Source organism: Brevundimonas sp. SH203, from assembly GCF_002157625.1.
Taxonomy (GTDB): Bacteria; Pseudomonadota; Alphaproteobacteria; order Caulobacterales; family Caulobacteraceae; genus Brevundimonas.
This window is the reverse complement of the sequence record NZ_BDMM01000004.1, coordinates 1-112,472: the sequence shown is the minus strand read 5'-3', so window position 1 is coordinate 112,472 and position 112,472 is coordinate 1. Positions and strand designations below refer to the sequence as shown.

Below are 112,472 nucleotides of genomic sequence, written 5' to 3'. Positions count from 1 at the left end.
CAGGCCGTAGTAGATGTTGCCGGTGGCGGCCACCATGGCGAAGGCGGTGGTCGGCAAGAAGCCGCCGAACCAGCCGTTGCCGATATGGTAGGGCAGGGACATGGAGGTGTAGCGGATGTTGGTCGGGAACATCTCGACCAGCGCCGCCGCGATCGGCCCATAGACCATGGTCACATAGAAGCCGAGGACGAACAGGATCAGCACCACCATCGGCTTGTCGACCAGGGCGCTGTCGGCCTTGGCCGGATAGCCGGCGGCGGTCAGGGCCTCGCCCAGGCCCTTGTCCCAGGTCTTCTTCCGGGCGGTGAAGTCGGCCGGGGCCATGGAGTCGCCGCGGAAGCTGTCGACCACGGTGCGGTCGCCGATGCGGACCTGGGCCACCGTGCCGGCCGGGGCCGCGACATTCGTATAGGTCACGCCCGCCTTGGCCAGATAGGATTTGGCCACGTCGCAGGAGTGGTTGAACACCGTCTTGCCGACCGGGTCGAACTGCAGGTGGCAGTCGGCGGGATCGGCGTAGATCACGACCGGCGCCGAGGCGGCGGCTTCGGCCAGGCGCGGGTTGGCGGCCTGGGTCAGGGCGTTGAACAGCGGCATATAAGTCAGGGCCGCCAGCAGGCATCCGGCCAGGATGATCGGCTTTCTGCCCACCTTGTCCGACAGCCAGCCCCAGAAGATGAAGAAGGGCGAGGCCGCCAGAAGGGCGATGGCCAGCAGCACATAGACCAGGGTGGCGTCGACCCGCAGCACACGCTCCAGGAAGAACAGGGCGTAGAACTGGCCCGTGTACCAGATGACGGCCTGACCGGCGGTCAGACCCACCAGGGCGATCAGCACCAGCTTCAGATTGGGCCACTTCAGGAAGCTGTCCTTCAGCGGGGTCTTGGAGCCCTTGCCCTCGGCCTTCATCTTCTTGAACGACGGGCTTTCGGCCAGCTTCAGCCGAATCCACAGCGACACGCCCAGCAGCAGGATCGAGACCAGGAAGGGAATGCGCCAGCCCCATTCGGCGAAGGCTTCCTCGCCCACGGCGAAGCGCACGCTCAGGATCACGGCCAGGCTCAGGATCAGGCCGGCGGTGGCGGTGATCTGGATGAAGGAGGTGTAGAAGCCACGTTTGCCCTTGGGCGCGTGTTCGGCGACATAGGTGGCGGCGCCGCCGTATTCGCCGCCCAGCGCCAGGCCCTGGATCAGGCGCATCAGCACCAGGATGATCGGCGCGGCGATGCCGATGACCGCATAGGGCGGCAACAGGCCGACGACGAAGGTCGACAGGCCCATCAGCAGCATGGTCACGAGGAAGGTGTTCTTGCGCCCCCACAGGTCGCCCAGCCGTCCGAAGACGATGGCGCCGAAGGGCCGCACCGCGAAACCGGCGGCGAAGGCCATCAGGGCGAAGATGTAGCCGGTCGTCTCATTGACGCCCGAGAAGAACTGGACGGTGATGATCGCCGCCAGCGAGCCGTAAAGATAGAAGTCGTACCATTCGATCACGGTGCCGACCGAGGAGGCCAGGATCACCAGCTTGTCGCTGCGATCGACGGTATGCTCCCCCTCGCCGGACGCCATGGATGCGTCGCTCGCCATTGTCTCATTCCTCCCAGGTCGCCGTTATCGGCCGTTATGCGCGGCCTTGCGGTCGCGTTGACGACGACATTGACTGAAGGGAAGGCGGCTGGAGAGATCGACTTTGGTCGAGGGCTCGGCGGTCGCTCAGCCGTCGATGGAGATGACCGGACCCAGGCGCGGCTGGCGCTGGCCGCGACGGGTGCTGCGCCGTTTCAACGCCTCGCGAATGCGGTTCTGCATGGGATTGTCGACGGTGAAGTGGAAGGCGAAGGCGAAGGCGACCGCCGCCAGGACGCCCAGGCCCCACAGGCCCCAGTGGACGGCGAGGGGCAGGGCCATGCGGGCCTCCACGGCGTTGACCACCCCGAACCAGGCGATGCGGACCACCTCGTTGGAGATGAACATGGAGAAGGACACCATGGCTGCCGTCTCGACCACTTTGGACGGCTTTTTCACCGGCACGGCGCCCGCCGCCAGGATGATGATCGAGATCAGCGCCAGGGCGATCAAGGCGTGCTTGTCGTGAAGCTCCAGCGCGAAGAAGCCGACGGCGGCCAGCGCCCCGGCCCAGCCGGCCAGACGCGGGGCGATCCAGACCTTCTGGGCGAACCAGGCCAGACACATGCCCAGTAAGAACAGCGGCAGGGCGCGCACGATGCCGTAGCCCATCGGCATCTGATAGACGGGATAGCCCAGGAACGACCAGCACAGCTGGTTGGCGGCCAGATAGACGCCGACCCCGACCGCCAGGGCCGACCATGGGCCCAGCCGCATCAGGCCGCGAATGATCCAGGGGAAGGCCAGATAGCAGCCGATCAGGGCCGAGATCGACCAGGTCGGAGCGTTCCAGCCCAGGCCGCCATGCACGCCATAGGACTGAAGCAGCAGCAGCTGCGCCGGCAGCTGGTCCCAGGCGAACCATTCGGGATTGCGCGGCGGCGCCCCGGCGGCGATGGCCAGCAGCACCAGCCCGACCAGCGACAGGCCCATGATCAGATGGGCCGGGACCACGCGCAGAAACCGCTTCAGGAAGAAGTCGCCCGGCGACATCCGCCCCTTGTCGACCGCCGCCCCATAGACGCGCATCAGCACATAGCCGCTGTCGATCAGGAAGAAGTTGGTCAGCAGAAAGCCGCCGCGCTCGAAGATCGGATTGATCACATGGGCCAGAGGCTCGGGCCCGGCCGCCTGGAAGTGATGCAGGATGATCAGGAAGGCCACGATGAAACGCAGCGCGTCCAACCAGCCGCCGCGCGCGATGCGAACTGTTTCGTTTCGGGACGAAATCAGGGACCAGGGCATCGTCAGCGCCTCCTTCGGTCCCTCGGCCGCAAGGGCCGGGCCAGATCGCTGGCCTAGCCGCGCACCAGACGCAGGAACTCTTCGCGGGTGCGCGGATCGTCGCGCACGACGCCGATCAGGTGGCTGGTCGACAGGCTGGCGCCCGGCGCATTGACGCCGCGCAGGGTCATGCAGCTGTGTTCGGCCTCGATCACCACGCCGACACCGTGCGGGCGCAGGACGGTCTGGATGGCCTCGGCGATCTCGGAGGTCATCTTCTCCTGAATTTGCAGGCGCCGCGCGAAGCCGCGCACCACGCGCGCCAGCTTGGAGATGCCCACGACCCGGTCGGTCGGCAGATAGGCGACGTGCGCCTTGCCCACGACGGGCAGCATATGGTGTTCGCAGAAGCTGACGAACCGGATGTCCTTCAGCACCACAAGCTGGTCATAGCCGCCGGTCTCCTCGAACGTCTTTTCCAGATAGGAAAGCGGATCGACCTCATAGCCCTGGAACAGCTCGCGATAGCTCTTGGCCACCCGGGCGGGGGTTTCCAAGAGGCCCTCGCGCGCGGGGTCGTCGCCCGCCCATTCGATGAGGGTCCGCACGGCGGCTTCGGCTTCGGCCTGGGTGACTTTGGAGGAGCGGGCGTCGGTCATGGTCGGCTACATAGACACAAGCGTAACGGAAGGGGAGGGTCTGCGTCGCGAAGGCGCGGGTTAGCGGCCTGTTAACCATCCTATCGGCATTTTCTGCCCAGTGAGTTTTGGGAGCGCAGGCCGATGAACGGCGCGGAAGTTCTGGACGTCGGACGCGACGCGATCTGGCTGACGATCCAGCTGTGCCTGCCGGTGCTTCTGGTCGGGCTGGTGGTCGGCGTGGTGATCGGCCTGTTCCAGGCCCTGACGCAGATTCAGGAGCAGACCCTGATCTATGCGCCCAAGATCATCGCCATCTTCGTGTCGCTGATCCTGTTCCTGCCGCTGATGGGGGCGCTGCTGGGCGGCTTCATGCGTCAGATCGCGGCCCGTATCGCGGGGATGTAGGTGGAGGCTTACGCCACTGCCGATCAGGTCTGGGCCGGGGGGCTGATCTTCGCCCGGATCGCGGCGATCCTGATGCTGATCCCCGGCTTCGGCGAAGCCTATGTGCCGCCGCGCGTGCGGCTGTCGCTGGCCCTGGTCGTCAGTCTGGCCCTGTGGCCGGTGGTGCGCGGTTCGCTGCCGGGCCTGCCCGACAGCATGGGGCTGATGGTCGGCTGGATCATCCGCGAGGTGGTGGTCGGGCTGATGATCGGCCTCTTGATGCGGATGTTCATGAGCGCCCTGTCGACGGCGGGCGAGATCGTGTCGCTGCAGACCACCCTCAGCTTCGCCCAGACCGCCAACCCGATGCAGGCGCAGCCGGGCACGACCATCGCCGCCTTCCTGACCCTGCTGGGTGTGACGCTGCTGTTCGCCACCGACACCCATCATCTGTTCATCGCCGGCATGGTGGGGTCCTATCAGCTGATCGCTCCGGCCAAGCCGCTGATCATGGCCGACTTCACCCAGATGGCGGTGCGGACCCTGGGCGACAGCTTCATGCTGGGCGTCCAGCTGGCGGCCCCGGTTCTGGTCTTCGCCCTGATCTTCAACCTAGCGTCCGGTCTGGTGGCGCGGGTGATGCCGGCCTTTCAGGTCTATTTCGCCGCCGCCCCGCTCAGCGTCATCCTGGGCCTGTCGATCTTCGCCCTGAGCCTGGGGGCGCTGGGGACCATCTTCATCGACCGCTACCGTCGTCTGGCGGAGTATTTCGTGATGGGAGGCGCCGGTGGCTGAAGGCGCCGATCCCGAGTCGAAAACCGAAGAGGCGACCCCGCGAAAGCTTGAGGACGCGCGAAAGAAGGGCGACGTCGCCAAATCCGCGGACGTCGCCCAGGTCCTGTCCCTGGCCGGGGCGGCGGCGGTGATCCTGATGACCGGCGGCTGGTTCGCCTCGTCCATCGCCGAACAGATGCTGCCCTTCATCGCCGCCCCGCATCAGATGCTGGGCACGCTGAACTCGGGCGCGGGCAACCAGATCATGGTGCGCGCCGTCTGGGCCGTCGCGCCCTTCCTGGGGGCCGTCATGCTGGCCACCATCGTCGGCGGCGCGGGCGGCAATCTGGCCCAGTCGGGTCTGGTCTTCACCGCCGAGAAGCTCAAGCCCAAATGGTCGGCGATCAGTCCGATGCAGGGGTTCAAACGCCTGTTCGGTCCCGACGGTCTGGTGCAGTTCCTCAAGACCTTCCTGAAACTGGTCGCCGTCTGCGTGGTCTGCTGGATGGTGCTGAAGCCCCACGCCCGCGAGTTCGAGAACCTGGTCGCCGTCAGCCCCCTGGCCATCCTGCCGCTGGCGCGGGACATGGCGATCTCGCTGTTCGTCTCGGCCATTATCCTGTTGGGCGCGACGGCGGGGGCGGACTTCATCTGGCAGAAGATGCGCTTCGCCAAGCGGATGCGAATGACCAAGGAGGAACTGAAGGAGGACTTCAAACAGTCCGAGGGCGACCCCCACGTCAAGGCCAAGCTGAAGCAGATTCGCATGCAGCGCAGCCGCCAGCGGATGATGGCCAATGTGCCCAAGGCCACGGTCATCGTCACCAACCCGACCCACTATTCGGTGGCCCTGCGCTACGAGCCGGATCAGGGCGACGGGGCGCCGGTCTGCGTGGCCAAGGGCGTCGACGCCCTGGCCATGCGTATCCGGGAGGTGGCGACCGAACACGGGGTGCCGATCGTCGAGAACGTGCCCCTGGCCCGCGCCCTCTATGCGACGGTCGATGTGGACGAGGTCATTCCGCGCGAGCATTTCGACGCCGCCGCCAAGATCATCGGCTTCGTCTTCCAGTCGCGCGCGCGCCGGTAAGGCGGCGTCAGGATTTGAGCGTATGATGAAGTGCTTGATTCGCGAGGCCGTATGACGTCCACCCGCCGCTCTCCGTTCGATCTGTTGTCCGCCGTGATGGCGTTCGGCGTCGTCGTGGCGATCGCGGCCTTGGCCTATCCGGCGTTTCGCGACAATCCGACCTCGGCGCCGGGGCTGATGCTGATTTTGACGGTGGGGGCGATTTCCCTGATCGGCCTGTTCGGCTTCCGGCGGGCGGCGAACGCCAAATCCAACGGCGACGCGGCCATAGAGATGCTGGACGCCATGGCCGAACCGGCGGCCCTGGTGTGGGATTCGGGACAGATACTGGCCTTCAACGCCGCCTGGGCCGAGGCCAACGGCTCCACCACCGCCCTGCCGCGCGGCAAGTCGGCCCAAGCCCTCTACATGGCCTTCGCCCAGGCGCGGAAGGGCGAGCCGGGCCGCGCCATCGTCCTGATCGGCCAGCGCGAGGTCGAGGTGGTGATCGGCCGGGTCGGAGAGGGGCGGTTCCTGATGCGGGCGGCGCCCGACGCGGTCCTACCCATCGCCTCGACCCATCTGCCGTCGCCCGTCGCCGCCGTGACCGGGGAAGCCCGCGCCATGGCCGCCGGGGCGCCGTTCGGCTCGGCCGTGATCGGCGGCGACGACCTGTTCGCCGGGCGGGCGGAAGAGGCCAATCCGGCCTTGGCCGTCCTGACCGGCCCGGCCGCCGCGCGCGACGCCGCCTTCGGCCATCTGTTCGATCCCTCGGGCGTGGCCGAGGCGCGGACCAAGCTGGCGGCCGGATCGTCGGGGCCTGTCGAACTGGTCGCGCGCGCCTATCCCGACAAGATGCTGCATCTGTATGTGGCGCCCGAGGGCGAGCGCCGTCGAATCTGGCTGTTCGACGTCTCGTCGCAGAAGTCGATGGAGCTTCAGCTCAACCAGGCCCAGAAGATGCAGGCCGTGGGCCAGCTGGCCGGCGGCGTGGCGCACGACTTCAACAATCTGCTGACCGCGATCCAGCTTCAGCTGTCGGGCCTGCTGGAGCGCCACCCGGTCGGCGATCCGTCCTACGAAGGGTTGAACGAAATCCGCCAGACGGCCATTCGTGCCGCCGATCTGGTCAGGAAGCTGCTGGCCTTCTCGCGCAAGTCCACGGTGCGGCGCGAGCGGCTGGACCTGGGCGAACTGGTGGGCGAGTTCGCCATCCTGCTGCGGCGGCTGCTGCGCGAGGACGTGCGGCTGGAGACCGACTACGGCCGCGACCTGCCGGTGGTTCTGGCCGACAAGTCCCAGCTGGAGACGGCGGTGATGAACCTGGCGGTCAACGCCCGCGACGCCATGCGCGGCGTGGTCGAGCCGGGATCGGGCGTCGTCACCATCACCACGCGGCGTCTGACCGCCGAGGAGGCGCGTGGCCTGGGCTGGGCCGACGCCCCGACCAGCGAGGTCGCCCTGATCGAAGTGTCCGACACCGGCCCCGGCGTGCCGCCCGAACTGCTGGACAAGATCTTCGAGCCCTTCTTCACCACCAAGGCGGTCAACGAGGGCACCGGCATGGGCCTGGCCACCGTCTATGGCATCGCCCAGCAGGCGGGCGGCCATATCGCGGTCAGCAATGTCGAGGGGGCCGGTGCGGCCTTCCGCCTGTTCCTGCCGGCCGCCGGCGAGGCGGAACTGGCCGAGGTTCAGCCGGTCGAGGTCAAGGCCAAGGCGCCGCGCGACCTGTCCGGCGCCGGCCGCATCCTGTTCGTCGAGGACGAGGACGCCGTGCGCGGCATCGCCGCCCGCCTTCTGCGCCAGCGCGGCTATGAGGTGATCGAGGCGGCGGATGGCGAGGAGGCCCTGCTGCTGGCCGAGGAACACGCCGGCCAGATCGACATGATGATCTCCGACGTCATCATGCCCGGCCTGGACGGTCCGTCGCTGCTGAAGAAGGCGCGGCCCTATCTGGGCGATGCGCCGGTCATGTTCATCTCCGGCTATGCCGAAAGCGACTTCTCGGACCTGTTGCAGGACGAGACGGGCGTGTCCTTCCTGCCCAAGCCGCTGGACATCAAGACCCTGGCCGAGCGGGTGAAGCAGGAGCTGCACGCGGCCTGACGGCGGCGGCGGGCGTCGTCCGGGTCAGGCGGCCCGGCGCAGGGCGGACGGCGCCTTGACGTACAGGCCCCGGCGGCCGTTGACGGGGCGGAAGGCCACCGTCTCGCCTTCCAGACGCTCGTCGGCGCCCAGGAACAGGCAGCCGTCGTCCACCAGCCGCCGCTCCAGCCCGTCCAGCAGCCGCGCGCGCCGCGCCGGCTCCATGTCGCTCAGCACATTGCGGCAGAAGATGACGTCGAACCGGGCGTCGTCGGTCGGTTCGTCCAGCAGATTAGCGCGTCCGAACCGCACGGCGTCGGCCAGCTCCGCCTTGACGATCCACTGGTCCTCCATCGGCTCGAACCAGCGCAGCATGGTCCGCGCCGTCAGGCCGCGCTGGATTTCGAAGCCGGTATAGAGGCCCGAGCGGGCCTTCTCGATGGCGCGTTGCGACAGGTCGGTGGCGATCAGGTCGACGGCGGTGTCCGTCTCCAGCGCCGCCATGGCGATGGACCAGGCTTCCTGGCCCGTGGAGCAGCCCGCCGACCAGATCTTGACCCGCCCGTCGGGGCGCGCCTTGGCCAGGGCCGGCAGAAGTTCGGCCTGAAGGATGCGGAACGGCTCGCGGTCGCGCCGGAACCAGGTTTCGACGTTCAGCAGCACCTCGATCACCGCCCAGGCCTGGGAGGCGACCGGATTGGCCCACAGATTGGCCAGCAGCGCCTCGACATTGGCGTATCCCTCGCGCCGCGCCACGGGCCCCAGCCGGTGTTCGGCCAGGTGGATGCGATCCCGCGACAGGCGATAGCCGGCGCGGGTGGCGAGAAGGGATTGCAGCTTGTCGAAATCGTCCGGCGTCATGCGGCGATCGCTCCGACCTCCATCAGCTTGGACTGCAGGATTTCGCCGTCGAACGGCTTCATCACATAGTCGTCGGCCCCGGCGGCCAGGGCCTCGGCGATCCGCTCGGGTCGGGTCTCGATGGTGCAGAACAGCACCTTGGGCCGGTCCCCGCCGATGGTGGCGCGCAGGCGGCGCAGGAAGGTGATCCCGTCCATCACCGGCATGTTCCAGTCCAGCAGGACGACATCGGGCATGGCGCCGATGCAATAGGCCAGGGCCTCGGCGCCGTCGGCGGCCTCGTCGACCTCATAGCCCAGGCCCTCGATGACCCGACGCGCGACCTTGCGGATGATGCGGCTGTCGTCGACGATCAGGCAGGTTCGAAAATTCATGGCCCTCTCCTTGATGCTGCGACAGGGTTCGCCCCGGGATGTTCAGGACGATCATTGCCCTGATGCCAGTTAACGAGTCGTTTGGGAACGGCCTCAGGCGGGCATTCGGGCCACCAGGGCGACCTTGCCGTCCTCAACCTTGACGTGCAGCGCGCCGCCGGCCTCCGTCACCGTCAGCCACAGCCAATAGGGTTGAATCCACTGGCCCGCCAAGCCTTCGGTCAGGCGCTCGCCCGCCAGACCCACCGCCGCCTCGGGCTTCAGCCGCGCGCGGGCGCCCTCGGCGAAACCCTCCAGATAGAGGAAGCCGTCCTCGATCCGCGACTGGATCACCGCCGAACCGCCCATCGGCAGGGCGCCGGCGGTCAGATAGGCCAGATTGGTCAGGGCCCGCGCCTGGGGCTTGGAGAATTCGCCGTCCGCGATCCGCCAGTCCATCGTGGCCCGACCGCCCTGGGTCATGCCGACCAGCAGGCTTTCCAGCTCGCGCGCGGTGAACCGTTCGCTGGTGGTGGCGGCGCCGAACGCCACGCGGGCGTAATGGACCAGGGCCACCATCTTGCGGGCGCTCTGTTCGATCAGGGCCAGGGCGTCGTCGCGCATGTCCTGGGCCGCCGGGTCCTGCATCAGGTCCAGGCCCGAAACGATGGCGCCCGACGGGCTGATGAAGTCATGGCACAGCTTGGCCGCGACATAGGTGGCCAGTTCGGTTCCATCGACGGGAAGGTCGAGAGGCGCGGCGTCGGCGTCGTCGGTCAGGGTCATGGCGGCTGGGTTGCTCGGATCACAGTTCGGGTCGCGCGCGAAGTTGACGTGATTTGCCGGTTCATGGAACCGCCCGGATGGTCTATCGACCCGCCAATGACGACCGCCTCCTCCATCACAGCCCCCGTCCACGTCGATCTCGAACGCGATCTGAAATCGGGCGCCCTCGCCCTGGCCATCGCCGAGATCGCGGAGGAGGCCGCCCGGCTGATCCTGCCCTATTGGCGGGCCGGAACGGCGGTCGAGACCAAGTCCGACGACAGCCCCGTCACCCAGGCGGACCGCGCCGCCGAGGCCTTGATCCTGGAGCGGCTGGCGGCCGCCTATCCCGGCGTCCAGACCGTGGCCGAAGAGGCGGTGTCCGCCAACGGCGCGCCCGCCTCGGCCGAGGACTGGTTCTGGCTGATCGATCCGCTGGACGGCACGCGCGGCTTCGTGCGCGGGGGCGAGGCCTTCACCGTCAACATCGCCCTGATGCACGCCGGCTATCCGGTCGCGGGCGTGGTGACGGCGCCGGCGACCTCGACCACCTGGCGCACCGACAGGCCCGAGGGCGGCGCCTTCCGGCGTCAGTTCGGCGCCCTTCAGGCCGGAGAGGCCCATGCCGGCGAGGACTGGCGCCCCATTCGCGTGCGCGACCGTCCGCGCGACGGTCTGGCCCTGTTGAGCCACAGCGTCACCGACGAGGAGGCCGCGCGTCTCGCCGCCCGCCACGGCTGCACCCGCTGGCAGGGTACGGATTCCTCGCTGAAATTCTGCCTGATCGCCGAGGGACGGTTCGACGCCTATCCCCGCACCGGCCCGACCTCGGAATGGGACACGGCGGCGGGTCAGGCGGTTCTGGAGGCGGCCGGCGGTCGCGTTCTGGCCGACGACGGTCAGCGGCTGGGCTACGGCAAGCCCCGATTTCTCAACGGCCCCTTCGTCGCCATGGGCGGCTGAGGCGCGCTCCTAGTTCCGCGCGCTGGCCAGCAAACCTTCCGCCCGTTCGGCCAGGACATCGACGCCCCGTTCGCGCGCCGTCATCGCCGCCTCGCCCAGGATCAGCCCCAGACCGCCGGCCTCGGCGCCTGTCAGCCGGCGGCGGGCCAGCAGAATCTCGGCCATGCCGATCTGGTCCGCGGACCAGTCCAGCGGCGTCGCCTCCGACATCCGGGCGCGCAACCGCGTCTCCAGCGTCATCAGGGCCGCCAGGTCGCCGACCGCCTCGGCCAGGGCGACCTCGCGGGTGATCCGCCGTTCGCGCACCACGGCCCCCAGCGCCAGATCGCGGCCCTGGGTCAGGCTTTCCGCCTGGGCCAGCAGCATCAGCGGCTGCGCCTCGTCGCCGGCGCGCAGGATCTGGATGGCCACCCAGTCCAGGGGACTGTGATCCGGGGTGAACTGGTCGGCGGCGGCGTCGAACATGGTCCGCGCCTGGGCGCGCGCCGCCTGATGTCCCGCTATGGCGGCCAAGGCCGACAAACCGGCGCCGCACAGCGCCAGCGCCCGCGCGCGCGTCAGCGGCCGGTGATCGGGAGAAGCGGTCTCGACCAAGGCGCCCAGGCTGCGACCCGCCTGGTCCAGCAGGCGCACGTCACGCCGCGCCACGCCCGTTTCCAGGGTCAGAGCGGCGTGATCCATCCTCAGGTCCAGATCGTTGGCCGCATCGCCCTGAACCGCCGCCTCCATCAGGCCGCCGGCCTCGACCAGACTGTCGATATCCCCGGCCAGCCGCGCCGTGCGGGCCTTCAACCGGGCATGGATCGCCGCCAAGGTCGAGGCCGCCTGCCGCCCGCGCGGGCGGCGAACGCTGGCCAGCAGCGCCAGGGCGCGGTCAAGCCGCTCGGGGCCGCCGCACAGGTCGAACCGCAGCAGGACCGCCGCCGCGCCGTCCGCCGCCGCCAGGGCCGTCTGATCCTCGGTCGACGCCGCGCGCGCCAGGCTATCGGCGCAGCGGTCCGCCCGGTCCAGGCTTTCGGCGGCGCCCGTCCGCCGGGCATGTTCGCGCCACAGGGCGGCGGCCCGGTGTTCGGTCTCGAACGGGCGGTTGCAGGACACCCGACCCGCATCGATGGACTCGCGCAACGCCTCCGCCCGTAGCAGGTCGGGACCGATCAGCTCGACCCAGCCCAAATCTTCGCTCTCTCGCGCCTGGGCGAAGAGTTTTCGAAGATCGCGGCCGAATTCGAACATGCGCTGGACCTCTGTAATCCCGCTTCGGGACGCAGACTGCGTCGCTTGCAGCGTCCAATGCAAACGCAGCGCCGCCAAAGCGGTTCGCTTCGGCTTATCCACAGGTGCGGGCGCGGGCCTCAGCCCAGGTTCGGCGTCTTCTGCTGACAGCGTTGCAGGGTCGCCCTGGCTTGGGTCGCATCGCCGCTCAACTGGCGCACGGCGGCGATGCGGGCGCGGGTCTGGTCGGCCTCTGCGGCGGGGGCGGGCTTGCCGGCGACGGTCGCGGCCTGCATCGCCGCCAGCGACCAGTACAGCGCCGCATCGTAAAGCCTGCGTCCCTGAGCGCTTTCGCCGCCCTCCAGCTCCGACGCCGCTTGGGTCAGGCCCGCGCAGCGCACGGCCTCCTCATAGGAGATCAACACCACGGACGGTGCGGCCTGCAGCATCAGGGCGGCGCTGGTTAGGGCGAACAGCAAGGGCATCGGTCCTTCGGCGCGGATGCGCCCGACATCCGACCATGGCCCAGACGCGGGGCCGAATAAAGTCCGAAGCGGCGCCGTGGGCCGGTCAGCCCGATCTCAGCCGCGTTCGCGCGTCTTGGTGAAGGCGATCTTGGGGAAACGCTCGCCGACATAGCCGGTCTCCCAGCTGGACTTGGCCAGGAAGACCGGGGCCTGGTCGATGTCGCGGGCCATCTGGGGTCGGTATTTGCCCGAGAAATCCTCGACGTCCGCCTCCGTCCCGCCGATCCAGCGCGCCTCGGCGTAGGGGCTGGGTTCGAAGACGACGTCCAGACCGTATTCTTCGCCCAGTCGGTCGGCCATGACCTCGAACTGCAGCTGGCCCACGGCGCCGACGATGAAGTCCGATCCGATCTCGGGCCGGAACAGCTGGGTCACGCCTTCCTCGGCCAGACCCTCCAGCGCCTTCTTCAGGTGTTTGGCCTTCAGCGGGTCCTTGACCCGGACCCGTTGCAGGATTTCCGGCGCGAAGTTGGGCAGGCCGGCGAACCGCACCACCCCGCTTTCCGACAGGCTGTCGCCGACGCGCAGCACGCCGTGGTTCGGAATGCCGATCACATCGCCCGCAAAGGCGTCGTCGGCCAGTTCGCGGTCCGAGGCGAAGAACATGATCGGGGCGTTCACCGACAACGACTTGCCCGTGTTCTGCACCTTCAGCTTCATGCCGCGCTTGAAGGCGCCCGACGCCATGCGGAACATGGCGATCCGGTCGCGGTGGTTGGGGTCCATGTTCGCCTGGACCTTGAAGACGAAGCCGGTGACCTCGTTCGATCCCGGCTCGACCTCGGTTTCGACGGGGGCGGGGGCGTTGCGGGTCTCGGGCGGGGATTCCTTCCTGGCCTTCATGACCTTGGGCGCCGGAGCCCAGTCGCCGATGGCCTTCAGCAGTTCGTCGATGCCGAAGTGGCGCAGCGCCGAACCCCACAGAACCGGCGTCATATGCCCTTCCAGGAAGGCCTTGCGGTCAAACGCCGGATAGCCGCCCTCGACCAGTTCGACGGCCTCGGCCAGATTATCCTGCTCGCCCGCCTCGAAATACTGCGCCGCCTGATCCAGCGGCAGGGCGGCGGGGTGTTCGGGGTCTTCGGCCGAGCCAGCGGCCTTGCGGGTATAGGGCTGGAAGCGGCCGGTCCCGACCTCGACCATGCCGCGCAGGCGATTGCCGCTCTCGGCCGGCCACCAGATCGGCGCGGGGTCCAGCTGAAGGCGCGATGCGATGTCGTCCAGCAGGGCCATCGGGTCCTGCGCCTCGCGATCCAGCTTGTTGATGAAGGTGATGATCGGAATGTCGCGCAGGCGGCAGACCTCGAACAGCTTCAGCGTCTGCGGTTCGATCCCCTTGGCGGCGTCCAGCACCATGATGGCGCAGTCGGCGGCGGTCAGGGTGCGATAGGTGTCTTCCGAAAAGTCCTCGTGCCCCGGCGTGTCCAGCAGGTTGAACATCTTGCCGTCGTGCTCGAACGTCATGACCGAGGCGCTGACGGAAATCCCGCGCTCCTTCTCGATCTTCATCCAGTCCGAACGGGTCCGGCGGTTCTCGCCCCGCGCCCGCACCGCGCCGGCCGCGCGAATGGCGCCGCCGGCCAAGAGGATATGCTCGGTCAGGGTGGTTTTACCGGCGTCCGGGTGGGCGATGATGGCGAACGTCCGCCGGCGCGCGGCTTCTTCGGGCAGGGTCAATGAGGACATGGCGCGCGACTACCCCGCCGCGCGCCGAAAGTCACTCGCTGGCGGGCTTGGGAGTGGATTCAGGTGGCGTTTCCGGCGTTTCCTCCGGTTCGCTGATCTGGGGGGGCGCGGCGTCTTGCGTGACCGTCGGCAGAGCCTGTCCGTTTTCGATGGCCGCGATCATGCGCGACGCCAGGGTCGAGGCCACTCCGCCATGCGGATTGTTGGCCAGGGGGTTAAGCGCGGCTACGGCTTCATCCCTCTTTCCGGTTTCGACCAGCGCGTTTGCGTAGGGGAACCGAATGGCGGCGAGTTGAGGCGCGCGGTCCAACGCCAATCCCAGCGTCAGAATGTCGTTCTCGTTGGGATAACCGGGCTGCGTCCGACGCAATTCGGACAGCAGCATCAGCGTGCGGTAGTCGTTCTGGCCAACCTCATAGGCGCGGGCCAGATAAGCGCGCGCCTGACCGCGAAGGCGCACGGTCTCATCATCGTCTTCGGCCTCTCGCGCCTGCTTCAATCGTTCCTGGGCGAGAAACTGCAAGGCCTCTACATTGTCAGGATCGATCTCCAGAAGGCGTTGAAGCGCCCGCTCGCCAGCCGCGCGATCACCGAAATGCAGACCGGCGTGGCCGGTGGCGAGCAGCGCCAATGGATCGTCGCCATGTCGGGTCGCCAGTCGGGCGACCTCCTGGCCAAGCGCCTGACGGTCACTGTTCGGCACACCAATCTTCAGGCGCTGGTTGATCAACAATAGATCGTCCGCAGCCTGTGACTGACGTTCAACCACGATCTCCGCCGTGGGGAATTGGCCGCTGATCTTGGTGCGCGTCAGCCGTTCGCGCGTATAGCGCCGCAGGCTGGCGCGCAATTGCTCCAAGGTCATGCCCGTCGCCTGTTGCATCGCGGCGATGGAATCCTCCCCGTCGGCGACGGTCGTGAGATAGGTTTGCAACTGCTCAAGTCGTTCGGGCGTACTGTAAAACCAATGCGTAAGCAGCCAGGCGATGGGATAGTAGGTTGAGCGCTGGCTTGAGTTTCGGATTTCGCCAGGACGTTTCGTCAACAGCACTTCCAGAGGAATCCAGCTCTCCGCCATGATCCAATAGGCGCGGTTCTGGTTGAAGCCGCCGAGCGTGACTTCGCGGTCTCGCACGTCGATTTCCGCCGTCGCATAATATTCGGCGAAGCCTTCGACGAACCACGCCGGATAAGATCCGGGGAAATTCCCCAACATGAAGTGGTGAGCATACTCGTGCATCAACACTTCGTCGCCTGATATGCCGTTTCCATCGCCGCGAATGGCGACGGCGAAGATGTCTTCTTCGGTCGGGAAGTAGGTGCCGACGACGTTTTCGCCGCTTTGAGGATGAACGCGCAACAAGGCGCCTCTTCCCCTGACCAGATAGATGGGAAGTTTTCGAGGCGGCTCCGTCGTTATTGGGAGGCCTGATCGGAATTGCATGACGCGGTCAAACATTTCCAGCTTCTGAACGTAGTCGCGCAAGGCGCGCTCGCCGCTATCGCTGTAAACGATGAACCGCTCGCTTTCCGCGCGCAGCCAGTCCGCATGTGCGGCCCTGGGCGTCGCCCAGGCCGACAGCCCCAAAACGACCGCCGCCACGCCGGTCCCGATCAGACGCCTCATGAATAATCCCACCCCGCTTAGGCCTCATGATCGCAAGGGTTGTGCCGGCGAGTAAAGTTCGAAGTGGGCGAAATCGCTGGATCACGATGTTGCGCCAGATCAAATAACCCCTCGTCAGCAGGGACTATTGGAGTCATGGTCGGGTTCGAGGCGCTGATCGGGCCGACAGAGTTCGACGCCCTCGCCCGGATTTGTCCGGGATCATAGGGAAAGGAAACGAACGATGGCTGTGATCCATCCTCAAGACCGCATCGCCCACATTCGCGCCGACCGTAACGCCCTGCGCCGACCTCTGCATCCGGCCCTGGGACTTGCGATCGGCTTCGGCTTCATCATTGCGACGGCGACGGTCGTACACATCGTGTTCAACGCGGTGATGTGATTAGAGGGTCTTAGGGAACCGATCTCAGGCGGCCATGCGGTTCCAGACGGCGCGGTCGGCGGCGACGGCGTTCAGGCGACGGCCCTTGGCCTGGAGCTGATGCATGACCAGGTCGGGCAGGGCGCAGAAGCGCGGTTCGACCAGATCGGGATCGCAGGCGACGGCGGGGGCGGCGAACAGGGCGGCGTTCACGTCCGGGCTGCGTTCGGCGATCAGCCAGGCCAGGCGACGCGCGCGCTGGGGATCGTTGCGGTGGAGCATCGGGTCCTCGGCGAACAGTTCGCAGCCCAGTTCCAGCACATAGTCGAAGGACAGCTTCTCGAACCGGCGCGTGTCGGCGGCCGTGACCGGGCAGGCCTCGTCCAGGTCGAACACCACGTCGTTCAGAAGAAACAGCATCGGAAAAGCACTCGACCGGGCCGGACGCGATGTCGTCCGTAGGGTCACAATAGGCGCCGCCGCTTGCGGTCTCGTTCACGGACGCGGTTAAGCGTTTCTGACCGTCGGCGGGGCGGCTAGACGAAAAGCTAAGGCGATGACGCGACGTGACCCTTGCGCTGTCGTGTCGGCTCCGCTTACCTGATCACGCATTGTTACAGGTCGCCCCCCCGCATGGGCGTCGACCTCAGGGAGCCGCTGTCATGACCATCCATGAAGATCGCGCCGGGTTGAGCGTCGCGGGCGAACTGATCGCCTTGATCGAACGGGAGGTGCTGCCGGGGCTGGGGCTCGACGCCGCCGCCTTCTGGTCGGGCGCGGCGACGATCTTCGAACGGTTCGCGCCGGAGAACCGGGCGCTGCTGGACCGGCGCGACGCCCTGCAGGACCGGATCGACGACTGGCATCGGGCGCGGCGGGGCCAGCCCTATGACGTGGCGGCGTCCGAAGCCTTCCTGCGCGAGATCGGCTATCTGGTTCAGGAGCCGCAGCCGTTCACCATCACGACCGAGGGTGTGGACGCCGAGATCGCGCGGATGGCCGGGCCGCAGCTGGTGGTGCCGGTGCTGAACGCCCGCTTCCTGCTGAACGCCGCTAATGCGCGGTGGGGCAGCCTGTATGACGCCCTTTACGGCACGGATGCGCTGGGCGATCTGCCTGCGGGCGGCGGCTACGATGTCGAACGCGGCGCGCGGGTCGTGGCGCGCGCCAAGGCGTTTCTGGACGAGGCGGCGCCCCTGGCCACGGGATCGCACGCCGATGTCGCCGGCTGGTCGGTGGTCGACGGCGCCCTGTCGCCGGCGTTGAGGTATGCGGGGCAGTTCGTCGGTTTCCGGGGAGAAGCCTCGGCGCCGTCGTCGATCCTGTTGACCCACAACGGCCTGCATATCGAACTGGTCATCGACCGCAGCCATCCGGTCGGGCGGGGCGATGCGGCGGGGCTGGCGGACGTGGTGCTGGAATCGGCCTTGTCGACCATCGTCGATCTGGAGGATTCCGTCGCCGCCGTCGATGCGGCGGACAAGGCCGAAGCCTATCGCAACTGGCTGGGCCTGATGCGCGGCGACCTGTCGGCGACCTTCATGAAGGGCGGCGAGACCCTGACCCGCGCGCTGGAGCCGGATCGGCAATGGACGGCGCCGGATGGAGGGGCGGTGACGCTGAAGGGGCGGTCGCTGCTGTTCGTGCGCAATGTCGGACATCTGATGACCACGCCGGCCATTCGTCTGGCGGACGGGTCCGAGGCGCCCGAGGGGATCATGGACGCCATCGTGACCAGCCTGATCGCCCTTTACGACATCAAGGGCCAGAAAAGCAGGAATGGGGGTGGGTTCGGCAACAGCGCCACCGGCTCGGTCTATATCGTCAAACCCAAGATGCACGGGCCGGACGAGGCGGCCTTCACAGACCGGCTGTTCGATGCGGTCGAGGACCTGCTGGCCCTGCCGCGCCATGCGATCAAGGTCGGGGTGATGGACGAGGAACGGCGGACATCGGCCAATCTGGCGGCTTGCATCCACGCGGTGAAGGACCGGATCGTCTTCATCAACACCGGCTTCCTGGACCGCACGGGCGACGAAATCCACACCGCCATGCAGGCCGAGCCGGTGGTGCGAAAGGCCGACATCAAGTCCAGCGCCTGGATCGCCGCCTATGAGGCTCGAAACGTCGCCATCGGCCTGAAATGCGGCCTGTCGGGACGGGCCCAGATCGGCAAGGGAATGTGGGCGGCGCCCGACCGCATGGCGGACATGCTGGAGCAGAAGATCGGTCATCCGAAGACGGGCGCCAACACCGCCTGGACGCCCTCGCCGACGGCGGCGACCCTGCACGCGCTGCACTATCATGCGGTCGATGTGTTCGCGGTTCAGAAGACGGTCGCGGACCAGCCCACGCCGGGTCTGGAGGCCCTGCTGACCCCGCCGCTGGCGAACGGCGTCAACTGGTCTGACGAAGAGGTGGCGGCCGAACTGGACAACAACGCCCAGGGCATCCTCGGCTATGTGGTGCGCTGGATCGATCAGGGCGTCGGCTGCTCCAAGGTGCCGGACATCCACGACATCGGCCTGATGGAGGACCGGGCCACCCTGCGGATCAGTTCGCAGCATATCGCCAATTGGCTGCTGCACGGGGTCTGCACGGCGGATCAGGTGGACGCCGCCTTCCGGCGCATGGCGGCCAAGGTGGACAGCCAGAATGCGGGCGATTCGCTGTACCGGCCGATGGCGCCCAACCCGGACGCCAGCCTGGCCTATCAGGCGGCGCGGGCCCTGGTGTTCGAAGGCGTCGAACAGCCGAACGGATACACCGAGCCCCTGCTGCACGCTTATCGGCTGAAGGCGAAGGCGGCTTAATCCGCCTGACGGGACGGAGGAGGTGAGGTCGTCTCCGCCGCCTCGTCCTCGTCCGCGGCCATGACGTCGGCGGCGGCGTCGTTGGCGGTCTGGGCGCTGCGTTGAGGGCCGGTCGGGGCGGGCGGAGCGGCGTCGCCGTGGCCCAGGCGTTTCAACGCCTCGTCCCCCTCCAGCCCGAAGGCGCGGCGCAGGCGCACGTCCGTCTGCGGCACCGGCACCTCCACGCCTGCGCCGTCCAGCGCATCGGCGATCAGCCAGGTGTAGGCGGCGTGCATGGCGGCGGGGCGTTTCACGGCGTCGCGCGTGGGCCAGACCACCAGTTCGAACGCCAGCCCCCGATCCCCGAACGCCACCAGCCAGACCTGGCTCTTGCGCGCCTCGGTCTCGGGCAGGGTGAAGGGGCTGGCCTTGGCCGCCTTCAGCACGGCGTCGCGCACCAGACCCCGATCCGACCCATAGGCGACGGTGAAGGGCACATGGATGCGGCGCGTGTCGCCCTTCAGCGTCCAGTTCGTCACGGGCTGTTCGATGAAGCGCGAGTTGGGCACCAGCACATTGACGTTGTCGTTGGTGCGGACGCGGGTGGCGCGCGGGCCGATCTCCATGATCGCGCCGCGAATGCCGATATCCTCGATCTCGATATAGTCGCCGACCGACACCATTCGGTCGAAGATCAAAAAGAGGCCCGACACGAACTCCTTGACCACCCCCTGAAGGCCTAGCCCGACGCCGATGCCGAGCGCGCCCGCGAAGACCGCCAGAGACGACAGGTTCAGTCCCACCGCCGACAGGGCCGCCATCGCCCCGACCACGATGATGCCGTAGCCCGCCAGACGCTCCAGCAGATAGACGGCCTGGCGACTGCGATCCGCCCGTTCGCGCACGCGGCGCAGCGAGCGCGTCACCAGCCAGTGGGCGGCGAAGGCGATCAGGGCGATGACGCCCGCGCTGACCAGCCCGCCCACAGTCAGGTTCGTCCCGGCGATGCGGGCGATCTGCGACCGCTCGATGGCGGTCAGGTCGAGCTTTTGGATCGGCAGGGTCATCGGCATCTACAGCGCGTCAGAAACGGTCAAGGTTCCCGTGCGGCGCGCGCGGTCGGACTGCAAGTCAGATGCTGAAATCCTCGCTCCAGAACCGGCCGTCCAGCCAGGCCACGATCCGCTCGGCCGCCTGTTCGGGCGACATGGTGGTGGTGTCCACGACGATCTCGGGTGTTTCGGGCGGCTCATAGGGGCTGTCGATGCCGGTGAAGTTCTTCAACTGGCCGGCCCGCGCCTTCTTGTACAGGCCCTTGACGTCGCGGGCCTCGGCCACCGCCAGCGGGGTGTCGACGTAGACCTCCACAAACTCGCCCTCGCCCAGCAGGTCGCGGGCCATGCGGCGTTCGGCGCGGAAGGGCGAGATGAAGCTGACCAGGACGATCAGGCCGGCGTCCACCATCAGCTTGGACACCTCGGCGACGCGACGGATGTTCTCGACCCGGTCCTCCTCGGTGAAGCCCAGGTCGCGGTTCAGGCCGTGGCGGACGTTGTCGCCGTCCAGCAGATAGGTGTGGCGGCCGTCGGCGTGCAGACGCTTTTCGACCCGGTCGGCGATGGTCGACTTGCCGGCGCCCGACAGGCCGGTCAGCCAGATGACGCGGCCTTTCTGATTCTTGATCGCGGCGCGTGCGTCCTTGTCCACCGACAGGGCCTGCCAGTGGATGTTGTGGGCGCGGCGCAGGGCGAAGTTCAGCAGTCCCGCCCCGACCGTGCGGTTCGAGATCCGGTCGATCAGGATGAAGCCGCCCAGATCCTTGTTCCGGGCGTAGGGGCTGAAGGCGACCGGCGCGTCCAGCGACAGGTTGCACAGGCCGATCTCGTTCAGCTCCAGCCGTCGCGCCGGCTGCTGCTCCAGGGTGTTGACGTTCACCTTGTGCTTGGGCTCGGTGATCGTCGCCCCGACCAGTTTGGCGCCGATCTTGAGCAGATAGGGGCGGCCCGGCAGCAGGGGCTCGTCGTCCATCCAGACCACAGTGGCCTCGAACTGATCGGCGACCTCGGGCGGCGCATCGGCCGAGGCCAGAACGTCGCCGCGCGACACGTCGATCTCGTCGGTCAGAGTCAGGGTGATCGACTGACCTGCGACGGCCTGGTCCAGGTCGCCGTCGGCGGTGACGATGCGGGCGACGGTCGAGGTCTTGCCGGACGGCAGGACGCGCACCGGATCGCCGGGGCGCACGGTCCCGGCCGCGATCTGGCCGGCGAAACCCCGGAAGTCGAGATTGGGGCGGTTGACCCATTGCACCGGCAGGCGGAACGGATCGGCCTGCAGATCGTCTCCGACCTCCAGCGTCTCCAACAGCTGCATCAGCGGCGCACCCGCATACCAGGGCGACCGGGCGCTGGCCTCGGTGATGTTGTCGCCGCGCAGGGCCGACATCGGAATGGCGTCGAAGCGCGTCAGCCCGATCTGTCCGGCGAAGGCGGAGAAGTCGGCGACGATGGCGTCGAACACATCCTGGGACCAGCCCATCAGGTCCATCTTGTTCACCGCCAGGATGACGTGGCGGATGCCCAGCAGGCTGACCAGATAGGCGTGCCGCCGCGTCTGGGTCAGCACGCCCCGCCGCGCGTCGATCAGGATGACGGCGGCGTCGGCGGTCGAGGCGCCCGTCACCATGTTGCGGGTATATTGTTCGTGGCCCGGGGTATCGGCGACGATGAACTTCCGCTTCTCGGTCGAGAAGAAGCGATAGGCCACGTCGATGGTGATGCCTTGTTCGCGTTCGGCGGCCAGACCATCGACCAGCAGGGCGAAGTCGATGTCGCCGCCCTGGGTGCCGATGCGGCGGCTGTCGGCCTCCAGCGCCGCCATCTGATCCTCGAAGATCATCTTGGAATCATACAGCAGCCGCCCGATCAGGGTGGACTTGCCGTCGTCCACGCTGCCGCAGGTGATGAAGCGCAGCAGGCTCTTGTGCTGGTGGGCGTCCAGATAGGCGTCGATGTCGCGGGCGATCAGTTCCGATTGGTGGGCCATCAGAAGTAGCCCTCCTGCTTCTTCTTCTCCATCGAGGCGGACTGGTCGTGGTCGATCATCCGGCCCTGACGCTCGGACGCGGTGGTCAGCAGCATTTCCTGAATGACCTCGGGCAGGGTCGCCGCCGTGCTTTCGACCGCCCCGGTCAGGGGATAGCAGCCCAAGGTGCGGAAGCGGACGGACTTCATCTGCGGCGTTTCGCCGGGTCGTAGACGGAAACGGTCGTCATCCACCATGATCAGGGCGCCGTCGCGCTCGACCACCGGCCGTTCCGCCGCCAGATACAGCGGCACGATGGGGATCTGCTCCAGATGGATGTATTGCCAGACGTCCAGCTCGGTCCAGTTGGAGATCGGAAACACCCGGATGCTCTCGCCCGGCCGTTTGCGGGCGTTGTACAGACGCCAGAGTTCGGGCCTCTGGTTCTTGGGGTCCCAGCGGTGTTCGGCCGTGCGGAAGGAGAAGATGCGCTCCTTGGCCCGCGACTTCTCCTCGTCGCGCCGCGCGCCGCCGAAGGCCGCGTCGAAGCCGTGCAGGGACAGGGCCTGTTTCAGCCCCTCGGTCTTCCACAGATCGGTGTGCAGGGCCGAGCCGTGATCGAACGGATTGATGCCGCGCGCCACGGCTTCGGGGTTCCGATGCACCAGAAGCTCGACGCCCAGGTCCGCCGCCGCCTGTTCGCGCATGGCGTACATGGCGCGGAACTTCCACGTCGTATCGACATGCAGCAGCGGGAAGGGCGGTCTGGACGGATAGAAGGCCTTCCTGGCCAGATGCAGCAGGACGGCGGAATCCTTGCCGATCGAATACAGCATCACCGGCCGCTCGGCCTCGGCCGCCACCTCGCGCAGGATATGGATGCTCTCGGCCTCCAGACGCTGAAGATGCGTCAGGCGCGCGGGGGGCAGGCTGTTTTGGCTTTCGGTCAGAATGGCGATGTCCACCAGCAGGTCTCCGTCGAACGGAGGTCACAACGCCAATGTGCCGCGTAAGACAAGCGATTGATACTGCCGCATCCTGTGAGATTTTCACCGTGCCGCGTTCAGGGCTGCGGGGCCGCCAGACTCGTTCGGGCGGGAACAGGCAAGCCATCGTATCTGGCAGCCGCGCATGGAAAAGGCCCCGACCGGAGCCGGGGCCTTCCTTATTTGACCGCGATCAGTTCAGCGGTTGGACCGTGATCGACGGGGCAGCCGGCTGGGCGGGCGTCACCACAACGGGCGCCGGCGTCTGGGCCGCAACGGGTGCGCTGTTCAGTTGGCTTGTGCTGGTCGAAGCCGAATAGGGTTGAAGGCTGGTGGTCGGTGCGGCGGGCGTCTCGACACGGGCTGCGGCCGGACGTTCGGCGGCCGGGGCGGCGCGACGGACGACAGGCTCGGCGCGCGGTTCCGAGCGACGGGCGACCGGAGCCGGAGCCGGCGAAGCGGCAGGCGCAGCGGCGGTTTCGACCGGAGCGGCCGGCGTCACCGGCGTTTCGGCGGCGGTCATTGCGGCCGGGGCCGTTTCCATCGCCGGCGCTGCTTCCGCCGGGGCGGGCGCAGCCTTCTCGCCGCCGCCCATCACCATGGCGACGCCGCTGCCCAGCAGCACCACCGCCCCGATCGGCGCCAGGATCATCCAGGTTCTCACCGACTTTTTGGACTTGGCCGGGCGGGCGTAGCGGGGCACGAAGGTCGCGGTCTCGGGGCGGGCCTCGGTCGGGGTGTCAGCGTAGGTCATAGACATTTTCTGTCCTCCATAACGGTGATCAACCAACCCGATCCCGCTCAACGTCGTTCCGGCCTCGACGCAAAAGCCCCGAAGAAACACCTTTTCCGCCCGGAATGGGGCGGGGATCGCGCCTTTTCCGAACGCGATCGCACCGAATGCGGCGATAAAAAGCAGGCCCCGGCTCTGGATTTCCCCCGCGTCAACCGAACAAATGGGTCACGGCTGGCGGCAATCCGCCCGGTTTGCAACGCGGTGCAGACCGCGCGGTTGACCCGACGCCTCGCCTTCGTCCATCACCGGACGAGGCGGATAACGCATAACGGGAGTTGCGGCGCGTATGGGTTTTGTAGCGAATATCCGTCGGGACGTCCGGTTCGCTCGCGGCCTGTTCCGCCTGCTCAAACGCATCAAGCCGATCGAGCTGGATAGCGATGTCCTGCTGTGCGACGACTTCGAGGAAGCGGTCGACAAATTCCCAGACAACATCGCCATCGACGACGGTCAGCGCACCCTGACCTATCGCGATCTGGACGCCATGGCCAACCGCTTTGGTCACTGGGCCAAGAATCGGGGCCTGCGCCGCAGCGACACCATTGCCCTGATGATGACCAACCGGATCGAATATCTGGCGGCCTGGATCGGCTTCTCCAAGGTCGGCATCGCCACGGCCCTGATCAACACCAATCTGAACGGTCAGGGGCTGGCCCACTGTCTGGCCATCTCCAAGGCCTTCAACGTCGTCGCCGACGAGGACTGCTGGCGCCAGATCGAGGAGGCGCGGCCCCTGGTCGATCACAGTCTGGCGCTGTGGGTGCTGGGTCTGACCGACGATCTGGAGACCAGCGACCGACGCGGGCTGGACAAGCCGGTGCGCGGCGGGTCGTCCGTGCGGCCGTCCAGGGCGGCGCGCGAAGGCCTGACCAACCGCGACACCGCCCTCTACATCTACACCTCCGGCACGACGGGCCTGCCCAAGGCGGCGCGCATTCCGCATTCGCGCGCCCGAACCTATATGCGCGCCTTCGCCGGGGCCACGCGCTCGACGCCCGAGGACCGGATCTTCAACGTCCTGCCTCTGTACCACTCGACCGGCGGTTTGGTCGGGGTGGGCGCCGCCCTGCTGAACGGCGCGCGTCTGGTGATCCGCAAGAAGTTTTCGGCCACCAGCTTCTGGCCCGACGTGCGGTCGTCGGGCGCGACCATGTTCGTCTATATCGGAGAGCTGTGCCGCTATCTGGTCAACTGTCCGCCGAGTGAGGACGAGACCAAGCACAAGCTGCGGCTGGCGTTCGGCAACGGCCTGCGCGCCGACGTCTGGCCCGACTTCCAGAAGCGGTTCCGCATCCCGGAAATCCTGGAATTCTACGGCTCGACCGAGGGCAATGTCTCGCTGTTCAACTTCGACGGCAGACAGGGCGCCATCGGCCGCGTGCCCCGCTATCTGAAGTCCCAGATCAACATCCGTCTGGTCGAGTTCGACGTGGAGACCGAACAGCCGATCCGCGGCCCCGACGGCCTGTGCCGCCTGGTGCGAGTGGGCGAGGTGGGCGAGGCCATCGGCCTGATCGGCAACGACATCCGTCACGACTTCTCGGGCTATGCCGACAAGGCCGCCTCGCAGAAGAAGATCCTGACCGACGTGTTCAAGAAGGGCGACCGCTGGTTCCGCACCGGCGACCTGATGAAACAGGACGCGGAGGGCTATTTCTACTTCGTGGACCGGATGGGCGACACCTTCCGCTGGAAGGGCGAGAACGTCTCCACGTCCGAGGTCGAACAGGTGCTGATGGATGCGCCGGGCGTGGCGGAGGCCATCGTCTATGGCGTGCCGGTGCCGGGCCAGGACGGCAAGGCGGGCATGGCGGCCCTGGTGGTCGAGGGCAGGTTCGACGCCCAGGCCTTCTCGGACCACGTCGAGGCCAAGCTGCCGACCTACGCCCAGCCCGTCTTCCTGCGGCTGATCAAATCGGCGGAGACGACCGGCACCTTCAAATACCGCAAGGCCGATCTGGTCGCCGACGGCTTCGATTCCGACAAGACCGGCCCGTCGCTCTACGTCCGGGGCGGCAAGACCGGCTATCAGAAGCTGACCGTCGCGGCGCGCAAGGCGATCCTGGCCGGCGAACAGCGCGTCTGAGGCGAAATCCTCGCCGCGCGACGCCGTTCGCGAAACGCCGTCTTAATGATTAATGGGGATGATCCCGGCCTCTCGCGTCAGGATCGTCCTTCCCCATGTTCCAGATCATCGGCATCGTGCTGCTGTTCGGCCTCGTCTTCGGCAGCTATGCGATCTCGGGCGGCAAGTTCGAAGTCATCATGCACGCCGCCCCGCACGAGCTGATGGCCATCGGCGGCGCGGGCATCGCCGCCTTCCTGATCTCCAACTCTCTGCCGGTGATCAAGAGTTCGATGGGCGGTCTGGGCAAGACCTTCGCCGGGCCCAAGTGGAAGAAGCAGGACTACAAGGACCTTCTGTCCCTGCTGTTCCAGCTGACGAAGACGATGAAGTCCAAGGGCGTCGTGGCGCTGGAAAGCCACATCGAAAAGCCCAAGGAGTCCACCATCTTCCAGAAATACCCCAAGGTGCTGAAAGACCATTTCGCCGTCGATTTCATCTGCGACACCCTGCGGATGATGACGATGAACCTGGAAGATCCGCACCAGGTTGAGGATGCGATGGAAAAGCAGCTGGAAAAGCACCATCACGAGCATCTGGAAGCCGCCCACGCGCTTCAGAACCTGGCCGACGGCCTGCCCGCCCTGGGCATCGTCGCCGCCGTGTTGGGGGTCATCAAGACCATGGGTTCTATCACCGAACCGCCCGAGGTTCTGGGCGGCATGATCGGCGGCGCCCTGGTCGGCACCTTCATGGGGGTGTTCCTGGCCTATGGCCTGGTCGGCCCGTTCGCCGCCCGCCTGACCGCGATCATCAACGAGGAAGCGGCCTATTATAAGATCATCCAGTCGGTGCTGGTCGCCCACCTGCACGGCAACGCCGCCCAGATCTCGGTCGAGATCGGCCGGGGCGACATCCCCTCCGCCGCCCAGCCCTCGTTCGGCGAGATGGAAGAGGCGCTGAACAGCATCACCGCCGACTGAGCCGGATCGCCGCAGCGGCGATCCCGACTTGCCCCCGTCGGCGGCGCGGTCCTATCGTCGGGGATCAGAGGCGCGCCGCCTCGCGAACCGTTCGGAGACCTTTCATGCGCATGCCCGCCCTCATCGCCGTATCGGCCGCCTTGCTGGCCGTCGCCGCCTGCGGCTCGTCGAACGAGAAGAAGGCCGAGGCCCCGGCCAGCGACGCGGTCGAGGCCGCCGGCAGCGCCGAAGAGGCGGCCGTCACCGTCGATCAGGCCGCGCGCGACGCCGAAGCCGCCGCCAACCAGGCCATCCAGAGCGATCCTGCCGCCGCGCCCGCCGCGCCCGCCGCGACCCCGCCGGTCGAAGGCGCCGCCCCGACCACGCCGCCCGCGCCCGAGCCGGTTCCCGCGCCGTCCGGTCACTGACGCCCGACGTCCGATCCTGATGCGGGGCCGCTTCGAACCGGAGCGGCCCTTTTTCGTTGCGCGGCCGAAATGCTAAGGCCGCGCCATGCACGCCGACGACGCCTCGCCCCGCCTGACCTGGACCGATGACGGAGAACCCCGTTCCGGCCGGTTCGGCGATGTCTATTTCTCGCGCGACGACGGTCTGGCCGAGACGCGGGCGGTGTTCCTGAACGGTTGCGGCCTGCCGGACGCCTGGGCCGGACGACGCGCCTTCACGGTCGCGGAACTGGGTTTCGGCACCGGACTGAACATTGCGGCCCTGCTGGACCTGTGGCGGCGGTCGGGTCCGGCGGACGGGCGGCTGCATGTCTTCTCGATCGAGGGCTTTCCCCTGACGGCGGAGGAGGCGGGGCGCGCCCTGTCCAACTGGCCCGAATTGTCGGAAGCGGCCCAGGCCCTGATCGACGCCTGGCCGTCCGCGACGCCCGGCTTTCACCGCATCGACCTGCCGGCCTTCAACACGGTGTTCGATTTGGCGATCGGCGACGCGGCCTGGGCGTTGGAGCAATGGTCGGGGGCGGCCGACGCCTGGTTCCTGGACGGGTTTTCGCCGGCCCTGAACCCCGGAATGTGGTCGCCGGAAGTCATGGGCCTGATCGCCGCCCGCTCGGCGCCGGGCGCGCGACTGGCCACCTTCACCGTCGCGGGCGCGGTGCGGCGCGGCCTGGCCGAGCATGGTTTCGTCGTCGACAAACGCCCCGGTCACGGCCGCAAGCGCGAGCGGCTGGAAGCCCGTCTGCCCACTTCGGTCGCGCCTGAAGCGCATCCCCGCGTGGCCGTGATCGGGGCGGGCGTCGCCGGCGCGTCCGTCGTGCGGGCATTAAGAGCCGAAGGCATGCCAGCCGTGGTGTTCGAGGCCGACCGGCCGGGCGCGGGCGGTTCCGGTTTTCCCGCCGGCCTGGTCACGCCGCGTCTCGACGCCGGCGACCTGGGCATCGCCGCCCTGCACGCCCAGGCGCTGGAGCGGGCGCGCGCGCTCTATGCCGAAACGCCGGGCGCCGTCGTCGGCGAAGGGGTGCTGCAACTGCCCCAGACGCCGCGAGACCGGGGCCGGTTCGAAAAGGTCGCGGATCAGCCGATCTGGCCGGCCGGCGCCATGACGATCCCGGACGCCGGGGCCGCCGACGCAAGGGCCGGTGAGCCGGTCGGGGCGGGCGGGCTGCTGATGAAGGACGCCTGCGCGGTCCATCCGGCCGCCATCCTGTCCGACTGGCTGTCGGATGCGGACATGCGGACGGCGCGGGTCGCGGGCCTGTCGCGCGACGACGAGGGCTGGCGACTGCTGGACGACGCCGGCGCGGTGCTGGCCTTGGTCGATGTGGTGGTGGTCGCCGCCGGCTGGGGCGGCGCCGAACTGCTGGATGGTTGCGCCGCCGCGCCGCGCCTGTCGCCCGTGCGCGGCCAGGCGGACTGGATCGAGGATGCGGCGCCGGTCCAGGCCACGGCCTGGGGCGGCTATGTCGCCCCGACAGGCTCGGGATTCCTCTATGGCGCTACCCATGATCGGGGCGAGGTGGATGTGGCGCCCCGCGACGGCGACGGCGCGCGCAATCTGGAGACCCTGCGTGCGCGTCTGCCCGGTCTGGCCGAGCGCGTGGCGTCCGCCGGGGTGACGCGCAGTCGGGCCGCCGTTCGCGCCACGACGCCAGACCGCCTGCCCCTGGCCGGAGCACTGGACGACGGCCTCTATGTTCTGGGCGGGCTGGGATCGCGCGGCTTCTGCGTCGCGCCTCTGCTGGGCGAGCATCTGGCGGCGCTGATCCTCAACCGGCCGTCGCCCCTGCCGCGCGACTTGGCCGGCCGGGTTTCACCCCGCCGCCCCGCCGTCCAGACGATTTCACTTGCGCCCGACGCGCCCCGGCGAGAGGGTTGAGACGGGGGCTGTCGTCAGGAGAACACCATGCTGCGTCTCGCCCTTCCTTCCGCCGCCCTTCTGGCGCCGGTCTTGGCCTTGGCCGCCTGCGCCCCGGCCGCGCCGGGCCTGTCGCCGTCCGCCGCGCGCACCGCCGCCAATCCCTGTTTCCGGCCCAGTCTGGTGCGTAACTTCACCGCGCCGAACGAGCAGACGCTCTATGTCCGCACCTCGGCGACGGAGGTGTTCCAGATCGACGCGACCGTGTGCCGCGACCTGCCCCAGGCCCTGTCCATCGCCTTGGTCCCGATGGATGGAAGCAGCCGTCTGTGCGTGGGCGATCCGGCGCGCCTTCGCAGTCCGACGACCGGACCCGAACCATGCCGTGTGCGCGTCCTTCGCCAGCTGACGGCGGACGAGATCGCGGCCCTGCCGTCGCGCGACCGCCCCTGACCCGACTTACGGAAATCCCGCGCGACGGCGATTGAAATTCGTCGCGCCCAGGTATGAAATGATCGCCTTGCCTGGGGAGGGAAGAGGATGATCAAAGCGATAAACATCACCGTCGCCACGTCGGCGCTCGGTCTTGCCATGTTCGGCCTGGCGTCGCCGGCGGCCGCGGAAAGCTGGGCGGCGTTCTCGCGCAGCGACGCCACGGTCTATCTGGTGGACGTCGACGCCCTGACGCCGGTGGACGGCGTCGTCACCACCAGGATGGCGCGGGTCCATGCGCGCGGCGAGGCGACGGACCTGAGCCACGAGACCGAAGAGGTGATGGTGCGCTGCTCGGACGGTCAGTCGCGCTCGGGCGCGACCGTGACCTATGGCAAGGACGGGGCGGAGACCGACCGTTATTCGGAGGACGCGCCGTGGGAGGCGACCCCGACCGGCGGCATCTACGGCGCCATCAAATCCTTCGCCTGCGATGCGTTGCGGCCGCAAGCCGCCGGTTTCCCCACCATCCCGGCCTTCATCGCGGCGGGACGCGGCCAGTAGGCCGCGCCCCGTTCCACGTCAGACGTCGACGGCGGCGTCCAGGGCGTTTTCCTGGATGAATTCGCGGCGGGGTTCGACCACGTCGCCCATCAGCTTGGCGAACAGGTCGTTGGCGTCTTCCTCGTGTTCCACCGAGACCTGCAGCAGGGTGCGGGCGTTGACGTCCAGCGTCGTCTCCCACAGCTGCTCGGGGTTCATCTCGCCCAGACCCTTGTAGCGCTGGATCGACAGGCCCTTCTTGCCCGCGTCCAGCACGGCGTTCAGCAGGTCCAGCGGCCCGCGAATGTCGGTGGACTTGTCCTTGCGGCGATAGACGGCCGGGGCGGCGAAGACTCCGTCGAAGGCCGTGGCGCGTTCGGCCAGACGCCGGGCGTCCAGCGACCGGACCAGCGTCTCCTCCAGCACGATGGTCTCCTGCACCGCGCGGCGGGTGCGGGTGAAGACCACGGCGCCCTGTTCGCCCGGCGCGCCGGTCCATTCCCCGTCGCCTTCCTCGGCATAGAGGTTCAGGCGCGCGGCCGCGGCGGCCGAGGCCGTGGCCATGTCGGCCTCTTCGGCGAACAGACCGGCTAAAGCCGCCTGTTCGATGGCGAAGGCGGGCGCGCGCTGGCTGAGACGGTCCACGCCCGCCTTGAAGGCCTTGGCCTCGCGCACCAGCGACTGCAGGTCCAGGCCCAGGCGGCGTTCGCCCGTCGACAGGTCCAGCTCGGCCTCGGACGAGCCTTCCTCGATCAGATAGGCGTCCATCTCGGCCTGATCCTTGAGGTAGCGCGACTGCTTGCCCTTAGAGACCTTATAGAGCGGCGGTTGGGCGATATAGACGTGGCCCCGCTCGATCAGTTCGGGCATCTGGCGATAGAAGAAGGTCAGCAGCAGGGTGCGGATGTGGGCGCCGTCGACGTCGGCGTCCGCCATCAGGATGATCTTGTGATAGCGCAGCTTGTCGGCGTTGAAGTCGTCGCGGCCGATGCCGGTGCCCAGCGCCAGGATCAGGGTGCCGATCAGGTCCGACGACAGCATCCGGTCAAAGCGCGCGCGCTCCACGTTCAGGATCTTGCCGCGCAGGGGCAGGACGGCCTGGTTCTCGCGGTTGCGCGCCTGTTTGGCCGATCCGCCGGCGGAATCGCCCTCGACGATGAACAGTTCGGACTTGGCCGGATCGCGTTCCTGACAGTCGGCCAGCTTGCCCGGCAGGCTTGAGATTTCCAGCGCCGACTTGCGCCGCGTCAGGTCGCGGGCCTTGCGGGCGGCCTCGCGCGCGGAGGCGGCCTCGATGATCTTGGCTACGATCATCTTGGCCTCGACCGGATGTTCCTCGAACCAGGTCGCCAATCCTTCGCTGCACAGGCTCTCGACCGCCGGCCGCACCTCGGACGAGACCAGCTTGTCCTTGGTCTGGCTGGAGAATTTGGGATCGGGCACCTTGACCGACAGAACGCAGGTCAGGCCTTCGCGCGCATCCTCGCCCGAGACGGAGACCTTCTCCTTCTTGCCGGCGCCGGAGCTTTCGATATAGCCGCCCATCACCCGCGTCAGACTGGCGCGGAAGGCCGACAGGTGGGTGCCCCCATCCCGTTGCGGGATGTTGTTGGTGAAGCACAGCATGGTCTCGTGATAGCTGTCGTTCCACCACAGGGCGAGATCGAGTTCGATCCCCTCCTTCTTGCCGCGTATGACGATGACGTCCTTCAGCAGCGGCTGTTTGGACTTGTCCAGGTGGCGCACGAAGGCCTCGACCCCGCCCTCGTAGTGCAGTGTGACGTCGACCGGCTCGGCATGACGCATGTCGGCCAGGCGGATCACCACGCCCGAGTTCAGGAAGGCCAGCTCGCGCAGCCGGTGTTCCAGCGTCTTGAAGTCGAAATCGATGTGGCTGAAGGTCGTGATCGAGGGGAAGAAGGTGACTTCCGTCCCGCTCTGGGGCTGGCCCGCCTTGTCACCGGTCGTGCGGATCGGGGCGACGCCCGTGACCTCCAGCGACTTGGCCGTGTCGCCGCGCTCGAAGCGCATCTCGTGCTGTTTGCCGTCGCGATAGATCTTCAGCTGCAGCCAGTCCGACAGGGCGTTCACAACCGACACGCCCACGCCGTGCAGACCGCCGGACACCTTGTAGGAGTTCTGGTCGAACTTACCGCCCGCGTGCAGCTGGGTCATGATGACCTCGGCCGCCGACACGCCTTCCTCGGCGTGGATGTCGGTGGGAATGCCCCGGCCGTTGTCGGTGACTGTGACCGAGCCGTCGGCGTTCAGGATGACCTGGACCAGATCGGCGTGACCGGCCAGGGCTTCGTCGATGGCGTTGTCCACCACCTCATAGACCATGTGGTGCAGGCCCGAGCCGTCATCGGTGTCGCCGATATACATGCCGGGGCGTTTGCGCACGGCGTCCAGGCCCTTGAGAACCTTGATGGAATCGGCGCCGTATTCAGGCTGGTCGGCAATCGGATCGGTCATGAAGTCATCGGCTCTGAAGTCCCGACCGGGACGGGGATGGAGCGTCGCGAGGAACGCTCGAATCGACGGCGGAATCGCACCGCGCCGAAGTCCGCAACATATAGGAAATTTAGGTCAAATTGCGAGGAAAGACTACGCTTGGTCCATGCCCTCGGGAGGGTCCGCGAGTAGGGCGTCGAGGTCGCGCGCGCCGTGCAGAATTCGCAATACGTCTATGTAATCCGACGTGTCGAAATAACAGACCAGATAAGGAAAGCCCGATACCGGCCAAGTCCGCAAACCCGGCAAGCCGCAGTGGTCTCCAACCAGACGGGAGCCGACGCCGGGATTACAGCCTATCCTCTCGAAAGCGTCTTTCAGCGCGGCGGAAAACCGCGTTGCAAGCCCGTTCCCAGACTGTTCTAGGTAGTAGTCTACGACGGCGTCATGATCGTCGATCGCCGCCGGACGTTGCCGGATCGGCTTGCTGCTCACGCCGGTTTCTTGCGTTCGAACTGACGGATACGTTCGCGCTGGCGCTCCCAATAGGCGTCGTCGACCAGAACGCCGGGACCTGAGTTTCTCCCCTCCAACAGCATGTCGCGAATGCGCTTCTTCTGCTGTTCCTGGCGAACGAGGGCGCGAATATATTCGCTGCTGGTTCCGAAGCCCTGATCACTGACCTGATCGTCGATGAAGGTCTTCAGTGCGTCCGGGAGCGAGATGTTCATCGTAGCCATGCGGAAAATGATACTCGAATGGCAAAAAATGGCAAACTAGTCGCTTTCCAGCGCCCCGCCTGCGACGCGGACGAACTGGGCCCGGCCTTCCAGACCCGCGAACAGGCCGCGTTCGGTGCCGGTCATGAAGGCCTGCAGATCAAGGGCCGCGATCTCGTCGAACAGGGCGTCGCGGCGGCGTTCGTCCAGATGCGCCGGGGCTTCGTCCAGCAGCAGGACGGGCCGCGCCGATCCGGCGACGGCGGGGTCAGACAGGCGCGCGATCTGGGCTAGGATCAGGTTCAGCACCAGGGCCTTCTGTTCGCCCGACGACCCCTCCGCCGCCGGACGGTTCTTCTCGCGATGCAGGGCGGTCAGGTCGGTGCGATGCGGCCCGAACAGGGACCGCCCGGCGGCGCCGTCGCGGGCGCGGGCCTTGGCCAGACCCTCGCGGATCGCGGCGGCGATTTCGTCCTCCTCGGCGCCTGCCTCGGCCATCTGTTCGGCGGCGCCGTCCAGACCCAGGTCGGCCTGGGGGAAGGGGCGGTCGCCGCGCGCGTCGATGGCGGCCTGAAGGGCGTGCAGCGCCGCGACACGGGCCATGGCCGCACGAGCCCCCGCCTCGCCCAGCCGCGCCTCCAGCGCATCCAGCCAGACCGGATCGGCCTCACGGCCGTCGGCGGCGTCGTTCAGCAGCCGCAGCCGCTCGCGCAGCGCCTTGTCATAGGCCGATATGCTGGCGGCGTGATCGGGATCGGCGGCGAAGACCAGCCGGTCGAAGAACTTCAGCCGTTCTGCGCGGGCGTCGGAGAACAGTCGATCCTGCTCGGGCGTCGCCCAGACGGGACGCAGATAGTCCAGCAATCGACCGGGCGGGGCCGTCTCGCCGTCGATCCGCACGATCCGCCGCGCCGCGCCCGCCGTCTGAACGCCGGTGCCCAACCGCGTCTCATCATCCCGTTCGACCATGACGGCCCAGGCGCGCCCGACCGCCTCGCCCGGCTCGCGCCGCCCCATCTCGGCGGCGGTCGCGCCCCGCAGTCCTTTGCCGGGGGTCAGAAGGCTGATCGCCTCCAGCAGATTGGTCTTTCCCGCCCCGTTCGGCCCGTGCAGCACCACAGGCCCGGAAGTCATCTCCAGCCGCGCCCCTGCATAGGAGCGGAAATCGGTGAGGGTGAGGGAGGTGATCACAAGTGGCGAGTGGCGAGTGGCGAGTGGCGAGTCAATGCGAACCTGATCTTGCTCGCCACTCGCCACTAATCACTCGCCGCTGACTAAACCCGCAACGGCATCAGCACATACTGAACGCCCGGATCGCCGGGATCGAGCACCAAGGTCGGCGAGGCCGGATCGGCGAAGCGGAAGGCGGCGTTTTCGCCGGTGATCTGGCCGGCGACGTCCAGCAGATAGCGGGCGTTGAAGCCGATCTCGAACGGTTCGTCGGAATAGCCGATCTCGACCTCTTCCTCGGCCTGACCCGCCTCCATGTTGCGCACGGTCAGCTTCACCCGGTCGTTGTCGAAAGCCAGCTTCACCGAGCGGCTCTTTTCCGCCGAGATGGTGGCGACCCGGTCGACGGCCTTGGCGAACAGGGCGTTGTCGATGTCGGCCTGTTTGTCGTTGCCGCGCGGAATGACGCGCAGATAGTCGGGGAAGGCGCCGTCGATGACCTTGGACGTCAGGGACGCCTCGCCCATCTGGAAGCGGATCTTCTGGGCCGAGACCTGGACCTCGACCGGGCCGCTGGCGTCGTCCAGCAGGCGGCGGACCTGATCGACGGTCTTGCGCGGCACGATGACGCCGGGACCGCCCGCAGCCCCTTCCGGCGCCGGGGTCTCGGCCAGGGCCAAACGGTGGCCGTCGGTGGCGACGGCGCGCAGCAGGGGGATGCCCTGTTCGGCGACCGTGTGCAGATAGAGGCCGTTCAGATAGTAGCGCGTTTCCTCGGTCGAGACGGCGAACCGGGTCTTGTCGATCAGCCGGGCCAGGTCTTCTTTGGGCAGGACATAGGCGGCCCCGGCGCTGTCGGTGGACATGACGGGGAAGTCGCCCGCCGGCAGGACCGGCAGGTTGAAGCGCGACCGACCGGCCGAGACGACCAGACGCGGATCGTCGCCCGAATAGAGCAGCGAGACCTCGGCGCCTTCCGGCAGCTTCCTGACGATCTCGTACAGGGTGTGGGCGGGGGCGGTGATCTGGCCCTCGACCTGCACCTGGGCCTCGGCCTCGTCCACCATCTCCATGTCCAGATCGGTGGCGGCGAAGGCCAGGCGATCCCGTCCCGCGCTGAGCAGGACGTTGGACAGGATGGGAATGGTGTTTCGACGTTCGACGACGCTCTGCACGTGGCCGAGGGCCTTGAGGAGCGCGGATCGTTCGATGGTCAGCTGCATGTCGTCTCGCCCGGCGCGACCGACTCGGAAAGGTCGCGGTTAAGTGACCTCGGACACTAGCGGATCAGGCGGCGAGGGCAAGGAAGTGGCGAGTGGATAGTGGCGAGTGTCGAGTGGATAAGTGAACAAATCGGACGTTCGCGACGTCGATCCCGCGCTGCTCGCCCCTCGCCACTATCCACTCGTCCCTCGAAATCAGCCCCGCAGCTTGCGCGTCAGCGCCTCGACGTCGCGGGCGATCTGGTCGTCCTGCGGCATCAACTCCTCGATCTTGCGCACGCCGTGCAGGACCGTGGTGTGGTCGCGTCCGCCGAAGCGACGGCCGATGTCGGGATAGGAGCGGGTCGTGTGCTGCTTGCACAGATACATGGCGATCTGACGCGGACGGGCGACCGAACGGGTGCGGCGCTCGCTCAGCAGGTCGGCCTGTTTCATGTTGAAGTGGTCGGCGACCGTCTTCTGGATCTCGTCGACCGTGATGCGGCGCTCGGGTCCGCCGCGCATCGCCATGCCCAGCAGGGTCGAGGCCTCGTCAACCGACACCGACGACAGACGCGAACCGGCGGCGGCGGCTAAAGTGTTCACGGCGCCTTCCAGCTCGCGCATCGAGCCGGGGGTGCGATCGACCAGTTGGGCCAGCACCTCGGGCGCGGCCTCGCCCTGGACGACGCCGAGGGCCGAAAGGGCCTTCAGACGGTTCTGCGCCACGGCGATCTTCAGCTCGCGGTCGCCCGCCTCGACCGGGCAGGTCAGGCCGGCGGCCAGGTGGCTGCGCAGGCGCGGTTCGACCTCGGTCAAGGCCATGGGCGCGCGGTCGGCCGAGAAGACGATCCGCTTGCCGTCCTCGATCAGGGCGGTCAGGGTCGACAGCAGTTCTTCCTGGGTCGAGGTCTTGCCGCCCACGAACTGAACGTCGTCCAGCAGCAGCATGTCGGCCGACCGCAGGCTTTCCTTGAAGGCGGCGGTCGAACGGTCCTGCATGGCCTTGACGAAGGTGGACAGGAAACGCTCGGCGGTCAGATAGACCACCTTGGCCTCGGGGCGCAGGCGCTGGGCCTCCCAGGCGATGGCGTTCAAGAGGTGGGTCTTGCCGTAGCCGTAGGGGCCGCAGAAGAAGACCGGATTGAAATGGCCGTCGGCCCAGCTGGCCACCTGTTTGGCGATGGCCAGGGCGAAGGCGTTGCCCTGACCCTCGATGAAGCTGTCGAAGGTCAGGCGGTCCTGCAGGCCGGCGGCGCGCACGGCGCGGGCGCCGTCTGCGTTGATATAGGCGGCGCCGATCGGGCCGGTCTGGGGGGCGGCGAAGGCGGCGAGACGCGGCGTGGCGTCCACCACATTGCCGGGCAGCACGGCCGAGGCCGGCGGGGCCGATCCCACCTCAGCGCGGCAGCGAACTTCCAGACGGCGCGACAGGCCGTCCAGACCCAGCCACAGCTCGTTCATGCGGCGCAGGGCGTTCTTGCGCACCCAGTCGCGGGCGTAGGCGGTGGGCGTGACCAGGATCAGGCCGCCGGCGTTGTCCAGACGCACGGCGGAGGGGGCGATATAGGACGAGAAGGGGCCGTCGCCGATCTCGGCGCGCAGACGCACCGAGGCCTCGCTCCAGATGCGGTCCGGGTCCGTCAATCCCGACGTCTTCGTTCCGCCCGCCATCGCCGTTGCGCCCCCAACCATCTTGCCCGCCGCTCCATAACCAAACTGACCGTCCACACTTCAGGGGGATGGTTCAGGGACGACTTCTCCTGCGCCGAAAAGCGATGCTTTTCGGACGGGGCCGAGCTCCTGGACAGACATCTCCCGCCGACGCGAAACTGAAGTCCCGCGCCGTCTTCATCCGTATTGGGATGGAAGTGCGTTAGAGGCCAAAACTTACGCCGCGAGCCGGGAGGGTCAACGCTGATTCGTTGGTCGATTCGCAGTTAAATTGTTTGACTCCGTCAAACCCTGTTCCCGCTTGGAATTTTCGACGGATCGACGCTCGACGAGCGGGGTTCAGACCAATTGAGGCTTAGCGCGGAAACGCAAAACGGCGAAGAAGCAGTTGCTTCTTCGCCGTTGTAATCGCTTGATAATCCCGTAACGAAACAGCGACAGCTGTTCCGTCGTCTGCGAGATTGATTTCGGCTCAGGCGGCCGACAGCTTCTTCAGCTGGGCGGCCAGGCGCGACACCTTGCGCGAGCCGGTGTTCTTGTGAACGACGCCCTTGGAGACGGCGCGCATCAGTTCGGATTGGGCTTCCACGAAGGCGGCCTTGGCGACGGCGGCGTCGCCGCCGGCCAAGGCTTCCTGGAACTTGCGCAGATAGGTGCGGACGCGCGAACGGCGCGCCTTGTTCACTTCGGTACGCGCTTCGATCTTGCGGATCGCCTTGCGGGCGCCGGGGTTGTTGGCCATGTCAAACCTTCGAACGGAAAACGCCGCGGAGCACACGTCCACGGCGCGGAAATCTCAAGAGGGCGGGCCTATAGCCGAAAGGCCGGAGGCGGTCAACGCGGAGTCTTCATCCGTCGACTCTGCGGTTGGGCGGCGCGGCGCGTCGGACGACTCTCGCCGGGCGCGTTTCGGATGCGGCCGGATAGTCTTGAACGCGCGGGATCGCCCTTTCCGTCGCAGCTTTTTCGACACTGTTGAAAGCGCGCAACGCTTTCTGTTTCTTCATGAATTGCGTCGTTTTAAGGCCATGTTTGCGCCGTCTGACGGGGCGCTGAAATCTTCTCCCGGATCGTCGTTCCATGACCCAGACCGCGCTTCTGCTTCTCGCGCTGGCCCCTACTGCCGCCGTCCAGCCCGCCGCCGAGCCGACGACGGCGCCGCAGAGCGCGCCCCAGGCCGTATCGCCTCCGTCCCAGCAGGACGAACCGACGGTGGTCCTGCCCGACGTCGAGGTCACAGCGACGCGGCGCGGCGTGGCCTTGGGCGGGCAGGAGCCGATCGTCTCCTATGATACGGCCCAGATCCAGGCGTTCGGCGCGACCAACATCGGCGAACTGGTCACTCTGCTGGAGGCCCAGACCCGCAGCGCGCGCGGCGGCTCTCCGGTCTTTCTGGTCAACGGCCGGCGCATTTCGGGCTTTCGGGAGATCCGGGGCATTCCGCCCGAGGCCATCGACCGTTTCGACATCCTGCCGGAAGAGACGGCCCTGTCCTATGGCTACAGCGCCAATCAGCGGGTGGTGAACATCGTCCTGAAGGCGGACTTCAAGTCGCTGACCGCCTCGGTCAACGTCAGTCGGCCTGAACAGGGGGGGCGCACCACGACCGCCAGCGAGAACAACGTCCTGCGCATCGCCGGGTCGGATCGCTGGTCGCTGGACATCAACGGCACGACCTCCAACACCCTGTTCGAGACCGAGCGCAACATCGACCGCACGGCCTCGGGCGTCCTGTTCGACGGGCGCGGCAATGTCACGGGCCTGAAGGGCGTGCCCAGGGCGGGCCAGGTCGATCCGACCAACACCGGCGTCGATCCCGCCCTGTCGGCCCTGGCGGGATCGACGGTCTATGTGGCGGGCGTGCCCGGCTCGGCCGCGAGCGGCGCGCCCGCCCTGTCCGATTTCGTCTCCACGGCGGGCGTGGCGAACGCGAGCGACCTGAACGCCTATCGCACCCTGCTGCCCCAGAACGATCAGGCCTCTATCGCCGGCACCTACAAGCACGACCTGAACGACAAGGTCGGCCTGACCCTGAGCGGCAGCATCGAGGATTCCAGCAGCTTCAGCTATCTGGGCCTGCCCGGCGTCACCCTGACGCTGCCGTCCGCCAACCCCTTCTCGCCGTTCGGCGACGACGTGCTGCTGTATCGCTACGTCGACCGGCCCGACGCCCTGACGCGCCAGACCGATACCCGCACCATCGGTCTGGGGACCGTGTTCGACGGCTATCTCGGCGATTGGCGCTGGACCGCGACGGGCGATTACAACCGCGTCGTCACCGACACTTCGACCGGGCGCGGCCTGGATGCGACGGCCTTGCAGGCGGCGATCACGGCGAACGACCCCACCGTCAATCCGTTCGGCGACATCGGCGGCCGGCTGAGCGAGCGGGCGCGCGACACCGCCCGGTCGACCGCCCAGACGGCGACCGGCGAACTGGTGCTGAACGGCCGGCCGTTCGAACTGCCGGCGGGCGAGGTGACGTCGACCTTCAAGGTCGGCGCCGGCTATCAGTCGCTGGATTCCGAAAGCGTGCGCGGCGGCGTCGCCGTGGATCGGTCGCAGTCGCGCAACGCGGGCAATGTCCAGGCCAATTTCGACCTGCCGATCTCCAACGTCGAGCGCGGCGTCCTGTCCGGGATCGGCGACCTGTCGGCCAATCTGAATCTGGCCTATCAGGAACTGTCCGATTTCGGCGGCGTGTCGTCCGTGGGCGCGGGCCTGAACTGGTCGCCGGTCGAGCGGCTGGCCTTGTCGGCCAACTATTCGGACGAGGGCAAGGCGCCTACCGTCCAGCAGTTGAACGATCCCACCGTCGCCACCCCCAATACGCCGGTGTTCGACTTCAACACCGGCCGGACGGTCGAGATCACCCAGATCACCGGCGGCGATCCCAATCTGAAGGCCGAGGATCGGCGCATCCTGAAGCTGGGCGTCAACTGGCAGCCGGTGTCGGACAAGGATTTCCGTCTCAACCTGGCCTATACCCGCACCGAGGCGGACAACGAGATCGCCGGCTTCCCCGCCATCACGCCGGACCTGGAAGCCGCCCTGCCGGATCGGTTCGTGCGCGATGCGGACGGCAACCTGCTGTCCATCGACGCCCGCCCGCTGAACTTCTTCAAGCGCGAGCAGCAGGACGTTCAATGGGGCTTCAACTTCTCGCGCCCGTTCGGCAAGCCGGACCCGTCGATGGCGGGCCGAGGACCGGGCGGTCCAGGCAGAGGCCCCGGCATGGTGATGGGCCCCGGTCCTGGCGGACCGCGCGGCCCCGGCGGCCCTCCGGGGCGGATGCGCGGCGCGCGCGGGCCGGGCATGCAGCCGGGGCAGGGGATGTTCAACCTGTCGCTGACCCACACCTGGCGCGTTCAGGACGAGGTGACGATCCGCGACGGCCTGGCGCCGCTGGACCTGCTGAACGGCGATTCCATCTCGGGATCGGGCGGCCAGTCCCGTCACGAGGTTCAGCTGCAGACGGGTCTGTTCAAGAACGGCCTGGGCGCCTTCGTCAACGCCAACTGGCGCTCGGGCACGCGGGTCAACGGCGATGCGTCGGGCTCGCCCGATCTGGACTTCTCGGGCCGCACGACGGTCAATCTGTTCGCCTTCGCCGACCTGACCCAGCGCAAGGCGTGGGTGGAGCGTTTCCCGATCCTGAAGGGCACGCGCATCGGTTTCGGGGTGCAGAACATCTTCGACGACCGGATTTCCGTGACCAGCAGCGACGGGGCGACCCCGATCAACTATCAGTCGGACTATCTGGACCCGCAGGGCCGCGTCTTCCGCATCAATCTGCGCAAGATCCTGTTCTGACCCGCGCGCGGGTCGTTAGGGCCAGACGACGGCGACCGCGATCATGACGGCGGCGGCGCCGAGGGCGAGGGGGAAGAAGACGCGGTCGGACATGGCGTCTGGTTACGCCCCCGCGCGGCCGCCGACAAGGATGCGCCGCGTCGCCGAACCTTGACCGATTTCTGGCGGCGGCCTACCCCGCAAGGGACCCGTCTGCCCGCCAGACCGACGCCCAAGGACCGACCGAATGCCGCGCCTGATCCTGCTCCGCCACGGCCAGAGCCAATGGAACCTCGAAAACCGCTTCACCGGCTGGGTCGACGTCGACCTGACGGCCGAGGGCGAGGCCCAGGCGCGTCGCGGCGGCGAACTGATCGCCCAGGCCGGGTTCAAGCCGGCCGTCATGTTCACCTCGGTCCTGACGCGCGCCAGACGCACCGGCGCCCTGGCCCTGCAGTCGGCCGGTCTGAAAGACGTGCCGGTGATCGAGGACTGGCGCCTGAACGAGCGCCACTACGGCGGCCTGACCGGGTTGAACAAGGCCGAGACGGCCGAGAAGCACGGCGAGGATCAGGTCAGGATCTGGCGCCGCAGCTATGACGTGCCGCCCCCGCCGCTGGCCCCCGGCGGCGAGTTCGATTTCAACGCCGATCCCCGCTACGCCGGCAAGGCCATCCCCGACACCGAAAGCCTGAAGACGACGCTGGACCGGGTGAAGCCTTATTGGGACGCCGAGATCGCGCCGCGCCTGAAGGCGGGCGAGGACGTGCTGATCGCCGCCCACGGCAACTCCCTGCGCGCCATCGTCAAACTGTTGTTCGGCGTGCCGGACGACCGGATCGTCGATGTCGAAATCCCGACCGGCAACCCGTTGGAGATCGATCTGGACGCCGCACTGAAGCCGACGGCGGCGCGTTATCTGGACGCCGACCGGGCCGAAGCCCTGCCCGAGGCGTCATGAGCTGGACCGACGCCGACCGGGGCTTCATGGCCCAGGCCATCGCCCTGGCGACCGGCCGCATGGGCGAAACCTGGCCCAATCCGGCCGTCGGCTGCGTCATCGTCAAGGACGGCCGCGTGATCGCCCAGGCCGCCACGGCGCCGGGCGGCCGCCCCCATGCCGAGGAGCAGGCGGTGCCCGGCGGCGGGGCCGATGTCGCGGGATCGACCGTCTATGTTACGCTGGAGCCGTGCGGCGCCCGGTCGTCGGGCCGCAAGTCCTGCGCCCACTTCCTGACCGAGGCGGGCGTGGCGCGGGTCGTCATCGCCTGTCTGGACCCGTCGCCCTTCGCCGCGGGGCGCGGCACCGAGCGGTTGCGCGCGCAAGGTCTGACGGTCGAGACCGGCCTGATGTGCGAAGAGGGCGAGGCCCTGTGCGAAGGCTTCCTGCACCGGCTGGAGACCGGCCGGCCCATGGTGCGGGTCAGCGCGGACGGCGCCGGCTTCGACGGCCGTTTCGTCGCCTCGCCCAAGGCCGATCTGGTGACGGAGCTGAAACGGCTGGGCGAGGCGGGCTACACCCGCCTGTGGACCGGCCCGGGCGAACTGGCCGACGTGCTGGCCGAACAGGGCCTGCTGACCGTCTGAGCCGCGTCCGAAGGTCAGGGGCGCCGTTCAAGGCTTCTTAAGCGACACGCCTTAAGGTGGTCCGATGGCCCTGGCTGCGGAACCTGTGGTGAGACGGCGCCTGACGCAGGCGGAACTGGACGTGGTCTGCGCCCGGCATGACCGACTGTTCCAGGCCAAGCCCGGCGGCGCCCGCGCGGTCTTCGCCTGGATGGACCTGTCGGGCCTCAGCCTGAAGGGCCGCAACCTGTCCGACGCCGACTTCGCCGCCGCCTGCCTCGAAGGCTGCGACCTGACGGGCGCCAGGCTGGACAACGCCAACTTCTTCGGCGCGGACATGCAGGACGCCATCCTGGCCGAGGCCAGTCTGCGGCGCGCCGATCTGCGCGGCGCCTGTCTGCGCGGGGCCGATCTGTCGGGCGCCGACATGTTCGAGGCTGACCTGCGCGAGGGCACGATCGCCGCCGCCGACGCCAAGCTGGGTTTCAAGGTCATCGAGCCGCGTCAACGCGATGAGACGGAGGCCAGCGGCGCCTGTTTGGCCGGCGCCAATCTGCAGCGTTCCAAGATGTCGGGCGTCATCGCCATGCGGGCCGACTTTTCCGGGGCGGTGATGAAGGACTGCAAACTGGTCCGCGCCAATCTGAAACAGGCCGATTTTCGCGGCGCGGACCTCGCCGGGGCCGATCTGTCGGGGGCGGACCTGTCGGGCGCGGACCTGCGCGACACCATCCTGGTCGGTTGCAAGACGACCCTGTGGCGCGCCGACGGGGCGGACATGCAGGGCGCGCTGACGGACAAGCGTTCGTCCTGCGAATCCGTGGACCGGATGCCGGCGGCCGAGATGCTGCGCGAACACGCCCGCTGGTGCGAGACGGGCGGGGCGGAAGGCCAGCCGTCCGTCTTCGACGGCGTCGATCTGCGTCCGCTGAAATCCATCACCGGACTGAACCTGACGGCCCTGTCAGCCAGGGGGGCGGTCTTCTACGGTCTCGATATGGAGGGGGTGCAACTGCAGGGCGCCCAGCTGGAGAACGCCGACCTCAGGTCCGCCCGGCTGCGGCGCGCCGATCTGCGCGGGGCGCGTCTGAAGGGCGCGCGGTTGAGCGGGGCGGACCTGCGCGAGGCGCAGCTGGGCCCGCTTCTGATCGCGGCGGACCGGCTGATGCCGGCCGATCTGACGGGGGCCGTCCTGCGCGGCGCGGACCTGTCGGGCGCCGATCTGAAACGGGCGGTGCTGGCCGGGGCCGATCTGGGTCGGGCGATCCTGCACGGCGCCCACACCCGTCAGATCGATCTGACCGAAGCCAATCTGACGGGCGTGCGCGGCCTGATCGTGGACGACCAGGCCGCCTGACGTTCGCCCTTAGGCCAGCGCCTTGAGTTGATCGACCAGATCGGTCTTTTCCCAGCTGAACCCGCCCTCGGTGTCCGGCTCGCGGCCGAAATGGCCATAGGCCGTCGTGCGAGCGTAGATGGGCTTGTTCAGGCCCAGATGCTGGCGGATGGCGCGCGGCGTGGCCCCGCCGATCAGGTCCAGAATCCTGTCTTCCAGCACCGCCTCGGAAATCTTGCCCGTGCCGTGCAGGTCGACGTGGATCGACTGGGGCTTGGCCACGCCGATGGCGTAGGAGATCTGGATGGTGCAGCGGTCGGCCAGACCCGCGGCGACCACGTTCTTGGCCAGGTAGCGGCAGGCGTAGGCGGCCGAACGGTCCACCTTGGTCGGGTCCTTGCCCGAGAAGGCGCCGCCGCCGTGGGGCGCCGCGCCGCCGTAGGTGTCGACGATGATCTTGCGGCCGGTCAGGCCGGCGTCGCCGTCAGGTCCGCCGATCTCGAAGATGCCGGTCGGATTGATGTGCCAGACGGTGTTCTCGTCGGTGAAGCCTTCGGGCAGCACGTCGAGGATGATCGGTTTGACGAACGCCTCGACCTCGGCGGCCTTGCCGGCGGCGTGCTGGGTCGACAGCACGATGGAGGCCGCGCGCTTTGGCTTGCCGTCCTCGTATTCGATCGTCACCTGGCTCTTGGCGTCCGGCTCCAGCAGGCTGCCGCCGGCGTGACGCACCTCGGCGAGACGCTTCAGGATGTTGTGGCTGTATTGCAGGGTCGCCGGCATCAGCTCGGGCGTCTCGTTCGACGCATAGCCGAACATGATCCCCTGATCGCCCGCGCCCTCGTCCTTCTCGTTGGTCGAATCGACGCCGACGGCGATGTCGGCCGACTGGGCGTGCAGGTGACAGGCGTAGTCGGCCGTCTCCCAGTGGAAGCCGTCCTGCTCATAGCCGATGTCCTTGACCGCCGCGCGGACCAGCGGCTCCAGGCTGTCGATGATGCCCTGGGTGAAGGCTTCGTTCTGTTCCTTGGTGTTGCCCGGCTGGGTCGCGCGCACCTCTCCGGCCAGCACGATGCGCTGGGTCGTGACCAGGGTCTCGCACGCCACGCGCGCTTCCGGGTCCTTGGACAGGAAGGCGTCGACGACGGTGTCCGAGATGCGATCCGCGACCTTGTCGGGGTGCCCCTCGGAAACGCTTTCCGAGGTGAAGAGGAAGGAGGAACGAGCGGCCAAGAGAGGCTCCTGTCTGTGTCTGGCTGTCAGACATATAAAGATATGCTTATATGTTCAAGTGATCCGACGGCGCGAAAACGCCGATGTTTATTGCCCGCATGGGCAGCCAAGGCGGCTGACACCTCTGTTAAATACGGTAAACAGGGCGCTGGAGATCAGATGCCCGACAGCCTGACGACGAGAGAGAGCGAGTGCGTCCACCTTGCCGGCCAGGGCCTGGAGGACAAGGAGATCGCTGCGCGTCTGGGCATCTCTCCCCGCACGGTCGGCAATCACCTGCACCGCGCCTACGCCAAACTGGGCGTGTCCGATCGCAAACTGGCCGCGCGCCGACTGAGTATCGCCTACTCAGAGGCTTCGATACTCATTCCCGAGCCGGTCGATTCCGGGCCAGTTGATCCGGCGTCGGCTGAACAGTCGGTCGACGACAGTGTCGAAGTCTTGTCGTCTTGGCCTCTGCCTTCCCCGCCTCGCGGGATCGGCGCGCGGTTGGGGGTCATAACCGCCGGCGCTGTCGTCGCCCTGCTGCTCGCCCTCGGGATCGTGACGGCAGGCTTGGGGGTGCCCGCGCTTTTCGACCGGATCGCTCCCGAATGGGCTCGCTGACGCGGACATCATTCTAAAGGATCGACCAATGAGAAATATGCAGGTTGGCGTCAGGGTCGCACGACAAGTCCGCACAGCGGAACATGCGATCGACCAGGCCATGATCGAGGTTTGCCGCCTAGTGCAGACCTCTCTGGAGGGCCGTGTTGAGAGCCGTCTGGCGGCCGAGGTGGGGCAATCGGCCATCGAACATATCATCGCAGGCCTGGGCCAACTGGCCACCGTGCGCGCCAGCGTCGTCGCCGGTCATGCCGATCTGGCGACGGTCGCTGACGATCACGGCATCGGCTGGCGCATGGATGGGATGGGCGAGAGCAAGACCGATCCCAAGCCGACCGCCCATCTCGACGTCGTCAAACTGGCCGCCTGATCGGAAGCGACCCCATGCCCTCGCCGTTGTTTATGTTCGGCTGGGGTGTGACGGTGGTCGCCCTTTGCCTTTTGGTCTGGAAGGGGCGACGGCCTGAGCGTGAAGCCGCTCTGGGTCTGTTTCTCACCCAGATTCTGTCGGGCTGGGTCGATCATTTGGTCATCGGTCAATTCCGATGGGCGGTCGCGGCGATCTCTCTGGGCCTGCTGGTTCTGCTGGTCAGGCTCGCCCTTCGCTATGATCGGTGGTGGCTGTTGCTGGCCGCCGGCGCCCAGGTGCTGGCCTTCGTCACCCATCTGTCGTCGCTGTTAGGACCTGGCGCGCTGACCTGGTCCATCGTCACCGCGCGCATGACCGTCTGGGTCGAGATCATGTTCTTGGCTCTCTTCGGCGTCTGGGAAGCCCGTCGCGCGCCCTACGCCCGTTCTCCTTCATCGCTGCGGGCCAGACCCGGCGGCGTTCCTCAAAGGATCTGAAACGTGATCACCGAACCCGCCAAGGGCTTTTTGCCCCTCTTTCGCTCCTGGTTCGACACCGCGGCCATGGCCGAAAAGGTGGGCGTGTCGGGCAGTCCCGAGAACCTGCTGGCCGAACTGGATCTGGGCCCCATGGTCGAGGCCGAGCCGCGCCTGCTCAATCACACGCCGGTCAACGCCGCCGAGGCGGCCTGCATGCTGGAAGTGGTGCGTCAGAACATGATCGACGCCGGCCGTTCGGACGGTCTGGACCTTCGCGCCCTCACGGCCGTCCAGCGCTGGCTGGCCGATCATGCGACGGGCGAAGGCGACGATCAGCCGGTCGAGCGGCTGCTGCGTCAGGCCAAGGTCTGATTTAGGACGTCAGGAAGGCGTGGCCGATCAGCCGCGCAGCCCCTTGGCGACGGTCAACAGGGCGTCGCGCTGAGCGGGGTCCTGAATGCCGCGGAAGGCCGCCAGCAGCTCGGAAACGCCCGGCGCGGCCAGCGCAAGCTCGTCGCCCTCGGCCGTCTCCAACTCGCCCAACAGGGCCGCCCCGGTCGACTTCAGGACCGAGGCGATCTGCAGAAGGCGAGCGGCGGACACGCGGTTGACGCCCCGCTCGTACTTCTGAATCTGCTGGAACGTGACGCCCGCGCCGGCGGCCAGTTGGGCCTGGGTGATGCGAAGTTCCTCGCGACGCGCGCGGATGCGTCCGCCAATGGCGATGTCAACGGGATCAACTGCGTCGTTCATGTGGGCCTACGGTCAGATCTGATGCGGTGCCAAGGCCCCAAAACGCCCCGCGCGTCAAGCCAAAGCGTGCAACCTAAGGGGTGTTACCTGCGCCGAATAGGCGAAATTCAACTCCAGGGATATCTGGATGGTATCGTTTGCAATCCGCCGACTTCCAGACGGGCTTGAGACGGGATTCACGTGTCTCCTCGTTCGTCATCGTCAGCGGGGGAACGGCCCGAATTTCGACCTGCGCCAGACCTGCATGGGGTGTTTGACGCCCTCTACCCACCTCTATCCCAGAGGGTGTTGTCTAAGGCGCTCGCGCGGGTGAAAGTTCAGTGGAGATCGAGGAGACGGAGAGCCTGTGCCGCAGTCCATGGAGATGCTGACGGAACGCGAGCGCGAATGCCTGCGGCTGGTTCACGCACACCATAATTCCAAGCAGATCGCTCGCGCGCTCGGCATCAAGCCGGGCACGGTGGACAAACATTGCGAGAATGCGGCGCGCAAGCTTCAGGTGGAGAACCGGATCGCCGCCGCCCTCGCGCTGGCGGCGCTGGAAACCCTACCGAACCATTCGCACCCCGAGACGCTCCCAATGGCTGGAGCGACCGTTGTCGCGCTGAATGAGGCGGCTGAAGGGAGGCCTCATGACGCTTATCGACGACACCATTCCGCCGGTCAGTTGGCGCGAGATGGAGACCATTCTCATGGGTCTGGCGACAACGGATACGAAACGGATGATGGTCCGGCACCTGGTCGAGGGAACGCGCAAGCAAGCGGTTTTCCTGACGCCCGGCGCGGTCATGACCGAGATGTTCTACATCGCCTCGGCCATGATGGACGTGAAGTTCAGCCCGTCGATACCGGCAACTCGGCAGCATCCTCGTTGTCTTCGGCGTCGCCGCCGCTGCAGCCTGGATTGTGACCGCCCTCGCCGGGGCGGAACAGTTCGCCTTCCTGCTGCAGAAACTGCGCTACGGCGGCTGAGCCCCGGCTCATCATCGGACCAGAGAAATGAAACGCGCCGACCAGGCGACGGCCATCGCCGCTCGTCTTCAACACGCCCTGCTTCAAGCCGAGGCCGGGCAGGACCAATCCATTCAACGCCTGGGTCGACTGACACAGGTCATGACGCGCAGCCGCCGGGAAGCCGGTCTGTCCGCAACGGTGGGCCAGCCCGCCTTCGACGCCCTGGCCCGGGCGCTCGCCGCTCAGATCGAGGCCCAGAGCGCGATGGTGGATTTGCACGAGGCGCTGGCCGAGGTGAAGGGACGCACCCGCTTCCGCTCCATTCGGCTGGGCGGGCTGGACAAGCAGGACGACCCCGTGCCGCGTGTGACCAGGGCGACGGGGCTGCGCGTCGTTGAGGACGCCGCCTGAATCAGACAGGGTGATGGGGTCATGTCGCCCATCTACCTCATCACCCTGGGATTTCTGATCGTCGTCGCCTTGCTCGCCTTCTGGCGAGGAGGAGGGTGGGAGCGGGCGGTCGCCAGCGTGCTGGGGCTCGCCTGGCTTTTGACGGCTCTCGGTCCTTTCGATCATCGCGAAACCCCTTGGATGGCTGTCGTCGCCGATGGAATGGTGTTCCTGTTCCTCCTGTACGCGGCCCTGCGATCCGGCCGACGCTGGACCCAGGCGGCTGCGGGCTTCCAACTGTTGATCCTGGCGACCCACTACGCCTTCGCCAGCAATCGGGCGTTGGAGCAGTGGGCCTATGTCTCGGCCTATTATGTCTGGAACATCGCGGTCATCGCCGCACTTTTGACAGGCGTCATCTGGCGCGGCAGACAACCTTCGCTATAGAAGCGTGGTGGCGACGATGGGATTATGCCGATGACGATGCAACGTGACGACCTCGACCCGATCGACATTCATGTGGGGGCGCAACTCAAGGCGCTCCGCACGACGGCTCGACTGACGCAGGCTGAACTGGCCGGCGCGCTCGGCGTGACGTTCCAGCAAGTCCAAAAATACGAGAAGGGCGTCAACCGGATGGCGGCCTCGACGCTCGCCCGCGCCGCCGCGGCCCTGAACTGCTCCGTCACCGACTTCTACCCCAAGGCCGACGCCGACGCCGCGCAGCCTGGACGCCAGGATGTGCTGGGCGAACTCGCCGGTCTCTACGACAAGATGGGCAAGCGTCAGCAAGACGCCCTGTTGACCACGGCGCGCGCGTTGGCGGACGTGCGGCGATAGCGCCGTAATGCGCCGTGCGGCGGCGCTAGGTCGCGGGCGTATCGGGCGCATTCTTCTGGGCGGTCGGTGAGGGCGCGGGCGCTTTGACTTCAGGCGCCCAGCTTACGGGAATATTGTTGAAGGTCATTCGGACCGAGCCGCCACCGCCCGTCGCCGGCTCGCGCAACCAGGCTTTCCGGTTCTCCGCGCCGGCGATCGAGTTGAACGCCGCACAGCTCGCAGAGGATACGCCGCTATAACCCGCTTGGGTCAGGGCCGCCGCATAGCCGATTTCATAGTTGGTTTGTTGGTCTCGCTGCGAGGCCGGCGTCGTGAACTCGGTGAAGTAGATATTGTGCACGATATTGCGTCGCAGAGCGGGGCCGAGCAGCGTCATTCGCATGCCGACGCCCTGCGAGGCATCGACCTCCGAGAAACAGACCCAATGCCAGTCCGATTCCTGAGCCATGGCGGAGCCGCAAGCGAAGGTCGCTCCCAAGGCGATGAGGCTGGATCGTAGAAGGCGCATGTTTGAATTCCTCGGGTAGGGCGGTGCCGCAGGATGCAAGGTCGTAGATCGACGCATGGGTTTCATCCCCTCTCAGGGGGATGAAAGCTGGCCCGGATCGTTGAGCTAACGGAGGTTGGTCGGTGCATTTCAACCGCCGTTCCATCGGCAAGTTTGAATGCGCATCATTCGATGGACGCCCAGGCTTGGTTGCGGGCGCTGCGCGGCTCTGCAAACAGTAGAGTTTGGTACGGGGCGGCTTTCGCCGGATTTCAGCGAACAGGCGCTGCTGGGGGCGGATGGATATGGAAGCGCATCAGCCGGATTGGGACGACGTCTTCATGGCGGCCGCTTTGCAGCCGGACCGGTGGATGGAGGCGCTGGACCTCATGGCGCGTCAAACCGGCGCCTCGCACGGTCAATTGATCGGGATCGGCGGGGGGCGAGACATCGAGTTCAACCTGGCGACCAATTTCGAAGACTGGGCCTTCAGGAAGTTCGTCGATGTAGGCGGGGGATCGCCGAACGCGAATTTTCGGATCGCGGCCTCCACACGCGAGATCGAACGCGGGTTTTACGACCCTCTTGTCTACGAGCGTCACTACGACGAGGCGATTTCACAGTTGCCGACGCGCGAATACGTCGATTGGTGCGACGAAATCGATGTGCCGTTCGGGTGTCAGACCAATCTGGTGTTGGACAACTTCGGCCTGGTCGGTCTCGCCACCCTTCGCAAACGTCGTGAGGGCCGGAGCACGCCTGCCCAGAGGCGTGTGTTCGCCCAGGCCGCGGAGGCCGCACGGCGTGCGGTCAGGCTTCAGGAACGCCTCGAAGGCGAGCAGGCGCGGTTTCTGTCAGGGGCGTATGAGGCGGTCGGGGTCTGTGCGTTCATTCTGGATCATCGCGGTCGCTTGATTGCGCGCACGGCGACGGCCGACGCCTTGCTGAGTCGGGGAGATATCCGACTGTCGGGGGGCAGCCTGGACGCCGAGGGCGCGCCGCTGTCTCTACGCGGGGCGATCGATGCGCTGACACGCCAGGGCGGCGTCAAGAGCTTGCGGGTTCTCATCCATCGGCCTCCGACGGAGCCTGCTCTGGTGATCGAAGGGTTCCGACTGCCTCAGCCGGCCTGGTCCTTGGGGCGATTGCCCCACGCTGTCCTCGTTGCAAATGCACCCCGTCGTGACCGTGTGGGTTCATTGCAATTGCTCCGAACGCTTTATGGCCTGACAGCGGCGGAGGCCGACATCGCCTTGCGTCTGTTCGAAGGCAAAAGCCGAGCCGACGTGGCGAATGAGAGAGACGTCACGCCGGAAACCGTGCGGGGGCAGATCAAGGCGCTTCAAGCCAAATGCGGCGTGTCCGGGGAAGCGAGCTTGATGAGACTGCTCGCTCCCATTTTCTGCTGATCCAGCCTCCGCGACAACAACTCCAGGGAACGAAATCCCAACGCAAACAGCCGCCTGTCCCCTGAACTCGTCAGGGCGTTTCGGTGACGAGCAGGGTCGCGTTGGCGCCCGTGACGCCGAGAGCGCCCACCCAGATGTCGTATCTGCCGTTTTGCGGGTTCTGGAACCGAACCTGGGCGTCGCCGTCCCCATAGCTGTCGTCGTCGCAATACCAACGTCCGTCTGGTCCATTGATGACGAGCGTGGTGTCGGCGTTGGAAAGCGTGCGGAACACCAACGGAAGGCTCCCCGCCGTATAGGTGACGCTGTAATCCGGCGCCGATGCGATGGCGCCGACACAGGCCGCAGGAAGACTGGTGTCCTTATAAACGTCGATCGAGCCCCCCGCATAGACGTTGACCCGATGGGGGTCCGGGGTGAATCCCGCAGTCAGCGTCGCCCTGCCAAACGTGGGTGTCCCATTGACGTTCTGGGCCGATGCATAGCCGACGCCGCCAAGGGCGAAACAGGCTGAAAGAACGACCGAAGTCATTGTCGACGATGCCAGAGATTTCATCTTTGATCCGTATCTGTGCGCATGGGAATACGTCCGATGCTTCGGACGGTCTTGGGAAACCGGATCTGCCGCCGGCTCACAGGGTGGAAGGCCTAGTCCGTCGGCGCGGGGTGGGTCATATCGACGGTAGCGATCACCCGGCTTTCTCCGTCCGCTTCGAACTGCCAAATCTTGAGCTGGGCCAGATCGTCCCCGAACGGCGCGACTGTGAACTCGACATGGGTCTCGGGGGCATCGTCACGGCCGCGTCGCAGGAGTTCGATCCGACCCGATGAATCACCCGTCTCATGGATGTTCCAACGGGGGTCGTCTGACAGGGCGACGAAGATCCGGCGTCCTTGCCCGTCCAACCCCTCCACAATCAGATTTCGTTCCGTGTCCACCTGTTCGCCGTGGGGACATAACCAATTGCGATTTCTGGATACTGGCTCCACAGGCGGGGCGCTTGCACCCACCTTGAATGTCACAAAGGTCCTGTCGCAGGTTTCACTGCCCCATGCATACTCATCGACGGGATTGAAAACTTGAACGAGCGATCTTTGTAATAGAGATCGTCCGTAGGCAGAAGTTCGGACATTCAGTGTCTGATCGGCGTCGTCAAAACCTTCAACCTCGAAAGGCTCTGGGCGGACTATTCGTCTTATCCTTTCAGATGCCTGCTCGCCGTTGACCCAAGGCGTCCATTCCGACATGCGGCCCCATCCCACCTTGACGCTGTAAAGCGGCGTGTCGGCGGGTGGAGGAAGAAAAAGCGTCTGATCTTGCCAGATCAGCAAAGGCGCTGGTTCCTGGACCGGAACCCCGCCTGAAACCGTCAGGGCCGCGATTGCGCCGACGACAAACCCCATCATGATCGCACCTCCGGGCCACGCCTGACCCCATGATCGCGATATGAAGACAGTCTGGCGCCTCGCTCATCCCCCTGCGGGGGGAAGGTCAAGCGGGGATGCAGGCGGAGCGCGGCGGCCGCGATGGCGGATTGAACCGCAAGACCCAGGTATTTGTCGCCGTCGCCTACCCGACCGAGTCACGGAAACATTCATTACTCGGCGACGAAAGACTACAGGTATCGACTTGTGCGACGAAAACAGCCCAATTTCCATTGTGTCCGAAGCACATTGGACGACGCATCTGTAGCAAGCGCCCAAGACAGCGAGTTGTCCCATGAGGCAAACCAGATGCGGCAATCAGCAGGAGCGGCCTTGGGTCCTCCCCACCGCACACCCACGCAACTCCCAAGCGGAAGCGCCTTCCGGCTTATCCCTGCCGGGCGTCAAAGCTAACGATGCTTTGGAAAGGTGGTGCCGCTTAGGTGACTCGAACACCCGACCCCCTCATTACGGAATCGACTTAAGCTCGGCGTGAAAACCCAGTCGTGGCAAAGGTTCTAGCCCTATTGGAGTGATCTGAAATCATGCTGACCCACTGACCTCCCAGATCGGCGTGGTGGGCAGTTTTGGCTGTTTCCTAGTTTGTGATCGATAGCTCACTCCGACGCTAAAATTCGACCTACGCCATACCTGCGGGATAGTGGTGGCAAGGGCTGTTGAGCTTAGATTATTGCGACGTCATCAACACACAAATCTCGAAGCAACCGCTGCCAGCTTCAGTCAGGCAGAATGTCGGGGTTGCCCGGTCGAAAATAGGTGCGGCCCCTGATGGCTTCACCGTTCAGTTCAAAGCGCCCCGTCACCCACTTGTCCGTTCGATCCATGGCGACCTTGAAAACGATAAGCCCAAAAATGCGGGCGGCGATCTCAGGATTCCGTTGAGCTGGCTTTTCATAGATCGCCTGGTAGACGGTCCCCTCCCAATCACCGCCCGGGATCCAACTGGACGTCTCGATCTCGCTGCTGTCGAAGATTTTATTGAGCTCCGTTCTGATGTCCGATAGTTCAGTGGAATCCAGATCTTTGATCCAGCGGCGGTAGTCATCCTCGAAGGGTAGTTTCGTGACCTTTTCGAAGCTTTCAATCCAATAGAGCATCTGCGTCGCAACTCCCCAAAAAGCTCAGCACAGTTCTTGAACTTGAACCAGCTTCCATAACCCAATCGCCATCCCTAAATGTGGCGAAATCGTCGATTCGGATCGGCCGCAAACATCCCTCAGTACTTACCGGCGTTCAATGAGGATGCGAGTTCCGTCCATTCCGACGCCCCTGTGACGCGATAAATTTCAGCAAGGTGTTTCTTCAGGGACTCCTTGCTGATGCCGAACATGCGTGGCGCTTCCGTTCGTCGACCGCCAGTGGCGGCGAACTGCAGGATTTCGCTGCGCAAAGGCGACAGTTGCATCGCCATGATGTCGGCCACGACGGTCACGCTTCGCGGTCTTTCCAACTGCATGGTGATCAACATCTGATCGCCGTCTGTTGCGCTGTCGGTCGATACGGTGCGGATCGGGCGGCCTGTCACCTGCAGCTTGCCCGTACCCGCTGGTAAGTGAAGCGTATCCAGACCTACGCTGCGGTACTGGTTGCACAGATCGGTGGCGAAACGCGGAGGAGCGTCAAGCGAACCGACAAGGCTGACGCCCTGACCGATCATATGCGCCTCCTGCAGTAGTCTTTCGGCGCCGTAGCTGAGACTGATCAGTCGCTTCCCGCTCGCATCGACGATGAGGTGTTCCTCGCTGACGCCGTCGCCGATCCAAATCAGGCCGTCGTCCGGGGTGGCGGCGCGTTGGAGCAGGGGCTCCACCATCGCCAGGCGCGAGACATCCTCGTCCGTGAAAGGCCAACCGGGCTCGCGGTAGAAGGTCAGAAGCGCGCGAGGCTTGCCCCCCGCCTCGACCCGCATCTCGATCAGATGCCTGTGACCCATGGGGCGCATCCAAAGATTGTAGGTGTTGGACCGCTCCACCTCTCCATCGACCGCCAACCAATTGCCGATGGTCCGCCCCCGCTGTGACAGCATCCAGGCGACCCCGTATTCGCCAGGTCCAGCGAACAGGGCCTGATACTCGTTGGCGAAAAGCTCCTTCAGTTCCGGGAGCGAGTTTTCGTGAAAGAAGCCGGTCGGCATTCCGTCGTCGTCGAGCCAGCAGATCGCGCCGGAATCGCAGGGCATGATCTGACGGATCAGCCGGCAAAGCTCGGGGGCGATGGCGCCGATGCCGACCCCCCTTCGACAGAGCAGTCGAAGTTCGAGCCATGTCCGGCGCAGGTTCGAAACGGCGCGTCCACCCCCGCGCCCTGCGTCCATCCGCATCGACATTTCGCCCGAAAGCTCCCCCTAGGGGGAATATTCTAGCGAACAGCGTCTCCCTAAACAATGCGCCGCTCCGGGACGAACCCCGGCAATGCTTTTGGGGAAACGCCGTCATGTCCAGTTCGAGAACCAGTCTTCGCCCGACCCTTACGCTCGCCAGCCTGATCGCGCTCGGCGTGCTCTTGCCGACCGCCGCGATCGCGCAGACCGTGACGGGCGGAACCGCCACGACGACCACCGGCGACGTCTGCAATCAGAATATTCCCGGGCAAAACGTCGCTTGCGGCAACGGCGCGACGGCGGGATCGAGCACCAATCTGGGCGCGACGGCCATGGGCATCCAAAGCACAGCGAACGGCAGGCTCGCCAGCGCGTTCGGCGGCGCCAGCCGCGCGATCGGCAACGACGCGACCGCCGTGGGCGCCAACAGCGCCGCGACCGCAAGTTCCAGCACGGCGGTCGGAGCAGGCAGCAAGGCCAGCGACCAGCAAAGCACGGCCGTGGGCGACAACAGCGAAGCCAGCGGTCAGGCCTCGACCGCGACGGGCGCGTACAGCTCTGCGTCCAGCCTTCAAAGCACCGCAACGGGGTCTCGCGCCTCCGCCTCGGCGGCGAACGCCACAGCCACCGGCTACAACAGCCAGGCCAGCGGCAACACCAGCACGGCGACCGGCGTGAACAGTCTGTCCAGCGGGCAATATTCCACAGCCACCGGGAACGACAGTTCCGCAACCGGCACCGGGGCCACGGCGACGGGCGGCTTCAGCGTGGCGTCAGGCTTCAGGAGTTCGGCCTACGGCTCCAACAGCACGGCGTCCTCCAACTACAGCCTTGCGGTCGGCGCCCAGAACACGGCTTCGGCCTCGAACAGCAGCGTCTTCGGAAACGGCAGCACCGCCAGCGGCGCGGCCAGCATAGCGATGGGAACCAACAACATCGCCAGCGGCGTCGCTAGTTCGGTCCTGGGATTTGCGGCGACGGCGGCGGGCGTCGGCGACATCGTGTCCGGTGTTCGCGCGCTGGGCGGGACCGACATCTATAACGGCGCCGCCAACGGCACGTCGGGCAACATCGCCATCGGGTCGGATTCCGTCACCGTGAACGGGGCCACGGCTTTCACGCCCACCATGGCCAATGGCGGGAATTCGATCGCGATCGGCACCGCATCGCAATCGACCGGCAACTCCGGCGTCGCCCTGGGCGGCTATTCGCTCACCTCGGGCCTCTACGCCAACGCCTTCGGGGGCAACAGCACCGCCAGCGGGTTCCAGAGCAGCGCGCTGGGGGCCTTCAGCACCGCCGCCGGGTCTAATGCAACGGCCGTAGGGCCGGTGAGCCGCGCGCTGACAAGCGGGGGCGTGGCGCTGGGCGGGTTCAGCGTGACGTCCGGCTCCGGGGCGTTCCTGGGCAATGTCGCCTTGGGTTACGGCAGCTCCGACGACGGCGAGAACGGCCGCGCCGTCGTGTCGGTTGGCTGTTCGCAAGGCGTACTGTGCCAGGCCGGGATGTCGATCACCCGCGCCGTGACCAATGTGTCCAACGGCGTGGTCGCCGCCGGGTCGACCGATGCGGTGACGGGCGACCAGCTGTATCAAACCAACCAGAACGTCACGGCGGCGCAGAACACCGCGAATACGGCCCTGACCAACGCCGCAACAGCCCAGACGACGGCGAACACCGCTCTGACCAATGCCGCGACCGCTCAGACGACGGCCGATACGGCCTTGGCCAACGCGGCTGGAGCCCAAACGACGGCGAACGCCGCCTTGACGAACGCGGCGACGGCTCAGACCACGGCGGACACCGCCCTCAACAATGCGGCGACAGCGCAAACCACGGCGAACACGGCGTTGACCAATGCCGCTACGGCCCAGATGACGGCCGACACCGCCTTGACCACGGCCAATCAGGCCGCGGCCGCCACAGCCTATGTTCGGGTCAGCGGAAGCGGCGCGACGCCGGTCGTAAATGGCAATGGCGCCGTCGGTATCGGCGTGGGTCAGATCGCGAACGGCAACGGAGCGGTCGCGATCGGCGATCCGAATACGGCCAACGGCGTCGGCGCGGTGGCGATCGGCGCCGACAACACCGCCAGCGGCGATGGCGCAGTGGCGATCGGCAACCGCAACACGGCCTCGGGCAATGGCGCGGTGGCGCTCGGCAACGGCGCCCAGGCCGGCTACGCCAATGCCGTCGCCTTGGGATCGGGGGCCGCCGCCACGCGCGCGAATCAGGTCGCCCTGGGCGGTTCCGGCAGCTCCGTCAGCGTCGGCGACATCGCCGCGTCCACGGCGGCCCAGACCGGATCGACCGATGTCGTCACCGTGGACGCCGCAGGCACGATCGGCCGGGATACGACTATTCGTCCTGCGATCACTTCGCTGCAGGCCGCCATCGCCGCCCAGTCGTCTACGATCGCGGCCATGCAGGCGCTCGACACCGTCCAGAACGGTCGTCTGACGGCGCTTGAAACCACCCAGACCAATCTTCAGACGCAGATGGACATGAACAACCGTCTGGCGAACGGCGGGGTCGCGGCGGCGATGGCTCTGGGCGGCACGATCATGCCGGCTGACGCCAGGTTCGCCGTCTCGGTCAATCTGGCGACCTATCGTGGCGAAGAGGGCTACTCCCTCTCGGCGGTCGTTCGCGCCAGCGATCACATGTATCTGTCCGGTGGTTTCGCCGGGTCGAGCGTGCGCGGCTCGAACGGCGGGCGGGTTGGTGCGACCTTCGCTTGGTAAGACCGAAGCTGACGACAAGGGCTTGCTGCGCCTGACAGCGGAGAACGAAAGCGCGGATATCGTGCTTTCGTTTTTCTGCGCGCCCATTTGTGGATTGATGGCGGACACCAGGGCGGGCAAAAAAATAGCGCCCCACCCGCACCCCGACGTGATGCCAGGATGCGGGTGAAGCGCTTGGGGTCAGAAGGCGGCCTGCTTCGCCGCTCCGGCCTCGACGGCCTTCAGCAGGGTATCGTTGGCCAGGTGGCTGTAGCGCTGGGTCGATTGATAGCTGGCGTGACCCAGCACCTTCCCGACGGCGAACAGATCGACACCGGAATTGACCATGAAGGACGCCGCCGAATGCCGAAGGTCATGAAGCCTTAGACCCGGAAGATTGGCCTCCTTGATCGCGTGCTGCCAACTGTGCTTTATCGACACATAGGGCTTTCGCGTATCGACGTTCGGCAAAAGCCAGGGGCAGCCTTTGAAGCGCGGCAGCTTTTCGATGATCGCAAGTGCGGGCGTCGAAAGCGGGACGTGCCTGGACTTGCCCGTCTTGCTGGTCGGGATGAACCAGGACCGGCGCGCCACGTCCACGTTCTCCCACCTGGCCTCCAGCAGTTCCCGCAGCCGCGCCCCGGTCAGGAGGAGCAGACCGACGATGTGCTGAAGCTGGGGGTTCTGGGACGCTGCCACGGCCGCCTTCAGCCGCACCGTCTCCTCTGGCGTCAGGAAGCGCTCACGGCCATTGTTCAGGGGCTTCCTGGGGATGCCCCTGGTCGGGTTTCGCTCCGTGCCCGGAATGTCCCAGCTAGCCCCCAGGACGAAGGATCGGCCCAGGATCACGCGCAGCTTCTCGACCGAGGCAGCGGCCAGGCCGCCGACACGCTTTTCGTTCAGCCACTGGGCGACCGACTGGCTGGTCATGTCGGTGAGGCGCGTCTTGCCCCACCTGGGCACGATGTGGACCCGCATGCAGGACTCCAGATCGTCGTAGGACTTGAGGTGCAGCTTGGCGAAGGCCAGATGCCGGGCGGCCAGCTCGCCGTAGAGGGGGATGGACTTGGCCAGCGCCTTCTTCGCGGCGGGGTCGCCGCCCATCACCACCTCCGACCGCAGTTCCTGGGCTTTCTTTCGGGCTGCGGCGCAGGTGACGTCCTCGACACCACCGATCTTGTGCTGCCGCTGACGGCCGCTCAGGTCATTGTAGCGAAGGTAGTAGGTCCCCTTGCCACTAGTGCGACGTTCAAGAATAAACCCTGAAATAACAGTGTCATACCAGTCTGTCTTCTTCTTTCCGACCTCGCAGCCAGCGTTGTTGACGAAGGCTTGGGTCAGATGGGCCTTAGGCATGGTGGATTCCTTTCACGATGAGTGATCGGCGCGCGAGCACCGGTGAACCGCGATGGCGTCGCGGCGGGATGGTGGGTTGATGAGGGTGGTCTGGAGCGGGTCAGGCCCGCGTGGCCCCGGAGACGGTCGCCTGAGCGGCGCGTCGGGGGCGGGGATGGCCGGTCCATGAGGTGGGCCGGAGCGTACCCTGCGGGCCGCGTTTGGCGTCGCTTCGATCGCGACGGGCGGGTTCGAAAGGGGTGAAAGAGGGAGTTGCCCCCTTTTCCCCCTTTCGATTGGCCCCGCCGCAGTGGTTGAGCCGACTAAGTCGAAGCCGCTGTCAGGCGACGATTTTCCAGGAGCGCCGTTCGGAACTGTCACCGGCTTCAATGCGAAGCTGGTCAGCCCTTCGGCCCCGGTTCTTGCTGATGAACCAACCGAGTTTGCCCCGGTTGATGTGCCGACCGTCCATGACGGGAAGGTCTTCAAGAGCCTCCATCAAGGCCGAGTTCTCTTCAGCTTTGGCGATGATCTGCCGAACCGTCACGGACTTGGAACCGAACAAGTTGAACCAGACGTCCAGCAGAGCAGCCAACGCCTGCCGATCAGGATCGTGCGAAACCTGATCGATCAAGCTCTGGGCCGGATCGGGTAGACCCATCCAGATCAGGGGCTGTCTGCATAGCCTTGACCACTCGTCGTATGTACCGATCGGACGAACCGCAGCCATCGGCTCGCCCGCCGCACGGAAGGCCGAGATGATGGTCAGGACGCAGGCTACAGCCATAGCCCTGTGGTTTCTCATGTCGGCGACAGGATCGCCATGAAATGAGCGAAGAGCCGGGGTCTCGTGGCGAGGGGCAAGCCGTATCGTGACCACCCGTCGTCTGAGGTCGCGCTCTGGCTCGGTGTTGTTACCTGTAGCTAGGAACAGCGCCCGTGTAGGCACTGTAGCGCTTCGGTTGGTGCCCAGCATGCGTTCAGTCGTGGTCGGACTGGTCAGCATGCGGTTGATCGCACCGAACGGCTTCCAGTTGGTCTGCATATCGTCGAAGATCACCGCAGCGGGCTTTTCGTTCAGAACGGTGACGATCAGCTTTCCAGCCTCGTCAGCCCCCGATGGATAGCTGACCCTGTAGGGCTCGTCTGGACCGGCAAACAGCGTGATCACATCCGCCAGATAGCTTTTGCCGCTGCCGGAGGTGGTAGCTGTGATGTTGAACGCCGGAGCTACGGACAAAGAGGGTCGGACGACGGCGGTGATTATCGCCGAGAGCGCGGCGGATCGGTCGGCATCCGTTTCGAATTCGAACTCATCGAGGAGATGGTCCAAATAGTTGACCGCGTGTTCGGCGTCTTCTCGACTGGCGTTCTCCAACCCGCGATAATCCGACGGATCAAAGACGCCATATACGCCTGTTCCCGGATCGTAGACGGGTTGGGCGATCAACGTTCCGTCGTCCCCAAAGTAGGGCTGACGGGCTATGCCGTTAAGCAGTTTGAGATGGTCACGATCCTGCCCGAACAGCAACGCCTTGACGATGCTCTGGGGCGGATCGCAGCGGAGCCACAGATTGTCTCGCCCTTTCCGTTCCCAGTTTATGGAGGCGGAGAGTAAGGTTCTAAGGGTCTGCTCATTGACCAGTTCGACCGCGACTCCGCCGCCAGCCTTTTCGATGATCCGAACCAAGCCGCTGCCGCTGATGTAGTAGGCGCCTGTATCGGCCAGCACATTTTCGGCTTGGGCTCGATTGAGGTGCATCTCGCCAGGCACGATGCGGATGGTTGGCTTCTCAGGTTCGGAGTCGCCGTCTGAAGTTACATGGGGTGGCTGAGGGGGTGGTGAACCGTCGCCGGGACTAGATTGGAAGTCGGATTTTCCAATGTCATTTGCATTGGGATTTGGCTCTTTCATACGTCCTCGAAATGCCCTTTCCACGGGATGTGGTAATAGGGTTAAATCAACGGGCTAAAATGCTTCGCCAAATCAGTGCTTTGCGAGAAAAAATCCTCCGAACACGGACTTAATTTTTGCCCTAATTTCCGATCTGCAAGTTTGGCTTACTACGATGCCTGCACCGTGCAGCGAGTATGGCCGAAGCCACGACAACCACGCCTATGATGCAGGCGAGGGGCTGCGCCACCGTCAGGACGGACAGGGCGAGGGTGCCCAGGAACACCAGCGTCTGTCTCGGCCGGGTGATAAAGCTGACGATCAAGGCCAGCAACGCCAAGGCCACCACGGCGATGATGACGGCCCTGAGCACGGCCAGCGCCACGCACAGGACGAGCAGGAGAAGGAACCGGCCCGTCATCGATCGCCCGCCTCGGTCCAGAAGTGGACAAGGCAGAGATGGTGTAGGCCCAGCTCCGTCGCGGGACCGTTCTCGACGAAGACCACGATGTCCCGCCCGCACCGGGCACGGTAGACGATCTCGACCCATAGGCCGTGATCATCCAGGGTGTCGTAGGTCGGCTCCTCGGCATCGTCGCCGGTGATCTCGAACCCGACGGCGGTGTTGATGACGTCGGGAGTATCGCCGCCCTGGACGACGACGATCCGGGTGTCCTCGCCAAGGTATGACGGATGATTGGCATAAGCCTGCCATCCGCGATGAGCGATCAGGGTGCGTAGGCCGTCGTCTAGGTCAGGTTCGCCGATTACGCCGGCGACGTCGGCGAGGGTGGTTAGGCACAGCATGAGATTGGTGTCCTTCAGGCACAAAAAAGCCCTCGCGACGGGGTGTCGGAGGGTGCGGGTCGGATGGCTGGGTGAGGGTTAGTCGGCGTCGGTTGTCTTAGAGCGGTCGGCAAAACCGAGGCAGTTAAAGTGTAGGGTGTCGTTGGTGTCGGGATGGTCGGCGACGAACACCAACAAGCCGAAGTCGTCAGTCAGGACGTAGGCCAGCTCAAAATAGCTGTGATGGTCGTTGAACCACTCCCAGCCGGGCTGGTCGGCCTGGTCCCAGCAAATCGGAAAGCCCACAGCGTCGTGGACAGTCTCGGGTTGATCTCCTGGCTGCACGACGATGATTTGGAGGGTTTCGCCAAGAGGACGCCTACGGTCGGTATCCACCTGCCAGACACGAAGTCCGATCAGGGCGCGCAGAGTAGGGTCGAGGGTAGGGTCTGTGAGCGCGGCCGTGACGGCGTCTCGGTCGGTGAGCGAAAGCATGGTCAGGGTGTCCTTTCCGGGCACGAAAAACCCCCGCAGCGGATGGCCACGGGGGTCGGTTGAGATGGTTGGTTTGGAAGGCGTCAGGTCGTCCTAGTGAACGGCCTTGAAATCGATGACGCACAAGGACTTCGCCCCCGTCGCCATGTCGAGGAACGCGCCTACCTTGCCGCCGGAACGCTGGGCGACAGGGCGGTGGCGGCCCTGGACAGCCGTTCCTTCAGGCGGTTGGAACGGGCGATGCCGGACAGCGGCATGGTCCCGCTGTGGGTGACGTTGAAGTAGAAGCCATCCCGCACCGCGCCATCGGAAGCGACGCCCCTGGACGGAACCATGGTGGCGACGATCTGGTGGCTGTCGATCAGGAACTTGATCGTGGCCTGATAGCCGGGATTGGGATGCTCGACGCGCACGATCGGACTGGTGCCGAACTCGGCGTTCATGGCGTCCACCAGGATCTGATCGGCCTGGGCTTCGGTGATCAGATAAACGGGCTCGTTCTGCCTGACGTAGTTGCCCGGCGTCATGGCAGGGGCGGAGGCACACCCACCGATGGTCAGGGCTCCGACGGCGAGGATGGCGTAGATGAAACGCTTCATTGGCCGTCTCCCTTGGCGGGGAGGGCGGTGTCAGCACGTCGCCTCTGGCGGGTTGCAATGAAGACGCCGCCGAAGGTCGCGATCCCGACGGTGCCCCACAGAAGGATCGAGCCGTAGCGGCTGACCTTGGCTTCGTTTTCTGGATAGCTGAGGGCATCCTGGAGGTGCTGTGCTCTATCCTTCGGTTCACTGGAAAGAGCACTTGCCTCTACGCTAGCGTAGAAGCGTTGGAGCGGGATGTAGGCCTGGAGAAATAAGCTGCCGACGATCATGTAGAAAGCAGCAACGGCTGCTAGTCCGATGCGGACGGTGTGATTGTTCATCTGATACGATCTCATGCTGTGTTGAGACGTGCAGTTATTTGCACATCATATAAGATACCGAGGTTTGCGCTCGGCGCGGCATCAGGCTGTGTTCTTGAATGCATCGCTCCTGCGCGGACAGCAGCGGCCCCCACCCACCCAAATAACCGAATCTGGGATATCCCGGATTGGGATTTAGCGAAAGCGCCTCACTTGTCAGGGGCGCGCGTTGCCGTCATCGATCTTCACGCAGCGGCATCAGGAGTTCATCGCCTTCATCGCTTCGGTGCGAAAGGCGGCCGGCATCACTCAGGTCGAGCTCGCGGAGCGGCTGGGGAAGCCACAGAGCTTCGTGTCGAAGGTGGAACGGGGTGAGCGACGCCTGGACGTGATTGAGTTCTGTCAGGTCGCGGAGGCGCTTGGTCACGAACCAGCGAAACTGCTTCAGGATTTCGGGGATGCCTTGGCGACCAACCCTGACGGCTAAGGGCCTTTCGACATTTCGGCTAGATATCCATGCGGCGTGAAGATTGACAAAAATTCGAAACGCGCATACTTACGCAACGGGTAAAGAAACTATTCCTTCTGGTGTGACGATGTCGAACGAAAAGGGAGGGCTGCGGTGGGGGGTGGAACAGCGCCTCGCTTTTATCGAATCTCGGCTCTTCTGGGAGGGCGGCGTAAACCGCGCGGACCTAGTGGCCACGTTTGATGTTTCGGTACCCCAAGCATCGAAGGACTTGTCGCTCTATCAGGGGCAGGCGCCGAACAATCTCCGGTACGACTCGGCCCGGAAGCGCTACGTCGCAACAGGCGCGTTCGAGCCGTTGTTTTTTAGGCTCGACGCCAATGCCTACCTCCGCGAACGCTCAGAAACCGAAGGCGAGTTGACGAATGAGGAATTTGTCTCTGCCGAGTGGTTGCCTGTTCCAACTCGGCGCATCGATCCTGAGGTGCTTCGCCTGATCGTAGCAGCTGTTCGAGAGCGGGCGTCGATTGAGATCAACTACCAGTCCATGAGCCCAAACCGGCCAGAACCATTCTGGCGACGTGTGTCGCCGCATTCGTTTGCTCACGATGGCATGCGCTGGCACGTCAGGGCCTATTGTCATCGCGACGAGCGCTTCTTGGACTTCATCGCCTCGCGCTGCCTCGGGGCCCGGGATCTTGGCCCCCAGGCCATGTCGCGATCGGATGACGCGATGTGGACTGGCCGCTTCGACGTGGTGCTTTGCCCGAACCCCCTTTTGTCAGATAGCCAGCAGAAGGTCGTGGCTGACGACTACGGGATGACCGATGGCCAAGTCACCATCCCAGTCCGGCGCGCCCTGCTCTACTACTTCAACAAGCGCCTGCGGCTGGACATCAGTGACGCCGTGGATCGCCCGAGCGAAACCCCCGCCGTGGTCAAGAACCGGTCCGCCTTCCATGCTGCGCTCGCTGAGGCGATGCGATGAAGTCCCGGAATTTTGAAATGCTGCGGCCGCATTGGCCCGAACTCTCAGCCCTTGGCGGGTTTGCTGAGGCCTATGCGCATGCCGACCCGGCGAGTGCGCTCGTGAAGCTGCGCCTGTTTGGCGAGAACCTCACCAAGGACATCTATCGGGACCTCAAGCTTCCGAAACCAGATCATGCGTCCTTCGTCGATCTCCTCACGAATGAGTCGTTTCGCGCGATCACGCCCAAGGTGGTGCTCGACAAGCTCCATGCGCTTCGCATCCACGGCAACAAGGCCGCCCACGGCGAGCCCGCGACAGCGCGCAATGCACTCTGGCTTCTGAGGGAAGCCTTCGACCTAGCCAAATGGCTCGTCGTTCGCTTTAGCCGCACTGACCCCGCGAGCCTTCCGGCCTTTGCGCTGCCAGCGGCTGAGGCGGCCGCCGCTGATCCTGGCGAACTCCAGCGCGAGAAGCGCCAGATTCTCGAAAAGCTGGCCGCCCAGGAAGCGCAGATGGAAGCGCTTCTCCGCGAACTCGATGAGGCCCGCCGCACGGCAGCAAGCGCAGAAAAGCGCGCCGAAGAAATCGAAGCGCTGGCCGCCGCGGGCGCAGCGACCGCGAACCTTCTTGAGTTCGACGAGGCGACGACACGCACGCGGATCATCGACAGCATGATCGCGGCCGCCGGCTGGACGACCGGCGTCGGCAAGGAAATCGAGGTTAAGCACCAGCCGACAACCTCAGGTCTTGGCTATGCCGACTATGTCCTTTGGGACGACAACGAAAAGCCGCTCGCCATCATCGAGGCCAAGAAGACCTCCGTCGATCCGGAAATGGGGCGCCATCAGGCCAAACTCTACGCGGATGGCCTCGAACAAATGTACGGCCAGCGGCCCGTCATTTTCTACACGAACGGCTATGACATCTGGCTGTGGGATGACGTCCTCGGCTATCCGCCGCGGAAGGTGTTCGGCTACTATTCGAAGGACAGCCTCCAGTATCTCGTGACGTTCCAGCGTGGGGGCCGGCAAGCGCTCGACACGCTCGGCCCGCGTCCGGATATCGTCAATCGCCTGTATCAGATCGAAGCCATCAAGCGCGTCAGCGAGCGTTTCTCCGGCGGCCACCGGAAGGCGCTGGTGGTGCAGGCCACGGGTACGGGCAAGACGCGGGTCGCGATTGCGCTCGCGGAGCTCCTCATTCGCGCGGGATGGGTGAAGCGGGTGCTTTTCCTCTGCGACCGCCGCGAGCTCAGAAAGCAGGCTAAGAACGCCTTCAACGACTTCCTTTCGGAGCCCATCCGGATCGTCAGTTCACGAGTGAACCAGACCGCGACGGAGCGCGTCTTCCTCGCGACCTACCCGGCGATGCAGAAGGTCTACCAGTCCTTCGACGTCGGCTTCTTCGACTTGATCATCGCCGACGAGTCTCACCGCAGCATCTACAATGTCTATGGCGACATGTTCGCCTACTTCGATTGCTTGCAGCTCGGACTGACGGCAACGCCGGTCGACTTCGTCTCGCGGAGCACCTTCGGCCTCTTTGGCTGCGAGGGCCAGCTGCCTACGGCCAATTACGATCTCGAACAGGCCGTCGGCGACGGGTTCCTGACCCCCTTCGAAGTCTTCGAGCATACGACCCAGTTCCTTCGCGATGGCATTCGCCTCGATATCCTGACGCAGGAGCAAATCCTCCAACTGGAGGAGCAAGGCGAAGATCCGTCTCAGTACGACTTTCCTTCCGATCAGATCGACAAGATCATCTACAACAAGGACACCAACCGGGCGATCCTGCGCAACCTCATGGAAAACGGGTTGCACGACGCGACGGGCCAAGTGCTCGGTAAGACGATCATCTTCGCCCGGAACCACCAGCACGCCGTGCTGATGCGCCAGATGTTCGATGAGATGTACCCGCAATATGGCGGCCGGTTCTGCCAGGTCATCGACAACCACGACCCGAGAGCCGAGCAGCTCATCGACGACTTCAAGGGCGATGGCTCCAATAGCGAGCTGACGATCGCGATCTCGGTCGACATGCTCGATACCGGCATCGACATCCCTGAGATTTTGAACCTCGTCTTCGCTAAGCCGGTGAAGTCGCCAGTCAAATTCTGGCAGATGATCGGCCGCGGCACGCGCCTCTGTAAGGACCTCTTCGGTCCGGGCCAGAATAAGTCGATCTTCCGGATCTTCGATCACTGGGGGAACTTCGAACGCTTTGACATGGGCTACCGCCCGGCCGAGCCGACGAAGTCCAAGCCCCTTCTACAGATTGTCTTCGAAGAGCGTGTCGCTCTCGCAGAAGCCGCTCTCCGTCAAAGCGAGATCGCCGTCTTCGATGCGGTGATCGAGCTCATTCGCCAAGACATTGAGGCGCTCCCCGAAGAGTCGGTCGCCGTTCGCGACAAGTGGCGGGAGAAAAGGGCCGTGGCCGTCCCGGCGACACTCCGCGCCTTCCAGCCGGCGACCGTCGTCATGCTACGGCAGACCATTGCGCCGCTCATGCAGTGGCGAAACATCCGCGGCCGCAGCGATGCCTACGCGCTCGATCTCCTGATCGTACGCGCCCAAGCCGCGGTCTTGCGCGGTTCGGCCGCTCTCGCCGATTTGCGAATTGAACTCATCGACCGCCTGAATATGCTTCAGATGCACCTTAACCCGGTTCGCGAGAAGGCCGAGGTCATCAGACGGGTGAAGTCGGATGGGTTCTGGAAGAACGTCACCCCTGCGGACCTAGAATCTGTTCGCCAGCCGCTCCGCGAAATCATGCACCACCACGAGAAGGGGGGCGGTACGCCGCTGCCGCCCAAAATCATCGACGTCGCCGAAGACCATGCTGGTTTTCAAACCAACCGCCGCGCCACAAACCTCCGGACCGTCGACATGCGGGCCTATCAGCAGGTGGTCGAAGCCGAACTCAAGCGCCACTTCGACACCAATCCTACGCTGAAGAAAATCCGTGCGGGCAAACCCGTTTCCGAGTCTGACCTCCAGGCCCTCGCGTCGCTCGTTCTCGTACAAAGCCCGAACGCTTCGCGCGAAGTGCTCGAGGAATTCTTCTCTGAGACGGCGCTTCCGCTCGACTTTGCAATTCGCTCCATCATAGGCCTCGACCCTGAGGCCGTCGCCGCACGCTTTGCAGATTTCGCGAGCCGCCATCCGAGGCTGACGGCGAAGCAGACCCGTTTCCTCGGGCTCCTCCAGAACCACATTGCCCGGTTCGGGTCGGTCACGCTGGACCGGCTCTACGAACAGCCTTTTACGGTCATCGATGCCGACGGTCTCGACGGCGTGTTCAACGACCCGACTGAGATCGACGACCTCCTCGACATTCTCGATGTGTTTGCGCCCCCGACTGAGGCGACGGACGACCAACAAAACGCACCAGAAAGGACGGGTGAGCAGTGATTACGGGGGACCTAAAGCGGCGCGTAGATGCGCTTTGGACCGAATTCTGGCAGGGGGGCATAACCAACCCGCTCACAGTGATCGAACAGATCACGTTTCTCATGTTCGCACGCCTCCTCGATATCAACGAGACGCGTGACGAGAACCGCATGAAGCGCACAGGCCGTTCGTTTCAGCGGCGCTTCTCGGACGATGAGCAGAGCCTGCGCTGGTCGCAGTTCCGCCACCTCGGGGCCGACGCTATGCTTCCCCTCGTCCGCGACAAGGTGTTCCCACACTTCAGGAAAGCGTCCACGAGCGGCACCGCGTTCGCCGAGTTCATGAAAGACGCGCAGCTCATGATTCAGAAGCCGAGCCTTCTGGTCAAAGCGGTCAACATGATCGACCAGCTGCCGCTCACCGAGGGCGACGCGAAAGGCGATCTCTATGAATACCTTCTCAGTAAGCTGACGACGGCCGGAATCAACGGCCAGTTCCGCACGCCTCGCCACATCATCCGGCTAATGGTCGACATGCTGGAGCCCAAGCCGACGGACACCATTAGCGATCCGGCCTGCGGCACGGGCGGCTTCCTTGTTCAGGCCATGCAGTATCTCCTTGAGACCTACACTTCGCCTGAGGGCGTGCTTCAGGAGACTGATCCCGACACGGGTAAGACAGAGAAGATCTACTCCGGAGACCTGTTGGAGCCCCACCGCGAGCACATCCGCAGCGCGATGTTCCACGGCTTCGACTTCGACGCCACGATGCTCCGTATCGCGGCGATGAACCTCATGCTGCACGGCGTCGATGATCCTGACATCCACTATCAGGACACGCTGAGCGCCGGCTTCACCGACAAGTTCCCGAGGGCGGCCAGCGACGGCTTCAACGTCATCCTCGCAAATCCACCTTTCAAGGGCAGCCTGGATTTCGAGGACGTGCATGCCTCGCTGCTGCGCCAGGTGAAGACCAAGAAGACAGAGCTGCTCTTCGTTGTGCTGATCCTGCGAATGTTAAAGAAGGGCGGGCGGTCGGCGACAATTGTGCCAGACGGTGTGCTGTTCGGTTCCTCAACCGCCCACGTTGCGCTCCGCAAGCTGTTGCTGGATCAGAACCAACTCGAAGCAGTGATTTCGCTGCCGAGCGGGGTGTTCAAGCCATATGCGGGGGTCTCAACGGGCATTCTCGTTTTCACCAAGGGCGGGCGAACGGACGACGTCTTCTTCTATGATGTCGAAGCGGATGGCTATTCGTTGGACGACAAGCGCGATCCCGTGGAAGCGAATGATCTGCCAGCCTGTCTTGCCGCCTGGCGCAATCGCAGCGGCAAGCGCGATACGGACCGCACGCAGAAGGCATTCGTGGTACCTGCGGAGGACATCCGTGAGGCCAACTATGACCTGTCATTGAACAAGTACAAGGTTCGCCCGCACGTCGCGCAGGAGTACGAGGCGCCTGCGGTCATTTTGGAGCGTATGAAGAAGCTGAACAACGACATCGCGGCCGATCTCGCCGAGTTAGAAGAGCTGCTCGGATGAGCGGTGTGGCACCATCACCACTGACCGAAAAGGCCGAGGTAGTTCGAGGTGTCACCTTCTCCAAGGGCGACGCAGTTGCTGAGCCACGGGAGGGTTACACCCCCGTTCTGCGAGCAGGCAACATTCAAAGTCATCTGATTTTGGATAGTGATTTGGTTTACATCCCAGAGGGAATGGTATCGGAGAAGCAGCGGCTCCGTGGCGGCGATATCGTTATGTGCACGTCTTCGGGCAGCGCGGAGATTGTCGGCAAGACGGCGTTCGCCGATCAAGATTGGATTGGTTCATTCGGTGCGTTCTGCGCAGTTGTTCGGCCCAAGCTCGGCAAATGCGACCCGAGATACTTATTTCACTACCTTCAGACCCCGAGATTCCGTGACTGGACACGAAACTCGTCTGGTGTTGGCATCAAAAACATCAGGAAGTCGGAACTAGACTCCTATGAGGTGCCATTTCCGAGCCTTGATGAACAACGCCGGATCGCGGTGACTCTCGACAAGGCCGATGCCATCCGCCGCAAGCGCGAACAGGTGCTGGTGCTTGCGGATGAGTTCCTGAAGTCGGTGTTCCTAGAGATGTTCGGACGACCGAAGCAACCTAGTCCGGCCCTAAAGACGCGCCCTCTCGCCGAGATTTGTGATTTGTTCGCCGGCAATTCGTTGCCTGCTGGCGAACCATACTCCGAACAGGACGGCGGCTATCTTCTGTTGAAGGTTGGCGATCTCAATCTTCCGGGAAACGAGCAGACTGTGATGTCTGCTAGAGAATGGTTGTCAGAGAAGACGAAGGCTGGCGCTGCGATCGTCGCTCCGAAGAACGCGATTGTGTTTCCCAAGAGGGGGGGAGCAATTGCAACAAACAAGAAGCGTGTGCTCGGAAGGTCATGCATTCTTGATCCTAACTTGATGGCGGTTGCGCCAAAAACGCACTCGCCTGTGTCATGGCCATATCTTCGCGTATGGTTCGAGATGCTAGATTTGGCAAGCATTTCAAACGGCAGCACGGTTCCTCAGCTTAATAAAGGGGATCTGTATCCTCTTGAAATGGCGATTCCCGACAAGGAAAGCTTGGCTTCCTTCGACCGGATTTTTCACGGCGTAAATACAGCTCATGTCAGACTTTCTAGTGATCTGCTGTCGTCAGAAGCGCTATTCTCGTCTCTTTCCCAACGCGCTTTTTGCGGCGAGCTATAGGAACGCCACATGCGCCTAAGCCGGATTGAGATCGAGAACTTCAAAGGGATCGGCAACGCACAGATCATCGATCTGAAGCCGATCACGCTCCTCTTCGGCCCGAACAGCGCCGGTAAAAGCACGATCCTTCAATCGCTGCACTACCTCCGCGAAATTCTTGAGCGCAACAACGCGGACCCCGACCAGACAATCGCCGGCGGCCTGATTGATCTCGGCGGGTTTGCGACGCTCGTTCATGACCATGACCTGGCTCGGCCGATCAGGCTCAAGGTCAAGCTCGACCTGACCGACCGGCAGGGAGATGAGCGCTTGCCGCTTAACTCTGGCGGGTCTCTCACTGATGCCGAATTCGAAGAGCTAAGGCTCCGCTATCTGGTCGGAGAAAACACGGAGCTACAGGACTTTGCGGTCGTCGAAGAAGTCGGCCTTGAAGTCGAGATTCGCTGGAGCGAGCAGCTGCGAGGCCCATTTATCGCGGCGCTCCGCGTCGAGATGAACGGCGATTCAGTGGCGGCCATTCACTCGCCAGCCCAGGCGGGCCGCGCACAACTGACCGAGTTCAATTTCGAGCACCCTCTGCTGCGGCGGATCACAGATCCGCACGACGAACCTGATGAAGTTGAAGCGCATTATGCCAGTAGCCCCCTAGAGGATGAGGTTGCGCAGCTTGCGCGCGAGGTCGCGCTCGACCGGCAGACAACGAACACCGAAGATGACCAATTCCGAATTGCGGTCGGGACAACGCTAGGAGCGCTGCCCGATCTGGATCGACCCCTAGTCGTCGATCTTCGTGACCCCGACGCGAGGAAGTTCGAACTGGAAAGTTCGACTCCGCGCGTGCGTGGACTTCGCCGGCTGCTCGACGAGCTAGTACTCGGCCCCGTGCGCATCATCCGCGATTACCTCGGCACCGTGACCTACATCGGCCCCCTCCGTGAAATCCCGAGCCGAACCTACAGACCCCGACTTTCACCGGACGAGGCCCGCTGGGCGCAGGGCCTCGCGGCATGGGATCTTCTCTACACGGACACGTCAGGGAAGCTCCTTGTTGAGGTCAACGCGTGGCTCTCGGGCGACGAGCGGCTTCAAACCGGCTATCGGCTGGAAAAAGTCGAGTTTAAAGAAATCCCGGTGCCCGGAGCGATGCATCAGCTCTTCGAGCGCGGGCTCACAGAAGATGATCTAGGCGTACTGCAAGAGCTCTACGCAGGATTGGCCTCACGCTCTGACATTGCCCTTCGCGATTTCGAGAAAGGCATCGTCGTCGCTCCGAGCGATGTCGGCGTCGGCATATCGCAAATGGTTCCTGTCATCGTCGGCGCCCTCCAAAACAGCTCTGGCATCCTCGCGGTCGAACAGCCCGAACTTCACGTTCACCCTGCGGTCCAGGTGGGCCTTGGCGATCTCTTCATTCACGCCGTCCAAGTCAGCGAAAGCACCATTGGGCCGGGCAAGGCGCTGCTTATCGAGACTCACAGCGAGCACATCATGCTGCGCCTGCTTCGCCGCATCCGCGAGGCGAGCGAAGGCGAGCTCCCACCTGGCGTGATCGGACTAGCGCCCGAGAACCTCTCAGTCATCTACGTCGAGAACGATGGCGATGGCGTGCGCTTCCGTCCCCTTCGCGTCGACAACGAAGGTGAATTCATTGATCGGTGGCCGAAGGGCTTCTTTGATGAGCGCGCCGAGGAGCTTTTTTAGTGCTCTTGGAATTCGGGCTTGAACCCAAGGTGGTCGGCGCTGACTGGCGTCAATGCAAGTATCTCCTTGAGAAGTTCGGATTTGATCGCGGCCGGCTGATCGCGGCATTTCCCAAGCAGTGGCAGAGAGCGGTCCACGAAGCGGCTGCCGACTTAAGTGACATGGACCGCAAGCGCGTCGAAACCCTCCTCGCACGGGCGAAGAGTGCTTTGGTTCGCAGTGGCCGAAACTACGACCCAGAACTGGAATGGTTTGCCAATGCCGTGGCCCAGCAGGCCGTGTCACCGTTCCACGCGATCATAGCAGACCAGAACTCAGATGGGCGCGACGATGTACTCGTTGCCGCGGATGTCGATGAGGAAGTTCCTCTGTTCCAGAGCTCTCACGGATGGCAAGTCCAACGGACCGGAGCCGCGCTGGCAGAGGCGATGGGGCCACTGCTCAGCTATTCCCGAGAGATATGGTTCGTGGACCCGTTTTTCAGCGTGTTGGAACTGCCCTACGTGGAAACCTTGCGAACCTGCTTGGCTGCAGTAGCCGCCTCAGGAAATGTCGGGGCCAAGCTTCAAATCCACTATCGAGAAAATGACCGGCGTCCGCCGACCGACGAACTTGAACGACGGATCCCAAGATCACTGGCCGGCGTCATACCCGCTGGGATGTCCATTTCGCTTCATGCCTGGGCCGAGCGCGACGCAGGCGAGGACATGCACGCCCGCTACTTGCTAACGGATCGTGGTGGTCTGAGTGTGGAGGCCGGCTTTTCCGCTGTGGGGCCCCACCAGAACGTCGACCTTCACTTGCTGACGCCCCAAGTATGCGAAGCCAAGCGCAGAGCCTTCGCGGACGGCGCTGCGTACAAGCAGGAGGGGCCAGTTCTGATTATTGGGTCGGACTGTCAGGTGACCCGGCGGTAGCTGGCCGAATCAATACCGCCTTGGTGCGGCTTTTCCACCGACCCGGATGAGGCCCAGGCACCACAAAGCCCTTCCCACCGCATACCCACGCAACTCCCACGCGGAAGCGCCTTCCGGCTTATCCCGGCCGGGCGTCAAAGCTAGCGCTGCTCTGGGAAGGTGGTGCCGCTTGCGTGACTCGAACACGCGACCCCCTCATTACGAAAGCGATGGGACGCATATTTATATAGAAAAATCAGCTATTTAAATCGGTCTTGGTCGGATTATTTTACCGAAATTTTCTTTCATGTGGGCGGCCTACTGGGAGGACGTGTGGCCTAAATAATGAGGTAAATTCAATAACATCAACCTCATTCCCACGTCACACTTCTTTTCCCTCATGCCTGTCCCCACGCCTCAAAACTTCCACCCCTATGACACCGCCCGTGTGTCTATTTCCGTGCTGGATGATAGTGGCCGGAACTGGAATGAACTCGCTCGCCTTCCAGAGCTTGAGCGAGCCATCCGTGGCTGCCCGGATCGCTATTTTGTGACCCTAACAACCCGTCGGGCATTCACCCCAGGCATCATGACCGCTGAAGTCGGCAAGGTCTTGCATCGGGTCAACGGCAAACTTTTTGGAACGCATTATTCTCGCAAAAAAGCAGTGCGGCTTGCCGTCTATGCCGTACAAGAGCGTAGTCTGAATGAAGGCTTGCACACCCACCTCATTGTTGGCGTGCCCGAAGGAAGCTTGGCCTTGAAAGCTAACCCTGCCTCTTTGGATGCAGGGGCATTGATCGTGTCAGAGTGGGTTGATGCGGATCCAGAAGCTCGACGTCACACCGCTCAAGATGCCCAAGATGTCTACGACTTCGCCGGAGCATCTAGCTATGCCCGCAAAACCGTTCGCAGCAGTCACGGGTTCGACAACGTCGATCTTCACAACTGCTCGCTTCCATATCGGTCGTCTGCCCTGTCGTAATTGACGGGATAATCCATAAAGCCGAGCGCAGACGGTTTCCCTTGACCCCCTAGTCCCAAGCTTGGCGATCCGCCTGGATCGCCTTGATTATAGAGACATGTCTAAAGCTGACTGTAAGATAAGGATAAAAGGGCCGAAGGCCACCGACGAGCGAAGTGAGGAGGTTAATTTAAGCGGGGCGGACGGTGGTCGGGTAAGGTGCTAAATTTCTCGCTCTATAGCTGGCACGATGTGATCGTTCCAGTGTTCGAATAGCCTCATACAAGTTAATCGATATATAAACCAGCAAGCATATTTTGCTTCATAACTGAAGCAGTGATCGGTGGTTATTTTTCCATGGGCCATTTCATGGCGAAGAGCTGGTCCGGCTCGATCATGAAAGATGAGATCTATCTCGTCGATGACAGGTTCTGAAAGTAATTTCCCTAGAAGGTCTCGATGGTCGCTTAAAAGGGCAGATATGGATCGGTCTTCTTGGATTAGATCAGACTGAATCATGGATGGATCTGTGCCCACTTGCTTCAGTACGTATCTCAAAGAATTTTCAAGTTGTGGCAGCAGGATGTGAGTAGCCGACACTGCATCTCCCTGCATCATCCGAGCGAAGCCCAGAGCGAAAATGTACTCGTTCTCTGGAGGAACGAATGGACTGTGGCTGACAATCGGCATGAAGTGCCGCTCTTCCAGGGCGTACAGTGAGGCAATGTGCCGACGAACTGGCTCAAACTGCCCGGCAATCATTGTCTGTCGATAGGGGCCTTGGTTGCGGGAAATCGTATGGCGCAGCGCCTGCTCATCCTCGTTGCCGTCTAGGTTCCCGCCCGGTGATCGGAATATGACCTTTCCTTCTGCATCCACTCTGGTCGTTCCAAACAAAGATGACAGGGGGGAGGATCGAGATATTTTGAGGGCTTCCTTTTTGAGGTCTTCCATCGGTCTCGAGCGAGCTAAATCGGCCAGTAGGCCTAGTTTGATGCCTAGAGAGAGACCCTCAAATTCTGAAAGCGTGGCTTCAACCAATTCGGTCAGATCCACTCGGTGGCTTACGCTCCCCATCTGATCGAGTGCATCTTTCTGACTTTCCCGAAGCTCTGCCTCAAGAATTTTACGGCGTTCCCTCGTGCCTCGAATTCGGCGGAATGTGTTAATCGCATCCATGAGCCAACTTGCGCTCGCCATGCCGTTCATTTGCCGGGCCATACGCACGAGTTGTTCGGCAGCTTCGATCTCGCAACGGGTGGCGTTGTCTTGATCCTTAGCCTCCTTGTACCCGGCTGCTGCAAGCTGCCAGACACGTTGGAGAAGCGTCGGATCCTTATCTGCGCTCGTAGTTGCATATTGTTCGGCGGCGACAGCGATGGTTAGCGGCTCAAAAATGTCGTATTGAAAGCAGAGCTTTGCTGTGCTGAGCCAGCAACCTAAGTCCGCCGTGGTGGCAGCCAACATTGCTTTTGCGCCGTCCACAACGTTCGCAGGTAGATCGCCTCGTCCGCTGATGTTTCTGGCAATACGAAGAGCTCTTCGAAGAAGATCTATACCTTCGTATGGAAACTCAGCTTCTTTGCCAAATCTCGGTTTAAGGGCTCCCTCGATCAAGCCGGAAGCGCAATCGATATAGCCCGAGATAGCGGCTTCGGCCGCAGAACGGTTCTTCTTGTCATTCAGCCAGAGTGTATCAGCCAGTCTCGCTCTAAGGCCTGGGTGTTTGGCCTTCTTAAGTGCAGCGGTTAAGGCGGCTGATGCCTGGTCGTTTCGATAGTCGGATGGAATTGGCGACCGATTTTGACCGTTGGAGAACATTGAGCCGAAGGGCTCGGCGGGATCTGAAGGCTTGAAGTGAAAACTGCACACACCGCCGAGAAGGCGGAAAACCCTGACCGCCTGAGCATCGCCATCTGCCTCGGCGGTCTTGCCAGCGGCAATGAATAGACTGTCCAGACCACCAGCTTCAGCCAGTGGAGAATCTTTGATGGCCTCTTCGAAATCGATCGCCTCGACGTCGGCCGCAGAGGCCTCGTCTTCCGAGAGCGCTTTCAGATTTCCAGAATTGTCCACTTCGAACTCCGTTGGTGTTTCGAACAAAGTGGCAACACAACCGATAAAATGGAAGCTGAAATAGTCTGTAAGCGAGGGGCGAAATGTCAGGGAGTTCTATCGGAATCGCCTTCTACGTGGTCGATACGCCTGAGTAGATTTTGGACGGTAGAAGGGTGCCAAGTTCTCGACCGTGCTGTCAAAATACCGGCATCGTTCAGACGGCGGGCAATGGCAGAGGGGGATGTCACGCCTGCTGTCCTCCAATGATTCAGGGTTTCCTCTAGATCACGAGCTCGTTGGACAGCCCCAGCCTGCACGGCAGCTACGGCATTGGCGTTCGCCTTCATCGCCTCTTGGATGGCTTTGGTCCCATTCGGGTTGCCTAGACGGATAAGCTGACGCCCGGATCGGGGGGATGTGTACGGCTGGCCATCGGCAAGACGCTGTTTGATTATCGACAGGGCTTCTTTAGTCCGGCGGGAAATGGCTTCTCGTTCGGCCTGAGCGATCACGGCCAATACGCCAATCGTGAGATCATTGGCGTCGGGTATGTCGGCGGTGATGAAACGAACGCCGCTGTCTCTGAGCGTTAGAAGTAAGGCGGCGTTGCGGGAAAGCCTGTCAAGCTTGGCTATCACCAGAACGGCCCCTGTGAGTTTGGCCTGGTTCAGGGCAGCCGCTAGCTGGGGACGGGTGTTTCGCTTGCCGCTCTCAACCTCCGTAAACTCGGTCAACAAAACGAGGCGACGCTGCTGAGCCAGATTGTCGACAGCAGATTTCTGAGCGTCGAGGCCGAGACCGCTTCGTCCCTGTGCAGCGGTGCTGACCCGATAGTAGGCGACCGCCTTCATTCGTACCTCCATGAGCGCCGTACAAAACCGCCTAACCAACGTCAGGCGGTTTTGCCCCATCCGGGCTGAGGTCTAGGCCGTCAACTTTAGCGGCCAAATTCCTCCGACGGCTGAGTTAAATAGGATCGGAGGATGGATAGGGCTGTTGTCCTTCATCGAAACCCGATGGAGGTCCTCCTGAGATTTAGGAGGCGTGAATGAGTGTTTTGAACAGCCTGAAGTTGGCAAATAGCGATGATCGGAAGCTTGGCTACGATCCGGTGAGAGTTCGGCGCAAAAAACTGGCTGCTGCTCTTCACGATCAACTGCATCTTCTAGAAGCGTCGCAGGCAGGCGGCACCTATAGCAAGGTGAAGATCAAACGGGCTCGTGACCTCGAATCCGATGAAATGGTGGATGTCGAACAGCGCCGTAAGGTCACGCCATGGTGGTGGATCGATGACGACGGCGTGGTGAAGTTCTCAATCCGATACGGGTCGATCAGATTGACAGTGAAAGATGGCAAAGATGCTCTGATCGTGCCATCGCTGGCCCATCTTCAGAAGATACTGCCGTCGTTGCGGCAGGAAGTGTTGGCGGGCGGCCTTGACGAAGCCTTAGCGGTTGCGGCTGACGCTCTCCAAGCGAAGTTTCGCACCCCGCCCAGTCCGAAAGGCTGAAAAGGTGATCAGGCCGGATCGCTCCGGCCTGATACATTCTTAATGGCGGCCTTAATGGCTTAATGGCGGCGAGCGTTAAGCCTGACGATAACAGTCGGATCATCGAACATTTTGCCTGGTTTGGCGGTGCCGATAGCCAGGGTCCAATACGGATTCGTCTCCCACACCGTCATAAGCGCTGACTGATCCTCGTCACCTTCCAATACGATGTGCGAAGGCGAGCCAAGTTCGGGACGGAGTAGTTTGATAGCCGACAACACATAATCGTTGGCGTCCTCCATCGATGCTGTCTGCATGAGGCGAGTCAACTCGGCCGAGTCCGGAAACGGGCCGGAAACAGTGAGCGGCAGATAGCCGTGGCGTTTCAGAGCGGACAAATAGTTCTCAGGCGGTAGACCAGCCCAATCGTCCGCATTCTGTGGAAGTGTAACGATCAATTGGTCGCCATAGCAGGGCTGGGGACAATGCTCGTCGGCGGTGATCCAAGTTTGCTTCATCGAAATCTCCTTAAAATATGAAGCTTTGAAAATAGCCTGGGTATTCCGGGCATACGTCGAGGTCAGTCGATCAGGTCGCTGACATCGAGGTATCGGGTTGGCCGCCGGAAGCTGAAAAGCTTGTCCCGGTTGGACTCGGCGGTGAGTGAACTGGCGTAGAATCGGTCGATCATTTCGACGCTGGTTCGGCACGCTCGGGCTAGCGTTACGAGATCGACATCGCCCTGTTGCAACCGCATGGTGATTGCGGTGTGGCGGAGAGAATAAAGAGTGCGCTCGTCCCCGTTCGGCCCTTGCAGAAGCCCTGCGTGGGTGAGGGCTAGGCGGAATTGGCGACGGATAATTTCGTGTGCGTAGGCCCGATTGGGTCGATGCGGAAGGAAGAGGTAGTCATCAGGTTTGCCAAAGCCCCTCGCCTTTTGCGTTGTCAGAATGCGATTATAAATGAGTACGGCAACAGGCATGGTTATGATTGGGTCGGCGTGACCCTTGGACGGCGGAGCGTCCACCCGCAGATATGCCGGACCGTCCTTGTCGGCAGGAACGACCGTGACGTGCTTGTGCCGAAGCACAAACATGTCACCCGGACGGAAGAAGCCGTTGACCATGAAGGTGACGAAGTCTCGCAACTCCCTATCAATCGGAGATGCTTTCCAAGCGAGGGCCGGTTTGCCGCCCTCGACCTTTTTTAGGGATCCCAGAAAGCGATGGTATTCGTTCCGTTTGAAGGCGGAGCGAGGGCTGGCCTTTTGCGGCAGTCTTGGAATGGCGGGCATTTGACGGATCAACCCGTCGTCATGCGCCATCCGCAGAACTTTGCTGACGAATGATAGGATGGCGGCGATCGATGTTGACTTCAGCCCCTTGGCGGCCAGCACGTCACGGAATTCTCGCAGTTTCCGAGAGTCGATTTTGCTGAGCGGTGTGCTGCTAAAAAACGGTTCGCAGTGCTTCCTCAGGCGATCCCGATAGTCCACCACCATTCGGGGCTTGTTCTGGCCAATGAGGACCCTTGCCTCGCCGTCGGCTATAGTAGCGGCTGCCGCTACTGAAAATGTAATGGTTGTATTCTTCATCTTAAGGCTCAAGGCATAGGTCTTCGCTATCGTCTTTCGACAAGTTAAAATCTGCTCTGACGGGTTGAATTTGACGTATAGAAGGGAGCGCTAGGATTTTGATCCAAGCGGTATTGAAGTAGTGGGTTTTAAGGGGGCGAGCTGTTCACTCGATTTGCAGAATATACTTCAAATGGACGGAAAATGCAAGCCTTTAGACTTGACGTGCGCCCATAACCGTGCGGTCGAGCAACACCTCATCTTCGTTTTTTCAACGGCCCGCAAATGCCGATGGCGTAAGGGTTGGCAGAGGTCAAATCGGGGTGCGGTTTTCGGGCAACGCCGGTTTCGATGCCTCCTGCACGATTCAAAGGGAAAATTATCTTCGTGCAGGAGAGCGAATTTTGGCGGTCTGAACCGCCTTGCGGCTCGGTTCACGGCGGCAGCTAGGCCAATGCCATCCACCGGCTCAAATCGCTGGAAAAACGATTTGAACCGGCATCCTCACACCCTAAGAGTTAGGGCCGATAATCTTGCAGAAAAAGTCGGCGTTTGGCGGTCTCGTTCGTCATGCAGGCTGCAGCAGCCCAACCGACAGACCCAAGCTCGGGATTTGCACATTCTCTATCCCTGCTCTTGATCCAAGAGAGCTGAAGCTGTCGAAGGTTCTCCTTCGCTGGGGTATCGAGCCGTGAACGTAAAGCTGCATACTCAGCGTTAAGACGCTGGTCCTGAAACTGCTGTTCCGATTCCCAACAGCCGGTGCGCTCAGGCCCTACGAGGTCGCCACAGTCAGATCGATTGTAGAGAGCCCCTATGCGTTCATCATCGTCCCGTGAGGCTGCGTAATCCTCATCGGTTCTTTCCCACTTGTAGTCGCCTGGATCGGACGTGACGTCGTTTTCCAACGCCCGTTCAGCATTCAGTGTCTCAGGAGGTGCGGTGCCAGCTTGCCGGTCTTTCGTTTGTAACGACGTCAGAAACGAAGGATCGATCTTCACTTTATCAATTCGCCAGGAAAAGGGGCCGGTGCGCCGCATCTGAATGTCGAATTTCTGGTCGGTGCCGATAGACCGGAGGGTGAATTCATACCGGGCGAGGGTCAGATAACGCCCTCGGGCGGTGAAGGTCGGCATGCCGTCTCGCACATGGCGAAAGTCCGGCAGGGCGCTTCGGGTATCGCCAAGAAAGTTGAAGGGCACGTCCTCACCCCTTGCCGCCTTCTCCAGCGCCAACGGTGTGACCAATTGGTCGACAAGAGCGTCTGCTGCGGCATCTACGATAGAGTCGCCTATGCCGCTGAACATCATGGCGAAGGGATCACCGCTCGAAGCGATTTCGCTGCGATAGGTCGCCTTCATCATGTCCTTGGCGTCGATCTTCAGCGCCGTCCGAATGGCTGGGAAATCGACCAGTTGTTCCAGCTTAGATCGATCACCGATCTCGGCAGCTTTTTCGATGCGTCCAGGCATCCACATAGGGGAGATCCAGACGGTTCCGGCCAGAAGTGCTCCAACGAGAACGAAAGCCCCTCCGGCGATGTATAGCGTTCTGCGTTGAGGCAGCCTCTTCCTACGCCGCTGATTGGCCAGCCTGTTCAGTTCTTCGATATCCTCCGCCGTGTACCCATCCGGGCGTTCATCGCTTTGGTGATGAATGGTGGCGAACAGGGCTGGAATGACAGGCTCATCGTCGGACGAGGACGTGTCGTGGGTCATGGGAACATATCCAGCGCCAAAAATGCAGTTAGGCCCAATCCCGCCAGCGGCATTCCAAGGGCAACGCAGCAACCGACCGCTGCACCGGCTTTTCGCTGTCGCCCGGCTCTGGTCAGAGGGATGCCAATATCCCTGGAAATTTTGCGTTTTGCGTCGCTCAGCCCAACGGCCCGAGACAGGGAGAAGCTGAAACCTGGCGGGAGACCATTGCGACGGCGGCTCATATCCGCCGGCCCTCCATCTTGGCTTTGGTGGCTCCGTAGAAAGCCCACAGTATGAAGACGACGAATGGCTGAATCAGCGTCATCGCCAAGCCTGTCAGGAGGCTAGTCTTGTAGATGTTGACGATCAGCAGGATCAGCCAAATGGCCCCAAAGAAGCCGAAGCCCATCGGTAGGGCATCACCTGTCTGCGCTCCCAACGAGCCGACGAAGACACCTCCAAAGAAGCCGACGAGATAGAGGGCGTTCCACCAGTTGAGGATCAGCGGCCATCCGTATTTCTGCATCGTGTGATTGGCGAGGCCACGGACCACGAGCAACGACGCCACAATGGCGATGATCGGCAGGATGAACAATGCGCCGACACCTAGGCTGCCTAGGCCAGATCCCTGTCGTCTGGGCTGCGAGGCTGGGGCAGCTTCTTGATCCGAAACGGCCATCTCCGGCTGGGCCGGACCATCATATGTTGGCTGGTCCGCATTATTAGACTCACCGATAAAAGGTTGCTCGGGTTCAGCGGGCGCCGGATTGAGCGGACCATCGATCCGCTGAGGCGCATCCGTCCTAGAAGTAAGTGGATATGGTCGTTCGACAGGGCTTGAAACTCGGTCCTTTATGACCGGCATGTCGGCAACTTGCGGGGTTTTAGCCGTGGCGTATTCGAGCGCCCGTAGTTCCTCAGCATAGGCCTGAACGATGCACTGTCGGTCGCTTCCACATGCCGAGAGGCCATTAGCCCACGCCGTGTGATTATCCCGTACTCTATTGGGTTCAGTCGCCTCATCGAGAGCGTTGCGGTAAGCCAGATCAATCTGCCGGTCCCTGGCCGACAGATCAGGGTCCCGACAGATAGTCGCCACCGCCTCCGATCTAGGGCGTCGACAATCGAAGCTTGATTGCGCTTCGGCGCTCATCGGGGCCGTGATTATGGCGAGCGTCATCGCCATCATGAGTTTTCTGATCATCATTGCCCCTTCCAATCAACCCGACGCACCCTCCGCTCCGGCGGCTGAGTGAGGCAACAGGGCCGATATTCATCGTAATGAATAAACTCAGCCGTGTTCCGCCGTCAACGCATGAGAGATGGACATCAGGATGTTGATCGGCCGAAACGTCAGACGCCATAGGGTGGCGAAAGGGCTCACCCAGGAAGAACTGTCCGCCCGTTGTGATTTTGATCAGCGGTACATCAGCCAGGTCGAAAACGGTCTGCAAAATCTGACCGTTCTGAGCCTGTACGAATTATCGCAGGCGCTGGACACGACACCCGTTGCCCTTGTCACCCCCGACGAGGAAGCGGCCCGAGTAGGCTGATAAGCAGCCTATTGGAGGCTGCTCATGTCAAACGAACCTACCCCGGCCGATCTGTTTACGGCCGCCGTTGGTGATCGGGTGAGGGAGTGGCGAGAAGCCGTAAATCAGTCTCGGGCCGAACTGGCGGGATCGGCCGGGATATCTGTCGGCTATCTCGGCAAGATTGAGCGGGGCAAAGCCGCCGCTACTATCACGACCATACAGGCCATCGCCGTGGCGCTTGGGGCGTCTGTATCGGAACTGCTCGACGTGGAGGGGGAAGGACTGGGTCTCGCCGCAAAGACGGCTTCTAAGCCTTCCGACGCTTAAACTGTACCCTCTGGGGCGATAGTTGGAAGGCGGTGTCGAAACCGGCTTCTTGTTGAATGACCCAAGCTGGCCGCCCACCGTAATCGACCGTGTTGGCCCAAAATTGCTTTGTACGAGTGTACTTCTTCATCGGCCCGACGAGAGCTTCGACTTCCTCAATCGTCATCGTGAATTCGTCGCCGACGGCGCTCTTCAGATGATTGATAAGAGGCCGATACTTCCGAGTGCTAGGCATCGAACATCTTAATGGCAACGCTTGGGGCCCATTAGCCACAGTCCATCTGCACAGGGAAGTAGTGGTGCCGCTTAGGTGACTCGAACACCTGACCCCCTCATTACGAATGAGGTGCTCTACCGGCTGAGCTAAAGCGGCTCCGGCTGCGAGGGCCGTGGCCCTGCGCGAGAGGGGGTCTTTATACGGACGCGCCGCGCTTGCCAAGCGTCGGATTCAAGATCGCGAGCAATGCGGCTTCGTTCGGGGCGGTCGCGATCTGCGGATCGAGGCCCAGGGCGGCGAGGGCGGCCGCCGCGGCGGGGGAGATGCAGGCGATCCGGGCGTCCTGGAGCCGGGCGGCGTGGCGGTCGGCCAGCAGTCTGGCGGCGCGGGGCGAATGGATCAGGACGGCGTCGAAGGCGGCGGGGGCCGTTCGGGGGATCGGGGTCGTGCGATAGACGGGCAGGGCGTGGGCCGCGATGTCGCGCGCGCCGGCCAGCGTCAGGGCGGCCGTCATGTCGCCGGCCGGGGTTTCGGCCTGGGGGATCAGGACGGCGGCGCCGGACAGGCTGGCCGCGATCAATCGGGCCAGTGCGATCAGGTCGCCCCGGGCGGAGCGGACGTCGGAAAAGCCGGCTGCGGACGCTGATTGGGCGGTGGCGTCGCCGACGGCGAAGACGGGGTGGTCGCGGCGCGGCGTCAGGGGGACGAAGGCGGCGACGCCGTTGGGGCTGGTGAAGGCCAGGGCGTCGAAGGCGGTCAGATCGGGCGGAACGGGCGTCAGGCGTTCGACCGCCAGCAGGGGGGCGACGATCGGCTCCAGCCCCATGGCCGTCAGGCGCGCGGCGGTGCTAGAGGCGCCGGGCTCGGCGCGGGTGATCCAGACGCGGGCCGGGAGCGGGGCTGAGGCTGGGGCGGTCATCCGTCCAGCGTCGCGGGATCGACTTCCTGATCGCCGGCGAAGGCGTGGACCTCGGACCCCAACCGCTGGCCCAGGGCGCGGGCGGCGGCCGCATCGGCCTGGGGCAGTTCGCCCACGCGGCGCCAGCGGGCGGACCCATCGGGGCTCAGCATTTCGGTGGTCAGATGCAGGATGTCGTCGGCGATGCGGGCATAGGCGCCGACGGCGGTGCGGCACGATCCTTCCAGCGCTGTCATGGCCCCGCGCTCGGCGGCGACGCACAGGGCGGTCTCGGCGTGGTTCAGGGCGGCGACCCACGGCGCGTTTCGCAGGGCGTCGATGTCCGATGCGCGGGTCTGGAGCGCCAGCGCCCCCTGGCCGGGCGCGGGCAGGAAGGCATCCAGCGACAGCTTCTCGCGGATGTGATCGGTGACGCCCAACCGCGTCATGCCCGAGACGGCCAGGAGGATGGCGTCGAACTCTCCATCGGCGGCGCGACGCAGGCGGGTGTCGATATTGCCGCGCAGCATCTCGACCTTCAGGTCGGGCCTCAGGGCCAGAGCTTGCGCTTGCCGACGAAGGCTGGCGGTGCCCAGACGCGCGCCGAAAGGCAGGGTGTCGAAACTGTCGAAGTCGCGGCTGACGAAGGCGTCGCGGGCGTCCTCGCGTTCGGGGATGGCGGCGATGCACAGGCCGTCGGGCTGTTCGGCGGGCACGTCCTTCATCGAATGGATGGCGATGTCGATGCGGCCGTCCAGCAGCGCCTCCTCGATCTCCTTGGTGAACAGGGCCTTGCCGCCGATCTCCAGCAGGCGGCGGTCCTGAACCCGGTCGCCGGTGGTGACGATCTCGACCAGGGGCACGGCGGTCGCGATCTCGGCCTCGGGCACGCCCAGGGCGCGGCCGATGGCGCGCTGCATCATGCCGGACTGGGCGAGCGCCAGCTTGGAGCGCCGGGTGCCGATGCGAAGAGGAAAGGTCATGAGCGTTGCGTACCGGACGCCGGGTCGCTACCTCGACCCGGATGGAGATGTCCGCCGACTATAGCAGCGGCCCGGCAGCGGCAACTGGACGGGATGTCCCCCCCGGTCCCGGTCAGGCCCTGACGGTGCTGGGCCTGGAAACCAGCTGCGACGAGACGGCGGCCTCGGTGGTCCGCCTGACGCCTTCCGAATTGGGGGGGCGCGCCGAGGTGCTGTCGTCGGTGGTCCACAGCCAGATCGACGATCACGCGGCCTATGGCGGGGTGGTGCCCGAGATCGCGGCCCGCAGCCATGTGGAGATGATAGCCGAGGTCGCGCGCCGCGCGATGGCCGAGGCCGGCATGGGCTATGACGGGCTGGACGGGATTGCGGCGACGGCCGGGCCGGGCCTGGTCGGCGGGGTCATGGTGGGCCTCAGCTTCGGCAAGGCGGCGGCCCTGGCGCGCGGCCTGCCGCTGGTGGCGGTCAATCATCTGGAGGGCCATGCGGTCTCGGCGCGACTGGGGGCGGAGGTCGCCTATCCCTTCCTGCTGCTGCTGGTTTCCGGCGGCCATTGCCAACTGCTTGAGGTGCGCGGGATCGGCGACATGAGCCGGATCGGCGCCACCATCGACGACGCGGCGGGCGAGGCGTTCGACAAGATCGCCAAGGCCCTGGGCCTGGGCTATCCCGGCGGCCCGGCGCTGGAACGGCTGGCGATGCAGGGCGACGGGTCCGGGATCGACCTGCCGCGCGCCCTGTTGGGCCGCAAGGACTGCGACTTCTCCTTCTCGGGCCTGAAGACCGCCGCCTTCCGCATCGCCCAGACGTGCGAGACGGAGCAGGACAAGGCAAATCTGGCCGACGCGGTGCAGAACGCCATCGCGCGCCAGCTGTCGGATCGGTCGGAACGGGCGCTGGCGGCCTATGCGGAGACGCACGACGCCCTCATGCAGGCAGGCTCCGCGAGCCGGCCGGTAGGGCGAAAAAGACTGTTTGTGGTGGCTGGCGGGGTGGCGGCCAACAAGACGATCCGCGCGACCCTGCAGGCGACGGCGGCGAAGCATGGGTTCGATTTTCTGGCGCCGCCGATGGCCTATTGCACCGACAATGCGGCCATGATCGCCCTGGCGGGGGCCGAGCGGCTGGCGCTGGGCCTGACCAGCGACATCGACGTGGTCGCCCGGCCGCGATGGCCGCTGGACGAAGCGCGCGCCCTGTCCGATCCTTCGCACAGGCCGGGCCGCAAGGGCGCGAAAGCATGACGAACGAAACCGCCTCGGGAGGGCGTATGGAATTCCGCACGGCAGGGGTCATCGGCGCGGGCGCCTGGGGCACGGCCCTGGCGCAGGTGTGCGTGCGCGCGGGTCTGGAGACGACGCTTCAGGCGCGCGAGCAGCAGCTGGTCGAAACGATGCGGGCGACGCGGGCCAACGACCTCTATCTGCCCGGCGTGCCGCTGGCGGAGGGGCTGAGGTTCACTGCGGACCTGTCCGAGCTGGGCGGTTGCGACCTGATCCTGGCGGTGCCGCCGGCCCAGCATATGCGCGCCACCCTGACCGCTTTCGCGCCCCATCAACGGGCCGGCGTGCCGGTGGTGCTGTGTTCCAAGGGCGTCGAGCGCGGCACGATGAAGCTGATGACCGAGGTGCTGGCCGAAACCCTGCCGGGCGCGTCCGCCGCCGTCCTGTCGGGGCCCAGTTTCGCGGGCGAGGTGTCGCGCGGCCTGCCGACCGCCGTGACCCTGGCCTGCGCCGATCAGGCGCTGGGTCAGGCGTTGCTGAACACCCTGTCGGCGCCCGGCTTCCGGCCCTATCTGGCGACCGATCTGGTCGGCGCCGAGGCGGGCGGGGCGCTGAAGAACGTCTTGGCCATCGCCTGTGGCATTTCCGAGGGGCGTCAGCTGGGCCGCAGCGCCCACGCCGCCCTGATCACGCGGGGCTTTGCGGAAATGACCCGTCTCGCCGTCGCCATGGGCGGTCAGGCCGAGACGGTGGCGGGGCTGTGTGGCCTGGGCGATCTGGTCCTGACCTGCTCCAGCCCCCAGTCGCGCAACATGAGCCTGGGTCTGGCCCTGGGTCAGGGGCAGACGGTGGAACAGGCTTTGGCCGGTAAACGGTCGGTGGCCGAAGGTTACGAGAGCGCGCCGGCGGTGCGGGAACTGGCCGCGCGTCTCGGCGTGGAAATCCCGATCTCGGAAGGCGTCGCGGCCCTGCTGGCGGGCGAGATCGACGTGGACGGCCTGATCGACGGCCTGCTGTCGCGCCCGCTCAAGGCCGAGCGTGTCTGACGCCGCCGCGACCGAGCGCAAACGGGTCTGGAAGACGCCGCCCGGCGTGGCCCTGTGCGCCGAGAGTGACATCGCCGACCCCGGCTCGCGCGGCTTCGTGCTGCAGATCGGCGAGGCCTTCTTCCACGGCTTCGTGGTCAGGAAGGACGGGCAGGTGGCCGGCTGGGTCGACCGCTGTCCCCATGCGGGCTTTCCCATCGCCATGGAGATCGACCGCTATCTGACGCCGGACGGGACGCTGATCCTGTGCGGCTGGCACGGGGCGGTGTTCGAGCCGCTGACCGGCGAATGCCAGGGCGGACCTTGCGCGGGCGGACGGCTGACGCCATGGCCGGTCGCTGCCTCGGGCGGGATCGTCCGCACCGCCTGACGTTCAGCGCGCCAGCCGCTCCTTGGCCTTGTGGGCGCCGAACACTACGTCCGGGTCCGGCTTCCTGATCGGCAGGTCAGTGTGTTTCAGCACCGACAGGATGAACCGTCCGATGTTCAGCCGCGCCGTCTTCTTGTCGTCGGTGGCCACGACGGTCCAGGGCGCATAGTCGCGGTCGGTCTCGTCCAGCATCCGGTCGCGCGCGTCGGAATAGGCGTCGAACCGCGCCTCGGCCTCGGCGTCGAGCGACGACAGCTTGAACTTCTTCAGCGGGTCGGTGCGCCGCGCCTTCAGCCGTGTCGCCTGTTCCTTGCGCGAGATGTCCAGCCATATCTTGATCAGGATGATGCCGTCGTCGGTCAGCATCCTCTCGAAGCGCGGGGCGTCGGTCATGAACTGGGCGTACTGCTCGGGCGTGCAGTATCCCATCACCGGCTCCACCCCGGCGCGGTTGTACCAGGAGCGGTTGAAGATGACCGTCTCGCCCGCCGCCGGCAGGTGGGGCACATAGCGTTGGAAATACCACTGGCTGGTTTCCCGGTCGCTGGGCTTGGGCAGGGCGACGACGCGGGTCTGGCGCGGCGACATATATTCGGTCAGCCGCTTGATGGCGCCGTCCTTGCCGGCGGTGTCCCGGCCCTCCAGCACGATGACCACGCGCGAGCCGTGTTCGATGCTCCAGGCCTGGGCCTGGACGATGGCCAGCTGGATCTGCTCCAGCTCGGCGTCATAGGCGTCGGATTTCTTTCCCATGACGAAAGAGTGGGCCAGGTTCGACCGGGCGGCAAGCAAAAGCCGTCCGGGCGCCGAAGCGGAGCCGTTCGGGGCGTGAGGCGTTAGGAGGGCGGGGCCTCGCATCGAACGCGGGCCTGTCGGGGGACGGATGAAGCGCGATCTGGCGGAGATGTGGAATCTGGTCTAGGAGATCGGCCTGATGGTCTGCGCCGGTTTCGCCCTGCTGAACGTCTTCGCCCCGCCCCAGGACCTGCCGTGGAAGCCGCTGGACCTCAACCGGCCGGTGGGCGGCGCGACGGCGGCCAAGGTCGCCGCCTTCGGCGTGGACGCCGCCGCGCCCGCCGAGGCGCTGGAACGGGCGACCGACGCCTGTATGAAGGCCCTCCGCGACGCCGGGGTCCAGGTCGAGCGTGCGGCGGATCGCGACGACGGCGGCTTCTGCGTGGTGCGGGGCGCGGTCAGGATCGCGGGCGGGGCGGTGACGCCGCTGGCCCCCGCGAACGTGGTCATGGAGTGTCCTCTGGCCGTCCGCTACGTCATCTGGGACCGTCAGGTGCTGCGCCCCGTCGCGCGCGAGGAACTGGGGTCCGAGCCGGCGCGGGTCGAAAACTTCGGAACCTATGCCTGCCGCCGCATCTATGGCTCGGAGGATCAGGGCGAGCGGCCCAGCGAACACGCCCGGGCCAACGCCCTGGACGTCGCCGCCGTCACCCTGAAGGACGGGCGCGCCATCCGCGTGGCGAAGGACTGGGGCGGCGAGGGGCCGGCGGGCCAGGCGGGGTCGCGCTTCCTGCACCGGGTTCGCGACGGCGCCTGCGGCCTGTTTTCGACGGTCTTGTCGCCCGACTACAACGCCGCCCACGCCGACCATCTGCACCTCGACGGCTCGGCCGGGGGCATCTGTCGTTAAGGTTGAATGCGGCGATTGCGAATCGATTTCGCTGTTGACCGTCTGGGAAAGCCGGGTGACAACATCGGCACAGTCCGGATTTCGCGTGGGGTCCAAACCTGCGTTTCGCTCCTTCGCCTGAACGAGCTGTCCAGTTGGATTGTCGGGTCACCTGGAGATGGGGCCCGCCTGGAAAAGCGCGTTTACGGAGACGCAGACATGGCGACCGGCACGGTCAAGTGGTTCAACCCCACCAAGGGCTACGGCTTTATCCAGCCCGACAGCGGCGGTTCGGACGTGTTCGTTCACGTCACCGCCGTTCAGAAGGCTGGCCTTCAGGGCCTCGATGAAAACGCCAAGGTCGAGTACGAGCTGGAAAACCAGCGCGGCAAGACGTCGGCGGTGGAGCTCAAACTCCTCTAGGTCGAACGGCCTTCAAAGGCTGGAAAAGGGCGCGGCGGCTTCTGGCTTCCGCGCCCTTTTTCTGTGCGGCCATCAGACCAGCGGGTCGATCCGCGCCTTCAGCGTGACGGATAGGCCGGGGCTTCGGTCGCGATAGTCGATCACGCCCTCCAACTGTCCGACCAGGCTCTGGATCATCATGGAGCCGAACCCCTTGCCGGCCAGATGACCGCCGGCGCCCTCGTCCTCGACCGTCATCCTGAAGATCGCCCCGTCTTCCTCGAAGGCGATGCGCAACGGGCCGGGCCGGCCGCCATAGGCGTATTTCTGGGCGTTGATGATCAGTTCGGTCAGGATCAGACCGATGGTCACGGCCCGTCCCGCATCGATGCAGACCGGCGCCAGATCGGTCTCGGTCGCCGCCGCCCAGTCGGCGCCCATGCTGGACGCCAGGTCTTCGACCAAACCGCCGATGTAGCGGGCCATGTCCACGGTGGTCGCGGTGTCGCCGCGATACAGCAGACTATGCACCGCCGACACGGCCCGGACGCGCCGACGGGCCTCGTTCAGGGCGGCGACGGCCGGTCCGTCGGTCTGTTCGCGGGCCTGCAGCCCCAGAAAACTGGATACCAGGGTCAGGCTGTTCTGGACGCGGTGGTTCACCTCGCGGATCAGATAATGCTGCTGCTCCAGCCGAAGGTCGCGCTCGGACAGACTGGTCTGCAGCGAACGGTTCAGCCGCCGCAACTGATCGATGGCGGCGAAGTCGGCCAGGGTGTCGCGCAACCGCCCGGCGGATTCGATCGCGGCCGGTCCCCATCGCCTCGCCTGGCCCGCGACTTCCTCGGACCAGCTTTCGAACGAGGCGCGCGGGTTCAGCGTGGCGTTTGGGTCGGTCTTCTCGGCCATCGCGGGATTGCCGGCCCAGCGCACCGTCTCGCGCACCTCGGCCCGGAACCACAGGATCGACAGCGGGTGTTCGAGCGGCAGGTTCACGGCCAGCAGCCCGCTGCCGTGGGTGGTCCAGGCCCTGGCCTGGGGCAGGACCGTCGACAAGGCGCGAGACGACACGGGACGCAGGCCCGGCCGTTCGGCGACCCAGTCGGCGATGACGCGCACGCCCTCGGTCGGCGGGGTGTGTCCGAACGTCCTGATCTCGCCCTCGGACACGATGGCCAGGCCGTCCGCCCCGGCCAGCTCCATCAGCGGATCGGCCCGTTCGGCCAGGGCGGCGGCCAGCGGCCTGTCCGTCGGCAGGCGGGCGACCAGCTGGTCCTCCAGCCGGCGCAGGCGGGTGCGGTCGCGATAAAGCTCGGCGTCGCCCTTGGCCTTCAGCTGGCGCGCCAGATTGCGGGCCAGGGTCGTGCAGCCGACCCGAAGCTCGAACGGCAGCAGTTTGGGCGAGGCGTTGTGACACGCCACCAGACCCCACAGGGCGTCGTCCACGATGATCGACACCGAGGCGGAGGCGCGAACGTCCATGTTCCGCAGATACTGCAAATGAACCGGCGACACCGACCGCAGGCCGCTGTCGCTCATGTCCAGCGGCGTCTCGCCCGGCGTGGTCGGCCGCAGGGGCTGGGGCGTATAGCGGCTGTCGGGAATGACCCGAACCGGATTGCGCAGGTAAAGGGCTCGCGCCTGACGCGGAATGTCGGTCGCGGGGAAATGGTGGTTCAGGAACGATCCGGTCCCGTCGGCGCGGGATTCGGCGACGACCTGTCCGGCCTCGTCGTCCTGAAAACGATAGATCATCACCCGGTCGAAGCCGGTCAGGCGGCGAAAGGCCTCCGCCGCCCGCTCGCACAGCCCATGCACCGTGACGGCGCGTTCCAGCGCGGCGCCGGCGGCGTCCAGGCTGGACACCAGATCGACGCCCAGTCGCGCCTGCTGCGAGCTTTGTTCGACCTCGATGATCATCAGGCCGCTGGGCAGGCCGGGCGTGGGGCCGGGCGCCAGATGGACGACGACGTCGTATTCCAGCCGGTTGGTCGCCCGCCAGCGGCAGACGAAGCCCGTCTCCTGAAGCGCCGCCATCGACCGGATGCGGCGATCCGCGACATCGCCCAGAACCTCGCCCACGGACCGGCCGATCCAGATGCTGCGTCCGGTCAGGTCCTCGATCAGGCCCGCGCCCTGACGGATCGTCAGCGACTGCAGGTCCAGCACCAGCATGAAGCCGTGCGGCTGGATCGATCCGGGGATGTGGATCGGCTCGCGATCGCACTGGGTCAGGTCGGGCTCGATCTGATCGAGGGTTTCGGTCAAGCGGCGGCCTCCTGCACGCGCGGCTGCAGGATGCGATGCGCGAAGGCGAAGCCGTCCACGCCGCCCTTGACGATCTGGTCGACATCCGCGCGACCGGCGGCGCAGGCCTGGTCCAGCAGGGTCATGAAGGCGCGCCAGCGGGCGCCGGTTTCCTCGCCATAGGGATCGAGGAATGCCAGACCGTCCAGCCCCCGCCCCTCGGTGGTCAGACGCCGACGGATGATCCGCCCGCCCAGCATCGAGCCTTCCGCCACATAGATCCAGCCCAGCGCTTCTCCGGCGGAAGCCGGTCCCTCGACGCGGGCCGCCGTCGGACGCGCGACGCCCAGGTCCGCCAGGTCTTTGGCGATGCCGTCGGCGCGAGAGCGGGGTTCGAAACCGCCGCCGACCTCGGCGTTCAGCCGGGCGGCCAGCGGATGGCTGACCGGCTCCAGGCCCGCGTGAAACCGATAGAAGGCCGCCACCGCGTCGGGCCGCGTCTCGACCTGGGCCAGACGCGCCTCGATCCGGGCCTCGTTTTCCAGCGTCTCGTGCGCGGCGGCCGTGGCTTCCCGAAGGGCGAGAAGAATGGGGGAAGCACTCATGAGTTCAGATTAACACACTGTGTTGGCTTGTCGATTTCCTCTCGGCGAGAGGCGCGCTACAAGGCTCGGCGCTGCACGGAACGGCTCAGGTCGCATGACGTTCAGCAGCCTCTCTCGCTTTTTTCGCCTTGGATCGGTCGCCCTCATGAAACTGCGCGTGCGCGCCGAGCTTCTGTATCGTTTCGATCCGCCGACGGACGCCATCTATAAGCTTCAGGTCGCGCACTGGCCGGGTCAGGACATTCTGGAGGAAAGCCTGACCTTCGATCCGCCGGTCGACTTTCACGAGGATCAGGACGTCGATTTCGGCGCACGCACCCTGCGCTGCCACGTCTCGGGCGAGGTGCGGCTGACCTATGAGGCGCTGGTGGACAATGGCGTGCTGAAGGGCCTGCCGCCCGACGTGTCGCAACACGACTGGGGCGAACTGCCGGCCGAGGTGCTGCCCTATCTCCAGCCCAGCCGCTACTGCCCGTCGGACCAGTTCGGCCGCTTCGTCGCGCGCGAGTTCGGCGAGACGGCCGGCGGGGCGCGGGTTCTGGCGATCCTGAACTGGATTTCCGAACACGTCGATTACGAGCATGGGGTGTCGGACACCGAAACGACGGCGGCCCGCACCTTCATCGACCGGGCGGGGGTGTGCCGCGACTTCACCCATCTGGGCATGACCCTGTGCCGCGCCTCGGGCATTCCCGCGCGCGCCGTCAGCGCCTTCGCCCATCAGCTGACCCCGCCCGACTTCCACGCCATCTTCGAGGTCTGGCTGGACAACGGCTGGTGGCTGGTCGACCCCACGGGCCTGGCCCCGGTCGAGGGGCTGGTGCGGATCGCCTGCGGTCGCGACGCCGCCGACATCGCCTTCCTGACCACCCAGGAACGCTGCCAGATGGTGCGCCAGTCGGTGACGGTGGCGGCGGCCTGAGCCCCAGTCTCTTATATCCGTCATCCTCGGGCTTGACCCGAGGATCGGGCGCAGGGCGCACTGTGCCTGACTTTCTCTTTAGGTGGCGGATCAGCCGATCCTCGGGTCAAGCCCGAGGATGACGGGCGTTGGAGTGCAGGATCAACGCGCGGCCTTCTGCGCCGCCTTGTAAGCCTGCAACTCGTCGATCACGTCCATCTGGCGCAGCACCTTGTTCTGCGGGTCGATCAGCACATGGGCGCCGGCCGGGACCGCGATCCGCCCGCGACCGTCCGTCATCGGCACGACCTGGACCACGCCGTCGATCTCCACCTCGACCGGCATGGTGAAGACCCCGCCGTCGCCGGTCGTCCATTCCAGCCGCAGACCCTCGTCCTCGCGCGTCTGGCTCAGCACCGGCAGGGCGGCGTTGTAGAGATAGCCCCGGAAGAACCAGCCATAGTCCTGGCCCGTCACCGCATTGACGATGGCCAGGAAGTCGTCGGTCGATCGATAGAGGGGCGCGAAATTGCCCGGTCGCGGATCGGGCCGCCCATAGACCAGCCGGGTGATCGCCTCGTGGAAAGCCGCGTCGCCGATCAGCATCCGCAAGCTATGGCTGATCAGCGAGCCCTTGGAATAGATGTCGTTGCCCGGCCCGACGTCGCCCTTATAGACCTCGTCCTCGGTCTTGGGCGCGCCCGACACGACCGGATATTTATTGACCAGCCCCTCGCGCTGATTGGCCAGTTCGCGCTGCATGTAGCGGTCGCCCAGCAGCCAGCGCGCATACAGCGGCTGCATATAGCTGCCCAGCCCTTCGTGCAGCCACATGTCGTCGGCGTTCTGGTTGGTCAGCTGGTTGCCGAACCATTCGTGGGCGAACTCGTGCTGCAGCAGCCAGTCATAGCCCCGCCCGTCGATCTTGTAGCCGTTGCCATAGGCGTTGATGGTCTGGTGTTCCATGCCCAGGTGCGGCGTCTCCACCACCCCCATCTTCTCGTCGCCGAAGGGATAGGGGCCGACCGTCGCCTCGAAGAAGTCCAGCATCTGCGGGAACTGGGCGAACAGGGCCTGGACCTGTTCCGGCGCGTCCGACTTCAGATGCCAGTAGGCCATCGGGATCGTATTGCCGAACCGGCTGCGATAGTCGCCCGTCACCGCCTCATACGGCCCGACGTTCAGGGCGATGGCGTAGGTGTTGGGCGATTTCGCCGACCAGTTCCAGGTGGTCCAGCCGTCGCCGTGATCGACCTTGCCCAGGAAACGGCCGTTGGACGGCGCCGACAGGTCGGACGGGACGGTGATGTGCAGATCGACGCGGGCCGGCTCGCCGTGCGGGCTGTCGATACAGGGCCAGAAGATGTCGCAGCCCTCGCCCTGAACCGCCGTGGCGATCCAGGGCTCGCCCGTCGGGGCGGTGGACCAGACGAAGCCGCCGTCCCACGGCGCGCGGGGCGCCACGCGCGGCCGGCCGGCATAGGCGATACGCAGGGCCGTCTTCTGTCCGACCGCCAGCGGGCGGGGCAGGGCGACCGTCAGACGCCCCTCGGGGTTGGACCAGCGGTCGGCGGGAACCTCGACCCCGTCCACTTGCACCGAGGCGATGGTCAGCAGCGTGTCCAGCTCGACCACCAGCCGTTCCAGCGGCGCCGTGGCGGTGAAGTCCAGCACGGCGACGGCGTCGATGGCCTTGTCGGCGGGGATGACCTTGAGGGTCAGATCGGCCTTGTCGAACTGCATGGCCCGCTGTTCGGCCGTGCGCGGCTGGTCCGTGGCCAGGGTGAAGGCCGTCGATTCGCGCGGCGTCGGAACGGCCGGCCGGGGCGCGGTCGCACAGGCGGCTAGGGTCGTCAGGCTGACGGCGGCGAACAGGGCCTTGATGCGCATCGGACTTCCCCTTCCACTGGCGCGAAAGGCTTAGCGCGGTCGGCATGACGCGCAAAGAAAAAGGCCGGCGTTTCCACCGGCCTCTTCCAGAACTGTATGGCGTCGCCGGACTTAGGCGGCGGCTTGCTCGGCCAGCTTGGCGCGAACCTGGCGCTTGATGCGCTGGGCGGCAATCGACAGCTGCTCGTCGCGGGCCTTGACGATGAAGGCGTCCAGGCCGCCCTTGTAGTCCAGGGTGCGTAGGGCGGCGTTCGAGATCCGCAGGCTGAAGGTCTGGCCCAGGGCTTCCGAATTGACCTTGACCGTCTTCAGCGACGGCAGGAAGCGGCGCTTGGTCTTGATGTTCGAGTGGCTCACGTTGTGGCCGACCATGGGGCCGATACCGGTGAGTTCGCAACGACGCGACATCGTCAGATCCTTAAGGTGCGGCGTTCGCCCCGAAAACGCTGGAGCAGACGCATGAAACAGTTGCGCGCGGGAACCAGCCCGCGCGAGAGGGGGCCGTATAAGGGAAGAGGCGGTTCGGCGTCAAGTCGAGTCTGGACCGAGGGCGTCGATCCCTGGCCATTCGGGAACGACGACGTTCAGGCCTCGTTCAAATCCCGCGGCCTATGCCCCATATGATGAACACCTCCGCTGAACAGAAGGCCGCCATGTCCCGTCCGTCTCTGATCGACCGCCTGCCCAGGCGCGCGCTCGCCGTTCTGGCCCCGGTGATGGTCGGCGGCCTGATGCTGGCCGCTCCCGCCGTCGCCCCCGCCCAGACGGCGGCCCAGAGCGAGATTCTGCCCGGCTATTGGGAATACACCACCAGCGCGGTGGGCCAGCGCGACACCGAACAGAGGTGCGTGCGCCCCAGCGAGATCAATCGCTTCTTCGGCGGCCTGTCGACCAACAAATGGCGCTGCACCTATCCGACCCGCGTGGTCGGCAACGGAAACGCCCGGTTCGAGGGCACGTGTCAGGACCGCAAGGGCCGCCGCATCGCCGTGCGCCTGAACGGAACCTACACCGACACCAGCTTCAGCTTCCGCGGCGGCGCCCAGCTGGTGCGCGGCACCCCCTACATCCCCGCCAGCATCACCGCGCGCCGCCTCGCCGCCCAATGCCCGGCCAACGCGGAATATTTCTAAGGGCGCTGTTGGTCGCGCCTTTTTTGCGGCGCACAGGGTCAGTTGGGCGGCGTCTGAATTGACGCCAGTTGCAGGATCTGCGGCAACAGGCCCGGAAAACGGCTTTCCAGATCGTCCCAGCGCAGGGTGTTGATGTTCTCGACGCCCCGTTTGGTGGTTTCGACCAGGCCGCTTTCGCGCAGAACGCGGAAGTGATGGCTCAGGGTCGATTTCGGCACCTGGCCGAAGGGAGAGGTTGCGGCCGTGCAGTTCAGGCCGGCCTCGGCCCCGCGCAGAACCTTGACGATATTCAGCCGAACCGGGTCCGACAGGGCCGACAGCACATGATGCAGCTGCAGTGAGTCGGCCGGGGGGTGGATGAAGGCGGTCATGCCTGACCTCCTACCAGACGACTTGTCTCGTTTCCATTGTTCGGTATTATCGAACTACCGAACATCGGAAATAAGGAAGAAGATATGAGCGATCTCGAAAACGCCGTCCTGGTGACGGGCGGCACGGCCGGCATCGGACTGGCCTCGGCGGTCGCCTTGGCTGATAAGGGGTTCAAGGTGTTCGTGACGGGGCGATCTGCGCCTGGGCTGGAGGCGGCGGTCCAGGCCGATCCGCGCCTGACCGCCATCCAGGCCGACTCTTCCGACCTCGCCTCGATCCAGGCCGTCGCCGACCGCATAAGGGCCGAAGGCGCGACGCTTCGGGTGTTGGTCGTCAACGCCGGGACGGCGGAGACGACGAAACTGGGTCAGACGGACATCGCGACCTTCGATCGGACCTTCGACCTGAACGTGAAAGGGGTGTTCTTCACTGTCCAGACCCTTGAGCCCCTGCTGATCGACGGCGCCTCCGTGATCCTGATCGGCTCGATCGTCAGCATCAAGGGCATGGCGGACCTGTCCGTCTATAATGCGTCCAAGGCGGCGGTGCGGTCCTTCGCCCGGTCGTGGGCCAACGACCTGAGAGGACGGCGCATCCGGGTCAATACGCTCAGCCCGGGGCCGGTCCGAACCCCGCTGGTGCAACGTCTGCGAGGCGGGGATGCGGCGTCTCTGGACGCCTTCGAGGCCTGGGCGGCCGAGGCGTCGCCATCCGGCCGGATCGGCCAGCCGGAGGACATCGCCGATGTCGTGACCTTCCTGGCCTCGGATGCGGCTCGCCACGTCAACGGGGTGGAACTGTTCGTCGACGGCGGCCTGGCCCAGATCTGACCGGGTTCCTGTTGGACGCAGCAAAAAAGGCCCCGGAGCGATCCGGGGCCTTTTCCTTTGTCCGACGTCGAAAGCCTCAGGCGGCTTCGGCGGTCGGGATGGGCTTCTTGGCGCTGAGCGACTTGGCCAGCAGTTCGACGGCGGCGTCCTTGTCGATCTTGTTGGCGGCGGCGACTTCGCGGGCCATGCGGTCCAGAGCCGATTCATAGAGCTGGCGCTCGGAATAGGACTGTTCCGGCTGGGTGTCGGCGCGGTGCAGGTCGCGGACCACTTCGGCGATGGAGATCAGGTCGCCCGAGTTGATCTTGGCTTCGTATTCCTGGGCCCGGCGCGACCACATGGTGCGCTTGATGCGGGCGCGGCCCTTCAGGGTGGTCAGGGCCTTGGTCACGACGTCGTCGGCGGCCAGCGAGCGCAGGCCGGCCGTCACGGCCTTCTTGGTCGGGACGCGCAGGGTCATCTTCTCGTGGTCGAAGGTGACGACATAGACTTCCAGCGACATGCCGGCGACTTCCTGCGTCTCGATCGCGGCGACCTTGCCGACGCCGTGCGCCGGATAGACGACCGCGTCGCCAACCTTGAACTCCAGACCAGTCTTGCTCGTCATATTCGTCCTTTCCCGGTCAGGGACGGGCGAAGCGAAGGCGCGTCGAACGCAAACAGGATCTCGACCGCCGGATTGATCCGTCGGCTGGGATGATGTCGGGCGTCAAATGCGGAAACGGATCACCAAACCTCTGGCCGATCCCGTCTATGGGCGGGATTCTGTCGCAAACACGGGCGGCGCGAAGTTTTCGCGGACCGCCCGATCCAATGAAACAGAACCTATCACAAATCTGCGGAATTTCAAAACGTCCACAAGGCGGACGCGGATTTGCGGCGAGGCCCGGCCGGCCCCGCGCCCCGACTTCAGGAGCCCTTGCCCGGTTTGGGGCTGAAGTATTTCTCGTACTTGCCGGTCTCGCGTTCGTACTGCTCGCGGTCGGCGGGGGGCGTGCCCTTGACGGTGATGTTGGGCCAGACCTTGGCGTATTCGGCGTTGACCTGAAGCCATTTGCCGTCCGGCTCGTCCTCGGTGTCGGGCACGATGGCGTCGACGGGGCATTCCGGTTCGCACACGCCGCAGTCGATGCATTCGTCGGGCGCGATGACCAGGAAGTTCTCGCCCTCGTAGAAGCAGTCGACCGGACATACCTCGACGCAGTCCATGAACTTACATTTCACGCAGGCGTCGGTGACGATGTAGGTCATTGGGCGAGGAACGGGCGTCGGTCTGTGAGCGGGAGGCCTGCGACATGGCGGCCACGCAACCAACTGTCAACAGCGGGGCTTAAGGCGAGAGACGTTCGCAAGCCGTCTGAAGCGAAACCCAGGCGCACCTTGACAACGGTCAAGCCTAATCGCAACTGTATCGATTGCATATCCGCCCGTCCCACCACAGGAATTTCTCCATGCGCACGCCCTTCGTGAAATACGCCCTCGCCGGCGCCCTGGCCCTCAGCCTCGCCGCCGGCGGCGCCGTGGTCGCCCAGGCCGCCCTGACCAAGAACCCGGCCGAAGTCACCGCCGGGAACTACGACCTGGAGTCCAGCCACGGCAAGATCACCTGGTCGGTCAACCACTTCGGCCTGTCGACCTATACGGGCCAGTTCGTGAACGTGAAGGCCCAGCTGAAGCTGGACCCGGCTGATCCGTCGGCCTCGACCCTGACCGCCACCATCCCGCTGACCGACGTGGCGCCGAACGACGACCGGCTGAAGGCCCACCTGCAGACCGCCGACTTCTTCGACACCGCCAATCACCCGACCGCCACCTTCGTCTCGCGGTCGGTGACGGTCGATCCGTCCGATCCGAACGAGGCCACGGTGGTCGGCGACCTGACCCTGAAGGGCGTCACCAAGCCCGTCACCATCGAGGTCGAGTTCAACGGCGCCGGAACCGTCATGGGCGCCTACAAGACCGGCTTCGACGGCGAGGCGACCATCAAACGCTCGGACTTCGGCATCAACTACGCCCTGCCGGCCGTGTCCGACGAGGTGAAGCTGCACATCGAAGGCGAGTTCGTGATTCAGAAGTAGAGTTGGGTTCCGACCCTCACCCTGTGAGCGAATAAAGGGCGCGGGCCTCCTCGGCGGGTCCGCGCCTTTCGCCCAGGGCTTCCACGCTGAGGCTGACAACGCGCCCGTTCTGGGCGAAGGTCAGAAGGTCGCCGACGTGGACACAGCGACTGGCCTTGTCCAGTCGCGTTTCGCGCCCGTGATGCGTCAGCCGCACCGCCCCTCGCTCGACCAGATCGGCGGCCAGCCCCCGCGTCTTCACGAACCGCGCGCGCCACAGCCAGATGTCGATGCGGCAGGCGGCCGTCTCCATTTCTTTCGTCATCCTCCGGCAAGCCGCGCAGCGGCGCAGACCGGGGGACCCAGCGGCGCGCGAGAGCGCGAACCTGTCGCGTCGGCGATCTTCGGAAATCCAGCGGCGTTCGGATTTCGCCTGCGGCGCCGCTGGGTCCCCCGGTCTCGCTGCGCTCGCCGAAGGATGACGAAAGAAAGGTCGATCACGTGGCGGCCTTCCGGCGCGGGCGGCGGCGTTTGGCGCGTGCGGGGGGCGCTTCCGTCAAGACCGCCAGGGCCGCGAACGGCGAGTCCTTCACCGGCCTGGGCGCGACGCCCGGTTTGTCCGGCTGCCGGGCGCGTTCGGTCTTCAGGGCGGCGATGACCTGTTTCGCCTGATCGGCGCGCCAGCCCAGTTCGGTCAGGGCTTCGTCCGACAGCCGTCCGTGGTTGGCGGCGCGCAGCTCGGCCATCGTCTCCAGCGTCTCGACCGGCGCTAGCCAGCGCCCCGCCAGCCGCAGGCCGTGGGCCGACAACAGGCGCGGCGAGGGCGTCTCGACCGGGGCGGGGATCAGGTCGGGCATCGCCGGGATCAGGGGGGCGGCGACGAAGGCTTGGGAGAAATGGCGCGCGCGGGGTTTCTGCAGGCCCGGCAGCCAGATCGAATGGACGCCGACGCGGATGGCGAAGCTTCTGAGGGTGCGCCGCTCCACCTGGCTCAGCGCCGCCAGATCGCGCTCGACCTCGCGCCGGTCGATCAGGCCCCCGGCCTCGATCAGGCGGAAGGCGACGCCGCGCGGCAGGCCCTTCAGGGCGCCCGTCTCCACCGCCTGACGCAGGCGACGCAGATCCCGCAGCGCCCGTCCCGCCTCGGACGCCAGCCAGGCCTCGATCCGCCGCTGCGCCCGCTCGCGCGCCGGCGTGGGGCCAAGGTCGCCCAGCAGACGCGCCTGGGGCGAAAACGGATCGGCCCCCTGCGGCGTCGCCGTAACCTGGGCCGTCAGCACGCCGCGCCACAGCACCGCCCCGTCGGGCGTCACGGAAAACGCCTCGTCCGGCTCTGACGCCAGACGGCCCAGGCGGCGGTTGATCTCGGGCGTCACGGCGCGCACGGCGGCCTGACGCAGGGTTCGGTCCTCCAGGGCCGACGACCCCTTCTCCATCTGGAAGCGCACCCCCTCCAGCTGGCCCACCACCTGACCCTCGACCGTCACCTCGCCGTCGTCGGCGACGCCGGCAAAGGTGTCGTTGCGCACGTTCAGGGCGCGCATCAGGGCGGTGGTGCGCCGATCCACGAACCGCGCGGTCAGCCGTTCGTGCAGCACGTCCGACAGCCGGTCCTCCAGCGCGCGCGTCTTGTCGCGCCAGCCTTGCGCGTCGTGAACCCAGTCGGGCCGGTTGGCGATGTAGGACAGGGTCCGCACCGCCGACAGCCGCGCCGACAGCTGGTCGATCTGGCCGTCGTCGCGGTCCACGAAGGCGAAGCGCGGCGCCATCCAGTCGTCGGTCAGCCGCCCACGTTTGCCGGTCAGGGCGTGGAACACGTCCTTGGCCAGTCGGGCGTGTTCGTCCAGCGTCGTCTTCTGGAAGTCCGGCAGCTGGCACGCCTCCCACAGCCGCATGATCGCCCCGCGCGACCGGCCGATGCGGGCGATCTCCTCGTCCTTGATCAGGCGGCGCAGCAGGGTCTCGTCCAGCGCCTCGGCCGTCAGGCTGAGCCCCGACCGCCCCGGCGTCACCGTCAGCGACCGCAACAGGTCGGGCAGGGTGTCGAAGTCCAGCCGGGCGTTGCGCCACTCCGCCGCCTCGACCGGATCGAACCGATGCTCGACCACCTGTTCCACGAGATCCGGGTCCAGGTCCTCGGCCTCGGCCGTAACGCCGAAGGTGCCGTCGCGCAGATGACGGCCCGCGCGGCCTGCGATCTGGCCGATCTCATGGGCGTGCAGCCAGCGGGTCCGCCGCCCGTCGAACTTCCTCAGTCCCGCAAAGGCCACATGGTCCACGTCCATGTTCAGCCCCATGCCGATGGCGTCGGTGGCGACCAGAAAATCGACCTCGCCCGACTGATACAGCGCCACCTGGGCGTTACGGGTGCGGGGCGACAGGCTGCCCATCACCACCGCCGCCCCGCCCCTCTGGCGCCGGATCAGTTCGGCGATGGCGTAAACCCGGTCGGTGGAGAAGGCGACGATGGCGCTGCGGCGGGGCAGGCGGGTCAGCTTCTTCGATCCGGCATAGGACAGGGTGGACAGCCGGTCGCGCGTCACGATCTCCACGTCCGGGACCAGGCGTCGGATCAGCGGCTCCATGGTCCCGGCGCCCAGGAACATGGTCTCGAACCGGCCGCGTGCGTGCAGCAGCCGCTGGGTGAAGACATGGCCGCGCTCGGGATCGGCGACCAGCTGAATCTCGTCGATGGCCAGAAACTCGACCGACCGCTCCAGCGGCATGGCCTCGACGGTGCAGACGAAATAGTGCGGGCGGGGCGGAACGATCTTCTCCTCGCCGGTGATCAGGGCGACGGCGGCGGCTCCGCGCTGTCTGACGATCCGCTCATAGATTTCGCGCGCCAGCAGACGCAGCGGCAGGCCGATCATGCCCGAGGCGTGACCCAGCATCCGCTCGACCGCCAGATGGGTCTTGCCGGTGTTCGTGGGCCCTAGAACCGCGGTGACGCGCGAGGGGGCCTGGCCTGCGGACCTGTCGCTCATGATCGTCTCAAGGTGGCGACGATTCCCCTGCGGCTCAAGCGTCGCCTAACCGCATTCCGATCCGCACCAGGGTCGACAGGTTCGGGGCCTGCATCTTGGTCATCACCTTAGCGCGGAAAATCTCGACGGTGCGGGGGCTGATCTCCAGCCGCAGGGCGATCTCCTTGTTGGAGCAGCCGTCGATCAGGGCGTCGAACACCTGGCGCTCGCGGTTGGTCAGGGAGTCTGCGCGCGCCTGCATCTCCTGACGCGCCGCACGCTCGGCCTCCAGCCCGCTCAGCGAGGCGATGCAGCGGCCGACGCTGTCCAGGATGTGCTGCGGATCGAACGGCTTTTCGATGAAGTCCGCCACCCCCGCCTTCATCATCTGCACCGCCAGCGGCACGTCGGCATGGCCGGTGATGACGATGATCCGCCAGCTGTCGCCGCGCAGCGCCTTCAGCCGCCGCACCAGCTCCGGCCCCTCGACCCCCGGCATCCGAACGTCGGTGACGACGCAGGCGTCAGCGTCTGTCGGCAGGTCGCGCAGAAAGTCGTCGGCGCTGGCGAAGGCGCGGGCCTGAAACCCGGCCCCGCGCAGCATCAGCGCCAGGGCGTCGCGCATGGCCGGATCGTCGTCGACGATGAAGACGGAATGGGCGATCATGCGGCCTCGGCCTCCATCGACCGCGACAGGCGGAAGGTGAAACAGGCGCCGCCGTCGGGCGGACGGCCGACGACGAGGGCCGAGCCGTGGCTCTCGACGATGGAGCGTGTGACCGACAGGCCCAGCCCCATGCCGCCGCTCTTGGTCGAGGTCATGGGATCGAATATCCGCTCGATCCGGCCGTCGGGAATGCCGGGTCCATTGTCCTGCACCGAAATCTCATAGCCTTCGGTCCCCAGCGACCGTCCGGTCACGACCACCCGGCCGTCGTCACGCCCGGCCACGGCGTCCACGGCGTTACGGATCAGATTGGTCAGGGCCTGTTGAAACTGAATCCGGTCGGCCAGCACCCGATCGTCGGCGTCGTCGATCTCGATGCGCACAACCACCCCCGCGTTCTGGCCGATCAGGGCGATCACCGGCTCCAGGTCGCGGACCATGCGGGAAATCCGTTCCTCGGCGAAGGCGCGCGAGCCGTTGGCGATCATCTCGCGCATCCGCCGGATGATGTCGCCGGCGCGAAGCAACTGGGCCTTGGCTAGGTCCAGCGTTTGCACAGCCGGTTCGGCGGTGGGGCCGAGACGCGCCAGATCGGCCTGGCCCGCGTGCAGATAGACGGCGGCGGCGCTGAGCGGCTGGTTCATTTCGTGCGCCAGGGTCGCCGCCATCTCGCCCATGGAGTTCAGGCGCCAGACGCTGCTCAGCCGGTCGTTCAGTTCACGTTCCTGGCGTCGCGCGGCCTCTGCCTGGCTCTGATCGGTCAGGGTCAGCACGAACCGTTCGGGCGCCGCGTCGTCGGCCAGACGGTGCGCCTCGATCGTCAACAGCACGGGATCGGCGTCCTGGCGCTGCACCGACCACAGTTTCGGGGGCTCCTCTCCGCGCACCGAACCGTCGGTTGCCGTCGTCTCGAAGCCGGGAACCAGCGCATCGAACCGCCGCCCGACCGCCTCGGACGCCTGCAGGTCAAACAGGGCGGCGGCGCTCCTGGTGATGCGCTGCATCCGTCCCTGTTCGTCCAGGGTGACAACCGGCATGGAGCTGAGGATGGTGGTCAGCAGGGTCTTGCGCTGCTCCAGATTGCGCGCCAGCGTCCGGGCGGCGTCGCGCGCGGCGCGCAGGCGGTTGCACGCCTCCGCCACGGCTAAAGCGACCAGGGTGAAAAGACTGGCGTTGGCCAGCGTGTCCGCCATCCCGCCCCGCCTGACCGTCCACTCGATCCCCGCGACCGACAGGACGATGGACAGGATGACCGACGAACGCGGCGCCATCAGCGCCGTGACCATGACCGCCGACACCATGGGCAAATAGTAGAATTTGGCGAACGGTTCGAGCGCCAGCCTCAGACCCATTCCGGCCAGGACGGCGAGGCAGGCGACGAGGGCGCCGCCCTGCCAGGTTCTCGCGCGATGCAGATCGAACGGTCCCGTCGCGCCGGCGATGACGGCGTGTGGATCGTCCGGGTCGGGGCTCATGTTTGCGAACGCAAAACAGCCAAACGCTCCTCTCGCCGACTTTCCGGCGCATCCGCTCTATAGGCCATTCGCCTATCCGTGGAAATACGTAACAGCGGATGGCGAGACGAGAACGCGGGCGCTATGGGATTATAGTTAAAGCGAAAAATCGCGCCGCCTGGCGCGTCGCCTCACGCGGGGCAAGGGTGCGCCGCACGGCGATGGGGCGACCCAGGGGCTCTGGCTTTTGCGTCCTGACGCCGGAGATTAACGGCCGCGCCGGATCGGCGGAACAAGCGCGAAACGAATCAGGACCGAATCACTGACACGCTCCGATTCGCCGTTTGTTCACCGCGACATCTGGTAGGTTAAGGGGCCTTAACCACAAGGCCGCTCCCTCGACGCCGCCGGGTGTGTCGCCACTTTTTCCGCCCGTCGTCGTCCGCGCCGCTTCCCGAAGCGCCCGCAAGCCGCTAGGTCATCGCCCGTGGCCCCGTAGCTCAGCTGCATAGAGCAAGGCTTTCCTAAAGCCGAGGTCGCAGGTTGGAGTCCTGCCGGGGTCGCCATATCGCCGCGCACGATGCGGTCGGGCCGTGCAACGGCCCAGCCTGTCGCGGGTTATGTCGTCGCATGGAGACCGCGATGAACGACCAGAACGATCGCCCCGACGACGACCGCCTGAAGCAGCTTGCCGAGCGCGCCGACCGATTGGAGCAACGCGCGCGCGAAGACGGCGTGCTGCCCACCCTTGAGGAAGAAGGCGACGGCATCGGCCCCCAAACCGGCGTGGTGCCGTAAGGCCGGTCGCCGATGTGACGTGAGGCGCCGGCGCCGGAAATTGCGCCCTTTAGATTGCGGGATGAGAGCGAGCAGGCTTTAGGTGCGCGCCATCCCACCTTCCCAATGCGGCGGCCGACCTTGTCCCAGTCCCCTTCAGACATCCAGAACATCGTCATCGTCGGCGGGGGAACCGCCGGCTGGATGGCGGCGGCGGCCCTGGCTCATACGTTCGAAGGGGCGGGCAAGTCGGTGACGCTGGTCGAGTCCGAGGCCATCGGCATCATCGGCGTGGGCGAGGCGACGATCCCGGAAATCCTGAAGTTCAACGCCCGGCTCGGCATCGACGAGGCGGATTTCCTGCGCGAGACCAAGGCCACCTTCAAGCTGGGGATCGAATTCGACGGCTGGCGGCGCGACGGCGAGCGCTACTTCCACCCGTTCGGCGCCTTCGGCGTGGATATGGAGGGCATCGCCTTCCATCATTTTTGGCTGAAGGCCTGCGCCGAGGGTCAGGTCGAGCCTCTGGAAACCTATTCCATGGCCTGGCAGGCCGCGCGGCGCGGACGGTTCGCCCACCCGCAGGGCGGCCCGCAATCGCCCCTGTCCAGTCTGGGCTACGCCTATCATTTCGACGCGGCCCTTTACGCCGGCTTCCTGCGCCGGTTCGCCGAGGGTCTGGGCGTCGTCCGGCGCGAGGGGCGGATCGTGGCGGTCCAGCAGGCAGAGAATGGCGACGTGTCGGGCGTGACGCTGGAGGACGGCGGCGTCGTTTCGGGCGACTTCTTCATCGACTGCACCGGCTTCATCGGCCTGCTGATCGAAAAGACCCTGAACGCCGGCTATGACGACTGGTCCGCCTGGCTACCCTGCGACAGCGCGGTCGCCGTGCCGTGCGAGCGGGTCGAACCCCTGTCGCCCTATACCCGCTCCACCGCGCGCGAGGCCGGCTGGCAATGGCGCATTCCGCTGCAGCACCGGGTCGGCAACGGCTATGTCTATGCCTCCAGCCATCTGTCGCATCAGGAGGCGGAGGACGCCCTGATGTCGCGGCTGGAGGGGCCGGCCCTGGCCCCGCCGCGTCGGCTGCGGTTCGTCACCGGCCGCCGTCGCCAGTGCTGGAAGCGCAACTGCGTGGCGGTCGGCCTGTCCAGCGGGTTCCTGGAGCCGCTGGAATCGACCAGCATCCATCTGATCCAGAGCGCCATCACCAAGCTGATCGCCCTGTTCCCCGCACGCACGACCGACGAGGCCTTGCGGCGCGAATTCAACGCCTTGATGGAAGAGGAATTCACCACGGTCCGCGACTTCCTGATCCTCCATTACAAGGTCACGCAGCGGGACGGGCCGTTCTGGGATCAGGTCCGCACCATGCCGATCCCGGATCGGCTGGCCGAAAAGATCGCCCTGTTCGAGGAGACGGGGCGCGTGATCCGGCGCGATCACGACATCTTCGGCGAATCCAGCTGGCTGGCGGTCGCGGTCGGCCAGGGGCTGGCCCCGCGCGGGCGTCATCCGGTCTCGGACGTGATCGGGCGCGACGCCAATCTGGGGCGGCTGGCGGCGATCAAGGACAGCATCTGGCGCACCGCCGACGCCCTGCCGTCGCACACGGACATGCTGGCCGCCACGATGGACCGTCGCGCCTCATAGGTCTGCGGCCCCGGCCTGTCGCCTCGATCACTCACGCCGAGAAAAACGCGCCGAACACTGTCGCGGAGCGTTGACATCGCTGTCAATCGGGCGTCATAGACGCTCGCGGACGGTCGATAAGGCTGCCGATACTCTTATCGACGGGCAGGACCGTCGGACCTCGGGGGAACCAAAAGTGAAGTCAGAAATGTTCCATGCCGGACGTGCGCCCGCCGCTCGCGGGCTTCGCCGTTCCGTTTCCGCCCTGGCCTTGACGGTCGCGGTGGTCGGCGCGACCGCCGCCCACGCCCAGACGGCCTCTGAGCCGCAGACGACGGCTCCGGCCGCGGACGGCGCGACCCAGATCGACGACGTCGTCGTCACCGGCATCCGCGCGCGCATCGCCTCGTCGCAGGCGATCAAGCGCGACTCCGACACCTTCGTCGACGCCGTCACCGCCGACGACATCGGCGCCCTGCCGGACAAGTCGGTCAACGAGGTGCTGCAGCGCATCCCCGGCGTGAACATCAACCGCTTCCAGGGCCCGACCGACCCCGACCACTTCTCGGTCGAAGGCTCCAACGTCATCATTCGCGGCCTGTCCTACGTCCGCTCCGAGTTCAACGGCCGCGACGCCTTCAGCGTCAACACCGGCCGCGCCCTGGGCTTCAACGACGTCTCGCCCGAACTGCTGTCCAGCGTTCAGGTCTTCAAGAACGCCACGGCAGACCGCATCGAAGGCGGCATCGCCGGCGTGGTCGATCTGCGCACCCGCAAGCCCTTCGACAGCCGCAAGTTCGTCTTCGGCGCCACGGCCGAGGGTTCGTATGGCGATCTGCGCGAGAAGCCGGGCCTGGGCTATTCGGCTCTGGTCAGCAACGTCTGGGACACCCAGCACGGCGTGTTCGGCGCCCTGCTGAGCTATGGCGAATCCGACCTCTATTCCGAGGCCTATGGTTCGCACCTGACGGACTTCACCTATCGCTCGGATCTGTCGAACGGCAATGATCGCCGCTACGTCCCGCGCGGCGGCGCCGTGCGGACCCAGCAGTTCGACCGCTCGCGTTCGACGCTGGACGGTTCGCTGCAGTGGGAATCGACCGACGGCCGCGCCAAGCTGACCGGCGAATACATCCGCGCCGACTCCCAATCCGGCTGGACCGAGCGGGTGGTCGAGGTGGACCTAGGCAGCGGCGGCAACCCCACGCCTCTTCCGGGCCAGTCCTTCACCTATGATTCCAACGGCGTCTTCACCAGCGGCCTCTTGGTCAACAATGCGCCGAACCTCCAGGTCCTGCCCAAGCGCCAGCGCGATCTGCAGACCCTGACCGAGGACTTCTCGCTGTCGGCCGAATTCCACCCGATCGATCGTCTGGCGATCTGGCTGGACGCCCAGTACACCAAGGCGAGCGCCGACGACCTGGACATGAGCGTCTATGGCGCCACCACGCCGCTCTACACCCTGATCGGCGAAGGGCGTCACGGCGTGCCGGACATCCAGTTCGTCGACGCCTCGGGACAGCCCTCGGCGCGCACCAACGACCCGGCGAACTTCTACTATCGCGCCGCCATGGACCACATCGAACAGTCCGAGGGCGAGCAGAAGGCGTTCAAGGCCGATCTGAAATACGACTTCGACAATTCGCCGCTGCGCGCCATCCGCATGGGCGCCCGCTACTCGGATCGCGAACAGACCCGCCGCTACACCACCTATAACTGGGGTGCGATTTCCGAGAGCTGGGCCGGCGGCGCCACGCCGTTCCAGACCTCGGGCCCGCTGGCCGTCGAAAGCTATGACTTCCCGAACTTCCAGCGGGGCCATAATCCGACGCCGATGACCGGCTATTATCCGACGATCGGTCTGGCTTCGGCCTATCGCGACGGCACGCTTCAGGCGGCCCTGAAAGCGGCCAGCAGCTCCGGCTCCACCTGGAAGCCCCTGGATCAACGCCCCGGCGTCATGGCCGGCACGCCCTTCCTGCCGGGCGACGTCAACAACTCGGCGGAACAGACGACATCGGCCTATGTTCGGTTCGACTTCGGCTGGGACGACGTCTTCGGCCCCGACACCGCCATCACCGGCAATCTGGGCGTTCGCTACGCCAAGACCGACTTCCAGACGCGCGGCTTCATCTCCAGCCCCGACGTGCGCCAGAACTTCGGCGATGCGAACTTCAACGATCCGCGCTTCCCGGGTCAGAATATCCCGGTCACCCAGTCGAACGCCGCAGACATCGCGCGCTATCGCTGCTCCACCGTTCAGCCGGGCCAATCGGCGCCGGGCTACTGCCTGCTGTCGAACGATCGCCTGAACCAGTTGATCGCCTTCAGCGACGGCAGCTTCCAGAATGTCGAGCGCAGCAACACCTATGAAGACTGGCTGCCCAGCCTGAACGTCAATCTGAAGTACAAGGAATGGGTGTTCCGCGGCGCCGTTTCGCGCGCCATGACCCGTCCCGACTTCGGCGTGACGGCCTTCGCCGCCACCCTGTTCTATACGGACATGAACCAGGTTCGCGACAACGGCGGCGACGTCAACACCGCCCCGCTGCTGACGACCTGGACGGGTGGTTCGCAGCTGACGGGCGTGCGGTCCTGGAACTACGACCTGGGCGTGGAGTGGTACTTCAAGCCCGGCAGCTCGCTGACCTTCAACGCCTTCTACAAGGACCTGTCGGACATTCTGGCCAGCGGTTCGACCGTCCAGCAGTTCAGCAACGCCCAGGGCGTCTCCACCGACGTCCAGGTCAACCAGCAGGTCAACATCGGCTCGGGCTGGATCAAGGGCTTCGAGGTCGGCTACCAGCAGACCTACACCTTCCTGCCGGGCCTGCTCAGCGGCCTGGGCATGGAGGCGAACTACACCTTCGTCGAGCCGTCGACCTTCCCCAATGCGGTGACGGAAGCGCGCTACGTGGGTCTGGAGCTGCCGCTGCAACAGCTGTCGCGCCACACCTACAACGTCTCGGTCTTCTATGAGCGGGATCGTCTGTCGGCGCGCCTGGCCTACAACTGGCGCAACGGCTTCCTGCTGACGCCGCGCGACGACGTGAATCCGTTCTCGCCGATCTTCAACGCCTCGACGGGGCAGCTGGACGGGTCGATCTTCTACACCCTGAACGACAACTGGAAGATCGGTGTGTACGGCGCCAACCTGCTGGACGAGGTCACTGTCACCCAGCAGCAGACGTCCTACAATCTGAACGGCGCCAACCAATCCGGCCCGCTGGCGCCGCGCTCCTACTTCCGCAGCGACCGCCGCGTGACTCTGAGCCTGCGCTACACCTTCTAGGACCTTCTTTGAGCCGAAGGCCTGGGGCGTCGATCACCGATCGACGCCCCTTTTTTATGGGGCTGCCGAGGTCGCCTTGCGACATCGCTATTTCCGACAGCGGTGCTAAGAACAACGGGAACGGGTGGTGTTCGGGGGCGGGCTTTGGCGACGGTGACGATCTATGACGTGGCGGCCAGCGCCGGCGTCTCCATCAAGTCTGTGTCGCGCGTTCTGAACAACGAGCCCAACGTCAGCCCGGCCCTGCGCGCCAAGGTCGAGGCCGCCGCCGCCGCCCTCGGCTATCGCCGCAGCCTGTCGGCGCGCAGTCTGGCGGGCGCCTCCTCGTCCCTGATCGCCGTCCTGGTCGACGCCGACCTGACCATCGAACACTGGAAGAGCGGCCGGGGCAGCGACTATCTGGGTCGTCTGGAGTTCGGCGCCCTGATGGAGGCGCGTCAGGTCGACTATCATCTGATGGTCGAACTGGTGGATCACAACTCGGCCGATCTGGAGCGGGATCTGATGGCCCTGTTGAACTCTATCCGGCCCGAGGGCGTCATCCTGACCCCGCCCAATTCGGACAACGCCATGGTCATGGACGTGCTGGACGCCGCCGGCACCCCCTATGCCCGGATCGGGCCGGAAGACGCCTTCGACCGGGGCTATTGCATCGAGATGGACGAGCGGCGGGCCGCCTGCGAGATGACCGCGCATCTGATCGAACAGGGGCACCGCCGGATCGGCTTCGTCACCGGTCCCATCGCCTACGGCGCCAGCCGCCGCCGTCTGGCCGGCTATCGCGACGCCATGGCCCAGGCCGGGCTGGAGGTGCAGGCGAACTGGGTGGTCGAGGGCGACTTCACCTTCAAGTCGGGAACCGTCGCCATGGAGGGGCTGCACGAAACGGCGCCCGAGATCACCGCCGTCTTCGCCAGCAACGACGACACCGCCCTGGGGGTGCTGCACAGCGCGGCGCGTCTGGGCCTGTCCGTTCCGGCCGATCTCTCCGTCGCCGGCTTCGACGATTCGCCCGGCGCGGGGTTCAGCACGCCTGACCTGACCACCATCCGCCAGCCGGTGGCTGAGATGGCCGCCGCCGCCGCCCAGCGGCTGATCCCGCCCTTGCGTCGCCTTCTGGCCGGCGACCCGAACGCCCGTGTCATCGTGCCGCACGACCTGATCGCCCGACAATCCACGGCCGAGCCGGCCCAATAGGCGTTTGACGCAAACCCGTTCTTGACAGCGCTGTCATTCGTTTGGCACTGTCCGCCGCGTCCGCTGCAACATCTGGACGTCACGACTGGCCTGAATGCGCGCCGCCGAGGTTGGCTTGGAGGGTGCGACGGCCGTAAAGATCAGGCCTCATCCATGCGAAAGACCGCCACCGCCTTGGTGATCACCCTCATGTCGAGCGCCTGCGCGGTGGCCATGCCGTCCCGGCCCGTACCGGTTCATGCGGTATCGGCGGAGGCGTCGATCGTGACGGAGTCTTCTCGGGCGCATCCGGGGTTGTGGCCTCATGCGGCGTCTCCGGCGGCGATGACGGATGCGGCGACGGAGGCGTTCGTCACCGAGTTGATGGGTCGGATGACGCTGGAGGAGAAGGTCGGTCAGACGATCCAGGCCGACATCGGCTCGATCAAGCCCGAGGACCTCTTGACCTATCCGCTGGGGTCGATCCTGGCGGGCGGCAACTCCTCGCC

At 65.2% G+C, this 112,472-nt stretch carries 107 protein-coding genes, 2 tRNA genes and 1 pseudogene (1 of these 110 running past the window's edge); 53 read left to right on the top strand and 57 right to left on the bottom strand.

Going from position 1 to position 112,472, the window contains the following annotated elements; translation table 11 throughout:
- From SH203_RS09965 to folE, 3 genes are all read right to left on the bottom strand, one after another.
- Nucleotides 1–1,587, bottom strand: the 5' portion of a protein-coding gene (locus SH203_RS09965; protein ID WP_087120784.1) for an MFS transporter. Its footprint begins 87 nt before the window's first position; the window shows 1,587 of its 1,674 coding nt (coding positions 1–1,587); it begins with the start codon at nucleotides 1,585–1,587; the stop codon falls past the left edge of the window.
- Between the two features lie 126 nt (nucleotides 1,588–1,713).
- Nucleotides 1,714–2,871 (bottom strand): acyltransferase, encoded by a 1,158-nt coding sequence (locus SH203_RS09960; RefSeq protein WP_087120783.1) that lies wholly within the window; start codon nucleotides 2,869–2,871, stop codon nucleotides 1,714–1,716.
- A gap of 53 nt (nucleotides 2,872–2,924) precedes the next feature.
- Nucleotides 2,925–3,509, bottom strand: coding sequence for a GTP cyclohydrolase I FolE (folE, locus tag SH203_RS09955; protein ID WP_087120782.1), 585 nt, complete (start codon nucleotides 3,507–3,509; stop codon nucleotides 2,925–2,927).
- A 123-nt stretch (nucleotides 3,510–3,632) separates the two neighbouring features.
- On the opposite strand from folE, the gene fliQ reads away from it, so the two are divergent.
- Genes fliQ through cckA form a run of 4 tightly spaced genes read left to right on the top strand, consistent with a single transcriptional unit; the run spans nucleotide 3,633 to nucleotide 7,827 of the window.
- A complete protein-coding gene (gene fliQ, locus SH203_RS09950; protein ID WP_017505641.1) occupies nucleotides 3,633–3,896 on the top strand; it encodes a flagellar biosynthesis protein FliQ in 264 nt (87 codons plus the stop codon).
- Nucleotides 3,897–4,670 carry a flagellar biosynthetic protein FliR gene (gene fliR, locus SH203_RS09945; RefSeq protein WP_087120781.1) on the top strand — a complete coding sequence of 258 codons (774 nt, stop codon included), beginning with the start codon at nucleotides 3,897–3,899 and terminating at the stop codon, nucleotides 4,668–4,670.
- The gene (gene flhB, locus SH203_RS09940; RefSeq protein WP_087120780.1) at nucleotides 4,663–5,739 is read left to right on the top strand and encodes a flagellar biosynthesis protein FlhB; all 1,077 of its coding nucleotides are present in this window, start codon (nucleotides 4,663–4,665) and stop codon (nucleotides 5,737–5,739) included. Before fliR ends, flhB begins: the two co-directional genes overlap by 8 nt.
- Nucleotides 5,740–5,790: 51 nt before the next feature.
- Nucleotides 5,791–7,827 (top strand): cell cycle histidine kinase CckA, encoded by a 2,037-nt coding sequence (gene cckA / locus SH203_RS09935; protein WP_087120779.1) that lies wholly within the window; start codon nucleotides 5,791–5,793, stop codon nucleotides 7,825–7,827.
- A 24-nt stretch (nucleotides 7,828–7,851) separates the two neighbouring features.
- On the opposite strand, the gene SH203_RS09930 is transcribed toward cckA, so the two are convergent.
- The 3 genes from SH203_RS09930 to chpT all read right to left on the bottom strand — a co-directional run bounded on the left by SH203_RS09930 (nucleotide 7,852) and on the right by chpT (nucleotide 9,806).
- Nucleotides 7,852–8,667 (bottom strand): protein-glutamate O-methyltransferase CheR, encoded by an 816-nt coding sequence (locus SH203_RS09930; RefSeq protein WP_087120778.1) that lies wholly within the window; start codon nucleotides 8,665–8,667, stop codon nucleotides 7,852–7,854.
- On the bottom strand, nucleotides 8,664–9,041 hold the full coding sequence (locus tag SH203_RS09925) for a response regulator (protein WP_087120777.1): 378 nt from the start codon (nucleotides 9,039–9,041) through the stop codon (nucleotides 8,664–8,666). Before SH203_RS09925 ends, SH203_RS09930 begins: the two co-directional genes overlap by 4 nt.
- A 93-nt stretch (nucleotides 9,042–9,134) precedes the next feature.
- On the bottom strand, nucleotides 9,135–9,806 hold the full coding sequence (gene chpT / locus SH203_RS09920; protein ID WP_087120776.1) for a histidine phosphotransferase ChpT: 672 nt from the start codon (nucleotides 9,804–9,806) through the stop codon (nucleotides 9,135–9,137).
- Between the two features lie 96 nt (nucleotides 9,807–9,902).
- Here chpT and cysQ point away from each other — a divergent pair, with 96 nt between their 5' ends.
- Complete coding sequence (gene cysQ / locus SH203_RS09915) at nucleotides 9,903–10,748, top strand: 3'(2'),5'-bisphosphate nucleotidase CysQ (protein WP_087120775.1); 846 nt, start codon at nucleotides 9,903–9,905, stop codon at nucleotides 10,746–10,748.
- A 9-nt stretch (nucleotides 10,749–10,757) separates the two neighbouring features.
- Here the strand turns inward: cysQ and SH203_RS09910 are convergent, their stop codons facing one another.
- From SH203_RS09910 to SH203_RS09895, 4 genes are all read right to left on the bottom strand, one after another.
- The gene (locus tag SH203_RS09910) at nucleotides 10,758–11,981 is read right to left on the bottom strand and encodes a hypothetical protein (RefSeq protein ID WP_087120774.1); all 1,224 of its coding nucleotides are present in this window, start codon (nucleotides 11,979–11,981) and stop codon (nucleotides 10,758–10,760) included.
- Nucleotides 11,982–12,100: 119 nt separating this feature from the next.
- Nucleotides 12,101–12,445, bottom strand: coding sequence for a hypothetical protein (locus tag SH203_RS09905; protein ID WP_087120773.1), 345 nt, complete (start codon nucleotides 12,443–12,445; stop codon nucleotides 12,101–12,103).
- Nucleotides 12,446–12,541: 96 nt separating this feature from the next.
- Entirely contained in the window at nucleotides 12,542–14,173 is a 1,632-nt protein-coding gene (locus SH203_RS09900; protein WP_087120772.1) for a peptide chain release factor 3, read from the bottom strand.
- A 31-nt stretch (nucleotides 14,174–14,204) separates the two neighbouring features.
- Entirely contained in the window at nucleotides 14,205–15,800 is a 1,596-nt protein-coding gene (locus SH203_RS09895) for a hypothetical protein (RefSeq protein WP_200808894.1), read from the bottom strand.
- A gap of 223 nt (nucleotides 15,801–16,023) precedes the next feature.
- On the opposite strand from SH203_RS09895, the gene SH203_RS15650 reads away from it, so the two are divergent.
- A complete protein-coding gene (locus tag SH203_RS15650; protein WP_200808893.1) occupies nucleotides 16,024–16,182 on the top strand; it encodes a hypothetical protein in 159 nt (52 codons plus the stop codon).
- Nucleotides 16,183–16,206: 24 nt separating this feature from the next.
- On the opposite strand, the gene SH203_RS09890 is transcribed toward SH203_RS15650, so the two are convergent.
- Nucleotides 16,207–16,581, bottom strand: coding sequence for a hypothetical protein (locus SH203_RS09890; RefSeq protein ID WP_087120771.1), 375 nt, complete (start codon nucleotides 16,579–16,581; stop codon nucleotides 16,207–16,209).
- A 242-nt stretch (nucleotides 16,582–16,823) separates the two neighbouring features.
- Between SH203_RS09890 and SH203_RS09885 the strand changes: the two genes are divergently transcribed.
- The gene (locus tag SH203_RS09885; protein ID WP_087120770.1) at nucleotides 16,824–18,974 is read left to right on the top strand and encodes a malate synthase G; all 2,151 of its coding nucleotides are present in this window, start codon (nucleotides 16,824–16,826) and stop codon (nucleotides 18,972–18,974) included.
- Here the strand turns inward: SH203_RS09885 and SH203_RS09880 are convergent.
- The 4 genes from SH203_RS09880 to SH203_RS09865 all read right to left on the bottom strand — a co-directional run bounded on the left by SH203_RS09880 (nucleotide 18,971) and on the right by SH203_RS09865 (nucleotide 23,717).
- Nucleotides 18,971–20,020 (bottom strand): mechanosensitive ion channel family protein, encoded by a 1,050-nt coding sequence (locus tag SH203_RS09880; RefSeq protein ID WP_087120769.1) that lies wholly within the window; start codon nucleotides 20,018–20,020, stop codon nucleotides 18,971–18,973. The two genes, SH203_RS09885 and SH203_RS09880, sit on opposite strands and share 4 nt — an antisense overlap.
- Nucleotides 20,021–20,084: 64 nt before the next feature.
- A complete protein-coding gene (gene cysN / locus SH203_RS09875) occupies nucleotides 20,085–21,998 on the bottom strand; it encodes a sulfate adenylyltransferase subunit CysN (RefSeq protein WP_087120768.1) in 1,914 nt (637 codons plus the stop codon).
- Nucleotides 21,998–22,948, bottom strand: coding sequence for a sulfate adenylyltransferase subunit CysD (gene cysD, locus SH203_RS09870; protein ID WP_200808904.1), 951 nt, complete (start codon nucleotides 22,946–22,948; stop codon nucleotides 21,998–22,000). The genes cysN and cysD overlap by 1 nt, the downstream gene beginning before the upstream one ends.
- Before the next feature lie 208 nt (nucleotides 22,949–23,156).
- On the bottom strand, nucleotides 23,157–23,717 hold the full coding sequence (locus SH203_RS09865) for a hypothetical protein (protein WP_087120767.1): 561 nt from the start codon (nucleotides 23,715–23,717) through the stop codon (nucleotides 23,157–23,159).
- A 328-nt stretch (nucleotides 23,718–24,045) separates the two neighbouring features.
- Between SH203_RS09865 and SH203_RS09860 the strand changes: the two genes are divergently transcribed.
- From SH203_RS09860 to SH203_RS09835, 6 genes are all read left to right on the top strand, one after another.
- Nucleotides 24,046–25,845, top strand: a complete 1,800-nt coding sequence (locus tag SH203_RS09860; protein ID WP_087120766.1) for a long-chain-acyl-CoA synthetase — start codon at nucleotides 24,046–24,048, stop codon at nucleotides 25,843–25,845.
- A 95-nt stretch (nucleotides 25,846–25,940) separates the two neighbouring features.
- Nucleotides 25,941–26,807 (top strand): flagellar motor stator protein MotA, encoded by an 867-nt coding sequence (gene motA / locus SH203_RS09855; protein WP_087120765.1) that lies wholly within the window; start codon nucleotides 25,941–25,943, stop codon nucleotides 26,805–26,807.
- Nucleotides 26,808–26,911: 104 nt separating this feature from the next.
- Nucleotides 26,912–27,214: a hypothetical protein gene (locus tag SH203_RS09850; protein WP_087120764.1), complete on the top strand. Its 303-nt coding sequence runs from the start codon at nucleotides 26,912–26,914 to the stop codon at nucleotides 27,212–27,214.
- 85 nt (nucleotides 27,215–27,299) lie between these two features.
- Entirely contained in the window at nucleotides 27,300–29,129 is a 1,830-nt protein-coding gene (gene mnmC, locus SH203_RS09845; RefSeq protein ID WP_087120763.1) for an FAD-dependent 5-carboxymethylaminomethyl-2-thiouridine(34) oxidoreductase MnmC, read from the top strand.
- A 27-nt stretch (nucleotides 29,130–29,156) separates the two neighbouring features.
- Nucleotides 29,157–29,561: a DUF6491 family protein gene (locus SH203_RS09840; protein ID WP_087120762.1), complete on the top strand. Its 405-nt coding sequence runs from the start codon at nucleotides 29,157–29,159 to the stop codon at nucleotides 29,559–29,561.
- A gap of 87 nt (nucleotides 29,562–29,648) precedes the next feature.
- Nucleotides 29,649–30,104, top strand: a complete 456-nt coding sequence (locus SH203_RS09835; protein WP_200808892.1) for a hypothetical protein — start codon at nucleotides 29,649–29,651, stop codon at nucleotides 30,102–30,104.
- Nucleotides 30,105–30,122: 18 nt separating this feature from the next.
- On the opposite strand, the gene gyrB is transcribed toward SH203_RS09835, so the two are convergent.
- The 7 genes from gyrB to rpsT form a co-directional block, all read right to left on the bottom strand.
- Nucleotides 30,123–32,558, bottom strand: coding sequence for a DNA topoisomerase (ATP-hydrolyzing) subunit B (gene gyrB, locus SH203_RS09830; protein WP_087120761.1), 2,436 nt, complete (start codon nucleotides 32,556–32,558; stop codon nucleotides 30,123–30,125).
- 132 nt (nucleotides 32,559–32,690) lie between these two features.
- Nucleotides 32,691–33,032 (bottom strand): type II toxin-antitoxin system RelE/ParE family toxin, encoded by a 342-nt coding sequence (locus tag SH203_RS09825; RefSeq protein WP_159457560.1) that lies wholly within the window; start codon nucleotides 33,030–33,032, stop codon nucleotides 32,691–32,693.
- Nucleotides 33,029–33,268, bottom strand: coding sequence for a type II toxin-antitoxin system ParD family antitoxin (locus SH203_RS09820; RefSeq protein WP_234989460.1), 240 nt, complete (start codon nucleotides 33,266–33,268; stop codon nucleotides 33,029–33,031). Before SH203_RS09820 ends, SH203_RS09825 begins: the two co-directional genes overlap by 4 nt.
- A gap of 45 nt (nucleotides 33,269–33,313) precedes the next feature.
- Complete coding sequence (gene recF / locus SH203_RS09815) at nucleotides 33,314–34,447, bottom strand: DNA replication/repair protein RecF (RefSeq protein ID WP_087120758.1); 1,134 nt, start codon at nucleotides 34,445–34,447, stop codon at nucleotides 33,314–33,316.
- 83 nt (nucleotides 34,448–34,530) lie between these two features.
- Nucleotides 34,531–35,649 carry a DNA polymerase III subunit beta gene (gene dnaN / locus SH203_RS09810; RefSeq protein WP_087120757.1) on the bottom strand — a complete coding sequence of 373 codons (1,119 nt, stop codon included), beginning with the start codon at nucleotides 35,647–35,649 and terminating at the stop codon, nucleotides 34,531–34,533.
- Between the two features lie 195 nt (nucleotides 35,650–35,844).
- Entirely contained in the window at nucleotides 35,845–37,302 is a 1,458-nt protein-coding gene (gene dnaA / locus SH203_RS09805) for a chromosomal replication initiator protein DnaA (protein WP_087120756.1), read from the bottom strand.
- A gap of 472 nt (nucleotides 37,303–37,774) precedes the next feature.
- On the bottom strand, nucleotides 37,775–38,044 hold the full coding sequence (gene rpsT, locus SH203_RS09800) for a 30S ribosomal protein S20 (RefSeq protein WP_087120755.1): 270 nt from the start codon (nucleotides 38,042–38,044) through the stop codon (nucleotides 37,775–37,777).
- A 338-nt stretch (nucleotides 38,045–38,382) separates the two neighbouring features.
- Between rpsT and SH203_RS15530 the strand changes: the two genes are divergently transcribed.
- The 4 genes from SH203_RS15530 (at nucleotide 38,383) to SH203_RS09780 (ending at nucleotide 44,017) form a co-directional block, all read left to right on the top strand.
- Nucleotides 38,383–41,115 carry a TonB-dependent receptor gene (locus tag SH203_RS15530; RefSeq protein WP_087120754.1) on the top strand — a complete coding sequence of 911 codons (2,733 nt, stop codon included), beginning with the start codon at nucleotides 38,383–38,385 and terminating at the stop codon, nucleotides 41,113–41,115.
- A gap of 226 nt (nucleotides 41,116–41,341) precedes the next feature.
- A complete protein-coding gene (locus SH203_RS09790) occupies nucleotides 41,342–42,055 on the top strand; it encodes a 2,3-diphosphoglycerate-dependent phosphoglycerate mutase (RefSeq protein WP_087120753.1) in 714 nt (237 codons plus the stop codon).
- The gene (locus SH203_RS09785) at nucleotides 42,052–42,681 is read left to right on the top strand and encodes a bifunctional diaminohydroxyphosphoribosylaminopyrimidine deaminase/5-amino-6-(5-phosphoribosylamino)uracil reductase RibD (protein ID WP_087120752.1); all 630 of its coding nucleotides are present in this window, start codon (nucleotides 42,052–42,054) and stop codon (nucleotides 42,679–42,681) included. Before SH203_RS09790 ends, SH203_RS09785 begins: the two co-directional genes overlap by 4 nt.
- A gap of 64 nt (nucleotides 42,682–42,745) precedes the next feature.
- Nucleotides 42,746–44,017: a pentapeptide repeat-containing protein gene (locus tag SH203_RS09780; RefSeq protein ID WP_087120751.1), complete on the top strand. Its 1,272-nt coding sequence runs from the start codon at nucleotides 42,746–42,748 to the stop codon at nucleotides 44,015–44,017.
- Nucleotides 44,018–44,026: 9 nt separating this feature from the next.
- Here the strand turns inward: SH203_RS09780 and metK are convergent, their stop codons facing one another.
- A complete protein-coding gene (gene metK / locus SH203_RS09775; protein WP_087120750.1) occupies nucleotides 44,027–45,229 on the bottom strand; it encodes a methionine adenosyltransferase in 1,203 nt (400 codons plus the stop codon).
- A gap of 159 nt (nucleotides 45,230–45,388) precedes the next feature.
- Here metK and SH203_RS09770 point away from each other — a divergent pair, with 159 nt between their 5' ends.
- The 4 genes from SH203_RS09770 to SH203_RS09755 all read left to right on the top strand — a co-directional run bounded on the left by SH203_RS09770 (nucleotide 45,389) and on the right by SH203_RS09755 (nucleotide 47,035).
- Complete coding sequence (locus tag SH203_RS09770) at nucleotides 45,389–45,835, top strand: helix-turn-helix transcriptional regulator (RefSeq protein WP_087120749.1); 447 nt, start codon at nucleotides 45,389–45,391, stop codon at nucleotides 45,833–45,835.
- Nucleotides 45,836–45,935: 100 nt separating this feature from the next.
- The gene (locus SH203_RS09765; RefSeq protein ID WP_234989458.1) at nucleotides 45,936–46,205 is read left to right on the top strand and encodes a hypothetical protein; all 270 of its coding nucleotides are present in this window, start codon (nucleotides 45,936–45,938) and stop codon (nucleotides 46,203–46,205) included.
- 14 nt (nucleotides 46,206–46,219) lie between these two features.
- The gene (locus tag SH203_RS09760; RefSeq protein ID WP_087120747.1) at nucleotides 46,220–46,681 is read left to right on the top strand and encodes a hypothetical protein; all 462 of its coding nucleotides are present in this window, start codon (nucleotides 46,220–46,222) and stop codon (nucleotides 46,679–46,681) included.
- A gap of 3 nt (nucleotides 46,682–46,684) precedes the next feature.
- The gene (locus tag SH203_RS09755; RefSeq protein ID WP_087120746.1) at nucleotides 46,685–47,035 is read left to right on the top strand and encodes a hypothetical protein; all 351 of its coding nucleotides are present in this window, start codon (nucleotides 46,685–46,687) and stop codon (nucleotides 47,033–47,035) included.
- A gap of 27 nt (nucleotides 47,036–47,062) precedes the next feature.
- Here the strand turns inward: SH203_RS09755 and SH203_RS09750 are convergent, their stop codons facing one another.
- Nucleotides 47,063–47,416, bottom strand: a complete 354-nt coding sequence (locus SH203_RS09750; protein WP_087120745.1) for a helix-turn-helix domain-containing protein — start codon at nucleotides 47,414–47,416, stop codon at nucleotides 47,063–47,065.
- Between the two features lie 358 nt (nucleotides 47,417–47,774).
- Between SH203_RS09750 and SH203_RS09745 the strand changes: the two genes are divergently transcribed.
- From SH203_RS09745 to SH203_RS09730, 4 genes are all read left to right on the top strand, one after another.
- Nucleotides 47,775–48,326: a helix-turn-helix transcriptional regulator gene (locus tag SH203_RS09745; protein ID WP_087120744.1), complete on the top strand. Its 552-nt coding sequence runs from the start codon at nucleotides 47,775–47,777 to the stop codon at nucleotides 48,324–48,326.
- Between the two features lie 89 nt (nucleotides 48,327–48,415).
- Nucleotides 48,416–48,781, top strand: coding sequence for a hypothetical protein (locus tag SH203_RS09740; protein ID WP_087120743.1), 366 nt, complete (start codon nucleotides 48,416–48,418; stop codon nucleotides 48,779–48,781).
- A gap of 21 nt (nucleotides 48,782–48,802) precedes the next feature.
- The gene (locus SH203_RS09735) at nucleotides 48,803–49,207 is read left to right on the top strand and encodes a hypothetical protein (protein WP_087120742.1); all 405 of its coding nucleotides are present in this window, start codon (nucleotides 48,803–48,805) and stop codon (nucleotides 49,205–49,207) included.
- A 30-nt stretch (nucleotides 49,208–49,237) separates the two neighbouring features.
- Nucleotides 49,238–49,600 carry a helix-turn-helix domain-containing protein gene (locus SH203_RS09730; RefSeq protein WP_200808890.1) on the top strand — a complete coding sequence of 121 codons (363 nt, stop codon included), beginning with the start codon at nucleotides 49,238–49,240 and terminating at the stop codon, nucleotides 49,598–49,600.
- 25 nt (nucleotides 49,601–49,625) lie between these two features.
- Here the strand turns inward: SH203_RS09730 and SH203_RS09725 are convergent, their stop codons facing one another.
- Complete coding sequence (locus tag SH203_RS09725) at nucleotides 49,626–50,048, bottom strand: hypothetical protein (RefSeq protein WP_087120741.1); 423 nt, start codon at nucleotides 50,046–50,048, stop codon at nucleotides 49,626–49,628.
- 338 nt (nucleotides 50,049–50,386) lie between these two features.
- Between SH203_RS09725 and SH203_RS09720 the strand changes: the two genes are divergently transcribed.
- Nucleotides 50,387–51,496 carry a hypothetical protein gene (locus SH203_RS09720; RefSeq protein WP_087120740.1) on the top strand — a complete coding sequence of 370 codons (1,110 nt, stop codon included), beginning with the start codon at nucleotides 50,387–50,389 and terminating at the stop codon, nucleotides 51,494–51,496.
- Between the two features lie 70 nt (nucleotides 51,497–51,566).
- Here SH203_RS09720 and SH203_RS09715 read toward each other — a convergent pair whose 3' ends face one another.
- From SH203_RS09715 to SH203_RS09700, 4 genes are all read right to left on the bottom strand, one after another.
- Nucleotides 51,567–52,052 (bottom strand): peptidase S1, encoded by a 486-nt coding sequence (locus tag SH203_RS09715; protein ID WP_234989457.1) that lies wholly within the window; start codon nucleotides 52,050–52,052, stop codon nucleotides 51,567–51,569.
- A gap of 92 nt (nucleotides 52,053–52,144) precedes the next feature.
- Nucleotides 52,145–52,903, bottom strand: a complete 759-nt coding sequence (locus tag SH203_RS15320) for a hypothetical protein (protein ID WP_143275717.1) — start codon at nucleotides 52,901–52,903, stop codon at nucleotides 52,145–52,147.
- Between the two features lie 755 nt (nucleotides 52,904–53,658).
- Nucleotides 53,659–54,039, bottom strand: a complete 381-nt coding sequence (locus SH203_RS09705) for a hypothetical protein (protein ID WP_087120737.1) — start codon at nucleotides 54,037–54,039, stop codon at nucleotides 53,659–53,661.
- Between the two features lie 119 nt (nucleotides 54,040–54,158).
- The gene (locus SH203_RS09700) at nucleotides 54,159–55,262 is read right to left on the bottom strand and encodes a GAF domain-containing protein (RefSeq protein WP_087120736.1); all 1,104 of its coding nucleotides are present in this window, start codon (nucleotides 55,260–55,262) and stop codon (nucleotides 54,159–54,161) included.
- 113 nt (nucleotides 55,263–55,375) lie between these two features.
- On the opposite strand from SH203_RS09700, the gene SH203_RS09695 reads away from it, so the two are divergent.
- Nucleotides 55,376–58,006, top strand: coding sequence for a YadA family autotransporter adhesin (locus SH203_RS09695; protein WP_143275715.1), 2,631 nt, complete (start codon nucleotides 55,376–55,378; stop codon nucleotides 58,004–58,006).
- 180 nt (nucleotides 58,007–58,186) lie between these two features.
- On the opposite strand, the gene SH203_RS09690 is transcribed toward SH203_RS09695, so the two are convergent.
- From SH203_RS09690 to SH203_RS09660, 7 genes are all read right to left on the bottom strand, one after another.
- On the bottom strand, nucleotides 58,187–59,341 hold the full coding sequence (locus SH203_RS09690) for a site-specific integrase (RefSeq protein ID WP_087120734.1): 1,155 nt from the start codon (nucleotides 59,339–59,341) through the stop codon (nucleotides 58,187–58,189).
- Between the two features lie 319 nt (nucleotides 59,342–59,660).
- A complete protein-coding gene (locus SH203_RS09685) occupies nucleotides 59,661–61,235 on the bottom strand; it encodes a hypothetical protein (protein ID WP_143275714.1) in 1,575 nt (524 codons plus the stop codon).
- 121 nt (nucleotides 61,236–61,356) lie between these two features.
- Complete coding sequence (locus SH203_RS09680) at nucleotides 61,357–61,635, bottom strand: hypothetical protein (protein ID WP_087120732.1); 279 nt, start codon at nucleotides 61,633–61,635, stop codon at nucleotides 61,357–61,359.
- Nucleotides 61,632–62,021 (bottom strand): hypothetical protein, encoded by a 390-nt coding sequence (locus SH203_RS09675; RefSeq protein WP_087120731.1) that lies wholly within the window; start codon nucleotides 62,019–62,021, stop codon nucleotides 61,632–61,634. The genes SH203_RS09680 and SH203_RS09675 overlap by 4 nt, the downstream gene beginning before the upstream one ends.
- Before the next feature lie 78 nt (nucleotides 62,022–62,099).
- Nucleotides 62,100–62,495: a hypothetical protein gene (locus tag SH203_RS09670; RefSeq protein WP_087120730.1), complete on the bottom strand. Its 396-nt coding sequence runs from the start codon at nucleotides 62,493–62,495 to the stop codon at nucleotides 62,100–62,102.
- 161 nt (nucleotides 62,496–62,656) lie between these two features.
- Nucleotides 62,657–63,094 (bottom strand): hypothetical protein, encoded by a 438-nt coding sequence (locus tag SH203_RS09665; protein WP_087120729.1) that lies wholly within the window; start codon nucleotides 63,092–63,094, stop codon nucleotides 62,657–62,659.
- Complete coding sequence (locus SH203_RS09660; protein WP_087120728.1) at nucleotides 63,091–63,417, bottom strand: hypothetical protein; 327 nt, start codon at nucleotides 63,415–63,417, stop codon at nucleotides 63,091–63,093. The genes SH203_RS09665 and SH203_RS09660 overlap by 4 nt, the downstream gene beginning before the upstream one ends.
- Before the next feature lie 208 nt (nucleotides 63,418–63,625).
- Between SH203_RS09660 and SH203_RS09655 the strand changes: the two genes are divergently transcribed.
- The 8 genes from SH203_RS09655 (at nucleotide 63,626) to SH203_RS15315 (ending at nucleotide 74,540) form a co-directional block, all read left to right on the top strand.
- The gene (locus tag SH203_RS09655; protein WP_087120727.1) at nucleotides 63,626–63,883 is read left to right on the top strand and encodes a helix-turn-helix domain-containing protein; all 258 of its coding nucleotides are present in this window, start codon (nucleotides 63,626–63,628) and stop codon (nucleotides 63,881–63,883) included.
- A gap of 109 nt (nucleotides 63,884–63,992) precedes the next feature.
- A complete protein-coding gene (locus tag SH203_RS09650; RefSeq protein ID WP_087120726.1) occupies nucleotides 63,993–64,853 on the top strand; it encodes a WYL domain-containing protein in 861 nt (286 codons plus the stop codon).
- Complete coding sequence (locus SH203_RS09645; RefSeq protein WP_087120725.1) at nucleotides 64,850–68,245, top strand: DEAD/DEAH box helicase family protein; 3,396 nt, start codon at nucleotides 64,850–64,852, stop codon at nucleotides 68,243–68,245. The genes SH203_RS09650 and SH203_RS09645 overlap by 4 nt, the downstream gene beginning before the upstream one ends.
- Nucleotides 68,242–69,765, top strand: coding sequence for a class I SAM-dependent DNA methyltransferase (locus tag SH203_RS09640; RefSeq protein WP_087120724.1), 1,524 nt, complete (start codon nucleotides 68,242–68,244; stop codon nucleotides 69,763–69,765). The genes SH203_RS09645 and SH203_RS09640 overlap by 4 nt, the downstream gene beginning before the upstream one ends.
- Nucleotides 69,762–70,958, top strand: coding sequence for a restriction endonuclease subunit S (locus tag SH203_RS09635; protein ID WP_087120723.1), 1,197 nt, complete (start codon nucleotides 69,762–69,764; stop codon nucleotides 70,956–70,958). The genes SH203_RS09640 and SH203_RS09635 overlap by 4 nt, the downstream gene beginning before the upstream one ends.
- Before the next feature lie 9 nt (nucleotides 70,959–70,967).
- Nucleotides 70,968–72,659: a DUF3696 domain-containing protein gene (locus SH203_RS09630; protein ID WP_087120722.1), complete on the top strand. Its 1,692-nt coding sequence runs from the start codon at nucleotides 70,968–70,970 to the stop codon at nucleotides 72,657–72,659.
- Nucleotides 72,659–73,576, top strand: a complete 918-nt coding sequence (locus SH203_RS09625) for a hypothetical protein (protein ID WP_087120721.1) — start codon at nucleotides 72,659–72,661, stop codon at nucleotides 73,574–73,576. Before SH203_RS09630 ends, SH203_RS09625 begins: the two co-directional genes overlap by 1 nt.
- A gap of 427 nt (nucleotides 73,577–74,003) precedes the next feature.
- The gene (locus tag SH203_RS15315) at nucleotides 74,004–74,540 is read left to right on the top strand and encodes a hypothetical protein (RefSeq protein WP_143275713.1); all 537 of its coding nucleotides are present in this window, start codon (nucleotides 74,004–74,006) and stop codon (nucleotides 74,538–74,540) included.
- A gap of 201 nt (nucleotides 74,541–74,741) precedes the next feature.
- Here SH203_RS15315 and SH203_RS15310 read toward each other — a convergent pair whose 3' ends face one another.
- Together SH203_RS15310 and SH203_RS09620 are read right to left on the bottom strand one after the other, a co-directional pair.
- A complete protein-coding gene (locus SH203_RS15310) occupies nucleotides 74,742–76,595 on the bottom strand; it encodes a hypothetical protein (protein ID WP_143275712.1) in 1,854 nt (617 codons plus the stop codon).
- 86 nt (nucleotides 76,596–76,681) lie between these two features.
- Entirely contained in the window at nucleotides 76,682–77,428 is a 747-nt protein-coding gene (locus SH203_RS09620; RefSeq protein ID WP_087120998.1) for a recombinase family protein, read from the bottom strand.
- A 197-nt stretch (nucleotides 77,429–77,625) separates the two neighbouring features.
- On the opposite strand from SH203_RS09620, the gene SH203_RS15305 reads away from it, so the two are divergent.
- Entirely contained in the window at nucleotides 77,626–78,087 is a 462-nt protein-coding gene (locus tag SH203_RS15305) for a hypothetical protein (protein WP_143275711.1), read from the top strand.
- A gap of 59 nt (nucleotides 78,088–78,146) precedes the next feature.
- Here SH203_RS15305 and SH203_RS09610 read toward each other — a convergent pair whose 3' ends face one another.
- From SH203_RS09610 to SH203_RS15300, 4 genes are all read right to left on the bottom strand, one after another.
- Nucleotides 78,147–78,584, bottom strand: coding sequence for a hypothetical protein (locus tag SH203_RS09610; protein WP_087120719.1), 438 nt, complete (start codon nucleotides 78,582–78,584; stop codon nucleotides 78,147–78,149).
- 62 nt (nucleotides 78,585–78,646) lie between these two features.
- Nucleotides 78,647–79,672 (bottom strand): phage integrase SAM-like domain-containing protein, encoded by a 1,026-nt coding sequence (locus SH203_RS09605; RefSeq protein WP_087120718.1) that lies wholly within the window; start codon nucleotides 79,670–79,672, stop codon nucleotides 78,647–78,649.
- Nucleotides 79,673–80,157: 485 nt separating this feature from the next.
- The gene (locus SH203_RS09600; RefSeq protein WP_087120717.1) at nucleotides 80,158–81,357 is read right to left on the bottom strand and encodes a DUF2939 domain-containing protein; all 1,200 of its coding nucleotides are present in this window, start codon (nucleotides 81,355–81,357) and stop codon (nucleotides 80,158–80,160) included.
- A gap of 220 nt (nucleotides 81,358–81,577) precedes the next feature.
- The gene (locus tag SH203_RS15300) at nucleotides 81,578–82,546 is read right to left on the bottom strand and encodes a lysozyme inhibitor LprI family protein (protein ID WP_143275710.1); all 969 of its coding nucleotides are present in this window, start codon (nucleotides 82,544–82,546) and stop codon (nucleotides 81,578–81,580) included.
- Nucleotides 82,547–82,673: 127 nt separating this feature from the next.
- On the opposite strand from SH203_RS15300, the gene SH203_RS09585 reads away from it, so the two are divergent.
- Together SH203_RS09585 and SH203_RS15965 are read left to right on the top strand one after the other, a co-directional pair.
- Nucleotides 82,674–82,892, top strand: coding sequence for a helix-turn-helix domain-containing protein (locus SH203_RS09585; RefSeq protein WP_200808889.1), 219 nt, complete (start codon nucleotides 82,674–82,676; stop codon nucleotides 82,890–82,892).
- A 24-nt stretch (nucleotides 82,893–82,916) separates the two neighbouring features.
- A complete protein-coding gene (locus SH203_RS15965; protein WP_087120713.1) occupies nucleotides 82,917–83,201 on the top strand; it encodes a helix-turn-helix domain-containing protein in 285 nt (94 codons plus the stop codon).
- Between the two features lie 297 nt (nucleotides 83,202–83,498).
- Here the strand turns inward: SH203_RS15965 and SH203_RS09575 are convergent.
- From SH203_RS09575 to hemC, 3 genes are all read right to left on the bottom strand, one after another.
- Nucleotides 83,499–83,574, bottom strand: a tRNA-Thr gene (locus tag SH203_RS09575).
- A 40-nt stretch (nucleotides 83,575–83,614) separates the two neighbouring features.
- Nucleotides 83,615–84,337: a uroporphyrinogen-III synthase gene (locus SH203_RS09570; protein WP_087120712.1), complete on the bottom strand. Its 723-nt coding sequence runs from the start codon at nucleotides 84,335–84,337 to the stop codon at nucleotides 83,615–83,617.
- Entirely contained in the window at nucleotides 84,334–85,299 is a 966-nt protein-coding gene (gene hemC / locus SH203_RS09565) for a hydroxymethylbilane synthase (RefSeq protein WP_087120711.1), read from the bottom strand. The genes SH203_RS09570 and hemC overlap by 4 nt, the downstream gene beginning before the upstream one ends.
- A 5-nt stretch (nucleotides 85,300–85,304) precedes the next feature.
- Here hemC and tsaD point away from each other — a divergent pair, with 5 nt between their 5' ends.
- From tsaD to SH203_RS09550, 3 genes are read left to right on the top strand one after another with little or no spacing between them, the layout of a single operon-like run.
- Nucleotides 85,305–86,543 carry a tRNA (adenosine(37)-N6)-threonylcarbamoyltransferase complex transferase subunit TsaD gene (tsaD, locus tag SH203_RS09560; protein ID WP_375600724.1) on the top strand — a complete coding sequence of 413 codons (1,239 nt, stop codon included), beginning with the start codon at nucleotides 85,305–85,307 and terminating at the stop codon, nucleotides 86,541–86,543.
- 26 nt (nucleotides 86,544–86,569) lie between these two features.
- On the top strand, nucleotides 86,570–87,568 hold the full coding sequence (locus SH203_RS09555) for an NAD(P)H-dependent glycerol-3-phosphate dehydrogenase (RefSeq protein WP_087120710.1): 999 nt from the start codon (nucleotides 86,570–86,572) through the stop codon (nucleotides 87,566–87,568).
- The gene (locus tag SH203_RS09550) at nucleotides 87,561–87,938 is read left to right on the top strand and encodes a Rieske (2Fe-2S) protein (RefSeq protein ID WP_087120709.1); all 378 of its coding nucleotides are present in this window, start codon (nucleotides 87,561–87,563) and stop codon (nucleotides 87,936–87,938) included. Before SH203_RS09555 ends, SH203_RS09550 begins: the two co-directional genes overlap by 8 nt.
- Nucleotides 87,939–87,941: 3 nt before the next feature.
- Here the strand turns inward: SH203_RS09550 and ppk2 are convergent, their stop codons facing one another.
- The gene (gene ppk2, locus SH203_RS09545; RefSeq protein WP_087120996.1) at nucleotides 87,942–88,691 is read right to left on the bottom strand and encodes a polyphosphate kinase 2; all 750 of its coding nucleotides are present in this window, start codon (nucleotides 88,689–88,691) and stop codon (nucleotides 87,942–87,944) included.
- 181 nt (nucleotides 88,692–88,872) lie between these two features.
- Between ppk2 and SH203_RS09540 the strand changes: the two genes are divergently transcribed.
- Nucleotides 88,873–89,583, top strand: coding sequence for an extensin family protein (locus SH203_RS09540; protein ID WP_234989456.1), 711 nt, complete (start codon nucleotides 88,873–88,875; stop codon nucleotides 89,581–89,583).
- Nucleotides 89,584–89,781: 198 nt separating this feature from the next.
- Entirely contained in the window at nucleotides 89,782–89,985 is a 204-nt protein-coding gene (locus SH203_RS09535; RefSeq protein WP_087120708.1) for a cold-shock protein, read from the top strand.
- Between the two features lie 72 nt (nucleotides 89,986–90,057).
- On the opposite strand, the gene SH203_RS09530 is transcribed toward SH203_RS09535, so the two are convergent.
- Together SH203_RS09530 and SH203_RS09525 are read right to left on the bottom strand one after the other, a co-directional pair.
- Nucleotides 90,058–92,232: a histidine kinase dimerization/phosphoacceptor domain -containing protein gene (locus tag SH203_RS09530; protein WP_087120707.1), complete on the bottom strand. Its 2,175-nt coding sequence runs from the start codon at nucleotides 92,230–92,232 to the stop codon at nucleotides 90,058–90,060.
- Nucleotides 92,229–92,816, bottom strand: a complete 588-nt coding sequence (locus SH203_RS09525; RefSeq protein ID WP_087120706.1) for a biliverdin-producing heme oxygenase — start codon at nucleotides 92,814–92,816, stop codon at nucleotides 92,229–92,231. The genes SH203_RS09530 and SH203_RS09525 overlap by 4 nt, the downstream gene beginning before the upstream one ends.
- A 145-nt stretch (nucleotides 92,817–92,961) precedes the next feature.
- On the opposite strand from SH203_RS09525, the gene SH203_RS09520 reads away from it, so the two are divergent.
- The gene (locus SH203_RS09520; protein ID WP_087120705.1) at nucleotides 92,962–93,738 is read left to right on the top strand and encodes a transglutaminase family protein; all 777 of its coding nucleotides are present in this window, start codon (nucleotides 92,962–92,964) and stop codon (nucleotides 93,736–93,738) included.
- Nucleotides 93,739–93,879: 141 nt separating this feature from the next.
- Here the strand turns inward: SH203_RS09520 and SH203_RS09515 are convergent, their stop codons facing one another.
- Together SH203_RS09515 and rpmB are read right to left on the bottom strand one after the other, a co-directional pair.
- Entirely contained in the window at nucleotides 93,880–95,607 is a 1,728-nt protein-coding gene (locus tag SH203_RS09515) for a M1 family metallopeptidase (RefSeq protein WP_087120704.1), read from the bottom strand.
- 111 nt (nucleotides 95,608–95,718) lie between these two features.
- Nucleotides 95,719–96,015 (bottom strand): 50S ribosomal protein L28, encoded by a 297-nt coding sequence (gene rpmB, locus SH203_RS09510; RefSeq protein WP_087120703.1) that lies wholly within the window; start codon nucleotides 96,013–96,015, stop codon nucleotides 95,719–95,721.
- A gap of 245 nt (nucleotides 96,016–96,260) precedes the next feature.
- Here rpmB and SH203_RS09505 point away from each other — a divergent pair, with 245 nt between their 5' ends.
- Entirely contained in the window at nucleotides 96,261–96,740 is a 480-nt protein-coding gene (locus SH203_RS09505; RefSeq protein WP_087120995.1) for a DUF3617 family protein, read from the top strand.
- A gap of 38 nt (nucleotides 96,741–96,778) precedes the next feature.
- On the opposite strand, the gene SH203_RS09500 is transcribed toward SH203_RS09505, so the two are convergent.
- Nucleotides 96,779–97,111: a helix-turn-helix transcriptional regulator gene (locus tag SH203_RS09500; RefSeq protein ID WP_087120702.1), complete on the bottom strand. Its 333-nt coding sequence runs from the start codon at nucleotides 97,109–97,111 to the stop codon at nucleotides 96,779–96,781.
- A gap of 84 nt (nucleotides 97,112–97,195) precedes the next feature.
- On the opposite strand from SH203_RS09500, the gene SH203_RS09495 reads away from it, so the two are divergent.
- Nucleotides 97,196–97,942 carry an SDR family NAD(P)-dependent oxidoreductase gene (locus SH203_RS09495; RefSeq protein ID WP_087120701.1) on the top strand — a complete coding sequence of 249 codons (747 nt, stop codon included), beginning with the start codon at nucleotides 97,196–97,198 and terminating at the stop codon, nucleotides 97,940–97,942.
- Between the two features lie 76 nt (nucleotides 97,943–98,018).
- Here SH203_RS09495 and SH203_RS09490 read toward each other — a convergent pair whose 3' ends face one another.
- Nucleotides 98,019–98,549 carry a CarD family transcriptional regulator gene (locus SH203_RS09490; RefSeq protein ID WP_055753908.1) on the bottom strand — a complete coding sequence of 177 codons (531 nt, stop codon included), beginning with the start codon at nucleotides 98,547–98,549 and terminating at the stop codon, nucleotides 98,019–98,021.
- A gap of 302 nt (nucleotides 98,550–98,851) precedes the next feature.
- On the bottom strand, nucleotides 98,852–99,193 hold the full coding sequence (gene fdxA / locus SH203_RS09485) for a ferredoxin FdxA (RefSeq protein WP_017505910.1): 342 nt from the start codon (nucleotides 99,191–99,193) through the stop codon (nucleotides 98,852–98,854).
- 200 nt (nucleotides 99,194–99,393) lie between these two features.
- On the opposite strand from fdxA, the gene SH203_RS09480 reads away from it, so the two are divergent.
- Nucleotides 99,394–100,020 (top strand): YceI family protein, encoded by a 627-nt coding sequence (locus tag SH203_RS09480; RefSeq protein WP_087120700.1) that lies wholly within the window; start codon nucleotides 99,394–99,396, stop codon nucleotides 100,018–100,020.
- A gap of 16 nt (nucleotides 100,021–100,036) precedes the next feature.
- Here SH203_RS09480 and SH203_RS09475 read toward each other — a convergent pair whose 3' ends face one another.
- The 4 genes from SH203_RS09475 to SH203_RS09460 all read right to left on the bottom strand — a co-directional run bounded on the left by SH203_RS09475 (nucleotide 100,037) and on the right by SH203_RS09460 (nucleotide 105,107).
- On the bottom strand, nucleotides 100,037–100,312 hold the full coding sequence (locus tag SH203_RS09475) for an RNA-binding S4 domain-containing protein (protein WP_087120699.1): 276 nt from the start codon (nucleotides 100,310–100,312) through the stop codon (nucleotides 100,037–100,039).
- Between the two features lie 184 nt (nucleotides 100,313–100,496).
- Nucleotides 100,497–102,986 carry a helicase-related protein gene (locus tag SH203_RS09470; protein ID WP_087120698.1) on the bottom strand — a complete coding sequence of 830 codons (2,490 nt, stop codon included), beginning with the start codon at nucleotides 102,984–102,986 and terminating at the stop codon, nucleotides 100,497–100,499.
- A gap of 34 nt (nucleotides 102,987–103,020) precedes the next feature.
- Nucleotides 103,021–103,632, bottom strand: coding sequence for a response regulator transcription factor (locus tag SH203_RS09465; protein ID WP_087120697.1), 612 nt, complete (start codon nucleotides 103,630–103,632; stop codon nucleotides 103,021–103,023).
- Nucleotides 103,629–105,107, bottom strand: a complete 1,479-nt coding sequence (locus SH203_RS09460) for a sensor histidine kinase (protein ID WP_234989455.1) — start codon at nucleotides 105,105–105,107, stop codon at nucleotides 103,629–103,631. Before SH203_RS09460 ends, SH203_RS09465 begins: the two co-directional genes overlap by 4 nt.
- 468 nt (nucleotides 105,108–105,575) lie before the next feature.
- On the opposite strand from SH203_RS09460, the gene SH203_RS09455 reads away from it, so the two are divergent.
- The 6 genes and pseudogenes from SH203_RS09455 to SH203_RS15645 form a co-directional block, all read left to right on the top strand.
- Nucleotides 105,576–105,652 (top strand) — tRNA-Arg (locus SH203_RS09455).
- 76 nt (nucleotides 105,653–105,728) lie between these two features.
- Nucleotides 105,729–105,884 carry a hypothetical protein gene (locus SH203_RS15525; RefSeq protein WP_159457559.1) on the top strand — a complete coding sequence of 52 codons (156 nt, stop codon included), beginning with the start codon at nucleotides 105,729–105,731 and terminating at the stop codon, nucleotides 105,882–105,884.
- Nucleotides 105,885–106,004: 120 nt separating this feature from the next.
- A complete protein-coding gene (locus SH203_RS09450) occupies nucleotides 106,005–107,516 on the top strand; it encodes a tryptophan halogenase family protein (protein WP_255376564.1) in 1,512 nt (503 codons plus the stop codon).
- 175 nt (nucleotides 107,517–107,691) lie between these two features.
- Nucleotides 107,692–110,787: a TonB-dependent receptor gene (locus tag SH203_RS09445; protein WP_143275709.1), complete on the top strand. Its 3,096-nt coding sequence runs from the start codon at nucleotides 107,692–107,694 to the stop codon at nucleotides 110,785–110,787.
- Nucleotides 110,788–110,940: 153 nt separating this feature from the next.
- Nucleotides 110,941–111,984 (top strand): LacI family DNA-binding transcriptional regulator, encoded by a 1,044-nt coding sequence (locus SH203_RS09440; RefSeq protein ID WP_307190376.1) that lies wholly within the window; start codon nucleotides 110,941–110,943, stop codon nucleotides 111,982–111,984.
- A 153-nt stretch (nucleotides 111,985–112,137) separates the two neighbouring features.
- Nucleotides 112,138–112,472, top strand: a pseudogene (locus SH203_RS15645) (1,4-beta-D-glucan glucohydrolase); the annotation flags it as partial.

Coding starts and splice junctions, on each gene's coding strand:
- SH203_RS15530 (WP_087120754.1), top strand. CDS start 38,383: ATGACCCAGACCGCGCTTCTGCTTCTCGCGCTGGCCCCTACTGCCGCC.
- SH203_RS09835 (WP_200808892.1), top strand. CDS start 29,649: ATGATCAAAGCGATAAACATCACCGTCGCCACGTCGGCGCTCGGTCTT.
- SH203_RS09495 (WP_087120701.1), top strand. CDS start 97,196: ATGAGCGATCTCGAAAACGCCGTCCTGGTGACGGGCGGCACGGCCGGC.
- SH203_RS09745 (WP_087120744.1), top strand. CDS start 47,775: ATGGAGATGCTGACGGAACGCGAGCGCGAATGCCTGCGGCTGGTTCAC.
- dnaA (WP_087120756.1), bottom strand. CDS start 37,302: ATGGCGGGCGGAACGAAGACGTCGGGATTGACGGACCCGGACCGCATC.
- SH203_RS09930 (WP_087120778.1), bottom strand. CDS start 8,667: ATGACGCCGGACGATTTCGACAAGCTGCAATCCCTTCTCGCCACCCGC.
- SH203_RS09500 (WP_087120702.1), bottom strand. CDS start 97,111: ATGACCGCCTTCATCCACCCCCCGGCCGACTCACTGCAGCTGCATCAT.
- SH203_RS09725 (WP_087120741.1), bottom strand. CDS start 50,048: ATGGCTCAGGAATCGGACTGGCATTGGGTCTGTTTCTCGGAGGTCGAT.
- SH203_RS09535 (WP_087120708.1), top strand. CDS start 89,782: ATGGCGACCGGCACGGTCAAGTGGTTCAACCCCACCAAGGGCTACGGC.
- SH203_RS09780 (WP_087120751.1), top strand. CDS start 42,746: ATGGCCCTGGCTGCGGAACCTGTGGTGAGACGGCGCCTGACGCAGGCG.
- dnaN (WP_087120757.1), bottom strand. CDS start 35,649: ATGCAGCTGACCATCGAACGATCCGCGCTCCTCAAGGCCCTCGGCCAC.
- SH203_RS09675 (WP_087120731.1), bottom strand. CDS start 62,021: ATGCTGTGCCTAACCACCCTCGCCGACGTCGCCGGCGTAATCGGCGAA.
- SH203_RS09635 (WP_087120723.1), top strand. CDS start 69,762: ATGAGCGGTGTGGCACCATCACCACTGACCGAAAAGGCCGAGGTAGTT.
- SH203_RS09695 (WP_143275715.1), top strand. CDS start 55,376: ATGTCCAGTTCGAGAACCAGTCTTCGCCCGACCCTTACGCTCGCCAGC.
- SH203_RS09680 (WP_087120732.1), bottom strand. CDS start 61,635: ATGACGGGCCGGTTCCTTCTCCTGCTCGTCCTGTGCGTGGCGCTGGCC.
- SH203_RS09520 (WP_087120705.1), top strand. CDS start 92,962: ATGAAACTGCGCGTGCGCGCCGAGCTTCTGTATCGTTTCGATCCGCCG.
- SH203_RS09785 (WP_087120752.1), top strand. CDS start 42,052: ATGAGCTGGACCGACGCCGACCGGGGCTTCATGGCCCAGGCCATCGCC.
- SH203_RS09540 (WP_234989456.1), top strand. CDS start 88,873: ATGGTCTGCGCCGGTTTCGCCCTGCTGAACGTCTTCGCCCCGCCCCAG.
- SH203_RS09670 (WP_087120730.1), bottom strand. CDS start 62,495: ATGCTTTCGCTCACCGACCGAGACGCCGTCACGGCCGCGCTCACAGAC.
- fdxA (WP_017505910.1), bottom strand. CDS start 99,193: ATGACCTACATCGTCACCGACGCCTGCGTGAAATGTAAGTTCATGGAC.
- SH203_RS09925 (WP_087120777.1), bottom strand. CDS start 9,041: ATGAATTTTCGAACCTGCCTGATCGTCGACGACAGCCGCATCATCCGC.
- SH203_RS09900 (WP_087120772.1), bottom strand. CDS start 14,173: ATGTCCTCATTGACCCTGCCCGAAGAAGCCGCGCGCCGGCGGACGTTC.
- SH203_RS09610 (WP_087120719.1), bottom strand. CDS start 78,584: ATGAAGCAAACTTGGATCACCGCCGACGAGCATTGTCCCCAGCCCTGC.
- SH203_RS09740 (WP_087120743.1), top strand. CDS start 48,416: ATGAAACGCGCCGACCAGGCGACGGCCATCGCCGCTCGTCTTCAACAC.
- SH203_RS09515 (WP_087120704.1), bottom strand. CDS start 95,607: ATGCGCATCAAGGCCCTGTTCGCCGCCGTCAGCCTGACGACCCTAGCC.
- mnmC (WP_087120763.1), top strand. CDS start 27,300: ATGCACGCCGACGACGCCTCGCCCCGCCTGACCTGGACCGATGACGGA.
- SH203_RS09585 (WP_200808889.1), top strand. CDS start 82,674: ATGTTGATCGGCCGAAACGTCAGACGCCATAGGGTGGCGAAAGGGCTC.
- SH203_RS15525 (WP_159457559.1), top strand. CDS start 105,729: ATGAACGACCAGAACGATCGCCCCGACGACGACCGCCTGAAGCAGCTT.
- cysQ (WP_087120775.1), top strand. CDS start 9,903: ATGACGACCGCCTCCTCCATCACAGCCCCCGTCCACGTCGATCTCGAA.
- SH203_RS09650 (WP_087120726.1), top strand. CDS start 63,993: ATGTCGAACGAAAAGGGAGGGCTGCGGTGGGGGGTGGAACAGCGCCTC.
- SH203_RS09660 (WP_087120728.1), bottom strand. CDS start 63,417: ATGAACAATCACACCGTCCGCATCGGACTAGCAGCCGTTGCTGCTTTC.
- SH203_RS09460 (WP_234989455.1), bottom strand. CDS start 105,107: ATGAGCCCCGACCCGGACGATCCACACGCCGTCATCGCCGGCGCGACG.
- SH203_RS09860 (WP_087120766.1), top strand. CDS start 24,046: ATGGGTTTTGTAGCGAATATCCGTCGGGACGTCCGGTTCGCTCGCGGC.
- SH203_RS09760 (WP_087120747.1), top strand. CDS start 46,220: ATGCCCTCGCCGTTGTTTATGTTCGGCTGGGGTGTGACGGTGGTCGCC.
- SH203_RS09645 (WP_087120725.1), top strand. CDS start 64,850: ATGAAGTCCCGGAATTTTGAAATGCTGCGGCCGCATTGGCCCGAACTC.
- rpsT (WP_087120755.1), bottom strand. CDS start 38,044: ATGGCCAACAACCCCGGCGCCCGCAAGGCGATCCGCAAGATCGAAGCG.
- gyrB (WP_087120761.1), bottom strand. CDS start 32,558: ATGACCGATCCGATTGCCGACCAGCCTGAATACGGCGCCGATTCCATC.
- hemC (WP_087120711.1), bottom strand. CDS start 85,299: ATGACCTTTCCTCTTCGCATCGGCACCCGGCGCTCCAAGCTGGCGCTC.
- SH203_RS09620 (WP_087120998.1), bottom strand. CDS start 77,428: ATGAAGGCGGTCGCCTACTATCGGGTCAGCACCGCTGCACAGGGACGA.
- folE (WP_087120782.1), bottom strand. CDS start 3,509: ATGACCGACGCCCGCTCCTCCAAAGTCACCCAGGCCGAAGCCGAAGCC.
- SH203_RS09630 (WP_087120722.1), top strand. CDS start 70,968: ATGCGCCTAAGCCGGATTGAGATCGAGAACTTCAAAGGGATCGGCAAC.
- SH203_RS09600 (WP_087120717.1), bottom strand. CDS start 81,357: ATGACCCACGACACGTCCTCGTCCGACGATGAGCCTGTCATTCCAGCC.
- SH203_RS15305 (WP_143275711.1), top strand. CDS start 77,626: ATGAGTGTTTTGAACAGCCTGAAGTTGGCAAATAGCGATGATCGGAAG.
- cysN (WP_087120768.1), bottom strand. CDS start 21,998: ATGGCCCACCAATCGGAACTGATCGCCCGCGACATCGACGCCTATCTG.
- SH203_RS09730 (WP_200808890.1), top strand. CDS start 49,238: ATGACGATGCAACGTGACGACCTCGACCCGATCGACATTCATGTGGGG.
- SH203_RS09765 (WP_234989458.1), top strand. CDS start 45,936: ATGATCGAGGTTTGCCGCCTAGTGCAGACCTCTCTGGAGGGCCGTGTT.
- SH203_RS09470 (WP_087120698.1), bottom strand. CDS start 102,986: ATGAGCGACAGGTCCGCAGGCCAGGCCCCCTCGCGCGTCACCGCGGTT.
- SH203_RS09700 (WP_087120736.1), bottom strand. CDS start 55,262: ATGCGGATGGACGCAGGGCGCGGGGGTGGACGCGCCGTTTCGAACCTG.
- SH203_RS09840 (WP_087120762.1), top strand. CDS start 29,157: ATGCTGCGTCTCGCCCTTCCTTCCGCCGCCCTTCTGGCGCCGGTCTTG.
- SH203_RS09720 (WP_087120740.1), top strand. CDS start 50,387: ATGGATATGGAAGCGCATCAGCCGGATTGGGACGACGTCTTCATGGCG.
- SH203_RS09960 (WP_087120783.1), bottom strand. CDS start 2,871: ATGCCCTGGTCCCTGATTTCGTCCCGAAACGAAACAGTTCGCATCGCG.
- SH203_RS09475 (WP_087120699.1), bottom strand. CDS start 100,312: ATGGAGACGGCCGCCTGCCGCATCGACATCTGGCTGTGGCGCGCGCGG.
- SH203_RS09490 (WP_055753908.1), bottom strand. CDS start 98,549: ATGACGAGCAAGACTGGTCTGGAGTTCAAGGTTGGCGACGCGGTCGTC.
- SH203_RS09880 (WP_087120769.1), bottom strand. CDS start 20,020: ATGACCCTGCCGATCCAAAAGCTCGACCTGACCGCCATCGAGCGGTCG.
- SH203_RS09715 (WP_234989457.1), bottom strand. CDS start 52,052: ATGAAATCTCTGGCATCGTCGACAATGACTTCGGTCGTTCTTTCAGCC.
- SH203_RS09770 (WP_087120749.1), top strand. CDS start 45,389: ATGCCCGACAGCCTGACGACGAGAGAGAGCGAGTGCGTCCACCTTGCC.
- SH203_RS09705 (WP_087120737.1), bottom strand. CDS start 54,039: ATGCTCTATTGGATTGAAAGCTTCGAAAAGGTCACGAAACTACCCTTC.
- SH203_RS09885 (WP_087120770.1), top strand. CDS start 16,824: ATGACCATCCATGAAGATCGCGCCGGGTTGAGCGTCGCGGGCGAACTG.
- SH203_RS15965 (WP_087120713.1), top strand. CDS start 82,917: ATGTCAAACGAACCTACCCCGGCCGATCTGTTTACGGCCGCCGTTGGT.
- SH203_RS09555 (WP_087120710.1), top strand. CDS start 86,570: ATGGAATTCCGCACGGCAGGGGTCATCGGCGCGGGCGCCTGGGGCACG.
- SH203_RS09465 (WP_087120697.1), bottom strand. CDS start 103,632: ATGATCGCCCATTCCGTCTTCATCGTCGACGACGATCCGGCCATGCGC.
- rpmB (WP_087120703.1), bottom strand. CDS start 96,015: ATGTCGCGTCGTTGCGAACTCACCGGTATCGGCCCCATGGTCGGCCAC.
- motA (WP_087120765.1), top strand. CDS start 25,941: ATGTTCCAGATCATCGGCATCGTGCTGCTGTTCGGCCTCGTCTTCGGC.
- SH203_RS09665 (WP_087120729.1), bottom strand. CDS start 63,094: ATGAAGCGTTTCATCTACGCCATCCTCGCCGTCGGAGCCCTGACCATC.
- SH203_RS09905 (WP_087120773.1), bottom strand. CDS start 12,445: ATGCCCTTGCTGTTCGCCCTAACCAGCGCCGCCCTGATGCTGCAGGCC.
- SH203_RS09890 (WP_087120771.1), bottom strand. CDS start 16,581: ATGCTGTTTCTTCTGAACGACGTGGTGTTCGACCTGGACGAGGCCTGC.
- ppk2 (WP_087120996.1), bottom strand. CDS start 88,691: ATGGGAAAGAAATCCGACGCCTATGACGCCGAGCTGGAGCAGATCCAG.
- SH203_RS09525 (WP_087120706.1), bottom strand. CDS start 92,816: ATGAGTGCTTCCCCCATTCTTCTCGCCCTTCGGGAAGCCACGGCCGCC.
- SH203_RS09790 (WP_087120753.1), top strand. CDS start 41,342: ATGCCGCGCCTGATCCTGCTCCGCCACGGCCAGAGCCAATGGAACCTC.
- SH203_RS09910 (WP_087120774.1), bottom strand. CDS start 11,981: ATGTTCGAATTCGGCCGCGATCTTCGAAAACTCTTCGCCCAGGCGCGA.
- SH203_RS09865 (WP_087120767.1), bottom strand. CDS start 23,717: ATGACCTACGCTGACACCCCGACCGAGGCCCGCCCCGAGACCGCGACC.
- SH203_RS09750 (WP_087120745.1), bottom strand. CDS start 47,416: ATGAACGACGCAGTTGATCCCGTTGACATCGCCATTGGCGGACGCATC.
- SH203_RS09735 (WP_087120742.1), top strand. CDS start 48,803: ATGTCGCCCATCTACCTCATCACCCTGGGATTTCTGATCGTCGTCGCC.
- SH203_RS09480 (WP_087120700.1), top strand. CDS start 99,394: ATGCGCACGCCCTTCGTGAAATACGCCCTCGCCGGCGCCCTGGCCCTC.
- SH203_RS09895 (WP_200808894.1), bottom strand. CDS start 15,800: ATGAGGCGTCTGATCGGGACCGGCGTGGCGGCGGTCGTTTTGGGGCTG.
- SH203_RS09570 (WP_087120712.1), bottom strand. CDS start 84,337: ATGACCGCCCCAGCCTCAGCCCCGCTCCCGGCCCGCGTCTGGATCACC.
- SH203_RS09685 (WP_143275714.1), bottom strand. CDS start 61,235: ATGAAAGAGCCAAATCCCAATGCAAATGACATTGGAAAATCCGACTTC.
- fliQ (WP_017505641.1), top strand. CDS start 3,633: ATGAACGGCGCGGAAGTTCTGGACGTCGGACGCGACGCGATCTGGCTG.
- SH203_RS09690 (WP_087120734.1), bottom strand. CDS start 59,341: ATGCCTAAGGCCCATCTGACCCAAGCCTTCGTCAACAACGCTGGCTGC.
- SH203_RS15320 (WP_143275717.1), bottom strand. CDS start 52,903: ATGATGGGGTTTGTCGTCGGCGCAATCGCGGCCCTGACGGTTTCAGGC.
- SH203_RS15300 (WP_143275710.1), bottom strand. CDS start 82,546: ATGATGATCAGAAAACTCATGATGGCGATGACGCTCGCCATAATCACG.
- SH203_RS09820 (WP_234989460.1), bottom strand. CDS start 33,268: ATGAACATCTCGCTCCCGGACGCACTGAAGACCTTCATCGACGATCAG.
- cckA (WP_087120779.1), top strand. CDS start 5,791: ATGACGTCCACCCGCCGCTCTCCGTTCGATCTGTTGTCCGCCGTGATG.
- SH203_RS15650 (WP_200808893.1), top strand. CDS start 16,024: ATGGCTGTGATCCATCCTCAAGACCGCATCGCCCACATTCGCGCCGAC.
- chpT (WP_087120776.1), bottom strand. CDS start 9,806: ATGACCCTGACCGACGACGCCGACGCCGCGCCTCTCGACCTTCCCGTC.
- SH203_RS09505 (WP_087120995.1), top strand. CDS start 96,261: ATGTCCCGTCCGTCTCTGATCGACCGCCTGCCCAGGCGCGCGCTCGCC.
- SH203_RS09850 (WP_087120764.1), top strand. CDS start 26,912: ATGCGCATGCCCGCCCTCATCGCCGTATCGGCCGCCTTGCTGGCCGTC.